Origin of the sequence: Spirillospora sp. NPDC048819, from assembly GCF_040650055.1 — a bacterium.
In the GTDB taxonomy this organism is placed as follows: domain Bacteria; phylum Actinomycetota; class Actinomycetes; order Streptosporangiales; family Streptosporangiaceae; genus Spirillospora.
Genome location: NZ_JBEZGN010000038.1, coordinates 1 through 109,314, shown reverse-complemented (window position 1 = coordinate 109,314; position 109,314 = coordinate 1). Strand labels below are relative to the sequence as shown.

Here is a 109,314-nt window from a genome sequence, read left to right as displayed (position 1 = left end):
GGGTACACGCGGGAGTTCCCGGTGGAGCGGATGATGCGCGACGCCAAGATCACCCAGATCTACGAGGGCACCAACCAGATCCAGCGCATGGTCATCGCCCGCCAGCTCCTCAAGTAGCCGGCAGCCGCACCTCGAACAGCGCGCCGCCCTCGGGGGCCTCGCCGACGGTGATGCCCCCGCCGTGCGCGACCACCAGGTCCCTGGCGATGGCCAGGCCGAGACCCGCCCCGCCCTCGTCCCGGCTGCGGGCGTCGTCCAGCCGCACGAACCGCTCGAAGATCCGTTCGCGGTCGGCGGGCGGCACCCCCGGGCCGTCGTCGGCGACCCGCACCACCGCCGCGCCCGCCTCCTCGCGCAGCGACAGCCGGACGACCTCGCCCGCATGCCTCTCCGCGTTGTCGAGCAGGTTGCCGATGACCCGCGACAGCCGCTGCGGCACGCCCGTGACGTGGGGATCCGCCTCGACCGACAGCCCCACGGGAATCCGGTCGGCCGTGCGGCGCCCCACCTCGTCCCGGATGAGCCGGCCGAGCGCGACGGACTGCTCCGGCGCACGGTCCCCGGCGTCGAGGCGGGCGAGCAGCAGCAGGTCGGCGGCGAGGTGCTGGAGCCTGACGACGTCCTCGACGAGCCCGTCGACGTCCAGCAGCTCCGGATGCGCCGCCGCGACCTCCAGTTGAGTGCGCAGCGACGCGATCGGGCTCCGCAGCTCGTGTGACGCGTCCGCGACGAACCCGCGCTGCTGCGCCGCCGACTCCTGCAGCCGGGCGAGGGTCTCGTTCGTGGTGTCCGCCAGCCTGGCGATCTCGTCCCCCGAGTCCGGGACGGGGACCCGGCGGACGAGGTCGCCCGCCGCGGTGATCTCGGCGAGCTCCGCACGGACGGCCTCCACCGGACGCAGCGCACGCCGGGTGACCAGCCACGTCACGCCCGCGACGACGGCCAGCAGCAGCGGCAGGCCCGCGAGCATCGCCCGGGTGGCGGTGCCGACCGCGTCCCGGGCCGCGGCGAGGTCCGCGCCCGCGTACACGGTGACGGTCTCGTCCCGCGGGGTCGTCGCCTCGACGGCCGCGAACCGGTAGTCGGCGGTGCGGCCGTCCACGGTCGCGGCGCCGGTGGTCAGGCGCGGGTCCCCGTCCTCCACCTCACCGCGTCCGGGGTCGTCGCCGTCGTCATCGTCATCGTCATCGCGGTCCGGCGCCGGCCGGGCGGGCCGCACCCCGGGGGAGCCGGTCCCCTCGATAGCCTCCAGGTCCTCGCTGGCCGCCAGCACCCTCCCGTCCTCGTCGACGACCTGGACCGGATGGTCTTCGCCGTCCGGCAGGTCGAGGTTCGCGTAGGGGGTGCCCGTCGCGAGCTGCGCCGCGACGTCCCGTGCGGTCACCTCCGCCCTCAGATCGGCCTGCCCGCCGAGGCTGGCGCGCAGCAGCAGCACGACCGCGAGGCCCGCCACGATCAGCGCGCCGGCCACCACGGCGGTCGCGCCCACGGTCGTCCGCGCCCGGACCGACGACAGGCGACGGCCCACGTCAGGCGCCCCCGTCCCGGGCCAGCCGGTATCCCGCCCCGCGCACCGTCGAGATGGACCTGCGCCCGAACGGGACGTCGAGCTTGCGGCGCAGCGCGCTCACGTACACCTCGACGATGTTGGGGTCGCCGTCGTAGGCGAGATCCCAGACCGCCTGCATTATCTGCGCCTTCGACACCACCTGGCCCGCGTTCGACGCCAGATGCTCCAGCACGGCGAACTCCTTGGCCGTCAGCTCCACCTCCACGTCCCCCCGGAAGACCCTCCGCGCCGCCGGGTCCACGGTGAGGTCGCCCAGCATGATGTCCGGGGCCGCGCCTCGCGTCCGGCGGCGCAGCAGCGCACGGACACGGGCGACCAGCACCACGTACGAGAACGGCTTGGTGAGATAGTCGTCGGCGCCCGTGTCCAGGCCCTCGGCCTCGTCGTACTCGCCGTCCTTGGCGGTCAGCATCAGGATCGGCGTGTCGTCGCCCGCCGCGCGCAGTTCCGCGCACACCCGGTATCCGTTCATTCCGGGCAGCATGATGTCGAGAATGATCAGGTCGAACTCCCCGCCGAGCGCCCGATGGAGTCCCTCGGCGCCGTCGTGGACGGTCTCGACCACGAACCCCTCGGCCGTCAGCCCCTGCGCGAGGGACCTGGCCAGGCGCTTCTCGTCCTCCACGATCAGCAGGCGCATGTGCACAGACTGCCAAACCCGACCTGAAGACGGCTTCAGGTTACTTCAGGTCCGCTACAGGAACCCTCAGCATGGTGGAGGTCGTACGGGGCCGGATCGCCGGCCGCCGGATGCGGCACCCGGAGGTGGGGGTTCGATGAGTATCGACGTACGGCGCATGTTCACGGGACGCGGGCTGCTGGTGACGGTGGTCGCCGCGGGGGTCCTCGCGGGCGGCGGGGCCACGGCGGTCGCCGCCGCGAACGACGACGGTCCGCGCGGCGGGCAGGGCACGGCCCCGACCGCAAGCCCGTCGCCCTCCGACGACGGGGCCTCCGCCCGGCCGTCCGGCGCACCCGTCACCCCCGTCACGGCGGTGGAGGCGGCGGCCGCGGCGCTGAAGGCGGTTCCCGGCGAGATCGAGGAGATCGACCTCGACGACGGCGTCTGGGAGATCGACGTCCTGGCGAAGGACGGCGGATGGCGGGACGTGACCGTCCACTCCGAGAACGGCAGGGTCCTGTCCAACCGCGCGGACGACGGCGATGACGACGACCGGGACGAGGCCGCCGCGCTGCGGAAGGCGAAGGTCACCGCGTCGGACGCCGCCGGCGCCGCGCTGAGGGCCGCGCCGGGCACCGTGACGTCCGTCGAGTTCGACGAGGACGGCGGCAAGGCCGTCTGGGAGGTCGAGGTCACCGGCCCGGACGGGAACGAGCGCGAGCTCATCGTGGACGCTGCGACCGCGAAGGTCCTGGCGGACCACGACGATGACGGCGACGACGACCGCGACGACGACTGACGGTCCCCGGGGTGGGAAGGAACGGGGTGAGGGAGGGTGCGTATGAAGAAGGACGGCCCTGGCCCCGCCATCGACACGAGCGTCTCCCACGTGGCGCGCATCTGGAACTACTGGCTGGGCGGCAAGGACAACTATCCGGTGGACCGGGAGGTCGGCGACCAGATCCTCGGGATGCTGCCCGACGTGGCGCGGCTGGCGCGCGCCAGCCGGCTGTTCCTCAACCGCGTCGTCTGGCACCTGGCCGCCGAGGCGGGCGTCCGCCAGTTCATCGACATCGGGACGGGCCTGCCCACGGTGGACAACACGCACGAGGTCGCCCAGCGCGCGGCGCCCGAGTCGAGGATCGTCTACGTCGACCACGACCCGCTCGTCCTGGAGCACGCGAAGATGCTGCTCACCAGCACCCCCGAGGGCATGACCACGTATGTCCACGCCGACCTGCGCGACCCCGCCCGCATTCTGGAGGCCGCCGCCGAGACGCTGGACTTCAGCCGGCCGATCGCGCTGACGCTCATGGGCGTTCTGGAATTCGTCCCCGACGACGATGAAGCGTACGCGATCGTGGGGCGCCTGCTGGACGCGCTGCCCTCGGGGAGCTACCTCGCCATGTTCGACGGGACGAACGTCATTCACGGCGAGACGTCCGACCGGATCGTCGAGGTCTGGAACGCCTCGGGCAACGCGCAGCTCGTCCTGCGGACGCCCGAGCAGATCGAGCGGTTCTTCGACGGCCTGGAGATCCAGGAGCCCGGTGTGGTCCCCGTGACGCACTGGCGTCCGGACGCGCCCGGAGGCGAGCCGGAAGCGGTGGACGCGTTCGGCGCCGTGGGCCGCAAGCCCTAGCCTGGCGCCCGCCCTTGACATGCACCCATCTGGTTGCCTATCTTTACAGGCAACCAGATGGCTGCATATCGGGACGGTGTATGAACGAGGTCTTCAAGGCGCTGGCCGACACGAGCCGGCGCCGTCTGCTGGACAGCCTGAACACCCGCAACGGGCAGACCCTCCGGGAGCTGTGCACCGGGCTGGACATGACCCGGCAGTCGGTCAGCAAGCACCTCGCGGTCCTTGAGGCCGCGGACCTCGTGACGACCGTGCGCCGTGGACGCGAGAAGCTCCACTACCTCAACGCCGCCCCGATCAACGCCATCGCCGACCGCTGGATGAGCCGGTACGACCGGCAGCGGGCCCGTGCGCTCGCCGACCTGCAGACCGCATTGGAGCAGACCCCGATGGCCATGAACGACTTCATCTACACGACCTACATCAAGACCACGCCGGAGCGCCTCTGGCAGGCGCTGACCGACCCGGGCTTCACCCGCCGGTACTGGGGCGTGGCCTTCGAGACGGACTGGAAGCCCGGATCCACGATCACCTGGCATGAGGAGGGCACGACGACGGCCGATCCTGAGCAGGTCGTCCTCGAAGCCGAGCCCGGCCGCCGCCTCTCCTACACCTGGCACACGTTCACGCCGGAGTGGGCCGCGTCCGTCGGCGTGGACGAGGAGACCCGCGCCATGCTCCTCGCCGAGCCCCGCTCCAAGGTGACCTTCGAGATCGAGCCGGCGGGGGAGACCGTCAAGCTGACGGTCGTCCATGAGGCGGGCGACGTCCTGCTCGGCATGTCCCGCCACGGCTGGCCGGCCATCATGTCCGGCGTCAAGACCCTCCTGGAGACCGGCGAGCCCCTCCCGGCCCCCGCCGGCTGACGTCCGTCCGGCCATCCCCCCGACGTCGCCTCGCGCGCGGACGCGACGCAGTCACAGCAGCATGTCGCTGCCGCCGGATTCTTCCTCGCCGTCCGTGGTGTGCTCCAGTTCGGCGTACTCGTCCTCGGGCCAGAGCGCGTCGGCGAGGAAGGCGAGGTACTCCTCCTCGCCGGGGTCGAGTTCGGCGGTCATCGACTCCGGGTGGACGGCGGGGGCCTGCGGGGGCGGCTCGGGGGGCGGGTCTCGGTCGAGTCCGGCGGGCATGGGACGGAGCAGGTTCGGCAGGCAGAGGCCGAACAGGGCGACCAGTGACACGAGGACCAGCACCGTGATCACACCACACCGTCCTTTCACGGTCGAGTTCCACATGATTCTTGCGTAAGTAGCAAAACAGTTGAACGTTATCGGGATGACCGATCGGATGGGAGGCCGACATGCTGACCGCCGGTGACAATGGCCCCGTGGAGTCTCCCGTCGACGCGCGTGCGCGCGAGCTGGCCAGGATCATCTGGGACCATCTCGTCCTGTCCGGTCCCCTCTTCAAGGCTGACGTGATCCTCGCGCTGGGGTGCCACGACACGCGGGTGGCGGTGCACGCGGCCAGGCTTTGGCACGAAGGATGGGCGCCGCTGGTGGTCGTCTCGGGCGGGCGCGGGAAGATCACCTCGTCCTGGGACGAAACGGAGGCACGGGTGTTCGGGCGGGTCGTGCGCGAGCACGGGGTGCCCGGGCGGGCGCTGCTGCTTGAGGAGACGGCGGCGAACACGGGGGAGAACGTCACCGCGACGCGGCGGCTGCTGGGGGAGCGCGGCGTCGCGGTGGGGAGCGGGATCCTGGTCGCCAAGCCTTACATGACGCGCAGGGCGCTCGCCACGGCGCGGCGCCAATGGCCGGGAGTGCGCTGGGCCGCCTCGGCTCCCGAGATCGGGTTCGACGCGTTCGGCGGGGACGAGCGGCAGTTCATCGAGCTGATGGTGGGCGACCTGCAGCGGATGGTCGTCTACGCGGACCGGGGCTTCCAGGTGCCCGTGCCCGTCCCGGCGGCGGCCTGGGCGGCGTACGAGGAGCTTGCGCGGCTGGGATTCGACCGGCACGTGATCAGGTGATCACGTGCTCGGGTGACGGGTCAGGCGGCCGTCGTGGGACGGTGCGGATCGATCACCCGGCCGTCGGGCAGCAGTTCGCCCGTGTCCTCGAAGACGACGATGCCGTTGCAGAGAAGGCTCCATCCCTGCTCGGGGTGGCTGGCGACGGTGCGCGCGGCCTCGCGGTCCACGTCGTCCGGCGTAGGACAGTGCGGCTCGTGTGTGCAGATCGAGTCGGGTTGAGCGGTCACGGGTTTCCTCCACGGTGTCCCAGTGATTAAGGACATAGATGCAGCCTGCCGTCGCACGTCCGAAATATGCAAGTGGATGGGGAATTCTTTACTGTTCGGTACGTGTGAAGCCGGACAAGTCCGGGCAACTGGCCACATTCAGTGCAAGAGACCGCTGTCCGGCTCGTCGCCGTGGTCCACGTCCAGGCCGACGACACAGGCGCAGCCCTTGCAGACCCACTCGCCGATGACCGCCTCGGAGTTGGTGCCGTGGGTGCGGTACGGGCGGTCGACCCTCCTGCGCCGCATGCCGTGCCCGCAGGACGAGTGCAGGAGCCGGCCGCAGGCGGGGCACGGCCAGACGTCCTCCCGCCGCAGGTTGCACTGGGGGCACAGCGGGGAGACGTAGTGCCCGCCGGGGTCGGTGAGCTCCAGTTCGCCGATCCACTCGTACTCGAGATCGAGGTACTCGTCGCCCGGCCAGTGATGGTCGGCCAGCCAGGCGAGGTACTCCTCGTCCCCCGGCCCCAGGACGGCCGTCAGGGACTCGGGGTGCTCCTTCTCCGGGCGGTGTCGGCGCCTGCCGTGCCGCGCGGTGGCCAGGAGCGTCAGCAGGCCGAGGAGCGCGGCCGCGGCCAGGCCAGTCGCCATGGGCATCGCGGCGTCCTTACATGATCTTGTGGCGGGAAATCCGATCATGAATTCACTTCACAAAACGCTGCGAACGCTACAAGAAAGGCCCAACAACGGAAAAGTCGATCAAAAAGATCCTTTACCCGGATCATGTGGACCACCGTGTCCGAAACCCGGGTCGAACATCGTCCAGAACCGGTGCTGCCTGCGGGAACCGGGGGCTCGGGCCTCACGCACGGCGCGGCCCCGCCGGTGCAAGTTTCACTCTGCGCTGAATCGGCCGATCAGTCCTTGCGGCCCAGGACGGCCACCATCTGGGTGTGCAGGGGATGCTCGAGCGGACCCGCCGGCCCGTCCGGCCGCCACTCGGTCACGTGCGCCACACCGGGTTCGAGAACCGTGAGCCCCTCCATGAAGCGCTCGATCTCCGAGGAGTGGCGGAAGTAGGAGCCGCCCAGCCCCGACTGGAGGATGCGCTTGGCCTCCTCGACGCGAGGGTCGTTCCCGGCGTCGTGCAGGTGCGTCAGCATGATGTGGCTGCCGGACGACAGGAACGGCTGCAGCGCCCGGACGACGCCCGCGGGGTCCCGTTCGTCCGGCACGTGGTGGATGATCGCGGCCAGCACGACCCCCACCGGGCGCGACAGATCGAGCAGCCGGGTCAGCGCGGGGTCGGTGAAGATCTTCTCCGGCTCGTACAGGTCGCCCTGGATGAACGTCGCGACGCCCGTCTCGGTGAGCAGGGCCCGCCCGTGCGCCAGCACGATCGGGTCGTTGTCGACGTAGACGACCCGCGCGCCCGGGTTCGCGGCCCGGGCGAACTGATGCACGTTGGACGACGTGGGCAGACCCGACCCGATGTCGACGAACTGGTCGATGCCGAGTTCCGCGGCCATGTACGTCACGGCCCGTTCGATCGCGACGCGGTTGCCCTTCGCCACCACGGGAGCCTCGGGCACGAGCTGCATCACCATGTCGGCCACCTCGCGGTCGGCGGCGAAGTTGTCCTTGCCGCCGAGGAAGTAGTCGTAGACGCGCGCGAAGGTGGGGGTGGAGGGATCGATGCCGGGGGGCGCGCTCTCGGGGAGGTCGTCGTCCACGCGGGCGGCTCCTTTGACTGGCGGCGGGCGGGGGCTGGCGGCGGGTGGGGGCCGGCGGACGGTCGGCGCTGTGCCGCGGCGGATGTGGGGATCTCCAAGATTACGGCGGTTCGCGCTGGCGGGCAGCTCTTTCCCGCCATCTCGGCCGGCCCCGCTGCGGTTTTCCGCAGGGTCGGAGTGCGGGATCCGGCCGCATGAGCGGGTGGCGTTCTCCATGGTGACAAGGTCAGCCGATTCCTAGCGTTGCGGACATGATCGAAATGACGTACCGCGTGGCGTCGGGAGAAGGGCCCACCGGCGGCATCGCCGGGTGGGCGACCGACTTGATGGACCGGCTCGGCGCCCCCGGCGCGGGGCTGGCGATCGCGCTGGAGAACCTGTTCCCGCCGCTTCCGAGCGAGGTGATCCTGCCGCTGGCCGGGTTCACGGCCGCGCAGGGAAGGATGAGCCTGACGGCGGCGCTCGTGTGGACGACGATCGGGAGCGTCGCCGGGGCGCTGGTCCTCTACGGGATCGGGGCGCTGATCGGACGGGACCGGATCCGCGCGCTCGTGGCCCGGCTGCCGCTGGTCAAACTCGACGACCTGGACCGGACGGAGGCGTGGTTCGCGCGGCACGGCGGCAAGGCGGTGTTCTTCGGCCGGATGATCCCGATCTTCCGCAGCCTGATCTCCATCCCGGCGGGGGTGGAGCGCATGCGGCCGGCGATGTTCCTGCTCTACACGACGCTCGGCAGCCTGCTGTGGAACACGGCGTTCGTCCTGGCCGGGTACGGGCTCGGCGACAACTGGCGGACGGTCGAGGAGTACGCGGGCGTGTACTCCAAGGCGGTGCTGGCTCTCGTCGCGCTGGGAGCCGCGGCGTTCGCCGCCGTGCGTATCGTGAAGGCGCGCCGGGACGCGAAGCAGCGCCAGGGCGCGGGAGAACGGCAGGCGGGCGCACATCGGCAGGGAACGCACGGGCCTGGGACGTACAGGGCGGGGACAAGAGAATTCGAACGTGATCGCATCTACTGACGCCCGCGGGCCGCGCGCCGTCGCGCGGGCCGCGGCCGGGCTCCTGCTGGGCGCGTTCACCGCGGGTGCGGAGCTGGCGCTGCTGGCGGTGGCGGCGCTCCTGATGGCCTACTCGCTCGCCTTCTCCCGCGGGCAGCGGACGGTCCCGGCGGTCGTCGCCGAGGTCGCGCAGGCCGTGACCGAGCTGGAGCGGTGGAGGCTCAGGAGGTTCCTGGGGGAGGACCGGCCCGCCGAGTACGGCCCGCTGAAGGCGCTGGCCTACCTCGTCCTGCGCGTCCCGGTCGGGCTGCTCGGCGGGGTGATCCTGCTCCTGATCGTCTACGGTGCGGCGGCCGGGGTGCGGCTGGCCCTCGGCTGGTGGGTCACGGGCGAGTACATGGACGGCATCCCGCCGAGCTTGTGGATCGTCCTCTACACCGCCGTCGCCGGCCTGGTGCTGCTGTTCCTGGCCGCGCAGGGCCTGGTCGGGGTCGCGGCGCTGGAGAAGGGCGTGGCGCGGCGCTGCCTGGGCCCGAGCCCGCTGGAGGAGTACGAGCGCCGGATCACCCAGCTGTCGGTCACCCGGGCGCAGGTGGTGGACGCGGTGGACGACGAACGCCGCCGCATAGAGCGTGACCTGCACGACGGCGTCCAGCAGCGGCTGGTGGCGCTCGGCATGCTGATCGGCCGGGCCCGCCGGGCCGGCGCACCGGACCGGGCCGCCGAGCTGCTGAAGCAGGCGCACGAGGAGTCCCAGCGGGCCCTTGCCGACCTCCGGGAGGTCGCCTGGCGGGTGTACCCGGCGGCGCTGGACGGCGAGGGGCTGCGGGCGGCGCTGGAGACGGTCGCCGAGCGGTCCGCGGTGCCGGTGGCGATCCGCTACGACGTGCCCGGGCGGCCCCCGCACGCGGTGGAGACCGCGGCCTACTTCGTCGTCTGCGAGGCCGTCACCAACGCGGCGAAGCACTCCGGCGCCGGGCGCGTGCTGGTGGACGTCGCCGCGTCCGCGACAATGATCCGCGTGCGCATCGAGGACGACGGGGCCGGGGGAGCCGATCCGGGCGGCGGCGGGCTGGCCGGGCTGGCCCGCAGGGTCGCCGCGCTGGACGGGGCGTTCGCCGTGGAGAGCCCGCCCGGCGGCCCGACCGTGATCACCGCGGAGCTGCCGTGCGGGTGATGCTGGCGGAGGACTCGACGCTGCTCCGCGAGGGCCTGGTGCGGCTGCTGGCCGAGGAGGGCCACGATGTCGCCGCCGCGGTCGGCGACGGCGACGCGCTGATCGCGGCGGTGGCCGGCGGGCCGCCGGACGTCGTCGTCGTGGACGTCCGGATGCCGCCGACCCACACCGACGAGGGGCTGCGCGCCGCGCTGGAGATCCGGCGGCGGTGGCCGGACGTCGGCGTCCTCGTCCTGTCCCAGTACGTGGAGCGGCGCTACGCCACCGAGCTGATCACCGCGGACACGACCGGGGTCGGCTATCTGCTGAAGGACCGTGTGGCGCAGGTGGACGAGTTCCTCGACGCCCTCGACCGGGTCGGTGCGGGCGGCGCCGCGTTCGACCCCGAGGTGGTGCGCCGGCTGCTGGCCGCGCACGGCGCGCGGACCGACCCCCTTTCCCGGCTGACCCCGCGCGAGCGGGAAGTCCTGGACAACATGGCCCAGGGGCATACCAACGCCTCGATCGGCGCGAACCTGCACATCTCACAGAGCGCCGTGGAGAAGCACGTCAACGCGATCTTCGACAAGCTCGACCTGTCGCACACGACCGGGTACAGCCGCCGGGTTCTCGCCGTCCTGCGGTACCTGGGGTCGGCGACCCGCTGAACCGTTCGCAGACAGCCGCCGCGAAATCGGACTAACGGGCACGGACGGGGTATGGCTGCAGGTGAGCCGACTCTCAACGTGGAGGGAGAGGTCGTGGCGGACACCAACCGAGGCGTCGTGTACCAGGCACCGGGCAAGGTCACGGTCGAGGACCTGGACTTCCCCCGGCTTGAACTGGCCGAACAGGACGGCCGCAAGCTGGAGCACGGCGTCATCCTGAAAGTACTGGCCACCAACATCTGCGGTTCCGACCAGCACATGGTGCGCGGCCGGACGACCGCGCCCGCCGGGCTCACGCTCGGCCACGAGATCACCGGCGAGGTGATCGAAACCGGCAGGGACGTGGAGTTCATCAAGCAGGGCGACCTCGTCAGCGTCCCGTTCAACATCGCCTGCGGCCGCTGCCGCAACTGCAAGGAGCGCCACACCGGCGTGTGCGAGAACGTCAACCGGGCCCGTCCGGGCGCGGCGTACGGGTACGTCGACATGGGCGGCTGGCACGGCGGGCAGGCCCGGTACGCGGTCGTCCCGTACGCGGACTTCAACCTGCTGAAGTTCCCCGCCGACCGCGACACCGTGATGGCGAAGCTGCCCGACCTGGCGATGCTGTCGGACATCCTTCCGACCGGTTACCACGGCGCCTACACGGCGGGCGTCACCACCGGCTCCACCGTGTACGTGGCGGGCGCGGGCCCGGTCGGGCTCGCCTGCGCCACGGCCTGCCTGCTGCTCGGCGCCGCCGTCGTGATCGTCGGTGACATGAACTCGCGGCGGCTCGAGCAGGCCCGCGGCTTCGGGTGCGAGACGATCGACCTGTCCCGGCACGACAACGTGCCGGAGCAGATCGAGCAGATCCTCGGCGTCCCGGAGGTGGACGCGGCCGTCGACTGCGTCGGGTTCGAGGCGCGCGGCCACGGCCCTGAAGGATCCGCCGGCGAGCAGCCCGCGACCGTCCTCAACACGCTGATGGACATCACCCGCGCCGCAGGCGGGCTCGGCATCCCGGGTCTGTACGTCACGGGCGACCCGGGCGCGGCGGACGAGAACGCCAAGGTGGGGCAGCTCGGGATCCGGATCGGCCTCGGCTGGGCCAAGTCGCACTACTTCGTCACGGGCCAGTGCCCGGTGATGAAGTACAACCGGCAGCTGATGATGGCGATCCTGCACGACCGGGTGGACGTCGCGCGCAACGTCAACGCGTCGGTGATCCCGCTCGACCAGGCGCCCGAGGGCTACGCCGAGTTCGACCGCGGCGCGGCGGAAAAGTACATCCTCGACCCGCACGGCCTGGTGGGAGCCGGGGGCTGATCCCCGGCGCGGCGAGCCCGCGGACGGGCGTGCCCGCGGGCCCGCCGCCTGCTACCCGATCCCCTCGGCGATGCCGAGCGCCATCGCCATGATGGTGAGCTGCGGGTTCACCTCGGGGCAGCTCGGCAGGACGGACGCGTCCGCGACATGGACGCCGCGCACGCCCCGGAGCCGCCCGGACGGGGCGACCGGCGCCCTGTCCTCGTCCGCGCCGAGTTTCGCCGTGCCGGTGGGGTGGAACGCGGCGAGGTGCAGGTCCGCGGCGGGGGCCATGGCGACGGCCCGGGTCAGTTCCGCCTCGTCCCTGACGACGGGGCGGCGGGCCAGGCCGGTGAGGACCTCCTCGGCCCCGGCGGCGAACAGCACCCGGCCCATCGCGACGAGCGCGCGGCGCAGGCGGGCCGCGTCCTCCCTGGCCAGGTCGTAGCGCAGCACCGCCCGGTGCCGGGCGCCGTGCACGCGGCCGGACGGTGCGTCGGCGATCATCGCCCCGAGCACGGCGAGCCGGTCGGCGTCCGCGAGTTCGCGCCGCAGGTTCCGGCCGAGGCCGGGCAGCGGGAACGAGCTCATGCCGGGCGGGGTGGCCGTCGCCTCGATGAGGATCCCGTCGGCGTGCAGTTCCTCGATGCCGACGCTCTGCATGACGCCGGACCACGACACGACCGGTTCGGCGAAGCGCCCGGCGATGTTCGTCGCGGGGTGGACGGCCATGCCGCGTCCCAGTTCCGGATGCCCGCCGAGGCCGGAGCGGCGCAGGAGCAGGGGCGTCTGGGTGGCGCCCGCGGCGACGACGACCCGCGGCGTGAGGATCTCGAAGAACGTGCCGTCCGGGCGGCGCGAGCGCACACCGGTCGCCTTGCCGCGTTCGACCAGGATCCGTTCGGCCCTGGCCTCGGTGACGATGCGGGCACCGGCCTCACACGCCTGCGGCAGCGCGTTCAGGTGCACGCCGTACTTGGCGTTGTGCGGGCATCCGACGGCGCACTGCGCGCTGCCCACGCAGCCCGGCGCGTTGCGGCGCAGCGGCGCGGCGCGCCAGCCGAGACGTTCCGCGCCGGCGAGCGCGAGGAGCCCGTTGCGGCCGAGCGGTCCCATCGGCTGCGGCGCGACCCGCAGCGTGGCCTCCACCTCGTCGAGACGCGCGCCGAACCCGTCCACGGGGGCGCCGGCGTCCGCCCACCGCCGCAGGACGTGCTCCGGCGTCCGGTAGCAGGTGCCGCTGTTGACCACGGTCGAGCCGCCGACCGCCCTGCCCTCGGGCAGCAGCACGGGCGGCCGGCCGAGCGCGACGGTGGCGCCGCCGTCCCGGTACAGGCCGAGGAAGCGTTCGAGCGGCGGGCGTTCCCGGAACTCGCGGGAGGTGAACCGCCTCCCCTCCTCCAGGACGATCACCGACATGCCGCGCCGGGCGAGGGTCCTGGCCGCCATCGCGCCGCCCGCGCCCGACCCGATCACGACGGCGTCGGCGGTCGTGCAGCCGGGCCACCGCGCCGACGGTGCGCAGTCCAGCGGGGGGTCGGGGCGGGCGAGGCCGCGCGGAGGCGGCGGCGCGGGCAGCAGCTCGGTCCCGGCGGCCAGCAGCAGCGGGATCTTCATCATCTCGGCGATCCTGGCCGTGGACGGCCGTGCGGCGACCCGCGCGCAGAAGGCGTCGCGGCCGTCGGCGTCCAGGCCGTCGAGGGCGTGCCCGGTGGTGAGGCGCGCCAGCACGTCCAGCGTCCCCGCGCCGGTGCGCAGGCCGAGCCGCGCGGACGCGGGCAGCGCCCCCGCGATGGTCTCGGCGCCCGCGGTGACGCGGGCGAGGTCCCCGGCGTCCTCGATGCCGAGCAGCGTCGCGACCGTTCCCGTCAGGGCGCTCACCGCAGCCCCACCTCGGCGTGCCCGGTCCCGTCCAGCCGCCATTCCCGTTCGGTCTCCCAGCCGCGTCCCGCCCGCCGGGCCAGGACGATCCGGACGTCGGCGCGCTCGGAGTTGTGGCAGACCGCCGGGGCGCCGTCCGGGTCGGCGTAGTCCACCGCGACGCTCTCCTCCGGACGCTGTGTCACCTCGACCCGGATGCGCCGGTCCCCGATGCGGCCGTGCACCGTCCAGGTCGGAAGCCCGATGTCGGCCCGCAGCCGCAGAGCCGCCAGCAGCGGATCCCCGGAGGGCAGATCGGTGCCGTCCACCCGCAGCCGGACGAACGGGAGCGGAGGCAGCCGGTTCATGCCCGGCCGGGTCGAGACCGCCGCGACGATCTCGCAGACGTCGCCGCCGCCGAGATCGGCGTGCAGCCACGCCCAGCGACGCGCGTTGCCGTGCCCGTAGATGCGGGCGGAACCGCCGGAGGCGCCGTCCAGCGCGAGCACACGGCCACCGAACCGGACCTCTCCGTCATACGTCGCGACCGGCTTCGGGACGATCTGCGCTGCGGGGAGCAGTTCCGACTCCCACGCCCAGCGCGGGAACGTGTGGATCGGCCGTCCGCCGCCTGTCTCACGCAGATCCCACGTGATGTCGCCCGCAGTGCCGGTGAGCCTGTCATCAGTCTGCGCGACCGGGCCGGCCGTGAACGCGGCGTCCTCAGAGCGGCTCCACCCGTAGGGGCCGAAACGCGCGAACACCGGGGTCTCGCCGGGCGGGAAGACGGCGGCCCAGCCGTGCGTGCGCGCCCCGCCCCCGTCCGGTGCGACCAGCTCGTGGTGGATCCAGACGCCCGTGCCGGTCGCCGGGTCGGTCAACGTCGTGTACCAGACCTCCAGCCGGCCCGCCTTGCCCCGCCACCGCGACCGCATCGGATCGGGCCCCGGGAACCTGGCTCCCGCGAGAAAGCGGACCAGATCGCGGCGCAGGTCGAAACGCAGCACGCCCTCCCCGGCCACGGTCCCGTCCTCGTCCGTCACCGTGACGGGGAGGGTCGTCATCGAGCGGACGGGCCGGCGCGGGTCGACCGACTTCCAGCCGTCCAGCCGCAGCCGCCGCCCGTCGCCGGCGGCGAAGTCCATGGTGTAGCGGATGCGGCGGGCGGTGAGCGGCGCGACCCGCAGCCGTCCCGTCGCGGCCCGGTCGTCGGCCCAGCCGGGGACGTGCACGCGCCCGGCCAGATCGCCCTCGGTGTCGCGCCACGGCCGCAGCACCTCGGGCAGGTCCACCGACAGCTCCAGCCGCAGCGAGCGTTCGCCGTCCTCCCCGGCGAGCCGGAACGGGCCCTCCATGACCTCGCTGAAGACCGTGCGCCGCGCGCTCATCGCGTCCTCCCCGGTTCCGTGATCATGATCGCCTCGGTCTCGGCGAAGTACGCGGCCGCCGCCGCGTGCGCCCGCGCGGCGTCGCCGGCGCACACCGCGTCGATCAGCGGCGCCATGCGGTCCGCCGCCGCGGCGGGGTCGGCGAACGCGTGCGTGAACCCCTCCCGGACGGCCATGTAGGCGTTCAGCAGGGCGTTGACCATGAACCCGTACACGCGGTTGCCGGTCGCGCGGCCGATGACGCGGTGGATCTCGCACTCGGTGAGCTGCGCCGCGTCCGCGCCGTCCGCGTCCCGCAGCCGCGCGGCGAGGTCGCGCAGCCGGTCGCGCTGCCCGGGCGTGGCGTTCGCCGCCGCCTTGGCCGCCACCTGCGCGCCCACCTCCCGCCGCACCTCGAAGATCTCCCGCATCCAGGCCGGTCCGACCGTGCTGACCAGCATCGGCAGCAGTTCGGGCCCGCCGAGCCGCTCGTAGTCGCGGACCCGGGTGCCGACGCCGTGCCGCGTCTCCAGCAGCCCCGCCTGCGCGAGCCGGACGATCGCGTGCTTCAGCGACGTCCGGGTGACCTCGTAGCCGGCGGCCAGCTCGCGCTCGGGCGGCAGGTAGGCGCCGGGCGGGTACCGGCCGGTCAGCACGTCGTCGCGCAGCCGGTCGACGAGGGAGTCCACGACGGTGTCGCGGGGGATCGGCGTGGACGTCATCCAGGACTCCTCAGTGGCAGTGGTCTAGTGGCTCATCCACTCGACCACGACCGCCGTCCGGCGTCAAGACCGTGGCAGGGTGGGAACCCGGAACACGGAAGGGGACGCGCACATGGTCGGCACGCTCGATTGGGGACCGGCGAACGAGCACCGGGACCTGCTCGCGGACCCGGTCGCCGCGGCGATCGGGGACCTGCCGGAGGCGGAGGTCGCCGCCATCGACCCGGAACTGGCCGACACGGCGGCGTTCTGCGAGCGCTACGACGTCCCGCTGGAGGTCAGCGCCAACTGCGTGGTCGTCGCCGCCAAACGCGGCGGCGAGGTCACCTACGCGGCGTGCATGATCCTCGCCACCGGCCGCGCCGACGTGAACGGCGTCGTCCGCAAGCACCTCGGCGCCCGGAAGGCGTCGTTCGCGCCGATGGCGGAGGCGACCGCGCTGACCGGCATGGAGTACGGCGGCATCACGCCGGTCGGCCTCCCCGGCGGCTGGCCGGTCCTGGTGGACGAGGCCGTCGCGGCCGCCTCCCGCGTCGTCATCGGCAGCGGCCTGCGCAAGTCCAAGATCCTCCTGCCGGGCAAGGCCCTCACCGGCCTTCCCGGCGCCGAGGTCCTCGCCCTCGCGCTCTGACCGCTGCCGTGTCCGGATGGCCTCCGCCGCCCTCCACCGCGCGCTGACCGGCCCCGGCCCCCGGCCGCTGCCTGAACGGGCCGCCCGGCTGCTGCAGGACGTCGACGCCCCACCCCGGCTGGCCGCCGACCTGCGCACCGTCCACGACGCGGCCGCCGAGCTGATCGCCAGGTCCGGGGAACGTTGTGGGAGGCGTTCATGGATCTGGACGACGTCTGCGACCGGATCGCCTCCGGCGCCGGCCGGCGTCTGGCCTTCCAATCCGCCTATCCAGTGGCCTGAAGGAACGTCCGCAACGCCGGGACGAGGATCTCCGGCGGGACGATGTGGTCCTGCCCGTCCAGGACCTCGTGGCGGCCGGCCCTGAGGGCGTCCGCGAGCCGGCGGGCGGTGTCGATCATCCAGTCGGGGCTCGCCCCGCCCGCGAGCACCAGGGTGGGCACGGCCACGGTGGCCGCCAGCTCGGCCGGAACCGTCCCGCCGCGGTCATGGACGCCGAGGGCGGCGAGGTCGTAGGCGACGGTGTGCGCGAGCGCCAGCATCCGCGGATCCTCGCGAACCTGCTGGAGCATCTCCGGGGGCATGCCCACCCCGCCCAGGAACATCGCGAGCACGTCGCCTCGGCGGCCCTCCGCCACCGCTGTGTCGATCTCCCCGGCGAGGCGGCGTGATTCCGCCATGCGCCGCGCGTCGTCGGGGTTGAACGGCGGCTCGTGCAGGACGAGCCGGTCGATCGGCAGCCCCCGCGCGGCCGCGTGCAGGGCGAGCGCGGCGCCCGACGAGTGCCCGTAGACGTGCGCCGAGCCGCCCGCCGCCGCGATCAGCGCGGCGAGGTCGTCGACCTCGCGGCCGACGGCGAACGGAGGCGTGTCGGTGCTGTCGCCGCGTCCCCGCCGGTCGTAGTTGATCACGTCGAAGTGCGCGGCCAGCGCGTCCGCGAGCGGCCGGGTGATCAGCCGGTCGCAGGTCGCGCCGCCGACGATGACGACCGGATGGCCCTCACCCGCCCGGTCGTAGGCGATGGCCGTGCCGTCCGCCGACGTCACCTTGTCCATGGTCCGCTCCTTCCGCAGAGAGTCCTCGGCGGGGTAGACCGGTGGGCCGGGCCGAACTCATCGGTCGTTCAGACGGGGATCGAGCCGACGCCGTAAGGGGTGCCGCCCACGGCGCGGGCACGGTCGAGAAGGGCGCGGTTGGCGGCGAGCATCTCCGGCACGGACGCATGGCCGGGCGAGGCGGTCCGCAGCACGCTGAACAGGACGGGATCGCCGAGGGCGTTCAGCATCGGGACGTGGCCGATCCGCAGGGCCTTGATCAAGATGACGCCGCTGAGCCCGAGGCCGTCCGGGGTCATGGCCGCGAGCGTCGACTCGATCACGGCGGCGGCGCGGGACGCGGGCAGGAACACCATCCCCCACGGATGCGGCCGCGCCCACTCGCCGAGCGCGATCAGCTCCTCCACGTCGGGACGCATGCGGTCGCAGAAGTCGATGTAGGGGAGCTCCTCGGTCTCCGCCGTGCCGGGCGGCGGCTCGCGGCCGTCCCCGTACAGGACGGCCTTCGCCTCGAAGACCCAGCCGTCCTCTGACGGCTTGACCTGGGCCGAGACGTCGTCGGCCCGCACCTCCCGCTGGACGCGGAGCACGTCCTCGGCGTCCCGGCAGGGGATGGTGCAGCACAGCACCCGCTCCGGCGCCGGGACGAGCCGCAGGGTCGCCCCCGTGATGACGCCGTGCCGGCCGAGCCCGCCGCGGACCGCGTCGAAGAGATCGGGCCGGGCCGCGGGGGAGCAGGTCACCGGCTCGCCGCCGGCCACGACGTCCAGGGCCAGGACGTTGTCGGCCTGCGTCCCGTGGACGTGCGACGTCCCGCCGACGCCGCCCGCCGAGATCGTCCCGCCGACCGTCACGTCGAGGTAGTCGGTGAGCACGGGCGGGGTCAGGCCGTGCGGCAGGGTCGCGGCGAGGACGTCCCGCCAGCTCGCGCCCGCGGCGGCGGCCGCCTGCCGCGCCCCCGCCTCGACGCCGGTGAGCCCGCGCAGGTCGAGGGACACGCCGGCGGTGAGGGACTGGCCGAACGTCGAATGCCCGGAGCCGCGCGGCACCACGTCCACGCCCTGCGCGTCGGCCTCCCTGACGGCGTCGGCGACCTCCCTCACCGATCCGGGCCGGACCACGCGGACGGGTGAGCGTTCCACGATCCCGCCGAAGTCGCGCATGCCCCCAGCCTGCCGCACGTCCCGCGGTCAGCGCCCGCGCAGGCCGTCAGCGCCCGAGCACGTCGTCAGCGCCCGCGCAGGCGGCTCGCCACGCGGCCGAGCGCGTCGCCGAGCAGATCGATCTCCTCGGGTGTCAGGACCTCGATGAGGGCTTCGCGGACGACGCGGCGGTGCCCCGGCCGGACCCTGGCGAGCGCGGCCGCGCCCTCGTCGGTCAGCTCCGCCCACACCGACCGGCGGTCCGACACGCAGCCGGTCCGCTTGACGAATCCGGCCCGTTCGAGCTGGGTGACCTGGTACGTGAGCCGGCTCTTGGACACCATCACCTCGCGCGCCAGGTCCGACATGCGCATCCGGTTGCCCTCCGCGCCGCGCAGCTTGACCAGCACCTCGAACTCGGGGTGGGAGAGCCCGCCGTCCCGCTTGAGCTGGCGTTCGATCTCGTGGTCGACCAGGTGGCCGGCGGCCAGGAAGGCCATCCAGGCGCGCAGTTCCCGCGGTTCCAGGACGTCGCCCGCATCGCTCATGCGGTGATTCTAGTTGGTGTGAAAGACGGGTTGAGTTTTCTAGATGGTCTGAATTTGAATCAAGTCGCTAGCGTTCCGCTAGTTTCATGTCCTGAATATCCCAAATGTTCCGATTGTCCGACCGGAGGAGACGAGGCATGCTCCCACCCCGCCGCCACCCCGCCCTGACCGACGCCGGCCTGCTCATCGGCCGGCTCGCCGTCGGCGTGATCTTCATCGCGCACGGCTGGCAGAAACTCACTGAAACCGGGCACGCGGGCGTCACCGGGTCCTTCGCCGAACTCGGCATCCCGCTCCCGGGCCTGTCCGCCCACTTCGCCACGTGGGTCGAACTGCTCGGGGGAGCCGCGCTCGTCGCCGGCGCCCTCGTCCCCGTCGCGGGCGTGCTCATCGCCCTGAACATGGCGGGCGCCTTCTGGTTCGTCCACATGGACAACGGCCTGTTCAACCGCGACGGCGGCTACGAGTACGTGCTGGTCCTCGGCGCCACCGCCCTGCTCCTCGCGTTCGCCGGCGCCGGCCGCTTCTCCCTTGACGCCTTCCTGTGGGGCCGCCGCGAGAACACCCGCGAGCGCGAACACGCCACCGCCTGACATGCGATGCCGCCCGCCGCCGCGCCCGGGTGACGGGATGTGATCTAAATAACACTCACCCGGCGGTCACGTCCGCCGTGACCGCCGGGTAAACATCGGTTACCTGCCTGGAAAGGAATATGGCCCGCTCCAATCCCTCCGAGATGCCGCCCCGCGCCCCTGACATCGCCCTTTTCGGACCACTCCGGCTTAACGTCGAAGTGACAAGATGTTCCCGATGACCGTTTCTGGGCATGAGTGATCGCTGAGAGTTCCTGGAGAGGCGGGTCGCAGGTGTCGCGCGGTAGTGAGTTCGTTGTGGTGGCCAATCGGCTTCCGGTCGACCGGACCGTCGGAGCGGACGGGGTTCCGCGCTGGCGCCGCAGTCCGGGCGGCCTGGTCAGCGCCATCGCCCCGGTGATGCGGCGCCGGAAGGGCACCTGGATCGGCTGGACCGGCGCGCCCGACGAGGAGCTTGAGCCGTTCGAGGAGGACGGCATGTCGCTGCACCCCATCGCGCAGTCCGCGCAGGAGGTGGAGCTCTACTACGAGGGCTTCTCGAACGCCACGCTCTGGCCCCTCTACCACGACGTCATCGCCCCGCCCGTCTACGACCGCGCGATGTGGGACGCCTACGTCCGCGTGAACCGGCGGTTCGCGCAGGCCACGGCGAAGGTCGCGGCCGAGGGCGCGATCGTCTGGGTGCAGGACTACCAGCTCCAGCTCGTCCCGCGGATGCTGCGCGAGCTGCGTCCCGACCTGCGCATCGGCTTCTTCCTGCACATCCCGTTCCCGCCGCTGGAGCTGTTCTGGCAGCTGCCGTGGCGGCGGCAGATCCTGGAGGGGCTGCTCGGCGCCGACCTGGTCGGCTTCCAGCTCCCCGGCGCGGCGGCCAACTTCGTGCGGCTGTGCCGGCGGCTCCTGGACGCCCGCTACGTCAAGCAGGACGTCTTCTGGGACGACCGGGCCGTGCGGGCCCGCGCCTTCCCGATCTCGGTGGACGTGGGCGAGCTGAACGACCTGGTCGGACGCCCGGAGGTCCAGGAGCGGGCCCAGGAGATCCGGACCGATCTCGGGGACGCGACCGTCCTGCTCGGCGTGGACCGGCTCGACTACACCAAGGGCATCACGCAGCGCCTGCAGGCGTTCGGGGAGCTGTTCGAGGACGGGCACCTCAAGCCGGGGCAGGCCGTGTTCGTGCAGATCGCCACGCCGAGCCGCGAGCGGGTCGAGCAGTACCAGCTGCTCCGGGAGGAGATCGAGCAGCAGGTCGGGCGGATCAACGGGGAGTACGGCGAGATCGGGTTTCCGGTCGTCCACTATTTGCACAGTTCGTACGACCGCCCCGAGTTGACCGCTCTGTACCTGGCGGCGGACGTGATGGTGGTGACCCCGCTGCGCGACGGCATGAACCTGGTCGCCAAGGAGTACGTGGCGTGCCGCAAGGACCTGCGCGGGACACTCGTGCTCAGCGAGTTCACCGGTGCCGCGGCCGAGCTCAAGCGGGGCGCGTTCCAGGTCAACCCCTACGACATCGACGGACTGAAGGGCACGCTGCTGTCCGCGCTGGCCGCCGGGCCCGCGGAGCAGGCACGGCGGATGCGCTCGATGCGCCGCCGCGTGATCGAGAACGACGTGGACCGCTGGGCCCACGCGTTCCTCAGCGAGCTGGAGCGTCCGGAGCGCCCGGCCCAGGTTCGGCCGGCTCCCGCGGCGCCGGAGGGCTGACCCGCAGGTCGAAGGCCGCCCAGACGGCCTTGCCGCCGGTGGCGAGCCGCGCCCAGCCCCACGCGTCGCTGACCGCGCCGACGACGAGCAGGCCGCGGCCGCCCTCGATGAACCGGTCCGGGTCGCTGGGGAGGGCCTCGGGGGCCCGCCCGCCCGGGTCGGTCACCGAGACGACCAGGCGCCTGGGGTGTCCGATGAGGACGAGCTGGATGGGGCACAGCGGCAGCGGCTGGGGGAGTCCCTCCATGCCGTGCCGGAGCGCGTTCGTGGCCAGCTCCGACACCGTGATCACGACGTCCTCGACGCCCGTGGACAGGCCCCAGCCGCCCAGCGTGGCCTCGGTGAACTCCCGCGCCGACCGGGGCGTGGTGATCTCCGCGGGGAACACGCGCCGCGCCATGCGCGGGGTGCCGGCGTGCGGCGCGGGCCAGAGCCCGGCCAGGCCCGGTGCGACCACCGGGACGGTCGCGGGCCCGTGGGCGGGGACGTTCGGGCCGTTCGGCGCCGGAGGCGCGTCCGGCCAGGAATGAAGGGCCGCGGCGTGCCGCGGCCTGCCGCCTCCCATGGCGGCGGGGGCTGCGACTTCGTCTGCCTGGTCAACGGTCATGGTCAAACCTCAGAGGCGTGCGGGATCGGTCACCGGCGAGCGTTCGCTATCTTGCTCCCCAAGTCGTGCAGATGCAAGACCGTCTGCATGAACGAATGCAAGAACGAATGCACGTGCATCTCGTACCATTGTGTGGGGTGGGGCGAGATCGCGGCCTTCCTACGGGGAGGCTGAGACGCCTAGAGGGGGCAACGATGGACGGCCAACCGATGTCGGACGTCTGGCGCGACGGGCTCGTCTGGCAGAAGAGCCGGCGCAGCAACCCGTCCGGGAACTGCGTCGAGATGGCCGAACTCCCCAACGGGGAGATCGCCGTGCGCAACTCCCGGGACCCCGAGGGAGCGGTCCTCGTCTACACGCGCGAGGAGGTGGAGGCCTTCGTGGGAGGAGCCAAGGACGGCGACTTCGACCACATGCTCGTCTGACCCGCGGGCTCTGGCCCACGGACTATGACCACGGGCTCTGACCACGGGCTCGTCCGACCACGGCGATGAAACCGAACGGGATTCCATTCCGTGGTCCGGCCCGGTAACGTGCGGCCATGCACCTGGGGCAGATCGCCGCACAGACGCCCGACAAGCCCGCCGTCGTCATGGCGGGCTCCGGGCGAGTCATCACTTTCCGGGAACTGAACGAGGAGTCCAACCGGCTCGCGCAGCTGCTCCACGCGGAGGGGCTGCGCCCGGGGGACCACATCGCCTTCATGCTGGAGAACCATCCGCTGTACCTGGCCATCGCCTGGGCGGCCCAGCGTTCGGGGCTCTACTACACCGCCATCAGCACGCGGCTCCAGCATGAGGAGCTCGCCTACATCGTGGACAACTGCCAGGCGAAGGCCTTCATCACCAGCGCGGCCATGGAGACCGCCGCGCAGCACCCGCCGGACGTGCCGCTGCGCCTCATGCTCGGCGGCGCGGCGCCCGGCTACGACTCGTACGAGGAGCGCGTCGCCCAGCACCCGTCCACACCGATCGAGGACGAGTGCGAGGGCATGGACATGCTCTACTCGTCCGGCACGACAGGCCGCCCCAAGGGGGTGAAGCCGGCCCTGTCCAAGGCGCCGATGGGCGAGCCGGGGCCCCTCTACCAGCTTCTCTCGCTGCTCTTCCAGCCCGACGCCGGCTCGGTCTACCTGTCCCCGGCGCCGCTCTACCACGCCGCGCCGCTGCGCTACTGCATCACCATGCACCGCTTCGGCGCGACCGTCGTGGTGATGGAGAAGTTCGACCCGGAGCAGGCCCTCGCCGCGATCGAGAAGCACGGCGCCACGCTCAGCCAGTGGGTGCCGACCATGTTCATCCGGATGCTCAAGCTCCCGGAGGAGACCCGCGCCCGCTACGACGTGTCCAGCCTGCGCGCCGCTGTGCACGCCGCCGCTCCCTGCCCCATCCCGATCAAGGAGCGGATGATCGAGTGGTGGGGCCCGATCCTCCACGAGTACTACGCCGGCACCGAGGGCAACTGCTTCGTCTACACCAACTCCGAGGACTGGCTCGCCCACAAGGGCACGGTCGGACGCTGCGTGCTCGGCGAGGTCCACGTCTGCGACGAAGAGGGCAACGAGCTGCCGGCCGGGGAGCCCGGAACGCTCTACTTCGGCAACGGCCCCGAGTTCGAGTACCACGACGACGAGGCGAAGACCGCCGCGTCCCGTGACCCGAAGGGCCGCGGGTGGAGCACCCTCGGCGACGTCGGCTACGTGGACGAGGACGGCTTCCTCTACCTCACCGACCGCCGCGCCTACATGATCATCAGCGGCGGGGTGAACATCTACCCGCAGGAGGCCGAGAACGTCCTGGCCGTCCATCCCAAGGTCATCGACGTCGCCGTCTTCGGCGTCCCGGACGCCGAGATGGGCGAGGCGGTGAAGGCCGTCGTCCAGCCCCTGTCCATGGACGACGCCGGGCCCGAGCTGGAGGCCGAGCTCATCGGGTACTGCCGCGAGCAGCTCGCCCACTACAAGTGCCCGCGCTCGGTCGACTTCCGGCCCGAGCTTCCCCGGCATCCGACCGGGAAGCTCTACAAGCGGCTGCTGAAGGACGAGTACTGGGCGGACGGGCGTCCCGCGACGGCCTGAGACGGCCCTGAACGGCCGAAACCCCGGCCGGGTCCCTCGGGATCCCGGCCGGGGCCTGCAGTGCGCCAGCGGCGCGCTCAGTGCATCGGCATCGGCGCGTCGACGGCCGCGGCCTCCGGCTTCCTGCGCGGCAGCAGCAGCGCCGGGATGAACGCCAGGGCGATCAGCGCGGCGCCGTACCAGTAGGTGTGCTGGAACGCGTCCGCCATCGGACCGGCGATCTTCTCCATCACCGCCGGCGGCACCTCCTCGGTGCCGCCGATCTCGCCGCCGGCGCCGCCGCCGAGCTTGGCGGTCAGCTGGCGGGCCAGCAGGACCGCCATCATCGCGGTGCCGATGGACGCCGACACCTGCTGGATGATGTTCAGCATCGTGCTGGCGCGCGGCACCTCGTCGTGCGCGAGGGTCTGGATGGCGGCCGCCATGACCGGCATCATCGTCATGCCCATGCCGAGGCCCATCGTGAACAGAACCGCGCCGAGCGCCCAGTAGGACGTGTCCGACTCCAGGATCGCGGCGAAGCCCACCACCGACAGCACCACGACGACCAGGCCGCTCAGCACGACCCGCCCGGGCCCGATCCGGTCGACGAGCTTCCCGCCGATCGGCATCGTGATCATCGCGCCGAGGCCCTGCGGGGCCAGCAGCAGGCCGGAGGCCATCGCGCCCTCGCCGCGCACCGTCTGGTAGTACAGCGGCAGCAGCAGCATCGCGCCCATGAACGCGGTCACGAACAGCACCATCGTGCCGGACGCCGCGGCCACCGACCGGCGCTTCAGGAGCCGCAGGTCGATCAGCGGGTTCTCGGCGTACAGGGCCCGGAACACGAACCCGATCACCAGCACCGCGCCGGCGGCCGTGAAGACCAGCGGTTCGGTCTGCAGGAAGTCCCGTCCCTCGGCGCCCTTGGCCACACCGTAGATCAGCGAAGCCAGGCCGGGGGACAGCAGGAGGAGCCCGATGAGGTCGAGCCGTTCGGCCGGCTTCGGCTCGTCCGGCTTCAGGATCCGGCCGGCCAGCACCAGCGCGACGATGCCGATCGGCAGGTTGATGAAGAAGATCCACCGCCAGGAGACGTCGTCGACGAGCCAGCCGCCGAGGATCGGGCCCATGATCGGGCCGAGCAGCATCGGGACGCCGATGATGCTCATCACCTGGCCGACCCGCTGCGGGCCCGCCGCCTGCGTCATGATCGTCATGCCGGCCGGCATGATCATGCCGCCGCCCAGGCCCTGCAGGACCCGGAAGAAGATCAGGGACTCGGCCGACCACGCCAGGCCGGCGAGCGTCGAGCCGAGCACGAACAGCACCAGCGAGATCATGTACAGCCGCTTGGTGCCGAACCTCGCCGAGGCCCATCCGGTGATCGGGATCACCGTGGCCAGCGCCAGGGTGTAACCCGTCGCCACCCACTGGATCGTCGCCAGCGAGGTGTTGAACTCCTTGGCGAGGTCGTTGATGGCGACGTTGACGACGGTCACGTCGAGAATCGACATGATCGCGCCGAGGACGACGACCCCGGCCACGGCCAGCACGCCGCGGTCGAGCCCGCCGCCGGCGCCCGGTTCCTCCCGTGGGCCGTCCGCCATCTTGGGAGATGCGGGAGCGGTCAACTCTTATCCAATCGTCAGGGCCGCATGCGGGCACGCAGGACCGTGGGCACGTTCTTCGGGGATTACGCTGCAAAATACTGCAGCGACTGACACTTCCGCGAACCGTTAACCTTCGCGGGCTCCGGGAGTATTCCAGCGGAGTACGACGAATTCGCGCTGCTCCACGACGTCCAGCCTCCGACCTCGACCGCGCTCGAGGTCAACCCGGTGTGACCGACGCGACATCAGAACCTCCCTCGCCTTCACGCCCAGACAGACCGCCGGCCTCGCATGAACTCATCGGTGCGCGCCGGGAAACTTTCGCCATCCCTATGGCCACTGAATGCGATCAAATGAATACTTAGAGTGGTCGAGTCATGTGGAGGTGTGATGGCAGCCGAGGTGTCCGAGAACCCGCTGGCCGTGTCGATGATGGGCCTGCTCACCGGCGGCTGGGTCGCCCAGGCCGTCGGCGTGGCCGCGCGCCTGAAGATCGCCGACCGGCTGGCGTCCGGCCCCCGCTCCGCCGGCGACATCGCCCGCGCCGTGGGCGCGCACCCGCCCACACTGCACCGCCTGCTCCGCGCCCTGTCCGACGTCGGCGTCGTCCAGGAACGCGAGGACGGCCTCTTCAGCGCGACCCCGCTCGGCGACCTCCTCCGCAGCGACGTGCCCTCCCTGCGCGGCTACGCCCTGCTGACCTGCTCCTCGTTCCACCGGGAGGCCTGGAGCGCCCTGGAGCACAGCGTCCGCACCGGCGAACCGGCCTTTGCGCACGTCCACGGCCAGGAGCTCTTCGACCACCTGCGCGACACCCCCGCCGACGGCGCCGTCCTGAACGAAGCCATGATCGCCCTCTCCGGCGAGTTCATCGCCCCGGTCGTCGCCGCCTGCGACTTCGAACCGGGCCAGACGATCGTGGACGTCGGCGGCGGCCACGGCGTCGTCCTCGCCGAAATCCTGGCCGCCAACCCCGGTACGCGGGGCGTCCTGTACGACCTGCCGGGCGTCATCGCCGACGCCGAGGACGGCCCGCTCCGCACAGCCCTCGCCGAGAGCCGCTGCCGGATGATCGCCGGAACCTTCTTCGAGTCCGTCCCGTCCGGCTGCGACACCTACGTCCTCTGCCACATCGTCCACGACTGGGACGATGACCGCGCCGTCCGGATCCTCGCCAATTGCCGCGAGGCCATGAGGCCCGACAGCCGCCTCCTCCTGGGCGAAGGGCTCCTCCACGAGGGCCCGAACCCGTCCCGCATGAAGTGGCTCGACCTCGAAATGCTCGTGATGACCTGCGGCGGCCTGCAACGCACCCAGTCCCAATACGAGGACCTCTTCCAGCGCGCGGGCCTGCGCCCCACCGGCATCCCTGCCCAAGGCCCCACGTTCAGCGTCCTGGAAGCCCGCCCGGCCTAGGCGACGTGGTCCTGCAACGCAGCCGCGTCCGCCGCCATGAGCTGCACCACGGAAGGCACATGCACGTACCCCTGCCGACGCCGCCCGCCGACGGAGACCCTCAGATCCGGCTGGTACGCGCTGGGACAGATCCCGTCGTACCCGTGCCTCACGATCCCCCAGTAGATGTCCTCCGACACCGCGAGGACCAGCGGCGCCGGACTCTCCCGCAGACCCTGCTTCAGCTTCGGCGAGTCCAGAAGCCGGCACGCCAGGTCGACGGCCTCCCCGAAGCACCCGTTCTCGTCCCGGTGAACTTCCCCCGCATGCACGACGACCCGCACCCGCAGCCCGAGCCGAGGGCGTTCGGCCGCCGGCAGCCCCGCGTTGTACTCGACGAGCTGATGCGCGAGCTTCGGCACCAGCCTCGACAGCAACAGCGTCTTGGGCAACTCGTCCACCGGATGCAACAGCACGAGCACCCCGTCGCCCCGGTCCTCGAACGGATCACACCAGCGCCCGTCTATCCCCGCGTGACCCATCGCCACCCCGAGCATGCGGTAGACCTGCGCCCGCAACTCCTGCCTGACCGGGTTCGTCCGAGCGGCCGCCGTCGACCCCTCGATGTCGATGACAAGGATGCTCCTGTGCACTGGCTGACAACTCACCGGTGCGACCCCAATCCCGCACGGCCCGTCCGCCGGTACGCCCGCATCCCGGATGACTCGGGGATGTTCGGCCGCGCGAATAACAGCAGGAAAACGTCCGTACCGAGGCGCGACCGCCTCGGCGGACCTGATTGCGCAGACCATTCGAGTGCGGGGAACCCGGGCGGTGGTCCACGAACGGTCGATCTCCTAAGAGGCCGACTGGTCTCAGTCTGCATTCCAAAGGTGTGGTCTGCAAGATGCACGGCCACATGCATCAGGGCGGTGTATCCGTGAGGGAAGTGTGTCGGCCCCTTGGCGGGACAGGACGATTTCAGTGGGAGAAAATCGGTTCTGGGCGAGGGCTGGTGGCTCCCGTTTCATGGATATACGCTTGCCCTGCAACTTGCATCATCAGTGAACGTCCGGGCTCTGGGGAGCCGAAGCGAATCCGCTGGGAGGCAAGGTGGCGATAGCGCCGACCGTCCGCCGGCGCCGGCTCGGGGTCGAGCTACGGCGTCTGAGGGAGCGAATCGGTTCGACGGTTGACGAGATCGCGGCGCGGCTCGACTGGTCGGCCTCCAAACTGAGCCGGATCGAGAACGCCCGCATCGGCGTGCGCGTCTCCGACGTACGCCTGCTGCTCGAGCTGTACGGGGTGGACGAGGCGCACATGGGCGAGATCCTGGCACTCGCCCAATCGGCTACACAGCAGGGGTGGTGGGGAGGTTTCCGGGACGTTCTGCCAGGGAAATTCGGTACGTTCGTTGCGTTGGAGGACGAGGCCAGTGCCGCGCTTACCTTCGCGACCTATTCCGTCCCCGGGCTTCTCCAGAATGAGGAGTACGCGCACTGCGTACTGGAAAGCGGCCGGGCGATCGCCGTGTCCAGCCCACGCCAGGTCGCGCGTCGGCTGGAATTGCGCATGCGCCGTCAAGAACTGCTGCTCCGGGAGGAACCGCTCTCCCTTTTCGCCGTAGTGGACGAATCCGTGCTGCTGAGAGTCGTGGGCGATTCCGGTGTCATGCGGCGGCAGATGCTCAGCCTGTTAGAATTGGCCGCACTCCCAAATGTGCAGATCCATGTCCTGCCATTAGACGTGCCAAGGGAACCAATATTCTCGGAGTCCTTCACACTCCTTGAATTCGCATCGGCCTATGATGTCAGCTTCCCGGACGTGGTCTACGTGGACAATCTCTCGACCATGGCAGAATTGCAGGACGACAGCATCACTCATATGTATCGTATGTGCTGGGACGCGTTGAAGTCGATCTCGCTGGAAGCGGACGAGTCCATGCTCTGGGTATCCCGGGTGGCCGATGAATGGGCGCGCCGCTAGCCGCTCCCGGTGGCGCTGAACTGGCAGTCAATGCTCACCGCACGGACCGCGTCCGGTCAGAATCGTAAGGTTACGACGAGAAATTGGAATGGCGTCGGCGGGCTTCGCGGAATCCCGCACTACAAGTTGCCCTCCAGGAGTGAGAGCCACTTCCACGCAGTTCGACTCGTTCATGCACAGTGAGCTCCGACGCCATATGAGCGTCTCTTCACCTGTTGATACGGGCATGCTGGAAGTCCTCCGCAGCGGTGGGGAGTCTGCTGGATGAGCTCATCCTGCCTGACCATGTTGTAGCCGCAGTCAAGTAGATGTCCAGCATTTCTGGCAAGTTGCTGACTATCCAAGAAAGCAAGTGTCGGGAGGATTGTTGCCTTATGTCCGTTTTGGTGTACGCGAGGTCATCGGATGTCAATGCCTCGGGCTTTCGGAGCACCCCGCTTGCCCGGCCTCCAGAGCGAGCCGTACGGGGAGGACGGAAATCCTATGCGGTGATGTCGCATATGGCGAGAATCTCGGATCTACGTGAGCGGAAGGATCTGTGGCCCGACTCACATCGGTTCGGCGACCTGTTCGAAGGTGAGCTATTCAATGTCAGGGGCCAGCGGGCCAGTCGGCGTCCTCGCACTCCCGTGACCGCCCGGCCGGGAGCGGCGCCAGGTTCAGCGAAGGCCGCCAGGAAGGACGGGCTCGAACGGGCTGAAGCCCTCGCAGACTATCGGGCACGGCTGCTCCGGGTGCCCGGTCTCGGAGGAGGGGGCGATCCTTTGTCCGGGGTTGGTCCATTCGTGACGGTGTGCGGGGGTGAGGTGGGCATATCACCCCGAATCGACCATTGGGGGGATTATGTACATCTCTCGTCCGGCGCCGGATGTTGTCGCGCTGACGGACGCCGTTCCGGTTCCCGGGATCGGGTTCCTGCCCGTCAACGCCTACGTCCTGTACGCCAAGGAGCCGGTCCTCATCGACACGGGGCTGCGGGCGTCGACCCCGGAGTTCCTGGAAGAGGTCTGGTCGCTGGTCGAGCCGGCGGACCTGCGGTGGGTCTACCTGACGCATCCCGACCACGCCGAGAGCGTCCTGGAGATCCTTGAGACCGCACCGGACGCGCTGCTGGTGACGACGTTCCTCGGCATGAGGTTGCTATCGCTTGAGCATCAGATCCCACGCGATCGGGTGTTCCTGCTCAACCCCGGCGAATGGCTGGACGTGGGCGACCGGAGGCTCATGGCGTTCCGGCTGCCCGTCTACGACAGTCCGGCGACGACGGGCCTCCTAGACGAGCTCACCGGCACGTACTTCAGCTCCGACTGCTTCGGGGCGCCGGTGACCACGGGCGATCTCGTCGAGAGCGACGACATCGGGGCGGTTCCGCCCTCCGATCTGGTCGCGGGCCAGCGACTCTGGGCGGCGGTGGACTGCCCGTGGCTCATCAACGTGGACCGGGACGCGTTCCTGTCCCGCCTGGCACCGCTGGGCGTTCTCGACCCGCCCGTGGTTCTCGGCTCGCATCTGCCGTCGGCGCACCACAAGACCGAAACCCTGCTCGACACCCTCGCGAACGCTCAGGATGCGCCCTCGCACGTCGGGCCCGACCAGGCGGCGTTCGAGAGGATGCTCCACGAGATGGAGCCGACGCGCATCTGACCAGACCCGCTACCGCGCCTCGTGGACGGTGCACGGATGGGTGGGATCTGCGAGGGGAGGCGCTGGAGCGCGGAGCGGCTTCCGGGAATCCACCCGGCTGCAGGTTCGCCGCCACTGCTTGTCCGCACCGATGGCCGGGACGGTCCGGCCGGCCTTCACCGTGCGGGCATGGGCGTCGACATCGGCGATGGCAGGCGGCCCGGCGGATGACTTGGTCGAGAAGTCGTAGCCGTTGCTCTCTCGGTCGTCACCAGTCCGGGCGACCAGCCTGGCCTCGGATGTCGTACACGCGTGACCGGCGTGCTTCTCGGACGTCGGCGACGAAGGACCGGCCTGCGGACGCGGCGGGGCTTGCCGCGTGGGCGCAGTGATTTGTCGAGGTCGCCCCGTGATCGGCAGGGGGACCGTTGACAGGCAAGCGGCGGCTTGCATAACGTTCTGTGTGTGGGCGACGTCTTCAAGGCCTTGGCCGATCCCACGCGTCGCACGATCCTCGACGAGCTGACCGACCGTAACGGGCAGACGCTCTTCGAGATCTGCGCACGCCTGGCGACCAAGCACGAACTCGGCTTGTCGCGGCAGGCGATCTCGCAGCACCTCGACGTTCTCGAGGCCGCGGGCCTGGTCGAGACCGCTCGCGAGGGCCGGTACAAGTTCCACTACATCAACACCACGCCGCTCGAACCGATCGTCGAACGGTGGCTCAAGGGACGGGAGGGAGCACCATGAGAATCAACCTGACCAGCGTCCTCGTTGACGACCAGCACAAGGCGCTGCGGTTCTACACCGAGGTCCTCGGCTTCAAGGAGAAGACCAATGTCCCGGTAGGGGACGCTCGGTGGATCACCGTGGTTTCCCCGGATGACCCGGACGGCACCGAACTCCTCCTCGAACCGGACGGGCACCCCGCGGCCAAGCCGTTCAAGGAGGCTCTGGTCGCCGATGGCATCCCGTACACGTCCTTCGCCGTCGACGACGTCCGGGCGGAGTTCGAGCGGCTGCGCGGGCTCGGAGTGCGTTTCACCCAGGAGCCCGCGGACATGGGGCCGGTCACCACGGCCGTGCTCGACGACACCTGCGGCAACCTGATCCAGATCGCCCACCAGACAGGTTGATGCCGCCTGTCACCAATGCGACGGCTGAGTGCGCCTGAACGCGTCAGGCGGTGGCGGGCCTTGGCCGCAGACGTCCGTCTCGTCCACCGTGGCCCGGGGGCGGGACGGAGGTCGCGTCGCCGTCATCGTCCAGGCCCGCAAAGCCGGTAGTTCGGGTTACGAATTTTCGGGTGCTCGGATGTAGCCTGATCGCGTGGGTGAGCAGCGGGATGAAGGACAGATCGGTGTTGTGGCCGCGTTGGTGCGGGCCTCGTTCTTGGTGAATGCCGTGTACACCGAGTCGGCTCGGGAATATGGCATCACCTCGCAGCAGGGACAGTTGCTGTGTGTGCTGATGGCGCAGCCTTACGGCATGGGCGAGTTGGGGGCGGTGCTGGGGCTCGCCAAGTCGAGCCTCACCGGCCTGGTGGACCGCACTGAGCGCAACGGCCTCGTCCGGCGCGAACCAGACCCGCAGGACATGCGCGCGGTGCGGGTCGTGCTGACACCGCAGGGCAGCGGGCTCGCGGAGGAGTTCTATGCCGAGACCTGCCGGCGGGTCGAAAGGCTGCCGGACGGACTGAGTGCCGCCGAACGCGATGTGCTCGCCGGCCTCCTCGGCCGCGTCGTGCTGGACAACAAGGTCCCGATGGTGTTCATGGGGCCGGACGAAGGGAGCGCCGCCGGCAAGCGCTGAGGCATCGCGTCCTGCGGGAGGGATTGAAGTTCGTAGTGCGAACTAATATGGTTCGTAGTGCGAACTCAGCCAGGTGGCGGTCATCATGGCGCCGACCGCCCGGGTGTCCTCCAATGAAAGGCAGAACGATGCCGGTACAAGATGTCGTCTTCGGCTTCGGTGCGCATACGGGGCTCGGCGACGTCCCCGAACTGCTGCGCATGGCTCAGCAGGCCGACGATGACGGCCTTGACATCTTTTCGCTGTCGGACCATCCCTACATCGGCGGGCGTCTGGACGCCTACGCCGCCCTCGGCTTCGTCCTCGGACGGACGCGGCACATCACGGGATTCGCCAACGTCACCAATCTGCCGACGCGGCCCGCTCCCATGCTGGCGCGGACGGTGACGTCGCTGTCGGCGCTGTCCGGCGGCCGCATCGTGCTCGGCATGGGCGCGGGCGGGCTCTGGGACCGGATCGCCGACATGGGGGTGCCGCGGCTCTCCCCGGGTGACGCCGTGGACGCCTTCGAGGAGGCGATCGTCCTGGTCAAGTCCCTGTCGGGCGGCGGCCCGCCGGTCACCCACCGGGGTCGCCACTACCGGGTGGACGAGATCGAGCCCGCGCCGGTGCCCGCGCCGCCCGTGTGGACCGGGTCGGTCGGCCCCAGGTCCCTGGCCGCGACGGGCCGGGTGGCGGACGGCTGGATCCCCGGCCACGCGGCGGACTGGCTCAGCGAGCGCTACCGGACATCACGGCAGGTCATCGACGAAGCGGCGGCCGCCGCCGGACGCAATCCGCGTGAGATCCGCACGGTGTTCAACTTTCCCGGACGGATCACCGACCGGCCGGCGGCCGCCACGCGTGACCGCGACGGCCGCTGGATCGGCGGCTCCGCCGGCGAGTGGGCCGAGGAACTGACCGGTGCGGTCCTGGAGCACGGCGCGTCGGGCTTCACGCTCTTCCCGGCCGGCGACGGGGAGCATGACGCCGTCTCCCTCGCCCGCTGGGCCCGGGAGGTCGTCCCCGCAGTACGTGAAGCGATCGCGAAAGAGGACGGTTGAGGGGCGACCGGATCCGGCTGAAGAGAACCCGCCGCCGCGTCACCGGTTGGATTCCAGCCGTGACGCCGGGGAACGTCCTTCCAGGTGGAGACGACGCCATGGACTTCGGGCAGAGCCACCCGCTCGCCGTTCGTCCTGCCGGGCGGCCTGCGCGGACGGCTTGCCGGACGCCTCATGCTGCGAATGAACAAGCAGGACGAGATAGCGGACTTGCTCGACATCCACGCGGGCGAGCATGTGCTGGAGGTCGGATACGGTCCCGGCGGCCTGATCCGGTGCCTCGCCCGGACGCCCGCGGGACGTGTCTGCGGTGTCGACCCGTCGCCGGAGATGCGTGACATGGCCCTGAAACAGGGGACGAACGCGGACCTTCGGCTTGGAACCGCCGAGAACACCGGGTTCGCCGACGCCGAGTTCGATTGCGTGGTCTCGGTCAACACCGTCGGACTCTGGCCGAGCCTGGAGGCCGGGCTGGACGAACTGCACCGCGTCACGCGTCCCGGCGGCCGCGTGGTGATCGCCTGGCATGGGGGCCGCCGCCCGTCCAGGGTCACCAGACACCTGACCCTGCCGGACGACCAGCTGGAACGCGTTCAAGACGAGATGCGCGGCCGCTTCTCGGCCGTGACCCGACGGGAATTGTCCGAACTGACCGCCTTCACGGCCCACCGCCCCTGAACGGGCCGAGGGCCGCTTCGGTCACACCGACGACGTCCAGGCCAGCGGCCTCGACCTGCAGGATCGCCGACACGGTTCGAGCCGCGATGACGGCGTCTTCCGCCTTCACGGGAGAACTCGATCTTCCGGCCGTCCCGGTAACCGGCGATCAGCGCGTCGACGCCGGCCGCCGCCCTCCGGGATGCCGTACTCGTCGCTCGGATGCCGGGGATTGATGTTGGTCAAGGGGCCGGGGTGCGGAGGCGGGCGTAGATGTCGCCGGAGCGGCCTCGGGGACGGATGCGTTCGAGTTGCCGCCTGAGGGCGGGTGCGTCGAGCCAGCGGGGGGCGGCGAAGCGCATCGTCTCGATGGGGGAGTAGTTGTAGGTGTAGCCGCCCGCCGGTGCGCCGAGCCGTTCGACTATGTGCAGCGCCTCCAGGGTGGCGTCGTGGGCCGATGGCACGTATTCGAACGACAGTGCGGGGAGAGGCCGGCTGAGTCCGGCGAGCACGTCGGCTTCGAAGCCCTCGACGTCGATCTTGCAGAAGGCCGGTACGCCGTGTGCGGCGATGAGGTCGTCCAGGGTGGTGACCTCGATCTCGACCGAGTTGTCCCATCGGACGCGGGCGAAGCTGCTGTCCGTCGTCACCGACTTGATCCAGTCGGGTGACATCGAGGAGACCGTGGGCGTCGCCGTGGACAGCGCGAGCTGGGCCCGCCCCGGCTTGGCTCCGGCCGCGCCGGGGACGATGGCGACGTCCTGGTCGCGGCCGTAGAAGAGCCGCAGGACGCGCAGGCAGTCGGGCTGCGGCTCGACCGCGATCACCCGGGCGCCCAGGTGCCGCCACACACGCACCCGGCCGCCCACGTGGGCGCCGATGTCGAACGCGAGATCGCCGGGCTGGAGGAACTCGCCGTAGAGGCGTGACGCGCGCCGGTGCTTGCCCGGAACCCCGTAGTACATGATCAATGAGCGGGCGATGCCGTACGCGCGCAGCAGCATCCGCCGACTGTACCGCGCTGCTCCCGGCGGCCCGTGCAACGAAACCGGAAGCCGGGCGTTCTCAGGGTGATGGGAAGGACGGGCCTGGCGGGGCACCGGAGGAGGAGGCGCCGCCGTGACGTCCCGCCGCCGTCCGGCCCGGGCCCGCCGGGCCGGACGGCGGCAGGCCGTTCAGGACGGGGGGAGGCCGAGGGCGCGGGCGATCAGCATGCGCTGCACCTCGGAGGTGCCCTCGCCCACCTCGAGGATCTTGGCGTCGCGGTAGAAGCGGCCGACGGCGTACTCGTTCATGAAGCCGTAGCCGCCGAAGATCTGGGTGGCGTCGCGGGCGTTGTCCATCGCGGCGTTGGACGCGACGAGCTTGGCGATCGCGGCCTCCTTCTTGAACTGCTCGCCGGCGAGCAGCTTCGCGGCCGCCGCGTAGTAGGCGAGGCGGGCGGTGTGGGCGCGCGTCTCCATGTCGGCGATCTTGAACTGCATCGCCTGGTAGCGGCCGATCTCCTTGCCGAACGCCACCCGCTCGCGGGCGTAGCGGAGGGACTCGTCCACGCACCCCTGGGCGAGGCCCACGGAGAGCGCGGCGATCGCGATGCGGCCCTCGTCCAGGATGCGGAGGAACTGGGCGTAGCCGCGGCCGCGCTCCCCGACGAGGTTCTCGGCGGGGACCCGCACGTCGTCGAAGGACAGCTCACGGGTGTCGGACGACGACCAGCCGACCTTGGAGTACTTGCGCCCGACGGTGAAGCCCGGGGTGCCGTTCGGGACGATGATCGTGGAGATCTCGCCGTCGCCGGTGAAGGCGGTGACCGTCACGAACGCGGTGATGTCGGTGCCGGAGTTGGTGATGAACGCCTTCGACCCGTTGATGATCCAGGTGTCGCCGTCCAGGCGGGCGGTGGTGCGCATGCCGCCGGGGACGTCGGAGCCGCCGCCCGGCTCGGTGAGGCCGAAGCCCGCCAGCTTCTCACCGGAGGTGAGCCGCGGCAGCCACCGCTTCTTCTGCTCGGGCGAGCCGAACCGGTAGATCGGCATCGCGCCCAGCGAGACCCCCGCCTCCAGCGTGATCGCCACCGACGAGTCGACGCGGGCGAGCTCCTCCAGGGCCAGGCACAGGGCGAAGTAGTCGCCGCCCATGCCGCCGTGCTCCTCGGGGAACGGAAGCCCGAACAGCCCCATCTTGCCCATCGCGGCGACGATCTCGTACGGGAACTCGCCGCGCTCGTACAGGTCCCCGATCACCGGGGCGACCGTCTCGCGGGCGAACCGCTCCACCGTGCGCCGCAGTTCCTCCTGCTCGTCGGTGAGCGTGAAGTCGATCATTCCTTCTCCCTGTTCATGGTCGCGCCTCCGGCGCTCCGGTTCACGGCGCCCTTTCGCGCGCGGCTCATTCCGGTGTGAGGGCCTGGACTACGCGGGAGGGGCTGGGGCGGCCCAGGTGGCCGGCCATCCAGCGGCTCGTCGCGACGAGCTCGTCGAGGTCGACGCCGGTGTCGATGCCGAGGCCGTGCAGCATCCAGACGAGGTCCTCGGTGGGCAGGTTGCCGGTGGCGCTCTCGGCGTACGGGCAGCCGCCGAGGCCGCCCGCGGAGGCGTCGACGACGGTGACGCCGGCCTGGAGGGCGGCGAGGGTGTTGGCGAGGGCCTGCCCGTAGGTGTCGTGGAAGTGCACGGCGAGCCTCTCGGTGCCGATGCCCGCGTCGCCGAGCGCCTCGATCAGGGCGGTGACGTGGCCGGGCGTTCCGACGCCGATGGTGTCGCCGAGGCTGAGCTGGGAGCAGCCGAGGTCCATCATGCGGGACGCGACGGACACGACCTGCTCGATGGGCACATCGCCCTCCCACGGGTCGCCGCACACCATCGAGATGTAGGCGCGCACCCAGAGCCCTTCGGCGTGGGCGCGTTCGATGACGGGCGCGAACATCGCGAGCGACTCGTCCACGGTGCGATTGAGGTTGCGGCGGGCGAACGACTCGGTGGCGCTGCCGAAGACCGCGATCTCGGTGACGCCGTTGGCGAGCGCCCGGTCGAGGCCCCGCTCGTTCGGGACGAGGACGGGGTAGCGCAGGTCCGGGGAGCGAGGCAGGACGTCGAGGAGGTCTTCGGCGTCGGCGAGCTGCGGCACCCACTTCGGGTGGACGAAACTCGTCGTCTCGATCGTGCGCAGGCCCGCGCCGGCCAGCCGGGTGACGAACTCGGCCTTGACGTCCACGGGGACGACCGCCTTCTCGTTCTGCAGCCCGTCCCGCGGCCCGACCTCGTAGATCGTGACCCGCCCGGGCAGGCCGGAAAGGGGTACCCGCATCGTCATGCCTCCTCGATCACGGCCAGGACCGCGTCGAGCGCGACCTGCGCGCCCGCGCGGACCGGCAGTTTCGCCACGACGCCGGCGAGCGGCGCGGTGACGGTGTGCTCCATCTTCATCGCCTCGACGACCACGAGCGGCTGCCCCTCCGCCACCCGGTCGCCCTCGGCCGCCTTGACGGCCAGGACCGTGCCCGGCATCGGGCTGCGCAGCACCCCGTCGCCGGCGGCGGCGGACGCGATGCCCGCCTCGGCGCGGACGTGCTCGCTCAGCGCCCACGCGTGCCCGCCGCGGCCGAGCCACAGCGTGTGCCCGTCGCGGGCGGCCTCGAACGAGGTCGTCCTTCCAGCGTAGGACAGTGTGAACGGGTCGCCGAGCGAGGCCGTGACCGGGGGGTCGTCGCCGATGGCGACGCGGGCCGACGCGGCGCGGCCCTGGACGCGGACCTCCACCGGGGCGCCGCCGGACGGGGTGATGATCCACGGCGTCCAGGCGTGGGCGCCGGGACGCCAGCCGTCGGGGATCTCCCACGGGTCGCCGCCGGATTCGAGCGCGCGCATCCGTTCGAGCGCGGCGGCGGCGAACACCTCGGGCGGGACGGAGGCTCCGGAGACCAGGCCGTCCAGATCGCGTTCGACCAGGCCCGTGTCGAGGTCGCCCGACACGACGGACGGGTGGCGGAGCAGCGAACGCAGGAACGCGACGTTCGTCGGGACGCCCAGCAGCGTGTACGAGGCGAGCGCGCGGTCGAGGCGGTGCAGGGCCTCGGCGCGGTCGGAGCCGTGGACGATGACCTTGGCGAGCATCGGGTCGTAGGCGCCGCCGACCTCGGTGCCGGCGTCGAGACCGGAGTCGACGCGGGCGCCGGCGGGTTCGGTCAGGGCGAGGACGCGGCCGCCGGTGGGGAGGAACCCGCGTGCCGGGTCCTCGGCGTAGACGCGGGCCTCGATCGAGTGGCCGTCGAGGCGGACGTCGTCCTGGGTGAGCGGCAGCGGCTCGCCCGCCGCCACCCGGAGTTGGAGTTCGACCAGGTCGAGGCCCGTGACCAGTTCGGTGACCGGGTGCTCCACCTGGAGGCGGGTGTTCATCTCCATGAAGAAGAACTCGTCCGGGCGGTCCGCAGGGACGATGTACTCGACCGTCCCGGCGCCCACGTAGCCGACGGCCTGGGCGGCGGCGACGGCCGCGGCGCCCATCCGCTCCCGGGCGGCGTCGTCCAGCAGCGGGGACGGCGCCTCCTCGACGATCTTCTGGTGCCGGCGTTGCAGGCTGCATTCGCGTTCGCCCAGGTGGACGGCGTTCCCGTGACCGTCGGCGAAGACCTGGATCTCGATGTGCCGGGGGTTGTCGACGAACCGCTCGGCGAGCAGCGTGTCGTCGCCGAACGAGCCGCGCGCCTCGCGGCGGGCGGACGCGATGGCCTCCGGCAGCTCCGCCGCGTCCCGGACGAGCCGCATGCCCTTGCCGCCGCCGCCCGCGGACGGCTTCAGCAGCACCGGCAGGCCGATCTCCAGCGCGGCGGCCTTCAGTTCGGCGTCCGAGAGGCCCGGCTCGTCCCTTCCGGGAACGACGGGGACACCGGCGGCCGCGACGGTCCGCTTCGCGCGGATCTTGTCGCCCATCGCCTCGATCGCCCCGGCCGGCGGGCCGATGAACACCAGCCCCGCCTCGCCGCACGCCCGCGCGAACGCCGTGTTCTCCGCGAGGAACCCGTACCCCGGGTGGACGGCCGCCGCGCCGGAGCCGCGGGCCGCCGAGATGACGGCCTCGATGTCCAGATACGACGGGATCCGCAGGGACTCGTCGGCCTCCCGCACATGACGCGACCGGGCGTCGGCGTCGGTGTGGACGGCCACCGAGCGGACGCCGAGCCGCCGCAGCGTGCGGAACACGCGGACGGCGATCTCCCCGCGGTTGGCGACCAGGACGCTGTCGAACATCAACACCCTCACATCCGGAAGACGCCGTAGCCGACCGGCTCCAGCGGTGCGTTGGCCGCGACCGACAGCCCGAGCCCCAGCACGCGCCGGGTGTCGAGCGGGTCGATCACCCCGTCGTCCCACAGCCGCGCCGTCGAGTAGTACGGATTGCCCTGGGCCTCGTACTGCTCGCGGATCGGCGCCTTGAAGTCTTCCTCGTCCCGCGCGGGCCACTCCTCGCCGCGCGCCTCCATCTGGTCCCGGCGGACGGTCGCGAGCACGCTCGCGGCCTGCTCGCCGCCCATCACCGAGATCCGGGCGTTCGGCCACATCCACAGGAAGCGCGGTGAGTACGCCCGGCCGCACATCGCGTAGTTCCCGGCGCCGAACGACCCGCCGATGACGACGGTGAACTTCGGGACGCGGGCGCAGGCGACGGCGGTGACCATCTTGGCGCCGTGCTTGGCGATGCCGCCCGCCTCGTATTCGCGCCCGACCATGAACCCGGTGATGTTCTGCAGGAACACCAGGGGGACGCTGCGCCGGTCGCACAGTTCGATGAAGTGCGCGCCCTTCTGCGCCGACTCGCTGAACAGGATGCCGTTGTTGGCGACGATCCCCACCGGATGCCCGTGGATGCGGGCGAACCCGGTGACGAGCGTGGGCCCGTACTCCTTCTTGAACTCCTGGAAGCGGCTGCCGTCCACGATCCGGGCGATGACCTCGCGCACGTCGTAGGGGGTGCGCGGGTCGGGCGGGACGACCCCGTACAGCTCCGACGGGTCCACGGCAGGCTCCTCGGACGGCACGACGTCCCACGGACGCGGCTCGCGCGGCCCCAGCGTGGCGACGATGTCGCGGACGGTCCGCAGCGCGTGCGCGTCGTCCTCGGCGAGATGGTCGGTGACGCCGGAGGTGCGGGAGTGCAGTTCGCCGCCGCCCAGCTCCTCGGCCGTGACGACCTCGCCGGTGGCGGCCTTCACCAGCGGCGGCCCGCCCAGGAAGATCGTTCCCTGGTTCCGGACGATGACGGCCTCGTCGCTCATCGCCGGGACGTACGCACCGCCCGCCGTGCACGAGCCCATCACCGCCGCGATCTGCGGGATCCCCCGCCCCGACATCGTGGCCTGGTTGTAGAAGATGCGGCCGAAGTGCTCGCGGTCGGGGAACACCTCGTCCTGGTGCGGCAGGAACGCGCCGCCGGAGTCGACCAGGTACACGCAGGGAAGGCGGTTGTGCAGCGCCACCTCCTGGGCGCGCAGATGCTTCTTCACCGTGACGGGGTAGTAGGTGCCGCCCTTGACGGTGGCGTCGTTGGCGACGACGACGCATTCGCGGCCGGAGATCCGCCCGACCCCGGTGATGATCCCGGCGCCGGGCGCCTCGTCCCCGTACATCCCGGTGGCGGCCAGCGGCGACAGTTCCAGGAAGGGCGAGCCGGGGTCGAGGAGCGTGTCGACCCGGTCGCGGGGGAGCAGCTTGCCGCGCGCGACATGCCGCTCGCGGGCCCGCTCGGGCCCGCCGCGCCCGGCCCGGTCGACGTGGTCGCGCAGTTCCGCGACGAGGGCCTCGTTGTGCGCCGCGCTCGCCTTGAACGCCTCGCCCGCCACGTCGGCCCGGGAGCCGATCTCGGGTCCGCTCATGACCCCCCTTCCCGGTTAACGAACGTTAACAATGCCGATGTTAATCGTCATTAACAACTCTAGTCTAGACTGGACGTCATGACGTCGCACCCCGCCGAGGCGGCCCCCGGGCCCGATTCCCCGGCAGGCCCGCCCAACCCGCGCCGGGCCGAGATCCTCGGCGCCGCGGCCGAACTGTTCGCGCGCCGCGGCTACCACGGGGCGTCCATCGGCGACCTCGGACGGGCCGTCGGGCTCACCGGCCCCGCCCTGTACCGGCACTTCAGCGGCAAGGAGGCCGTCCTCGCCGAGATGCTCCTCGACATCAGCGAACGCCTGCTCGCCGAGGGCGTCCGCCGCGCCGCCGAACCCGACCCGGGCCGCGCCCTGGACGCGCTGCTGCGCTGGCACATCGCGTTCGCCCTCGACAACCCCGCGCTGATCACCGTCCACGAACGGGAACTCGACAACGTCCCCGAGCCGCAGCGCCACCGGATCCGCCGCCTCCAGCGCGCCTACTTGGAGGAATGGGTCGCCGTCCTGCGCCGCCTGAGCCCCGGCCTGCCGGACGACCGGACCCGCGCGGCCGTCCACGCCTGCTTCGGCCTGCTCAACTCGACGCCGCGCAGCGCCACCGGCCTCGGCCGCGACGCGATGGGCGACCTCCTGCACACCATGGCCCGCTCCGCCTTCGACGGCGCAGCCCGGCTCGACGGCGCCGCCTAGCAGGAGGCCGCGCGGCCGTCCAGGGAGTCCTCGACGGCCTCGGCGAACGTCTCGGCGTCCGTCCCGGCCCGGTCGAAGATCTTCTGGACGCAGCCGCGGAACGTGCTGGAGAACGTGCTGTAGTGCGGCGTCACCGGGCGGGGCTCCGCGCGGCCGAGCGCGGTCACCACCGCACGTCCCAGTTGGGTGAGCTGCTCGCGGCCGGGCAGCTCGGCCTCACCGGGGCCCGGCGTCTCCCCGGTGAGGGACGAGCACGTCCGGACCCGCACATCGGCGGGGGAGTCGCGCTCCGGCGTCAGCCCGAGCGCCGAGTACCGTCCGGGCGCGAAGCCGCCGCACGAGAACAGGAGGCGCTGGCTCCGCGTCCCGCTCAGGAACTCCACGAGATCGGCGGCGGGCCCGGGATTGGGGGAGTGCGCGGACACCGCGAGGTTCTGCCCGCCGAGGACGGTGCGGCCGGGCAGCGCCGTCACCCCGAACCGCAGCCGGTCGCCGTCCCGCATCCGCGGCTCCGACGCGAGCGCCGAGAAGACGTAGGGCCAGTTGCGCATCAGCCGGGTCCCGGACGCGAACGCCTCGATGCTCTCCCGCTCCCCGTACCGCCGCGACGCGGCCAGCGAGTCCCGCACGTGCGGGGCGAGCCGGGCGAGCGCCGGATACACCTCGTCCCGCAGTTCCGCCGTGCTCGGAGGATCCTCGCCGGTGAGCAGGCCGGCGCCGCCGTCGTTCCACACCGCCTCCAGCGCGTTGACGGTCAGGCCCTCGTAGTCGGACAGCTGCATCGCGATGCCGGAGGCCAGCAGCCCCGGCCACGCCTCCGGCGGCGTCACGCCCTCGTGGTGGTAGAGGAGACCGACGTCCACGTTGAACGGGACGGCGTACTGCTCGCCGTCCCATTCGCCCGTCCGCAGGGCGGCGGGGAAGAAGTCGTCCCGGCCGTCGACGCCTTCGAGGGGGCGCAGATAGCCGGCGTCGGCGAACTGCGCCGTCCACGTGTTGTCCATGATGAGGACGTCGTAGGCGCAGCCTCCCGACTCCACGACGGCCTTGATCTGGCTGTGCTGCAGGTCGGTGGACTCTGACACCTCCACGAGCGTGGCGTGCGGGTGCGGGCGGCCGTCCGCGTACTGTCCCCCGTTCCACTGCCGGATCAGCGCCCGGCGCTGGTTCTTCAGGCTGACGTCCGTGCCGCCGACGACGAACAGCTCTTTGCGCTCGCAGTCGGCGGTCATCGACGGATACGAGGAGTCCGGCCACAGCACCACGATGCCCAGCCAGGCGAGCAGGATCAGCACCGCGCCGCACAGGGCGCTGATCCACGCCGCCCGGCCGCCCGGCAGCGATCGCCGCCCTCCAGTGCTCATCGAATCCTCCGTCATCTCAGGTCCGACAGCAGTTCGGCGGCCTGCTCCGCTTCGGGAGCGCCGGTCAGCGTCACGCAATCCGCGCCGTCCCCGGGGGCGAGCGCGTCCACGATCTCCTCGACGGGCGAGGACCCGCAGGTCGCCGGGCCCGTCAGCACGATGGTCAGCCGCAGGTCGGGATGCCGCTCGCGGAACTCACCCGACAGCCACCCGGCCCGTGAGGCGAGGCGGGGATTGGTCGCGGGGCTCTGCCCGTCGGTGACGAGGATGAGGTTCGGACGGCCCGGCCCGAGGTCGGCCGCGGCGATCGCGTCGATGAGCGGCCGGTCGGCCCCGTCGGACGCGACCGCCTGCAGGCGGCTCGTGATCGCGTTCTTGTGGTCGGGGGACGCCGCGTCCTGGGGAACGTTCCCGAACGTGTCGGGGTCGCCCGGCGAAGCCGTCGACGACGACACCTGAAGGCCGGCGCGGTCGTTGCTCTGCAGCTGCGACACGAGGCTCCGCAGGAACGACGCGCCGCGGGCGAGGCGCGCGCCGCCGCGCGCCCGGGCCGCACCGCCCATCGACCCGGACACGTCCAACATCAGCGACACCGAGATCCTCGGACGCGCCGCCCCGATGCGGTCGAGCGTCTCCTGCACGTCCTCCGGCGGCGTCACTCCGACGGCCGGCGGCATCACGCGGTTGCCCACCATGCCCTGGAGCCGCGACAGGTAGAAGTGCCGGGTGTCGCCCTCGCGTCCGGGAGGGACGACTCCACGGTCGTCCCGGAAGCCCTGCAGGGTGAGGGGGTGGCCGTCCAGCCAGCGGCGGAACGCGGTGACGGCCGCGTCCCGCTCCCTGGTGTCCTGCCCGCGCCACCGCACCTGGATGAACGGGTAGTCGAGCGTCGGCAGGTCCGTCGCGTAGTAGGGGTGCAGGCGCCATTCCGCGTACGGGGCGGCGCCGGGGTCGACGGCACCGCAGCGGTCGCCGAGCGGCCGTCCCATGTCGTAGTCGTGCAGCACCTGCTCGGGGACGGCGACCGCGATGTCGTCCGGGGGGCGCGCGGCGGCGCGTTCCCGGAACCGGCACAGCAGCGACACCGCGTCCGGCGCGACCAGGTCGGCGGGCTCGGCGAACCGCTCGTCCTCCGCGTCGCCGCCGGGCCGCGCGTCGTACAGCGCGGGCGTGACGGCCAGCGCCGCCGACGACGTCTCCGGGACGGGACGGGCGATCGCGCGCAGCCGCACGCCCGCGTCCTCGACGCGGTTCAGCAGGTCGGCCGTGCTCGGTGCGATCGGCGCCGCGATCGGGTCGGCGACGGACTCGTGGGCGCCGGTGAACAGCGCCAGCACCAGCGGAGACGACCCGAGCGAACCGCGGTGCCGGAACCTCGGGTCGACCGTGCCGTCCGCGCCCGCCGTGGTGCCCGCCGCCGTGCCCGCCGCCCGCCCGACCGAGGCGGCCCGGCCGGGGTCCTTCGGGATGAAGTCGTACTCCGCCGTCGACGCCGGGATCCAGATGTCGGGCTGCGGGCCGAACAGCTCCTCGCCGTCCGCGTGGCGCGCGTCGGCGGGTGCGCTGCGCCGCCACAGCAGCCTGAACCCGTCGTACAGCGTGACGGGCCCCGCCTGCGGGACGACGATGACGCTGTACTGGCGGCAGCCGCGGTCCTCGCTGTCGTTCTCGAACTCGGCCGCCGCGGCGCGCAGCGGCGTGAGCGTCTCGGGGGTCGTCAGGACCCGCAGCTCCAGCGGCTGCTCACACGGGCCGGTGCGCTCCGCCAGCCACTGGACGCCGCTGCCCGCGAGCAGGACCAGCGCCATGAGCGAGGCTCCGGCGGCGCCCCCCGCGACGACCGTCACACCCTTCTTCGGCAGGCTCCCGGAGATCCGCCTCACCGCGTCGATCACCGGCGGCCGGGTGACGAGCCAGCCCAGCAGGACGATGGCCAGCAGCGTCACGGCGGCCGTGACCAGCGTCCTCAACCATGCGAACGCGTAGACGTACTTCATCGCCACGGTGACGATGACGCCGGACGACACGCCGGGGATGAGCGCCAGCGGCCACGGCGCCGTCCCCTTCCCCCCGCCGCTTCCCCCGCCGCCGGAATCAGTCATGCAGGTCCCATCGCCGCGTCGCTCCCGACCAGCCGGCTCTCCGGAATCCGAGCCCCCATGATATTTCCGCGAATGTACAAGGTCAGGAAAACCGCTGACCTGGATCGGCCGATTCGCCCCGCCCCCGCATGCGGACCGGCCGTGTTCTTGACGTCGCCATCGAGCAATGGATCAGATGTACCAAGGGTCATCCGGCCATCTGATTCCGGACAGAGGAGCGCCGCATGGGCGTCGAGGGCATCGGCTTCTACGAGATCGCACAGAACCACCCGGACCGCCCGGCCATGCTGGCCCCCGGCGAACCGGTGTCCTACGGCGAACTGCACGCCGAGGTGAATCGCCTCTCGAACGCGCTGGGCGGTCTCGGGCTGGGTCCCGGCGATTCACTGGCGACCGTGCTCGGCAACCGGCGCGAATTCCTCACCGTCCTGCTCGCCACAATGCAGTCCGGCCTTTATCTCGTCCCGGTGAGCCGTCACCTGACCGCGCCCGAGGTGGGATACATCCTGGCCGACAGCGGCGCCAAGGCCGTCGTGACCGAGAACGCGTTCGCCGACGTGGTGGCGGGTGCGGCCGACGAGGCGGGCATCCCCGCCGAAGGACGGGTGAGCGTCGACCCCGCCGAGGGCTACGGCTCGATGGCCGGGCTGTGCGCCACGGGCAGCGCCGATCCGCCCGGAAAGCGGCAGATGGGCTCGATCATGCTCTACACGTCCGGGACGACGGGCCGGCCGAAGGGCGTCCAGCGGCCGCTGTTCGACATCCCGCCGGAGATGGTGCTCGACCTCATGCGGCAGACGCTGATGCGCCATCTCGGCCTCGAACCGGGCGACGAGGTCCACCTCGCCATCGGCCCGCTCTACCACTCCGCGCCGTGCGTGCACGCGCTGATGTCGCTCAACCTCGGCCACGCCATCGTGGTCGTCCCGCACTTCCGGCCCGAGCACACGCTTGAGCTCATCCAGCGGCACGGCGTCACGAACTCGTTCATGGTGCCGACGATGTTCCACCGCATGCTCGCGCTGCCCGACGACGTCCGGGCCCGCTACGACCTGTCGACGCTGCGGCAGGTGTACCACAGCGCCGCGCCCATCCCCGTAGAGACCAAGCAGCGGATGATGGACTGGTGGGGGCCCGTCCTCTACGAGTACTACGGCTCCACCGAGAGCGGCCCCGTCGTCGTCGCCACCCCTGAGCAGTGGCTCGCGCACCCCGGCACGGTCGGGCGCGCGGTCGACGGCGTCCAGATCAAGATCCTCGACCCGGAGGGCGCCGAACTGCCGCCGGGGGAGACGGGCCTCATCTACGCCGGCGGCCAGCCCGGGTTCGAGTACCACGACGACCCGGAGAAGACCGCGTCGGCCATGCGCGGCGACCTCTACACGCCCGGCGACCTCGGCCACCTCGACGAGGACGGCTGGCTCTACATGAGCGACCGCCGCACCGACCTCATCATCTCCGGCGGCGTGAACATCTACCCGGCCGAGATCGAGAACGCCCTGCTGCAGCACCCGGCGGTCGGCGACGTCGCCGTCATCGGCGTCCCGGACGACGACTGGGGGCAGATCGCGGTCGCCCTCGTCGAACCCGCCGAGGACGCCGCCGCCGGCGTCGACCTGGCCGCGGACCTCCTCGCGCACTGCGGGCCACGGCTGGCGAAACTGAAGCATCCGCGCCGCATCGAGTTCCGCGAGTCGCTGCCGCGCACCCCGTCCGGCAAACTCAGCCGGCGCCGCGTACGGGAGGACTACCTGGGGGAACGCGCGGGCTGAACGGCTCCGGGGGGACACCGGGACGACACGTCCGAAGTCGTTGCCGTGAACGTCGAACGCCTCCGGGGCCTCCTGCGTACAACGGCACATGAAAGACCAGAAGGTCGCCCCGCTCGACGACGTCGCCCCGACCCCCGCCCCGACGAAGACCGACCTTCCCGTCGTCACCGACCCCGCCGCCTACACCGAGGCCGCCGCCTCCGCGGACTCCGCTTCCCGCGCGGACTCCCGCGGGGACCTCGCGTCCGGTGCGGAGCGTGCAGCGGGCGCGGCGGGCGCGGTGGGCAAGGCCCCCGCGTCCCGCACAGGCCGTTCCGGCGAGCCCGTTCCGGCGAACACCCCCGACGCTCAGCCGTTCGCCGGCGCCGGCCGGACCCCCGACGACGATGACCACCGCGCCGGGATCGCACGCCTCGGCGACCCGGTCGCGGTCTGGCCGTGCGCCGGCTGCGGACGGCCCGTGCCGCAGCCGGTGCGCGGCGCCCGCACCGTCCGCTACTGCCCTGACGACGACGGGGGATGCGAGCGGTCCGCGCGGGAGAACCGCGAACGGGGCAAGCAGTCCCCCGGACTCACCGGGCAGGTCGCCTGGGCGTGGGAGATGGTCGAGCGGCTGGAGGGCGCCGCCGACCGGCTCGCCGGCTCCCTGATGTCCGAACTGAGCGTCGCCGGCGTCGAACGGCGGGTCGCCGACGCCCACGCGGACGCGGCCGGGCACATCGCGATCGCGCAGCGGGAACGTGACGCGTCCCAGCAGCAGGCCGAGGTCGCGTGGCGGGAGACCGCCACCGCCCGCGCCCGCGCCGACGCCGCCGAGCAGGAGGCCGCGTCCACCCGCACCCGGCTCGAACGCCTCACCGCCGAACGCGACGCCGCCAGGCGGGAATGCCGGGAGGCCAGGGACGAGGCCGACGGTGCGGTCGCCGCCCGGCTCGCCGCCGAACGCGAACGCGACCGCGTCGCCTCCCGCGAGGGTGAGCTGCTCGCCTCGCTGGAGAGCGCCCGCGCCGAACTCGTCTCCCTGCACGGGCGGCTGTCGGAGGCCGAGACCCTCGTCGAAGGCCAGCGCGTCGAGGCCGACGCGGCCAAACGCGCCGCCGAGGATCTGCGTTCCGCCGTCCGCGACGCCGAGGCCAAACGCGGCCAGGCTGTCGCCGACCGCGACCAGATCCAGGCGCGGGCACGCGAGTTCGAACAGCACAACTGGCAGCTGTCGCGCACCGCCGAGGAACTGCGCGCCGCGGTGAAGGCGCTGACCGCCGAACGCGACGCGGCCCGCGCCGAGGCCGAACGCGCCCGCCGCCGGGTCGACGCCCTCACCGGCCTCGCAGACGGACGCCGCGACGGCGGCCCCCGCCCGATCGTCGACCGGGAACCGCCGACCGGGCTGCATCCCGTGCCGCAGGTGAACGGATCGTCCCTGGACGGCGGCGACCCGCTCGCCACCGACCCCCTGAAGCGCAACGGACAGCACAACGGGCACCACAACGGACATCGCCTTCCCCACGCCGGCTGACCGTCACGCCGGCCGATCGACGCACCGCGAGGAGGTGAGGCCCTTCCCCACACTGCACTGGCCCTGACCGGCCGCCGTATCGCACCGGGGTGGTACGGCGGCCGGTGCTCGTCCAGCCCCGTTCTCGTTGGACCGGTGTTCGTCGGACCCGCGGTTCGTATGGCCGGTGTGTGTCGTCGGGCGGACGCCTGTCGTGCCGGTCTGTTCCGGTCGAGCGGGTGCTTGTGGGGAGACCGCCTGGCCGGTGGCCGGTGTCAGGAGCCGCCGGCTGTACTCGGCCGGTCCCCGTTCGGGTTCCGGGTCTCCAGGTAGGCGGTGTAGTCGAGGGCGCCGGCATGGACGGCGGCGTGCACGGCGCGGGCGATCCTGGCGCCCCACGTGGAGCGGGGGCCCGCGAACGGCTCCGCCGCTCCGCCGCCCGCCGCCGCGACGCAGACGGCGTCGGACGCGGTGCCCGTGCACGGATATCCCGCTTCGAGGAGCGCCTGGGTCTTGGCCTCGGTCACGGTGACGACCGCGTTCACCAGCGCCGCGTCGCTCAACGGGACGGGCACGGCGACGACGATGTTCACTGTCCCCGGGGTCCACGCGGGCGGGGAGGCCCCGTCCAGGCGGATCGGGGCGAGTTCGGGATCGGGCGTCCCGGCGGGAGAGGCGGCCCACGTCGGGACCCGCAGCCCCACCGTCGCCGAGACGCTCACGCCCCCGTCGTCCCGCCGCATGGTGCGGGACACCGACGCGGCGGTGAGCATCCCGACACCCGGCCCGTCCAGGCCGTACGACCCGGCGAGCTCCTTCAGGTGGACGACCGGGTCGGTGCGCGAGTAGCCGCCCGCGACCTGCGCGTTCAGTACCCACCCGGCGGGGCCGATCCCGCCGCCCAGCATCGCGGACGAGATCATCCGGTGCCCGGGTCCCGCCCGCCACACGGTCGAGGCGAGGCGCGCCCCGTCCTCCTCACGCCACACCGTCTCGATTCTCAAGGACGCTCCAACGACAGGATCGGCCGGCCGCCGGGGCCGGTGGTGACGTGCACCCGCGCGTCGAAGTGCGCCTCGACGGCGGAACGGGTGAGGACCCGTGCGGGTTCTCCGGCGGCGGCGACCCGTCCGCCGGAGATGAGGACCAGGCCGTCGGCGTACTGCCCCGCCAGCGTCAGATCGTGGATCGTCGTCACCACGGTCAGCTCGTCCGACAGCCGCAACTGGTCGACCAGCTCCATCACCTGCTGCTGGTGGCCGATGTCGAGCGCCGTGGTCGGCTCGTCCAGCAGCAGCACCGGCGTCTGCTGCGCCAGCGCCCGCGCCAGCACCACCCGCTGCCGCTCACCGCCGGAAAGATGGTCCAGCGGACGGGTCGCGAAGGCGGTGAGGTCCAGCCGGTCGAGGACCTCCGCGGTGATGGACCGGTCCCGCGCGCTCTCCCGGCCCAGGTGCGGGATGTACGGCGACCTTCCGAGGAGCGTGTAGTCGAACACCGTCATCCCCACCGGAAGGTTCGGGCTCTGCGGCGCATAGGCGATCAACCGGGCCCGCTGTCTCGGCTTCAGCGTCCCCAGGTCCACGCCCGCCACGGTGATCTCGCCGTGCGACGGCACCAGCCCCAGGACCGCGCGCAGCAGCGTCGACTTCCCCGCCCCGTTCGGCCCGATGATCGCCGTCCACGACCCGGCCGGGACGTCCAGCGACACGCCCTTCAGGACGGGCCGTCCGCCCAGCGCCACGTCCAGGCCCCGCACCAGAACCGTCACGTGTCCACCTGCCTGCGGCTCGCGCGCAGCACCGCGACGAAGAACGGCCCGCCGACGAACGCCGTCACCACCCCGAGCGGAATCTCTCCCGGCTCGATCACCGTCCGCGCCACCAGGTCCGCCACCTCCAGGAACGCCGCGCCGCCCAGCAGCGACAGCGGCAGCACGATCCGGTACGAGCCGCCCGCCAGCCGCCGCACCACATGCGGCACCACGATCCCGACGAACCCGATCAGCCCGCTCACCGCGACCGCGCACGCCGTCGCCAGCGACGCCGCGACCAGCACCGTCAGCCGCACCCGCGCCGCGGACAGGCCGAGCGACGCCGCCTCCTCGTCCCCGACGCTCAGCACGTCCAGCAGCCGGCCGTGCGCGAGCAGGATCACCGTCGACACCAGGGAGTACGGGGCGATCAGCGCGAGCTGGTTCCAGTCGGCCGCCCCGACCCCGCCGAGCAGCCAGGAGAAGATCCGCTGCAGCTCCTCCGCCTTCAGCTGCTGCAGGAACGTCTGGATCGCCGCCAGGAACGACGACACCGCGACTCCGGCCAGCACCAGCGTCGCGGCGCCGTTCCCGCGTCCCGCCGTGTTGCCCAGCGCGTACGCCATGAACACGCCGCCGATCGCGCCCGCGAACGCGGCGAGCGGCACCGCGTACCCCGGGTCGCCCGGCAGCAGCACGATCACCATCGTCGCGCCGACCCCGGCGCCCGCCGCGGCGCCAAGCAGATACGGATCGGCGAGCGGATTGCGGAACACGCCCTGATAGCCGGCGCCCGCCATGGCGAGCATCCCGCCGACCAGCGCCGCCATCAGCGCCCTCGGCACCCGCAACTCGAACAGGACGTTCTCGTCGATGACACTGAGCCCAGAGTCGATGTGCACGAACGGGACCCGGTCGGCCAGCGCCAGCAGCACCCCGCCGACGGGCAGCCCCGCCGCCCCCACCAGCACCCCGGCCAGGAGAGTCCCGGCCAGCAGCAGGATCGCCAGCCCGAGCGACAGCGGCCGCAACTTGGCCTGCCCCGCCGGCTCCGGCAACGGCTTCCGCAGCATCACGCCCCACCCTCGCCGGAGACCCGAGCCCGATTCCGTTGGACGCCCGTGACGTTCGCCCATGCCGCCGTGCCCATCCGCGTCCGCTGACGCTGGGCGTCCGCGACGCTCATGGGAGGCGGGCTCATGCTCGTCTGCGTCCGCCACCGACGGGGCGGCGGGTCCGCCCTCGCACGCGGGCCGGACGTCTCCGGACGTCCCGGCGACGTCCTGTGCGTCCCCCTTGACGTCCGGGGACGTCCCGGCCGGGTCGTGCACGTCGGCCGGGACGTCCGGGGACCGGTGGCCCCGGCGGGACTGGGCGCTCATGGGCGGGCGTCCATCAGGACAGTGATCACTGGACCTTCTGCACCGCGTCACCGATCGCCTTGACGAACTCGGGCAGGCGGGGGCCCCAGCGGGAGGCGATGTCGTCGTCGAGTTCGACCACGCCCTTGTGCTTGACCGCGTCCAGGTCCGACCAGCCGGGGCGCTCGGCGAGCGTCGCGGCGTTCTGGCCGCAGCACTTGGTGTCGGCCAGGAAGATCAGGTCGGGGTCCTGCTTGAGGAGGTACTCGCGCGACAGCTGCGGGTACTCGCCGCTGGCCTTGTCCGCCCCGTCGGCGATGTTGCGGAGGCCGAACAGCCCGTACACCTGGCCGACGAACGTCCTGGACGTCACGGAGTGCAGCTGGTTGTCGAGCTCGTGGTAGTAGCTGAGGCCCTTCGCCTTGGAGGACGCGGCGACCGTCTGCTGGATCCTCGCCCGCATGTCGTCGGTGAGCTTCTTGGCCTCGGCTGCATGGCCGGTGGCCAGCCCGAGGTCGTTGATCTCGTCGTAGGCCTCGTCCAGCTTGGTCGGCGCGGGCTCCAGCAGGACGGGGATCTTGACCTTCTCCAGCGCCTTGACGATGCCGTTCAGGTCGTCGGACACGACGACGAGGTCGGGCTTGTACGCGATGACCGCCTCGGCGTTCGGCTTGAACCCCGACAGCTTCGTCTGGGGCGCGTTCGGCGGGTGGTTGGAGTAGTCGTCCACGGCCACCACCTGCGGTCCCGCGCCGATGGCGAAGAGCGTCTCGGTGTGAGTGGGGGAGAGCGACACGATCCGCTCGGGCCTGGCCGGGACGGTCACCGCGCCGTTGGCGGCCTGGACGGTGACGGCGGCCTTCGGGCCTGACGCCGCATCGCCGGTCTTGCCGTCGCCGCCGCATCCGGCCGTGAACGTGACGGCGACGATCGCCATCATCGCGCCGAAAGTACGTACGGGTCTCACAGGAGCCTCCTGGGGTCCAGGGAAGCCGCGGCCCGCTCATCCATGACGGATCGCCCTTCCACGAGGTCGAGAATCGTCGGCGCGCGAGGAGGCGACCTGGCTCGGCCACTTCGAGAGGGGCACCACAGTTGCGGGACAGCGCCGGATTCACACCGGACTTCGCTCCAGACGCGCAGCATCGCAACGGTATCAGGCGCCGAATCCGGACCTGTCCCCTCATCGGAGTGAGCACACACTCCGATCTTGACGGAGTGACCACTCACTCCGTACCGTGGCGGATGTGCCCGACAAGAGCCGCCGCCGCGCCCCGGGAATGACCCCGCGGGAACGCCGCGAAATGATCATCCGCACCGCGTTGCCGCTGGTCGCCGAACACGGCGCGGCCGTCACCACCGGCCAGATCGCCCGTGCCGCGGGCATCGGCGAAGCGACGATCTTCCGCGTGTTCACCGGCAAGGACGAACTGCTGGACGCGTGCGTCACCGAGGCGCTGCGCGCCGACCACGTCCTGGACGAGATCGCGGCGATCCCGCTGGACCGGCCGCTGACCGCCCGCCTGGCCGAGGCGAGCGACGCGATCGAGGCCTACCTCGCCCGCATGGGCACGGTCATCGGCGCCCTCCACGCCACCGGCCGTCCAGGCCGGCGCCCACCCGTCCGCGACGGGCGCGCCCCCCACCCCGGCGGCGGACCCGCCGACGCCGACGTGGACCGCGACATCGCGATGAACCAGACCCGCGACGCGCTGGCCGCGCTGTTCGAGCCCGAACGCGACCGGCTGCGCCTGCCCGCCGATCAGCTGGCGGACCTGTTCATGGCCCTGGTCTTCGCGCGGTCCCGTCCCCCCGCCGGGCCCGCGACGCCGCCGCCCGCAGAGGTTTACCTGGACGTCTTCCTGCACGGCGCCCTCAAGGAAGGAACCACCGAGTGACGATCACGCTCGACCACACCGTCGTGACGGCCGCCGACAACGACGAGGCCGCCCGCTTCTTCGCCGCCGTCATGGGCCTGGAGTACACCGGCCCGCACCCGCACGCGCGGCATTTCGTCCCGATCCGGGTGAACGAGGCGCTCACCCTCGACTTCCTGACCGTCGCACACCCGCAGGGCCACCATCTCGCCTTCGACGTCGACGCCGTCACCTTCGACACGGCCGTCGAACGCATGGACGCCCGCGAGATCCCCTACGGCGACGGACCCGCCCACGCCGACAACGGACGAATCGACCACGCCCATCCGCACGGCGGCCGCGGGGTCTACTTCTCCGACGCCAGCGGCAACCTCTACGAACTCATCTCGCCATGTAGGACTTGAGGAACTCCCTGGTCCGCCCGCGGCTCTCTCCCGGCACGAACTCCGCGGCGACGAAATCGGTCGCGCCCGCCTCGGACAACGCCTCCAGTTTCGCCGCGACCGTGTCCTCGTCCCCGACAACGGCCAAGTCCGCAGGGCCGTCCACCCCTTCGCGGTCCATCATCGCCCTGTAGGACGGCAACATCCCGTACATCTCGAACGTCTCGCCCGCCTGCTCCCGCGCGCGCTCGGGATCGTCAGTGACGCACACAGGCAGGACGCACACAATCCGTGGCTCCGGCCGCCCCGCCGCCTTGGCCGCCGTCGTGATGGTCGGCGCGATGTGCTCGCGGATGGTGACGGGACCGGTCATCCACAGCACCGTCCCGTCCGTCCGCTCCGCCGCCAGCTTGAGCATCTTGGGCCCCAGCGCCGCGAGGAGCACGGGCACCCGCCCCTCGTTCGGGACGCTCAGCCCGACGTTGCCCTGCACGGTCTCACCCTTGAACGACGCGTTCTCCCCGGCCAGCAAGGGCAACAGAACCGACAGGTACTCGTCCATGTGGCGCAGCGGCCGACCGAAGTCGTACCCGTACATGTCCTCGATGACGATCTTGTGCGACAGCCCGATGCCCAGCGTGAACCGCCCCTGAAGCGCCAGCGCGGTCGTCCTCGCCTGCTGCGCCATCACGGCCGGATGCCGCGGATACGTCGGCACCACCGCGGTCCCCAGCTCGATGCCCGGCACCCCGCTTCCGGCCACCGCCAGCGCGGACTGCGCGTCCACCCCGAATATCTGCGACATCCACGCCGAGGAGAAACCGTCGTCCGCAGCGCGCCGCACCTCCTCCGTCAGCTTGCCGAGCGCATCCGCCCCGCCTCGTTCGACCAGCAGAACACCAAGACGCACAACGACCTCCCAAGTCACCGTTTCACCCGATCCTTACACACCCATTTCAACCCTCCCGAAACGCCACGCACACGTGAACCCACCCCGGCGTTCTTCGGTTTTCGGTGTAATTCCTGATCAAGGAGTGACATATGACAACCGAAGCGAGCATGGAGGCCGCGGTGGCCGAGTCCGACAACCCGACCACGGAGACGGCCGGAGTCGACCAGGAGCTGGTCGGCCGGCTGGTGGCCCAGGCCCGTGAGCAGGGTCTGGAGTTGACCGGAGAGGGCGGGCTGCTGCAGCAGCTGACCAAGCGGGTGCTGGAGTCGGCGCTGGAGGGTGAGATCACCGACCACCTGGGCCGCGACCGCCACGCACGGACGGGCGATGGTGGCGGGAATGTCCGTAACGGGCACCGGTCCAAGACCGTGACCACCGAGCCGGGGCGTGGGCGCTTCGGGTGGTCGGTGGTGCGCACCTGGTTGTGGGCGTTTCGGGTGGTCGCGGTGGTGTCGAACCTGGGCGTGGGCTTTTCGGGTGGTCGGTGGTGCCGCACGCGGTCGCGCGTGCCACAGGCGGTCAGGGATGTTCAAGGGGGCGCACTCGGTCGTGGGCGGCTCGGTCTCTTGCCTCAATGAAGAAGTCGAGCATCGCTGTGGCACTCGTCAGCAGGCGTGCCGGACGCGCCGCCCCGAAAGAGGTGTTCCAGAATGATCCCTGACGCGGCTCCCACGGCCCGACGTACGCGTACGGCTCGTCCAGGAAAGCGTCCCCCGCGGACACCCCGTAATTGACCTCGTCGAGGCTTACACCCAGATCAAAATGCTCCGGCCACAGCACCGACGTGGTTTCCGGTGCGAACCTTGTCAGCGCTTCAAGGCCTTGACCGAAGACTTCCTCGATGTACTGCGCGGCCGCCGCGTCAACGCCGAGGACGTCGTCCAGGCCGACACCGCTCCCGTCTTTGTAGAGGCCCTCAGCGGCTCCCGCCTCGATGCCCGCCGCCGCAGCGAGTTCCCTGCAGGTGGCACCGGTCATCGGGATCTCTCGGTCACCCGCCACGAGCTCTGTCCCGTTCACACGCAGCGCCGGCTCCTGGACGGTTCCGAATCCGCCGTCCGTGACCCTCAGCCGTATCGTTCCGTTCTGCCTGTACTGCGGCCCGGCCAGCACGAGTTCCGCAACCCCGTGCAACGAACGCCGAGCCGTTTCCAAAGTTTCCCGATCGACGGTCATCTTCCATCCTCCGCTTGACTTGCCCCCCGCCTCACCCTGCAACGCGGACAGGCCTGTCAGGAGCGGTCCGGGTCGCCGCCACGGGGGCCATACTCTTCCGCGAGTTTCCGGTCGTTATCGGCCCACATGCGGTGGCGGGTGGCCGACTGCAGATGCAAATCGGCCTCCTCAGGGTGTGCGATGGCCATCCGCTCCAGCATCATCGCGGCCCGGTCATGGGCTTGTGCCGAGGACACCATCGCCTGACGCGCGTACTCCTCGGTCTCACGCTTGTGCTCAGCGCGCGGTACGCCGAGCACGGGACCGTCGGCCAACGTGGCGGCGCGATCTTCCGCATTGCGGCTGCTCCCGCGTGCCTTCACCCGAAGCGCACGGTTTCCGCTACCCATACCAGCCAACCCGACGCCCGAGCCCGTCGATCAACCAGTCCTCCAGCCACGATCGACTACTTACCCCGTGCCCTCTCCGTTCAGCCCATCCAAGGGCGTACTTGTCGGAACCCGTTGCAGCGCGTGGGAGAAGGCCTGGCCTGCTGGTCGCACCGCGGGTCTGACCTGGTGGTGGTGTGGGCCACCGATGAGCGGGATCGGGGCTTGGAGCAGTAGCGATGGAACCAGTCGGGGCGTGCGGGTCCGGTGAACGACCGAGCTGTGACGTTTCCGCGGACCGAGACCTCCTGGTGTCCCTGAACCTCCCCTACGCGCCAGACTCCGTCGGACGGCCCGCTTGAACCCCGCTTACGTGGCACGGGTCGCTCGGACCGCCGGAATGGGGCCATTGACGAAGGACCGCTGCTCGTGTGGGACCGCTCCTCACGGTTGCGGCGGTGGGGGTCAGTGCTGGCCCAGGTAGAAGCGGCTTCCTTGGTCGTCCGTGCATTCCGCGGTGAGGCCGTAGGGCTGCTGCGCAGGCTCGGTTGCGGTGCCGCCGGCTTCGCGGACCCGGGTGACGGCGGAGCCGATGTCGTCGACGGCGTACATCGGGACCACGACGGGACGGTCCGTGCCGCCGTGCATTCCGGTCATGGGCTGCACCTCGGTGCCGCCGAGTTGGACGCTCCAGCCGCCGGGAGTGTGGCCCGGGGTGAACTCCCAGCCCAGAACGGCGCCGTAGAAGGAGCGTGCACGGGCGATGTCGGGGACACCGATGGTGAGGTAGGAGATCTCGCCGTGATGGGGGGTGACGCCGGTGGTCTCCGCGAGTCTGCGTTCGACGGGGCTGGTCCTCTCCGGGGGCTGGTAGATCGAGAAGCTCATGCCCTGGTCGTCCGCGCACATGGCGGACAGGCCGTACGGTTCTTCGGTCGGCTCGTCGGCCCGGCCGCCCGCGTCGCGGATCCGGTCGACGGTCTCGTGGATGTCCTCGACGGCGAAGGCCAGGTAGGCGGTGCGGTGCTCCTGACCGCCGAACATGCCGATGTGCTGGCCGGGCAGCCCCTCGATCTGGCGGGCGGACGAGCTGCTTCCGGGAACCGAGTGCCAGCCGAGGACGGTTCCGTAGAAGGCCGCGGCGCGTTCGACGTCAGGGACCCATATCGAGGCGTATCCGACATCGCCCTCGCGCAGCCGTGCGGGTGCGGGCGGTGTCGTGATCATCCAGCGGTGTCCGAACGGGTCCGTGACGACACCGTTGCGGCCGTACGGGTAGTCGGCCACGGCACGTTCCGGAGCGGCGCCGAGCTCGACGGCGCGGGAGAAGACCACGTCGACGTCGGGGACCTTCAGGTACAGCGACTGGCTGGGGCCGCCGCGCGCCTTGGGACCGAGGAGCCCCAGTTCGGGCCATTCGTCGGCGAGCATGAGAACGGAGTCGCCCAGCGCCAGTTCCGCGTGGCCGACGCGTCCGTCCTCCATCATGATCGGTTCGCCGCGGACCTCCGCGCCGAACGCCTCGGCGTACCAGCGCAGGGCGTGCTGTCCGTCGTCGACGCAGATGTACGGGGTGAGCGTGCCAACCTGGGCAGGCGCTTTTTGGACAGTGGTGGTGGCCATGGTTTCTCCTGTGGGTTGCAGCAGCGCGCGCCGCATGCGTTCGCGCAGCCGCGCCGCGAAGGCCGGGTCCGGCTCGACCGGGACGACCGGTGCGTGGAGAGCCTCCAGCGGATCAGTCATCGTGGCCCTCCTTTCTGCCGCGGTGTCCGGGGATCCGTTTCCCCCGGTGAACAGTGATCGGCGTAGGCGTGCCGGAAGGCGGACCTCGCCCTTACCAGCAACGCCTCGGTGGCCTGGTGCGTGCGGCCGAGGTGTTCGGCGACCTGGGTGACGGGCAGCTCATCCAGATAGCGGAGTGTCAGGGCGGCCCGGTGGTGTGCGCCCAGGGTGCCGAGGACTTCACGGGCGAGAAGGGCGTCCACACGTTCGTCCCATGGGTCTTCGGTGGCGTCCTGTGCGCCGCCGTCCAGGACCTGGAGGCCGCGTTCCTCTCGCGCCACCTGCCGCCAGTGGTCGGCCAGTTTGTGCCGGGCCACTCCGACGAGCCAGGCGACGGACAGGTCGGGAGGGGGTCTCTTGCGCACCGCCTCGACCGCGGCCAGAAAGGTCTCGGCCGTGAGGTCCTCGGCCAGCGCACGTCGGCCGCACCGGGACAGCAGGTAGCCGTAGACCTCGGGAAGCGCCGAGTCATAGAGATCGAGCAGCGCCGCCCCCGGGTCGGGCTGAAGTTGCCCCGGATGGCTCATAACCCTCCATCGTTCGACGGGCCGCTTCTCCGACGGGTCAGGGCCGAGAATTTTCGAGAATCATTGATGATCTTGATGTCCGTGGGTGTTTTCCCTGGCCGCGAAGGTGGTACGTCCGGACACATCGACGGGAGCCACCGGCTGATCGCCGAGGGCCATGCCGGATCATGGAGACCGTGGTGATTCCCGAACCTCTCACGCTCTACACAGCCGATGACGTGCGGATCGACGCGGGCCACCTGCGGGGTGGCCGCGATCTCTGTTTCGTCCTGGCACACGGCTTCACGTGCTCGTGGCGGCAGCCCATGCTGCGCCGGATCGCCGGTGTCCTCAACCGGCACGGCGGGGTCATCGGTCTGGACTTCCGCGGCCACGGCAGGTCCGGCGGGCGTTCCACCGTTGGTGACCGAGAGGTTCTCGATATCGATGCAGTGGTCAAGGCGGCGCGGCGCAGAGGGTACAAGCGGATCGCCGTCACGGGCTTCTCCATGGGCGGTGCGGTCGTCGTCCGGCATGCGGCGTTGCACGGTGGGGTGGACGCAGTGGTCTCGGTCAGCGCGCCGGCCCGCTGGTACTACCGCGACACGGTGCCGATGCGGCGCGTGCACTGGGCGATCGAGCGACGCATGGGACGGCTGGCCGTGCGATTGGCCCGCGGCACCCGAATCGCTCCCACCGGGTGGGATCCCGTGCCGGAGGCACCGCACGAGGTCATCGGGCGGATCGCTCCTGTCCCACTACTGGTCGTCCATGGGGACGCTGATCCGTTCTTCCCGCTCGAACATGGCCGGCAGTTGTACGAGGCGGCGCGTGATCCGCGGGAACTGTGGGTCGAACCTGCGTTCGGCCATGCGGAAGTGGCCGCAACACCTGGCTTGATCAAGCGCATTGGTGATTGGGCCGCGGTCGCCGTCAGCAAGTGAAGGATGCGACACGCGAAGGATGCGACCCGAGTTCGCTGCCTCCCTGACTTTGCGACTGCCGTCCATGGATCGGGCGTGGCGTCGGCCGCCTGAGCGGCTCCGCGGTCTCCCTCCGGCGCGCCTGATGCACTTGGCGGAGCCGCTGCGGGCGCTCCGACCTAATGCCTCGTCATCTGAGCTGCGATGATGCGAAGTTATCCACATAGTTGCGGCCACGCTCCGAGCCGTCGGCCGGACGAGCATCATCGGTGCGCATGGACGGATTCAGCCTCACCTGGAAGCGAACGACCGCCGGTTCGATCGTCCCCGTCGGGCCCGGCGTCTACTTCGTCCCCATCAAAGGGGCCTCGCTCGCAGCACGAGCCGCCGCTCTCAGCAGGCTCCTCCCTTCCGAGGTAGTCGTCGCCCGCCGCACCGCCGCATGGATCTGGGGCCTTGATGTCTTGCCCCCGGGAATGGACGAGGCCGACTGGGACGTCGAACTGATAACTCCCGCCACCCCGCTCAACCTGTCAACGCCCACACCCAACTCGTCGTTGCCCGGCCCCGAACCGTCGGCGCCTCCGCCCGTTCTGTCCCCGACTCCGTTCGGGGCGTCTTCGAGTCCACCTGGGCCGCCTCCGACCCCGTCTGGGGCGTCTCCGATCCCGTCTGGGACGTCTCCGACTTCATCCAAATCGCCTTCAGCCACAGGTGGTCTATCTTTTGCTCCACTCAAGGCGTCTGGTCCGCCGCAGAAGTCGAGCAGCGCGTCATTCACCTCGCGTGGCCCGTCATCCATCAGTGAAGGCGCCGACCATGTTGAACTGCCTGCCGCCCACGTCGTGGAGGAGGCCGGCGTACGCGTTACGTCTCTGGCCCGGACGGCTCTGGATTGCGCCCGATGGCTCCCTCGCTACGAGGCGGTCGCCGCACTGGACCAGTTCCTCCGGCGAGGTGTGAGCACTGATGAGCTGACCACGATGGCCCGGACTCTGCAGGGATATCGCGGTAACAAGCGGCTGCGCGAGATCATCCGCCTCGGCGATCGGGGCGCGGCCTCCCCGGGCGAGAGCTGGACTCGAGTCGCCGTCATGAAAACCGGATTCTTACGGCCCCAGACTCAGGTTCCGGTGATGGGTCCTCGCGGCCGGTGGCTCTTTGTCGACCTCGGCTACTCGGAATTCCGCGTCGGCCTCGAATATGACGGTGAACGTCATCACGCTGATTCAGCGGACCGTGCCCACGACGCGCGCCGCCGCGACTGGCTCGCCAAGGAGATGGGCTGGGAGATCATTCCGGTTACCAAACACTTCTTATATCGCCCCGCGCCGTACCTGGAGGTCCTCCTGACAGCTCTCCTTCAACGAGGGTGGAAACCCGATGACGTCACCATGGACCGCATAGCCGCCCGTCTGGCCTCTCTCCGGCGCCGTCAACGCTGAGAAAATCCCACCGACCGTTCCGGCTCGCCTGAATTGGCCGCAAGTCAGTCCACCATATCGACCCGAACAGGCTGACACTAACCCGCCGGGTTGCGGGAAAGGTTGGTGAACAGTAGAACGGTGTCCGTCTACGTGGCCTCCAGCTTTAGGGCGAGAAGGCCGCGGCCGCCCGTCGGCTGATCCCCGGACCGGCCGGAGTGCGTAGACGCGGGGATGTGCGTTATGAACTATTCGCGATCGAGGAGGTTGGCCAGACGTTTTGGTGCGATGAGGCGATAGCCGTCCTCGATGAGTTCGGCCATCTCCTCCCAGTCGAGGTCTACGTCGAGGCGAGCGCCCACCCATCCTTTGCTGCCGACGTACTTCGGGACGAAGAAGCGTTCAGGGGCTTCGGCCACGAGAGCCTCCTGAACTCCCGGACCGGCCTTGAACGTCATTGAGAGGCCATCCTCGCTGGTCATCACAAACAGCTTGTCGCGGATCCGAAAGGATGGAGCAGTATGTCCGCCGAATGGTTTCTCCGACACCTCCGGCAATGCCAGGCAGATGTCCCGTATTTGTGAATGCACGTCCATGTCGCTCATGCGTCGACCTCCCCGAAGTTGTGTGGCCCCAGCACCCCCTCCTGCAACGCCACGCCACTCCCGGCGGGCCGATGCTCTACAGGGCGTTGGCGATTATAAGCGCGAACCGGTGTTCCGGTGAGAGGTGCCCGATGCGGTCATCGAGTCGGGAGACGCCTGCCGTGCTCTCCGGATGGGCGGCTGCGGCTTGACCGGTGGCCCTTGCGAGCTGAGAGGCATCCGGCCAGCCCCGCCCACACCCGCAGGTTCCGTTTCCGACGGCGGGATGCATGCGGGTGGTGTAGCGGGACTCGTTGGCTTCTGGCCACATAGACCATCGGGAGTTTGTTGATGTCGATGCGGTGGCGCGGCAGGGTGTGCGTTGCCGCGCCTCCTCGTCGTTCTATGTCCTCGTTGTCTTTGGTGGCGATGTTCAGATGGCTGTGCGGACGCCAAACGCGGTCGTGGTTGCTCCTCGTGCCGTTGTGGGCTGGGAAGCGCTCACGGCGTTGGATCGAGGATGAGCCGTTGGCGTGGTGCGGCACTGGCTGATCAAGGCTGGTGCTCAAGGCTTTCGAGACGGTGATTGACCGGCGCGATGGCATTGCCAGCCAGGCGAGATGGACGCGGCCCTGGGAAGCGGCGGGCCGCGTCCATCCCGACCGATCAGGAGAGGAGGGAGAGCGCGGCGAACGTGTGGTCCGCCCATAGCGCGCGCGACATCTCCTCTGGGTACGGGGTGATGGCGCAAGTGGTGTCGAAGACGTGGGTGATGCGCCGGGACGGCTCGTAGGCGGGCCAACCTGGGTCGCCGGATGTCGCGAACCCCGTCCAGGCGGGACGGATCTTCTCCGACAGTTCCTCGGCGGCGGCTCTGTCGCCGATGAGCAGGTCGGCTATGCCGCCCACGAGGTTGCCCCACACCAGGGGGACGTCCAGGGCATGGCAGGCGCCGAGGGCGGGAGTTGACCAGGCCAGTTCGTACAGATGCACGCGGCCCCCTGCGGCGGCCTGCGCTTCGGCGAGGTGAAGTGTCGGCATGCGGAAGAGCCAGTCGGAGTGGACCAGCTCGTAGAGGGTCTCCGCCGAGGCGCCGGGGAAGGAGTCGCGGTAGGCCGGCGGGTCGGGAGCGAAGACGCGCAGGGCGGCCGCCGCATGGTCGTCGGTGACCTGGCCGAGAAGGCCGTCCATCGCGATGAAGAGCCGGTACTCGTCGCGGTTGTGACCGGTGATCAGCGGGATGCCGCGGGCGGACCCGTCGGCGAGCGCCTCCCAGGGTGTTTGCGGCAGCACGTCGCCGTCCACGACGGGGGAGAACGGAGTCGGGGTGTGCGCCACCGGTCCCCATCTTGAATGCCTAACCATGGTGGCGGCGACGGCGTCCACGGCCTTCATCAGGCGGTCGGGTGTGACTGCGCTGAGCTCCTGCCGAACGGGACGGACACCGGCTTCGGCGCAGATCGCGGCGCTGATGTCGTCCGCCAGAGCCGCGGAGAAGAACGTGCCCGGAACGCTCTGCGCGATCGCGCGGTGGAAGAGGCCTGACGCGCGTGGCATCGCCAGGAGGGCGGCGATCGAGCCCGCGCCGGCGGACTCCCCGAAGACCGTGACATTGCCCGGGTCGCCGCCGAACGCCGCGATGTTGTCGCGGACCCAGGTCAGTGCGGCGACCTGGTCGAGGAGGCCGCGGTTGGCGGGCGCGCCCTCGATCTGCCCGAACCCCTCCATGGCCACGCGGTAGTTGAACGTCACCACTACGACGCCGCCCTCGCGCGACAGCACCGCGCCGTCGTAGCCGGGGTCGGAAGAGTGCCCGATGATGTACGCGCCGCCGTAGAACCACACCATCACCGGCAGCCCACCGGTGCCTGGGTCCGGTGTCCAGATATTGCAGGTCAGCCAGTCGTCGCCGGTCGTGCGCGGCATGCCCGGCGCGAGCGCGGACGACTGTGGCGGGGGAGGCCCGAACGCGGTGGCGGGGCGGATGCCCTCCCACCGTTCCGGCGGCTCGGGCGCGGCGAAGCGAAGCGCGCCCACGGGCGAGCGGGCGAACGGGATTCCGCGGAAGACCGCGAGGCCGTCCTCCCAGGCGCCGCGCACCGTGCCGGACGCGGTCACGGCTTCGACGGTCATGGGCCACCTGCCCTGGGGCGACAACGCATGTCCGAGATCCTCCCCGGCGGGCGTGACCGTGCGACACCGGTTCTTCCGCTCGATGGAAGCCCTGCTGACGGATCCCTGGGCGACCGGCGATGGTCGTGACGAACGCAGCAGTGACCGCTGTTGCGGGCATCCGCCATCGTGACGCGGCCACCGCCGAGGAGCAGCTGAACATATGGGACGCGAGCCCTGGGCGCTGGGTCGGCTGAGTGTGCAGGGCGTGGGTTCTGGGCGATGGGCCGGTTGAGCGTGTGGGGCGCGGGTTCCGGGCGTTGGGTCGGCTGGCTGGGCGTGTGGGGCGCGGGTTCTGGGCGCTGGGCCGGTTGAGCGTGTGGGGCGTGGGTTCCGGGCGTTGGGTCGGCTTGCTGGGCGTGTGGGACGCGGGCCCTGGGCGTTGGGTCGGCTGAGTGCGCAGGGCGCGAGTTCTGGGCGCTGCGCTGGCTGAGTGGGTTGGGCGTGGGTTCTGGGCGTTGGGTTGGCTGGGTGTGTTTGGGCCGGACGTGGGTTTGGTGAGTTCGAGTGTGGGGGGTCTGTGACCACGGGAACCGAGACGGAGGTCATCGTCGACGGCAGGACGGGCCTCGCCGACGGCGTTGTGGGCTTGACCCTGCGTGCCGCGGGTGGGGGAGACCTGCCGTCGTGGCGTCCCGGCGCGCACATCGACGTGGTGCTCGGCGATGATCTCGTCCGGCAGTACTCGCTGTGCGGCGACCCGGCCGACTCGCGGACGTGGCGGGTGGGCGTGCTGAAGGAGGGGCCCGGTTCGACGGTCGTCCACGAGCGGGTCCGCCCGGGGGACAGGCTCGTGACGCGTGGGCCGCGCAACAACTTCGCGTTGGAGGACGCGCCCCGCTACCTGTTCCTCGCCGGCGGGATCGGCATCACGCCGATCCTGCCCATGGTGGCCGCCGCCGACGCAGCTGGGAACGACTGGCGGCTCCTCTACGGCGGACGGCGGCGCTCCGCGATGGCCTTCGTGGACGAGTTGTCCGGCTACGGGGACCGGGTCGACGTCCGCCCCCAGGACGAGTACGGCCTGCTCGACCTTGACGGCGCTCTGACGGCGGCCGAGCCCGGCACGCTGGTCTACTGCTGCGGACCGGAGCCGATGCTCGCGGCGGCCGAGGAACGATGCGCCGCCCTGGCCCCCGGGGCGCTGCGCACGGAACGTTTCGCCCCGAAACCCGTCACCGGCCCGGACGAGGCGTTCGAGGTCGAGCTCGCGATGAGCGGCCGCACCCTGATGGTCGAGCGGGGCTGCTCGATCTTGGAGACCGTGGAGAAGGCGGGCGTGAACGTCCTGTCGTCGTGCCGTGAGGGGACGTGCGGGACGTGTGAGACGCCCGTCCTGGAAGGCGAGCCCGACCATCGCGACTCGGTCCTGACCGAGGCGGAGCGCGCGGACGGCGGCTTCATGATGATCTGTGTCTCGCGGGCCCGCGGGTCACGTCTCGTCCTCGAACTGTAGGCGCCTGGACGGTCAGCGCGCGGCGGAGGGCGTCCAGGCGGTCGGCCTGCATGCGCCTGGTCACGGCCGCGTCCGTGATCATGGTGGATCCGTGGAAGGTGCCGGGGTAGTGGTGCACCTCGGTGGGGACGCCCGCCTGGATCAGGCGCTGCGCGAAGATCAGGCCCTCGTCGCGCAGCGGGTCGAACTCGCACGTGGTGACGTAGGCGGGCGGCAGCCCGGACAGGTCTACGGCACGGGCGGGCGCCGCGTACGGTGACATGCCGCCGGTGCCGCGGACGCCTGCGCCGAGGTAGTAGTCCCAGCTCAGCTCGGCGTTGGGCAGGTTCCAGATCGGCGTGTCGGTGTAGGCGCGCATCGACGGGGTGTCGAGGCGGTCGTCGAGTTCGGGGATGCCGAGCAACTGGAAGCACAGCCGAGGGCCGCCGCGGTCGCGGGCCAGCAGCGCGACCGCCGCGGACAGGCCGCCGCCCGCGCTGTCGCCGCCGACCGCGAGGCGGCCGGGGTCGATGCCGAGTTCCGCGGCGTGGGCGGCCGTCCACGTCAGCGTGGCGTAGCAGTCTTCGAGCCCGGCCGGGAAGGGGTCCTCCGGGGCGAGCCGGTAGCCGACGGACAGCACCACGGCGCCGACCTCCGCCGCCATGCACGCCGCGTCGTCGTGGGAGGTGTCGATGCTGCCGAGGGCGAACCCGCCCCCGTGGATGTACACCATTCCCGGCAGGCCGCCGTCCCGGGCCGCGGGGGCGTAGATCCGCACCGGGACGTCGGGTGCGTCGCGCGGACCCGGCACCGTGATGTCGCGGATCTCCAGCGGCACGGGCGGCTCGTAGCGCGGTCCGCCGAACATCTCCGCCTCGTTCCGGCGGATCTGCTGCACATCGGTGAGCGTGATCCGCGGCATCATCGAGATCCACGGGACGAGTTCCGGGTCGAAGGCGTACGTCACCTGGGGGCTCCTTTCGGGGGGGCTGGTCCCCAGTCTCGGGCACCTCGGGTTCGCTGCCCAGCCGCCACGTGCCGGAGAAACCGGCCCGGAATCCGCCGGCCGCCGGGTGCCGTTCCCCTTCGTCCCCGCTCGTGCGGGAGATCCCCCGGAACGGGCCGCGCGTGTGGCTGGTGAGGGAGGGCACGCGACAAAACTTCGTCCCTCTCGATGACCCCGTGGGACGGCCCGGCTGATCGGTATACAAGGGACAGTCCGGCCATCACGGAGACGGCGCAGTCGACCCGGCTGACCGGTCGGCCCGGCCGCCGGGAGTCCCGACGGCGGGGTCGGCACCTGGAGGGCGGGCAGCCCGCGGAGGTCCCGAGACATGGCTGGAGTCCACAGGTGAGTGAACCGGAGCAGCCCATGGACGACCTGCCGGAGAAACTCGACACGAACGTGCCGCATTCGGCGCGCGTCTGGAACTAATGGCTGGGCGGGACGGACAACTATCCCGTCGACCGTGAGGCGGAGGAACGGTACAAGCAGATCTTCCCCGGCATCGTGCCGATCACGCGGTGGTGCCCGGATCCCGCTCCGTTCGACGCGCCCGCGTCCGCCGAGGTCGGCACGCTCGGCGGCGTCGGGCGCAAGACACGCTGACCACCAGGGCCGATCTGCGGGTCGGGACCGTCGCGCCCGGCTAGGCTGTCGGCACATATCGCCAGAGTGAAGGGCATGGCGCATGAACCGCAGCGAACTGGTCAGAGCCGTGGCGGAACGCGCGGGGAGCGACGAGGCCGTGGCCCGCCTGCACGTGGACGCCCTGGTCGAGGCCGTGATGGAACGGGTGTCCGCTGGGGACCGCGTCACCGTCACCGGATTCGGGACGTTCGACCGGCTGTCCCGCCCGGCCCGCAGCGCCCGCAACCCGCGCACCGGCGTCCCGGTCGAGGTGCCCGCCGCGGAGGTCCCGCGGTTCCGGTCCGGGCAGACGTTCCGCAACCGCGTCGCCGGGGGCGCCCCCGCGGCCGTCGAGGAGCAGGGCGTGGCGGCGGCCGCCCCGCCGGACGCGACGGTCAGCGTCGTGGTCGAGGAGCCGAGTCCGAAGAAGCCCAAGGCCGCCAAGAAGGCCGAAAGTGCCAAGGACGTCAAGAGCGTCAAGGGCGCCAAGAGCGAAAAGAACTCCGGGAAGAGCGCGAAGAAGGCGAAGAAGGGCGCGGACGCGAAAAAGGCCAAGGCGGGCAAGGCGGACACTTCCGCGTCTCCGAAGAAGAAGCAGGGCAAGGGGAAGGCCCGCGCCAAGGCCGGCAAGTAGCCCACGCCTCGCTGTTGCGCGTCTCGTCAACGCCGAGCCGCAGTCCCGGCCGCCATACCGGCCCCGCCGCTCGCTGACCCAGTTCACCGGCGCTCTCGCAGACGCCGGTCGGGGCGAGGCGCGGGCTTCAGCCGTGGATCGAGACGTGGGTGACGCCGGGCACGGTACGGGCGAGGACGTCGGCGATCCGCTGCGCGGACTCGTCCGCGCGGCCGCGCAGTTCGACGGCGCCGTCACGGACCGACACGTCCCAGCACGCGCCGCCCGCCCCGTACTCCGCGATCGCGGCCAGCACGTCGTCGCGGATGCGGGCGTCGCCGCGGGCCAGGATCGCGATGAGGTCGCGGCGGCTGACGATGCCGACGATGGCGGGACCGTCCATCACGGGGACGCTCTTGATCCTCGTCTTCATCATCGTCTCGGCGAGCACCGCGACGTCGGTGTTGGGGCGGACGGTCTCCACGTCGCGGGTCATGACCTCCTCCACGAGACGCGGCGACGGGCTCGCGGGGGTGGCGACGGGCCGGACGAAGGCCCTCGGGTCGTGTTCGAACACGCCTCGCAGGAGGTCCATCTCGCTGACGATGCCGGCGAGCCGTCCCGACCCGTCCACGACGGGCAGCGCGGTGACGCAGTGCTCGTGCAGGATGCGGATGGCCTGGCGAACGGTGGCCGACCGTGGAATCGTCACGACGGGCGAGGTCATCGCCTCCCGGACCAGCATGGCGCGTTCTCCTTCCGGCGAGGACGCCGTTCACCTACCCCGGCAGGACATTCCTGGTCACCTACCCGGACAGGGCGTCCCTGACCCTTGTGTCCAGGATCGCCCCGCGGCCGCCGCAAGCCCAGGGCCGTTCGCGGGCGACCTCGGCGCGGCTGGACCGGTCGCGGCGGATGAGCCGTCAGAAGAGGGTCGGCGGCTCCGCCGGCTCCGGCTCGGGCAGCGGATCGAGCTCGGGCACCCTGTCCCTCACCTCGTCGTAGAACCGGCGGGCGAGCATCAGCGCGTCCGCGTTGTCCGGGGTGTGGACGAACACGGTCGGCGAGCGCCCCTCGCGCAGCCACGCGGCGGCCTTCCCGGTCCAGTACCGCCACCCCTCGATCGTCGTCGCCGTGTCGTCCCGTCCGAGGTAGCGGATGATCGGACGGTCGGTCAGCGCCGCCGACCTGCGCGGTACGCGCGGCTTCTTCGTCCAGGCGTCGCGTTCGGCGTCGCTGCCCGGGCGGCTCCGGAAGAACACGGTGGTGTCGAAGGGGACCCATTCGGCCCCCGCCCCGGCGAGAACCCGTTCGAGGTCGCGTTCGCACCCCGGGTCCTCGAAGAACGCGCGGTGACGCACCTCGACGGAATACCTGTACGCCTGGGGCATACGGCGCAGAAAGCCCGCCAGCGTCCCGAGATCCGCGGGACCGAACGACCCCGGCAGCTGCACCCACAGAGCGTGGGTCCGCGATCCGAGCGGCTCGATCGCCGCGAGGAACGCCGCGAGCTCCTCGTCGAACCCGGCGAGCCGCCGCTCATGTGTGATCGACTTCGGCAGTTTGAGGACGAACCGGAAGTCGGACGCGGTCTGCTCCGCCCACGACTCCACCGTGCTCCGCGACGGCGTCGCGTAGAAGGTCGTGTTGCCCTCAACGGCGTTGCACCAGCTCGCATAGGCCTTCAGCCGCGCCCCGGGAGGCAGCGGATGCGGGACGAAACGCCCCTGCCACGACGGGTGCGTCCACATCGCGCACCCCACATGAAGCCGCATGAACCCGACGCTACCGAACCCCGCGTCCCCGGCGCCCGGCTCATGGCCCCCTCGACCTGCTGCTCCTCCGGGACTTGAACACCGCCCGCCCGGGCCGCGTATCTCCACCAGTAGATCGGGATGTCGGACCTTGGAGGACCCCCATGAGGGCGAGAAAGAGTCGTCTGCGCACGGCGGTCACGTGGACCGCGGTGGCCGCGGGATCGGCCGGCCTCGTGGCCGGCTCGCTGTACGCGGTGCGGACGCCGGACCGCTCCGGCGGCCAGGCGGCCGCGCTGACCGGCGAACAGGCATCGAACACCCCGCGAGGTTCGGCAGGTGCACTGGCCGCGAGCCTGACCGACCGGCTCGGCGCCCGCACGGCCGGCGCCTATCTCGACTCCGCCGGCCGCCCCGTCGTCACCGTCACCAACGCCGACGACGCCGCCATGGTCCGCGCCGCCGGGGCCGTGCCCAAGATGACGCGGCGGAGCCCGGCGACGCTGAACCGGATCACCGCCGCGCTCCGCCAGTCGTTCGCGAGCGTTCCGGGCACCGGCTGGGCCGTCGATCCCGCCACCTCCCGGGTCACGGTCTGGACCGACGACTCGGTCGGCGGGACGCGGATGGCCGCCGTCCGCCGGATGGCCCGGCAGATGGGGCCGGCGATACGGATGGTGCACATCGACGGACGCCTGCGCACTTTCGCGCTCGGCGGCGATGCGATCTTCGGGCAGGGCTCGCGCTGCTCCCTCGGCTTCAACGTCACGGTGGGGCAGCAGGACTTCTTCCTCACCGCCGGGCACTGCGGCAACGCGGTGCGGGACTGGACCGCCGACCAGGAGGGCAACCAGTTCCTCGGCTCCACGGTGCGGAGCAGCTTCCCCGGCGACGACTTCGCGCTCGTCCGGGCGGAGCAGCCGGGGGAGGGCGCGGTCAACCTCTACAACGGCCAGGCCCAGGACATCACCCAGGCCGGCGAGGCCGTTGTCGGGCAGCGGGTGGCGCGCAGCGGCAGCACCACCGGCCTGGCCACCGGCCGCGTCATCGCCACCGGCGCCACGGTGAACTTCCCCGAGGGCACGGTCACCGGCATGATCCAGACCACCGTCTGCGCGGAGCCGGGCGACAGCGGAGGCCCGCTCTTCAGCGGCGACACCGCCCTCGGCCTCACCTCGGGCGGCTCGGGCGACTGCCGGGTCGGCGGCGTCACCTTCTTCCAGCCGGTCACCGAACCCCTGGAGGCCTTCGGCGCCGAGGTCTCCTAGACCGGCCCCACGCCCCCGTTGACCACTGCGCACGCCGTTAGTGGTTTCGACGTCGAAGTCGAGTTAGGATCGAGGAGCGCGCGGACAGGAGTGTCCGTGCGCGGGCGGGCCGTGCGGCGCGCATCCTGAATCCTGCCTAGGGGGTCGAGCGTGGACAGCTCACGTATTGCCGACATCATCGAGATCGAACAGCTGCTCGCGCGCTACGCGGCCGGCATGACGATGGACGACGTGGACAGGGTCCTGGCCGTGTTCGCGCCGGGCGGTACCTACAGCGCCTTCGGGGAGAAGTACGCGACCGCGGACTTCCCCACGCTCATGGCCGCCGCGCCCAAGGGGGTCTTCTCGGTGAGCACCCCGGCGATCGAGTTCGACGCGGACGACGCGGCGACGGGCGTCCAGCCCCTCTGCTTCGTCGCCCAGGCCGATCATTCGATGCGGATCGGTTACTACCGCGACTCGTACCGGCGCACGCCGGACGGGTGGCGGCTGCAGGCCAGGGCGATGACGTTCCTGCGCCGGGACGGCTCGCGGGACTCGGGCCGTCCGCACGACCCGCGGCGTCCGGTTCCCGGGCAGAAGCCCGCGAACTGAGCACCCCATGGACTTGCAGGAGTTTCGCGACGGCCTGGACGGATGGCTCGACGAACACCAGCCGGACCTCGTTCCCCCGCACGGCTCGGACGTCTCACTCGACGCGGAGATGGAGCACCTCTCCAAGGTCAAGCGCCTGACGTTCGACGCGGGCTGGATGCGGCGGGGCTGGCCCGAGCGGGTGGGAGGGCTCGGGGGGTCCACGCTCATGCGCGCCTACCTCGGTGAGGCGCTCGCGTCCCGGGACCTGATCGAGCCGGGCATCTACTCCATGACGGAGGTGCTGGCGCCGACCATGATCGAGTTCGCCCGGCCGGAGCTGGCGGCGGAGATGGTCCCGCGGCTGCTGCGCGGCGACGAGACGTGGTGCCAGGGGTTCTCCGAGCCGAGCACGGGCAGCAATCTGGGCTCCCTGTCGTGCCGCGCCCGCCGGGACGGCGACGCCTGGGCGGTCAGCGGCCAGAAGGTGTGGACGAGCCTGGCGCAGTACGCCGACCGCTGCGTCCTGCTGACCCGGACCGGGTCCCCGGAATCGGGCAGCAGGGGCATCACCGCGCTGTTCGTCGACATGGACTCGCCGGGGATCACCGTGCGCCCGATCCGGGCGATGCACGGGCGGGACGAGTTCTGCGAGGTGTTCTTCGACGACGTGCGGGTCCCGGGCGACCGCATCCTCGGTGAGGTCGACGGCGGCTGGGCCGTCGCGATGGACCTACTGCCCTACGAGCGGAGCACGTCGCTGTGGCATCGCGGCGCGTTCCTGCGCCAGCGGCTGGAGCGCCTGCTCGCCTCGCCGTCCGGTGACGCGCTGGATCCCGCCGCCCTCGGCGAGGTGGTCCAGCTGGCGTTCGCCTTCCACGCCCGTTCGCGGGCGACGCAGTACCGGATGGCCGGCGGTGAGCGGCTCGGAGCGGAGACCTCGATCGACAAGGTGCTGCTCGCGACCACGGAGCAGGCGGTGTACGACCTCGTCGCGGACGCGGCGGCGGCGGACGTCGCGCTCGCCGACGATCCGGACGGTGCCCGGTGGCGGACCGAGTTCCTGTACTCGCGGGCGGCGACGATCTACGGCGGCAGCGCCGAGGTGCAGCGCAACATCATCGCGCGCCGCCTGCTCGACCTGGGGGTGGACCGATGATGGACGCCGAGACCGCCGGCCTTCTGGCGCAGAGCCTGCGGCGTGCCTTCGAGGACGGCGACGCAGCGTCGGCCGACGCGGCGCTGGACGAGATCGGCTGGTGCGAGGCGCTCGCGGCCGAGGGCATCGCCGTCGTCCCGCTGCTGTTCGCCGAGCAGGGCGCCGCGAACGCGGCCTCCGGCGCGCTGGACGATCTGCTGACGGCCGTGCTCGGGCTGCCGCCCGGCGCGCGCACCGCGTTCGTCCTCCCGGAGTTCGGAGGGCGGTCCGTGCCGGGTTCCGTCCGGCACGGCGACCTCGCGGTGCGCGGCCTCGGCACCGCGCGGATGGCGGCGGCCGACCACGCGGTCGTGGTCACCGAGGAGCACCGGGCGGTCGTCGTGGAGACCGGAAGGCTCCGGATACAGCCGGTCAAGGGCGTCGATCCGCGATTGGGACTGGCCAGGGTCGAAGGTGCGGGCATCCCGGCACCCGGTGCCGGGCGGGCCACGGACGCGGGCTGGACGGACGCGCTGGCGGCGGGCCGGCTCGCGCTGGCGTACGAGATGACCGGCGCGAGCCGGACGATGCTCCGGTTGGCGCGCGAGCATGCCCTCACCCGGGTCCAGTTCGGCCGGCCGATCGGCTCGTTCCAGGCCGTCCGGCACCGCCTGGCCGAGTGCCTGGTGGCGCTCGACGGCGGTGAGGCGGCCCTCGCCGCCGCCGTGGAGATGGCGGAAGGGGCCTGGCCAGCGCGGGTGGCCCCGGTGCCCGCCGGGATCGCCAAGGCGCTCGCCGGGCGCAACGCGCGCACGGTCGCGCGCCACTGCCAGCAGGTCCTGGCCGGTGTGGGATTCACCGACGAGCACGACTTCCACCACTACTTCCGCCGTGTGCTCGCCCTCGACGGTCTTCTCGGCGACGCCCGGACGCTGACCCGCGAGCTCGGCGAGGAACTGCTGCGCACCCGGCGGCTGCCGGCGGTGCCGTCGCTGTGACCCCGGGCCGGCGTCGGGGCTGAGAAGGCCCCGCCACCGGGACGGGAACGCCGTTCACCTCCCGCCCACCGGGACGGGAGGTGAACGGCGAGCGTCGTCAGCCGGCGTCGTTCCGCTTGGACAGCTGCTTGTCCAGGGTCTTCCGCAACTCCGGCGAGTGGAAGGAGCGGTCCTCCGCCGCGATCGCGAAGTCGAGGGTGGCGAGGACGGCGCGTTCCAGGTGCAGGTTGAGGACGCGCTTGGTGTCCTCCAGGGCCCGGCGCGGCATCGCGGCGAGTTTCCGCGCGCATTCCAGGGCCGCGGGCATCACCTCGTCGTCGGCGCGGACGTGGTTCGCCAGCCCGATCTCCGCGGCCCGGCGTGCGCTGATCCGGTCGCCGGTCAGCGCGTACTCCTTCGCCAGCTGCAGGCTGGTCAGCAGTGGCCAGGTCACCGGGCCCCCGTCGGCGGCGACGAGACCGACCATGACGTGCGGGTCGGCGAGGTGGGCGCTCTCGGCCATGAACACGATGTCGGAGAGCGCGACCAGGCTGCAGCCCAGGCCGACCGCGGGCCCGTTGACCGCGGCGACGATCGGCAGGCGGCACTGCACCATTCCGATGACGATGCGGCGGGCGTCGGCCAGGGTCTGCCGCCGCAGGTCGTCGTCCTTCGTGAGCGTGTCGATGTAGCCGAAGTCGCCGCCGGCCGAGAACGCGCGCCCGGCGCCCGTCAGGACCACGGCGCGGGCGTCGTCGTCCGCGTCGAGCTGCGGGAACAGCGACCCGAGGCCCTCGTGGAGGGCGTGGTTGGTCGCGTTGAGCCGCTCGGGGCGGTTGAGCGTCACGATCCTGATCGGCCCGTCGGCGGTGACGGCGATCTCCGGGGGCAGGTCGTAGCGGTTCATGAGGCCGGCAGCCCGAGGATCCGCGTCGCCACCAGGTTGCGCTGGATCTGCGACGTCCCTCCCATGACGCTCTGCGCCCGGCTGTAGAGGTACATCTTCAGCCACGTGTCCTCCTTCGTGCCGGCGGTCCGTTCGCTCACTCCGAGCGCGGCGTGCCCGACGGCCTGTTCGACCGCTGTCATCAGCAGCTTGTCCACGGAGCCCTCGGGGCCGTGCGAGACGCCGTCGAGCCGGTCGGAGAGCCGGCGGCACACGTGCAGCCGCAGCATCTCCGCCTCGACGATCGCCCACGCGACGTCGCGGACGTTCTCGGTGGAGAAGCGCTCCGGCTCCGCGCGCAGGCGCTCGACGAGTTCGTTCACGGCCTTGCCGTACCGCGCGACGTAGCCCAGTTCGCCGGGTTCGCGCTCGTGGCTGACCACGGTCATCGCGAGCCGCCAGCCCTCGCCCGGCTTCCCGATCATGTCGGCCGCGCGGGCGACGGCGCCGTCGAAGACCACCTCGCCGAACTCCCGGGTGATCCCGTTGATCATCTTGAGCGGCCGCTGCTCGATGCCGGGCTGGTCCATCGGGACGGCGAACGCCGACAGCCCGCGGTGCTTGGGCGCCTCCTGGTCGGTCCGCGCCAGCACGAGGCACCAGGCGGCGCTGTCGGAGTAGCTGGTCCACACCTTGTGGCCGCTGATCACGTACTCGTCGCCGCGGCGCTCGGCGCGGGTGCGCAGCGACGCCAGGTCCGACCCGGCGTCCGGTTCGCTGAACCCCTGGCACCAGCGGTCGCGCCCGTTGACGATGCCGGGCAGGAACCGGCGCCTGACGTCGTCGTCGCCGTGCCGCAGGATGCCCTGCACCAGGTAGCCGAGGCTGGGACGCGGCGGAGCCCCGGCGGACGCCAGTTCCTCGTCGACGATCGCCTCGTACACGCTCGGCAGGCCCTGGCCGCCGATCTCCTCCGGCCAGGAGAGGGCGAAGAAGCCGGCGTCGTAGAGCGCCTGGTGCCAGGGCGCCTGCCCGTCCCAGTACTCGTCGGACGTCGAGGACGCCGGAAGCCCGGGGTTGTTCTCGGTGAGCCAGGTCCGCAGGCGCCTGCGGAACGCGGCCTCCTCCGGGGAGTCAGCGAAGTCCACCGTGCACGCCTCCGATCTTGCGGCGGGCGACCACCCGGTCGAGGTGCGCGCCGACGTCGCCGAGCAGTTGGGTAGACAGGAGCACTCGCCGCAGGTAGACGTGGGCGAGGCACTCCCAGGTGTTGCCGATGCCGCCGTGCACCTGGACGGCCGTCTCGCACACCGTGCGCGCGGCGCGGGCGCAGTAGGCCTTCGCGACCGCGGCGGCGTCGAGCGCCTCACCGGCGGGAAGGGTGTCCGCGGCCCAGGCGGCGTGCAGCGCGATGCTCCGCGAGCCCTCCACCGAGACGTGGGCGTCGGCCAGCATGTGCTGAACGCTCTGGAACGATCCGATCGTCGTGCCGTACTGCTGCCGGATGCCCGCGTACGAGCACGCCAGCTGGACCGCGCCGCGCATCGCTCCGACGAGGTCGGCGCAGGTGAGGGAGACGGCGAAGGCCGTCCAGCCCTCGATGTCCGCCTCGGTGAGGGGGCTTCGGGCGCCGGGCGGGCGTTCGGCGGGCGGCCCGTCGACCGCGGCGGCCGGGCGGGTGAGGTCGCGTCCCGGGGACGTGCCGTACACGGGCACGGCGACCAGGTCGTGGCCGCCGTCGGTCTCCGCCAGCGCGAGGGCGGACGTGATGCCCCGGACGTCGATCGCGGTGCCCGAGCAGCGCGCGTCCGCGGTGACGGCGAGGCCGGACAGGTCGGGAGTGAGCAGGACGGTTTCGGGCACCGAAGCGGGGGCGGCGGACGCCAGGCGGCGCAGTTCGGCGGCCAGGGTCGGGCCGAGGAACGACGTGTCGGCCAGGCCGCGGCCGAGTTCCTCGGCGACGATCGCGGCCTCGACGGCGGACGCGAGCGGCCGGTTCCCGTCGGCGGGGGTGCGCAGTTCGCGCCATCCGGTGGCGTCGAGCGCGGTGTCCAGCTTGGCGGCCCGGGCCGCGTCGTCGAGTTCGGCGACCGACTTGGGGCCGAGATCGTCGACGAGCCGGGCGGCGGCGTCGCGCAGCGCCTGCTGCTCCGAGGAGAGGCGGACGTCCATCAGCGGTCACCCCGCATCAGGGCCCGCCGGGCGGCGGCCCGCCGGCCGGCGGGGGAGGGGGCGAAGGTGCCATGGGGGAGGAGGCGGCTCGGCCGCGACTGATCCGGGCACGCCGCGGAACGGCCGCGCCCCGGTGGGGGCGGCGGTGCGGCCGCGGTGGGTTCGGTCATTTCGATCATGTACCGGCAACCTCGGAAGAAGACGCGCCGGAACCGGTGATCAGGCCGCCGACGCGGACGTTGCGAGCGATTTACACTTCTAGATAAAAGTCTATACTGACGTCGATGTCAATCACGGTGCCCGTTCCGGGGCGGGTGAGAGAGCGGGAGCTGCGCGATGAACCAGAGCGTCGAGCCGATGTGGCCGAGCATCGCTGCCATGACCGAGTCCGCCGCGGAGCGCTTTCCCGGCCGCACCGCGATCGTGGACGGCGGCGAGCGCATCTCCTACGAGCGGCTCTACGCGGAGGCGCGCGGGTTCGGGGCGGCGCTGGTCGCCGCCGGAGTCGGACCGGGCGACCGCGTCGGCATCTGGGCCCCCAACGGCCGCGAGTGGATCATCGCGCTCCTCGGGCTGTACCAGGCGGGGGCGGCGCTGGTGCCGGTCAACACCCGGTTCAAGGGGCGGGAGGCCGCCGACATCCTGCGGCGCGGCAGGGTGAGGGTCCTGGTGACGGTGACGGAGTTCCTCGGCAACGACTACGTCGCGATGCTCAACGAAACCGGCGAGTCCCTGCCCGATCTGCGGACCATCGTCATCGCCCGGGGCAGGCCGTCCGAGCCCGCGGTGACGTGGGACGACTTCCTGGCGCGGGCGACCGGCGACGGTCTCGCGGAGGTCGACCGCCGCAGGGCGGCGCTCGGCCCCGACGACCCGTCCGACGTGCTCTTCACGTCCGGTACGACGGGGACGCCCAAGGGCGTGCTGATGACCCACCGGCGGACGATGGGCGTGGGCGCCGACTGGGTGAGCATGGCCGGCCTGACGGCCGGTGACCGCTACGTGCTGGTCAACCCCTTCTTCCACATGTTCGGCTTCAAGGGCGGCATCCTCGCCTGCGTCGCCGCCGGGGCGACCATGCTCCCGCAGCCGACCCTGGACGTGGACCGCGTGCTCGGGCAGGTCGCCGCGGAACGGGTCACCGTGCTGCCCGGCCCGCCCGCCCTGTACCACGCGATCCTCGACCACCCCGGCCGGGACCGGTACGACCTGACGAGCCTGCGCGTCGCCGTGACCGGCGCGGCCGACATCCCGGTCGAGCTCATCCGGCGGGTGCGCGACGAACTGCCGTTCTCGGGCATCGTCACCGGCTACGGCCTCACCGAGGCCGGCACGGCCAGTTCCACCTCGCCGGACGACGACCCGGAGACCATCGCGACGACCGTCGGGCGCCCCCGGCCCGGCTTCGAGATCCGCGTCATCGACGGGTCCGGCGCCGACGCGGCGCAGGACGAGGTCGGCGAGATCGTGCTGCGCGGCCCCACCACGATGGCCGGATACCTGGACGACCCCGAGGCCACCGCGGCTGTGCTCTCCGAGGACGGCTGGCTGCGCACCGGGGACCTCGGAAGCATCGACGAGCGCGGGTGCCTGCGCATCGCCGGCCGCTCCAAGGACATGTTCATCGTCGGCGGGTTCAACGCCTACCCCGCGGAGATCGAGGCCATGCTCCTCGAACATCCGGACGTCCGGCAGGCCGCGGTCATCGGCGTCCCCGACGAGCGTCTCGGCCAGGTGGGCATGGCCTTCATCGTGCCGCGCGCGTCCGGGCTGGACGCGGCCGACGTCATCGCCTGGTGCCGGGACCGGATGGCCAACTACAAGGTCCCGCGCACCGTCCGGCTGATCGACGAGCTGCCGCTCACCGAGAGCGGGAAGGTGCGCAAGAACGCGCTGGAGGCGCGAGCCGCCGCGGAGCGCTCCGGCTGAGCCCGGTCGCTCGATTAACATCGACGTCGATATTGAGACAATCCCCACCTGGAAGGCACTGACATGGAAGACCACGATCTCGAGCCGATGCTCGATGCGGTCCGGGACTTCGTCCGCCGGGAGGTCATCCCGCGCGAGGTGGAGATCGACGAGAAGGACGAGGTTCCCGCCGTCCTCCGCGAGACGGCGAAGCACATGGGCCTGTTCGGCTTCACCATCCCGGAGGAGTACGGCGGGCTCGGGCTCGGCATCGTCGACCAGTGCCGGCTGCTGATCGAGATCGGGTACACCACCCCGGCGCTGCGCTCGATGTTCAGCACCAACGTGGGCATCGCCGGGCACGTGATCATGGACGGCGGCACCGCGGAGCAGAAGGCCGCGTGGCTGCCGAAACTGGCCTCGGGAGAGGTCGTCGCGTCGTTCGCGCTCACCGAGCCGGACGCCGGATCCGACCCGTCCGACCTGCGCACGAGCGCGGTCCGCGACGGCGCCGACTGGGTCCTCAACGGCGTCAAGCGCTACATCACCAACGCGCCGATCGCCGACGTGTTCATGGTGTTCGCCCGGACCGACCCGGACGCGAAGTCGTCCCGCGGCATCTCCACGTTCATCGTGCCGGCCGGCGCCCCGGGGCTGACGGTCGGGCCGCGCGACCACAAGATGGGCCAGTTCGGCGCGTGGACGGCCGACGTCGTCCTGGACGGCGTGCGGGTCCCGGCCGACGCCGTCGTCGGCGGGGACGGAGGCGTCGACACCGGCTTCCTCACCGCGATGCGCAGCCTGTCCAACGGGCGCCTGCTGCTCGCCGCCGCCTGCGTGGGGATGTCCCAGCGGCTCGTCGACGAGTCGGTGAAGTTCGCCTCCGAGCGCACGCAGGGAGGGCGTCCCATCGCGTCGCACCAGCTGGTCCAGGCGATGATCGCGGAGTCGGTCACCGAGACGATGGCCGCCCGCAGCCTCGTCCTGGACGCCGCCCGCGCCTACGCGGACGGCTCGGACCGCCGCACCGGCCCGGCCGCCGCCAAGTACTTCTGCAGCGAGGTCGTCGGCCGGGTCGCCGACCGCGCCGTCCAGGTGCACGGCGGCGCCGGGTACATGCGCTCGGTCGCGGTCGAGCGCTTCTACCGCGACGCGCGGCTGTTCCGCATCTACGAGGGCACCAGCCAGATCCAGCAGCTGATCATCGCCCGGCAGGCGCTCGGGGCGGCCGCGGGCTGAACGCCCCGGCCGCCCCGAGCGGGCGTCGCGGTCCCCGTCCGGCGGTCTCCGCCGTCAGGTGGACAGGATGGAGACCGCGGCGACCCCGGGCGCCCCGTACAACTGGGCGAGCCCGACGCGCGGCTCGTTCGGCACCTGGCGCTCACCCGCCTGCCCGCGCATCTGCAGCACCAGTTCCCGGACCTGCCGCAGGCCCGAGGCCCCGACCGGCTCGCCGTTGGCGATCAGGCCGCCGTCGGTGTTGACCGGCAGCCTCCCGCCGATCGCCGTGGCGCCGGACGCGATGAGCTCGTTCTGCTCGCCGTCCGCGCACAGCCCCACCTCGGCCATGTGGATGACCTCGGCGCCGGCGTCGGTGTCCTGGAGCTGGGCGATGCCGACGTCCTCCGGGGCGACGCCCGCCGCCTCGAAGGCGGCCCGGGCGGCGTCCACCGTCGGCGCGGGGACATGGTCGGCCGCCACGGACGCTGACGGGGTGTGCACCTCGAACGCGCCGAAGCGCCTCGTCCGGGTGACGACACTGCGCAGGTAGATCGGCTTGTCGGTGTAGCGGTGGGCCACGTCCGCGCTGCACACGACCAGTGCCGCCGCGCCCTCGTTCGGGCTGCAGAACATGTACTGCGTCAGCGGGTGGCTCACCATCCGCGCTCCGAGGATCTTCTCGGGGGTCAGCGGGGTGCGCCGGTGGGCGTGTGGATTGAGGGCGCCGTTGCGGTAGTTCTTCTCCGCGACCGCGGCGAGCGTCTCGTGGGTGATCCCGTGGTCGTGCATGTAGCGGTTGATCTTCATGCCGAAGAACTTCGGGGTGAGGAACAGCCCCATCTCGCCGTACCACGGCGGGCAGGCGTAGTCCTGGGGCTCGGCGGTGAAGGCGCCCGGATCGTGCTTGTCCATGCCCAGGACCAGCCCGATCTCGTGCTCGCCCAGCTTGATCGTCTGGCGGGCGAGGGCCAGCGCGCTCCCGGCGGTCGCGCACCCGTTGTACACGTTGGTGAACTGGAGCCCGGTCAGCCCGAGCTCGGCGACGACGGCGTCCGGCTGGTCCACCTCGTAGCTGCCGCCCACGGCGAACTGCATGTCGGCCCAGGTCAGGCCGGCGTCGGCCAGCGCGTCGCGGGCGGCCTCGGCGCCGATGGCCAGGGCCGGCTTGCCGGGGAACCGGCCGAACCGGTGGATGCCCACTCCGATGATCGCGATGTCAGGCATGGTCGGCCTCGCCGGGGGTGCGCGGGGACACGGGCATGTCTCCTTCTTCTGGGGTGAAAGCGAACGTGACGACCTCGCGTCCGTCCTCGTCCGTGCGGAACGGCATGGTGACCGTCCGCATCGGCATGCCGATGGCCGGCCCGCCCTCGGGGCAGCCGACGAGGATGGCCTCGACGCGCAGCTGCCCGGGAAGCTCGACCACCCCGACGAACCACGGCTCGAACGGGTCGGTCGCGGCGAACTCGCCGTTGAACGGGGCCTTCGGCAGGAAGCCCTGGGACGTCCACGTCCAGAGGGTTCCCGAGCGCGCCAGCAGCGTGCGCTCGACGGCGGTGCCGCCGCACTTGGCGCAGCCCGTCCGGAGCGGGAACACGTGCGTGCCGCACTCCGTGCACCTGCCGCCGATCAGGCGGGGTTCGTCGTCGGGCCAGGTGAACAGATCATCGGCGATGGGGACCGGTGTCATCTCTGCTCCTTGCTTCCCCCGCGCGGCGGGAACGGTGAGGGTTCACGTGGGTGTCGAGGGCGGTGCGGGATGCCGTCCCGGTCGCCCTCCCGGCGGAAGGCCGGGCGGCGCCGAGCCGGGCACCGGACGCGCGTGCGGGCTCAAGCCTATACTGACATCGACATCAAAGAAAATATTCGGGAGGTCGTCGGGGACGGGTCATGGCGACATGACCTGCTTCTCGGGCTCGGTCCGGCCGGACGACATCGACGTCGCATCACGGATAGAATGCGCGCTTCCGGACCGGAGGACGGGCCTGGGCGGGCGGACGAAGGCCGAGGAGGCCGCGGCCGGGCGCTGAGGAACGGCCGTCCCGCCGCCCCCGGCCGCCGGTGACGTTGAACGTGCGGCGGTCCGGCGTTATGTTTCCGACGTCGGTTTCATCGTTTGGAGGACAGGATGGACGCAGAGCCGCGCTCGGCGAAAGGCCGCCGGACACGGGCACGCCTCTTCGAGGCGGGCAAGGTCGTGTTCGAGCGCGATGGCTTCCTCCAGGCGCGGATCACCGACATCGCCGCCGAGGCCAACGTCTCGCACGGGTCGTTCTACCACTACTTCGACTCCAAGGAGTCCCTCTTCCGCGAGATCGCCGAGGAGGTCGAGGTCCGCCTCGTGTCGATGGACGACATCGCGCAGGACCTCGAAGACGACGCCGGTCCCGTCGCCCGCATCCGCGCGGCCAACAAGGCCTACCTGACGGCCTACCGCAAGGAGGCGCGGATCATGCGGGTGATCGAGGAGGTCAGCCGCTACGACGACGACGTCCGCATGGTGCGCTCCAAGCGCGACGACTACCTGGCCGCCCGCCTGGAATCGGCGATCGAGCGCCTCCAGGCGGACGGGCTCGCCGACAAGCGGATCGACAAGCGGTACGCGGCCACCGCCCTCGGCGGCATGGTCGCGAAGTTCGCCGAGATGATGTTCATCGGCGGCGCGCAGTTCGACATGCAGGGCGCGGTGGAGCAGCTCACCCTGCTGTGGGCCAACGCGCTGGGCCTGAGCCCGGAGGCCGACCAGACGCCGGCGCCGGCCAAGAGCGGGACGGCCTGAGCCGTCCGCCATGGCCGCGACGACACCGCGGCCATGGCGTCCGCCCGTGCGGCGCCGCCCGCTTATGCCGGCACGCGCTCGAAGACCGCGGCGATGCCCTGGCCGCCGCCGACGCACAGCGTTTCGAGGCCGTACCGCGCGTTCCGCCGGTCCATCTCGTGCAGCAGCGTCGCGACGATCCGCGCGCCGGTCGCGCCCACGGGGTGCCCGAGGGAGATCCCCGAGCCGTTGACGTTGAGCCGGTCGAAGTCGGCGGCGCCGAAACCCCATTCCCGCGTCACCGCGAGCGCCTGAGCCGCGAACGCCTCGTTCAGCTCGATGAGGTCGATGTCGGCCAGCGTCAGGCCCGCGGCGTCGAGCGCCCGCCGCGTCGCGGGCACCGGTCCGATGCCCATCCGGTGCGGCTCGACCCCGGCGACCCCCGTGGACACGACCCGCGCGAGCGGCCGCAGCCCGTGCGCGGAGGCGAACTCGGGCGTCGTCACCAGGCACGCGGCGGCGCCGTCGTTCTGGCCGCTCGCGTTGCCCGCGGTCACCGTCGCCTCGGCGTCGTCCTTGCCCATCACCGGCCGTAGGGCGGCGAGAGCTTCGCGGGAGATGTCGCGGCGCGGGTGCTCGTCGGTGTCGACGACGACCTCGCCCTTCCCGGTGCTGACCCGGACAGGGACGATCTCCTCGGCGAACGCCCCGCGGTCCTGGGCGTCCAGGGCGCGGCGTTGCGACTGGTAGGCGAGGTCGTCCTGCTCGTCCCGGCCGATGGAGTACTCCCGCCGCAGGTTCTCGGCCGTCTCCAGCATGCCGCCCGGGACCGGGTAGAGCCGTCCCCCGGCCGTTGCCCGTCCCCGCGTGAGGGTGTCGGTGAGTGTGATGTCCCCGGCGCGTGAACCCCACCGCGCGGTCAGCGAGTAGTGCGGCGCCTGCGACATGTTCTCGGCGCCCCCGGCGATGATCGCCTGGGCCGCGCCGGAGCGCACCATCGCGGCGGCGTACACGACGGCCTGCAGCCCCGAACCGCAGCGCCGGTCGATCTGCACGCCGGGGACGGTGGCCGGCAGCCCCGCGTCGAGGGCGATGACCCGTCCGATCGCGGGCGCCTCGGCGGTGCCGTAGCAGTGGCCGAACACGACGTCGTCGACGAGGGCCCCGTCCAGGCCGCTGCGCCGCATCAGCGCCTCGACGACCGTCACGCCCAGCGTCTGGACCGGAACCGTCCGCAGGGCACCGCCGAAGCGCCCGATCGGGGTCCGTACCGGCTGGCAGATCACAGCCTCGTTCATGTCTCTCCTCGTCTAGCGCGTAGTCCCGGCGACGTTCACCGGCACCGGCCCGGCGGTGTTCGTGAGCCCCGGCCCGGCCGGGTTCATATGCGTCGTCCGTCGGCGTTCATGAGCGCCGGCCCGGTCGTGTTCGTGGGCGCCGGCCCGGTCGTGTTTGTGGGCGCTGGCCCGTTGGTGTTTATGAGCGCTGGTCCGGTCGTGTTCGTGGGCGCCGGTCCAGCGGTGTCACAGTGCGCTGGTCCGGCCGTGTCCACGGTGTGATGGACCAGCGGTGTCACAGTGCGCCGGCTTGGCGGAGGTCGTCTTGTGCCTCGGGGGTGAAACCCAGTTCGGTGAGGATCGTGGCGGTGTGCTCGCCGAGGCCGGGCACGTCGTCCAGGGGAGTGCGCCAGGCGGGCGTGATGAGCGGTGGGAGCAGTGAGGCCAGCGGGCCCGCGGGGGATCCGACCTGCTGCCAGCGGTCGCGGGCCGTCAGTTGCGGGTGGTCGACGACCTCGGTGACCCGGTTGAACTCGGCGTTGCCGATGCCGGCGGCGTCGGCGCGCGCGCAGATCTCGGCGAGGTCCAGCGTCGCGGTCCAGGCGGTGATCGCCTCGTCCAGCCGGTCGCGCTGCTCGCAGCGCCGCGGGGTGGTGGCGAGCGTCTCGTCGTCCGCCAGGTCGGGGCGGCCGATCAGGTCACGGGCGAGGCGCTGCCATTCGGCGTCGTTGGTCGTCCCGAGGACGACGGTCCGCCCGTCCCTGGTCGGGTAGGCGTTGTAGGGCGCCACGATCGGGGACGACATGCCGATCGGCGCCCGCTCCTCGCCGGTGTAGCGGGCGTAGAGGAGGGCGAAGCCGAGGAAGTCGGCGGCGGTGTCGAACATGCTCACCTGGAGGGCGGCGCCGGTGCCGGTCCTGGCCCGTCCGAGCAGCGCGGCCATGATGCCGGCCGCCGCCTGCATCGCCGTTCCGATGTCGGCGATGGGGATGCCCGGCTTGGCCGGCGCGTCGGCCCGCCCGGTGGCGGCGCAGGAACCGCTTTCGGCCTGGACGAGCAGGTCGTAGGCGCGGCGGTGGTCGAGAGGCCCGCCGGTGCCGTAGCCGGAGATGTCCACCGCCACCAGCGACGGGTCGCGCTCCACCAGCGTCGGCGCGTCCAGCCCGAGACGGCGGGCGGAGCCCGGGGCGAGGTTCTGCACGACGACGTCGGCGCGTTCGAGCAGCCGGTCCAGGACGGGACGGGCCTCGGGCCTCTTGCAGTCCAGCGTGAGCGACCGCTTGTTGCGGTTCAGCCAGACGAAGTACGTCGACAGGCCGTCGGCGGCGTCGTCGAACCACCGGGTGAGGTCACCCGAACGCGGGTGTTCCACCTTGATGACCTCGGCGCCGAGATCGGCCAGCATCCGCGTGCAGTAGGGGGCCGAGACGGCCTGCTCGAAGCTCAGCACGACGGTGCCGGCGAGGGGCGGGGCCGGGTCCTGGCCGGCCGGCCGGTCGGGCATGGGGGCACCTCCGCTGATGTGCACTCTAATGTCGACGTCGGTGTCGATAAGCTTGAACGTTAACCGTAGTACAGGGGGATGGTATTGACCAAGGCAGCCTCAATCTTATAATTTCGACGTCTATGTCAAATATCTCGAGCGGGGTCGTGGCTACGGGCACCGGGCACCTGCTGGCCGAGCGGGCCGGCGGGGTGCTGACGCTCACGCTGAACCGGCCGCGGGTCCGCAACGCGTTCTCGCGGGAGATGCTGGAGGCCCTGGCCGCGATGCTGGACTTCGCCGCCGCCGCGGACGACGTCCGGGTCGTGGTGCTCGCGGGGGCGGGCGGCACCTTCTGCGCCGGAGGCGACCTCACCATGCTCGCGGCGGGGGAGAGCATCTTCGGCCCGGCGGACGCGCCGGCCGTGCGGCTGGCGTCCCAGAAGGCGCTCCAGCGTGCGACCGTCGTCCGGCTCCGCGAGATCGGCAAGCCGTCGATCGCGCTGATCGAGGGGGCGGCGGTCGGGGCGGGCCTCGGTCTCGCGCTCGCCTGCGATCTGCGTTACGCGGGGACGTCCGCGACGCTGTGCACGGGTTTCGGCCGGCTCGGGCTGGCGGGCGACTTCGGCTGCACGTGGTCGCTGAACCGCCTGGTCGGCGCCTCCCGCGCGCTCGAACTGCTGTATCTCTCCCCGTCACTGACCGCCGCCCGGGCACAGGACCTCGGCCTGATCACCGAGGCCGTCCCCGATGACCGGCTGAGCGAGCACACCGCCGCGCTCGCCGCGCGCCTGGCCGCCGTCTCCCCGGACGCGGTGCAGGCTATGAAGCGGCATGTGGCCCGCGCTCACACCCACGACCTGGCCGCCTGCGCGGACGCGGAAGCCGACTGGCACGTCCGGCTCCTGGAGTCCGGCGCCCACCGCGACGCGGTCCGCGCCCTCGCGCACGGCCGCGCAGTGCGTTCCCCCTCCACCACCGAGAACTCAGGAGCCAAGGAATCATGACGAAGCTGGACGGCGGGTCGCGCTGGTGACGGGCGCGGCCCGCGGGATCGGAGCGGAGATCGCCCGCACGTATGCGCGCGCCGGCGCCGCGGTGGGCGTCCTCGACCTCAGGGAGGAACTGACCCGGGACACCGTGGCCGCCATCGAGGACGCGGGCGGGCGTGCCCTCGGCCTCGGCGCGGACGTCTCCGACGCCGAGCAGGTCCGGCGGGCGGTGGAGCGGCTCGCCCAGGAGTTTGGCGGGCTCGACATCGCCGTCAACAACGCCGGGGTGACGCGCGACAACCTGCTGTTCAAGATGACCCAGGACGACTGGGACACCGTGATGAACGTCCACCTCCGCGGCATGTTCCTGGTCACCGCAGAGGCCCAGCGGATCATGGTCCCGCGGCGGTACGGGAGGGTCGTCAACATCTCCTCGACCTCGGCGCTGGGCAACCGCGGCCAGGCGAACTACTCCGCGGCCAAGGCGGGCGTGCAGGGGTTCACCAGGACGACCGCCATCGAGCTCGGGCCGTTCGGCATCACGGTCAACTCGATCGGCCCCGGCTTCGTCGACACGGAGATGACCCGCGCGACGGCCGAGCGGCTCGGCGTGCCGGTGGACCGGCGCCTGGCCGAGGTCGCCGCCACGCTGCCGGTCCGGCGCGTCGGGCAGCCCGCGGACATCGCGAACGCCGCCCTGTTCCTCGCCGCGGACGAGGCGGGATTCGTCACCGGCCAGGTGCTCTACGTCGACGGCGGACGCTCGGTGCGCTGACGTCCAGAACCAACGAAAGGGATCCCCATGACCCATGACCTCGCACCGGACCCCCAGGCCGCAGGCGGCGCGCCGGCCGACGAGGAGGCGCTGACCGACGAGGAACTGCGTGCGGCCGTCCGGGAGGTGGCCGGGCGGTTCGACGACGCCTACTGGGCCGATGTCGACCAGGAGGCCAGGTTCCCCTGGGAGTTCTACGACGCGTTCGCGCAGGCCGGATGGCTCGGCATCGCGATCCCCCGCGAGTACGGCGGCGCGGGCATGGGCGTCTCGGCGGCCTCGTCGATGATGTACGAGATCGCCGCGTCGGGGGCGGGCATGAACGGCTGCAGCCCGTTCCACCTCACGATCTTCGGCCTCAACCTGGTGGCGCGGCACGGCGGCGAGCGGCTGTGCCGCGAACTGCTCCCCGACGCCGCCACCGGCGACCTGCACGTCTGCTTCGCCATCACCGAACCCGACGCGGGGTCGGACACCGGCCGCATCCGCACCTTCGCCCGGCGGGACGGCTCGGACTACGTGATCAACGGGCGGAAGGTGTGGATCACCAAGGCGGCGCAGTCGCAGAAGGCGGTGCTGCTGGCGCGCACCGGCGAGCCCCGCGAGGGCAGGGGCCGCACGGACGGGCTGTCGATGTTCGTGGTCGACCTGACCGGCGGCGGCGTCGAGATGCGCGCGATCCCGAAGATGGGCCGCAACGCGGTCTCCTCCTACGAGCTGTTCCTGGACGACTTCCGGGTCCCCGGATCGGCCCTGGTCGGGGAGGAGGGACGCGGGTTCACCTACCTGCTGGACGGCATCAACCCCGAGCGGATCCTGCTCGCGCACGAGGCGCTCGGCATCGGCCGGGCCGCGCTTCGCCGGGCGGTGAGGTACGCCGGGGAGCGGGTCGTGTTCGACCGCCCGATCGGGCAGAACCAGGGGATCGCGTTCCCGCTCGCCGAGGCGTCGATGCGCCTGGACGCGGCGGAACTGGCGGCGCGGCACGCCGCCGACCGCTACGACCGCGGCGAGCCGTGCGGGAAGGAGGCGAACACGGCGAAGTTCCTCTGCGCCGACGCCGGTTTCGCCGCGGCCGACGCCGCCGTCCAGACACACGGCGGGTTCGGCTACGCCCGCGAGTACCACGTCGAACGCTACTTCCGGGAATCCCGCCTCATGCGCATCGCTCCGGTCAGTCAGGAGATGGTGCTGAACTACATCAGCCAACACGTCCTCGGCCTGCCGAAGTCGTACTGAGCGGCATCGGAGGAACGCACGTCATGCGCATCGCGATTCATTCAGGTCTCACCATGCGCGGGAGCGTCCGGGGTGTCGTCGACGAGGTGCGCAAGGCCGCCGGGTACGGCTTCGCCGGTTACTGGGCGCCGATGCTCAACGGTCATGACACGCTCACCGCCTTCGCCGTCGCGGGACGCGAGGTCCCCGGGATCGAACTGGGGACGGCCGTCGTGCCGATGCCCCTGCGTCCGCCCTTCGCGCTCGCCCAGCAGGTGGCGACCGTCCAGGAGGTGCTCGGGGGGCGGCTGGCGCTCGGCATCGGCCCGTCCCACGAGGCGCTCGTCAGGGATGCGTTCGGACTGGAATGGCCGCCGCCCATCGCGGCGACGCGCCGCTACGTGGAGGAGCTGGAGGCCGTCATGACCGGGCGGGACGGCCGCCGGGTCGCCGTCGGCGGCGACCCGCCGCCGATCCTGCTGGGCGCGGTGAACCCGGCGATGGCCCGGCTGGCCGCGGAGGTCGCCGCCGGGGTCGTGACCTGGGCCGCGGGGCCGCGCACGATCACCGAGGTGATCCGCCCGGCGCTGCTCGGCCGGCCGGCCGGTTCGGCGTTCCGGATCGTGGCGGCCCTTCCGGTGTGCGTGACCGGGGACGTCGCGGGCGCGCGCCGGCACATCCACCGCGTCCTCGGTGCCAACGACCGGTTCGCGTCCTATCAGAAGGTGCTGCGCCGGGAGGGCGTGGACGGGATCGCCCGGCTGGCGATCGTGGGGTCGCCGGACGAGGTGGCGCGGCGCATCGACGCGTTCGCCGAGAGCGGCGTGACGGACTTCGCCGCCCACCCGCTCGCCAAGAATGACGTCGATGCCGAACTCACCTGGGAGTTCCTCGCCGCCCGCGCCAAGGCTTGTTGACCTGCGGATCAGGGCAGATTCGGCGGGTTGATCCGGTCCGGGCCGAGTAGTTCCGGACCGACATATCATCGACGTCAGGGTTCATTGACTGCACCGCCACCCGCCAGGGGCCGGGCAGGGGCGCCGAGGGGCCGCCGCGCACGCCCCGTCCAGTGGCGAGAACGCGGCGGCGACGGCCGTGTATTCGCTGGTCGAGCCGGATGCGTTCCCGAGCCGTGCGCCGGCGGCGTTCCGCCCGGGACGGGCGCGCCGGCCCGGCCCGGGTCCGGACCGGCTCAGCGGTAGTCGCCGCCCGCCAGGTAGCGGTCGAGCCGCGGGGCGCTCGCCGCCCTCGACACCAATTCGACTCTGACGTCGAGATCATGCAGGAGGTGATAGCAGCCGCCCGCGCGCCTGCCGGCGCCGTCGAGGAGGGCCGCCTCCCAGGCGCAGCCGCGTTCCTCCAGGTCGGCCGATTCGCCCGCCACGTCGTCGCTCCACATGCCCAGATGGTGCAGGCCGGTCCTCTCCCAAACACTGTCGGGCACCTGCACCAGCAACTCGATGTAAGGCGGTCCCTCCAGGGAGAGGACGAATGTCTGGTCGTAGGTCCGTGTCCCCGAGGGTGATGCGAACTCGGCGGGGAAGCGCTGCGGGCGGCCCCATGTCACCCCCGATGCCGCGCTGAACTGGGCCATCGCCGGCTCCAGGTCCGGGACGACGATACCGACGTGATAGATCCGCGGAGCACCCACAAAGTTCTCCCAACTATTGACCTCGACGTCAGAACATACTTTGATGTTAGTCGTCAGCACCGGTGCGCGGAAGCCGCCGGACCCAGGTACCGACCACTGAAGGCGATACGGTGACCCGAAGCTCTGCTCCCGAAGGCTGGGGCGTCCGGACGGTTCCCGCCGGGCTCGCACAGCGCTACCGCGACGAAGGCTGGTGGACCGGCGACTCCCTCGGCTCGATGGTGGCCGCGGGCCTGAGCCGTGCCCCGCGCTCACGTTTCCACGTGGGCTCCCAGACACGCCCCTACACCGGCACCTTCGCCGACGTGGACCGCGCGGCGCGTTCGCTCGCCGGGGCCCTGCGGGCCCGGGACATCGGCCCCGGCTCGGTCATCGTGGTCCAGCTGCCGAACTGGGTCGAGGCCGCCATCACCTTCTGGGCCGCCGCCTACGTCGGCGCGATCGTCGTCCCGGTCGTGCACTTCTACGGCCCGAAGGAGGTCGGCTACATCCTCGACGACACCCGTCCCGCGGTGATCGTCACGCCCGACCGCTTCGGCCGCACCGACCACCTCCAGCAGTGCGAGCGGCTTCTGGAGGGACGCGACGCCGAGCCGCTGTGGCTGGTCGTGAGCGACCGTCCCGAGCGGGAGCTGCCGCCGGCCGCCACCCCCTTCCACCGGATGCTGGACGCCGAGCCGCTCGCCGAGCCGGTGGCCGTCGACCCCGCCGCCCCGGCGATCGTGGGCTTCACCTCCGGTACGACGCTCAACCCCAAGGGCGTGATCCACAGCCACCAGACGATCGGCTGGGAGGCGCGCCAGAGCGACCACTTCTACGGCAAGGGCGGGCCCCCGCAGATCGTCGGCACCCCCGTCGGCCACTTCATGGGGATGATCAACGCCTTCCTGCTGCCGCTGCTGCGGTCGGAGCCGGTGCACCTGATCGACCGGTGGGACCCGGCCGAGGTGCTGCGGATGATGAGCGAGCGGAGCCTCGGCATCGCCGGCGGCCCCTCCTACTTCCTGACCAGCCTGCTCGACCACGCCGACTTCACCCCCGAGCACCTGGCCCTGATCCCGTACATGGGACTCGGCGGCGCGATGGTCCCCGAGGCGTTCACCGAGCGGGCCACGAACGAGGGCATCGCGGTGTACCGGTCGTACGGGAGCACCGAGCACCCGTCGATCACGGCGTGCCTGCTGGACGAGCCGCAGGACAAGCGGCTGCGCACCGACGGCAGGGCCCTGCCGGGCGCCGAGGCCCGCCTGGACGACGACGGCCAGATCCTCTCCCGCGGCGCCGACTGCTGCATCGGCTACACCGATCCCGAGCTGACCGCCCGCGCCTTCGACGCCGACGGCTGGTACCGCACCGGCGACATGGGCGTCTTCGACGGCGACGGCTACCTCACCATCACCGACCGCGTCGCCGACGTCATCATCCGCGGCGGCGAGAACATTAGCGCCCAGGAGATCGAGTCGCTGCTCCTCAAGATGGAGCAGGTCGCCGAGGTCAGCGTGGTCGCCGAGCCCGACGCGCGGCTGGGCGAGCACGCCACCGCGGTGATCCGCCCGCACGACACGGCCGGTCCGGTCGCGCTGGACGACGTTTGCGCCCACCTCGCCGCGGCCGGGCTCGCCCGCCAGAAGTGGCCCGAATCGCTGCACCTCGTCGCGGACTTCCCGCGCACGGCGACCGGGAAGATCCAGAAGTTCCGCCTCCGCGAGCAGATCCGCGAGGGCTCGCTGGAGCACACGCGGTGACGCGCACCGGACAGGGCCCCGCCGCGCCGTCGGGGCCGTCGGGGCCGTCGGCCCAGACGAGGGGAGAAACCGTGGAACCGTCGGGTTACGTCGACCGCCCGGACTACCGCGTGGACGTGCACCGCAAGCGCAACCTCGTCCGCGTGACGCACGAGGGCGTGACGCTGGCCGAGACGACCGCCGCCCTCCTGGTGGACGAGCAGGACCACGGGTTCGTCCTCTACATACCCAGGGCCGACGTGCGGTTCGAGCACCTCGCGCCCTCCGACCACACGTCGCGGTGCCCGTTCAAGGGCCGTGCGAAGTACTGGCGGCGACGGGAGGACGACGACCCCGTCGCCTGGGAGTACCCGGAGCCGTACACCGAGGTCGCGGTCCTCCGCGACCACATCGCCTTCTACCAGGACCGGGCCGTCGTGCAGATCGGCACCGCGGACCCGGTCACCTCCACCCCCGCCCCCCGCCCCTGAGATAGGGAGAGACCATTGCGCCGAATCCTTGGCATCGCCGCCCTCGCGGCGCTTGCGGCGGCCACCGTCACCGCCTGCGGCGACTCCGACGCGGAGTCCGAGTACGGCAAGAACCTCAAGGGCGACCCCATCAAGCTGTCGGTGATCGCCTCCGGCCCCGGCCCCATCTACCAGCCCGAACTGCTGAAGGCGGCCACGGCCGCGGTCAACGCGGTCAACGACGCCGGCGGCGTCAAGCCCGGCGGGGGCGAGGCGCGCCCGCTCGAGCTGGTCCACTGTGAGGCGTCCACCGTCACCGACCCCAACGCCGCCACCAAGTGCGCCCGCGAGGCCATCGACCAGAAGGTCGTCGCGAGCGTCGGCAAGTACGTCTCGTCGGACGCCGTCGTCCAGGCGTTCCAGGGGGCGAAGATCCCCCTGGTCGGCACGATGGTCCAGACCGGCCAGGACTTCACCAACCCCGCGTCCTTCCCGATCATCGGCGGCTCGCCGATGCTCTCGGCGGGCACCGGCATCGCGCTGCAGAAGGCGGGCGCGAAGACGGTCGCGGTCGTGACCGGTGACAGCCCGTCCGGGCGGCTGGTCCCGCAGTACGTGAAGGCCCTGCTGGAGTCGCCCGGCGACCTGAAGGGCGCCTACTACCTGCCGTTCGACGCATCGGCCGACCTGACCTCCAACTTCAGCGAGATCGCCGGCGCCAACCCCGACGGGGTCGCGCTGCTGGCCTCCACCGACGTCACCAGCAAGACCATCGTCGGGCTGCGGCAGGCCGGCTACAAGGGCAAGATCTCGGTGGTGGCGACGGCCGTGTCCGAGGGCTCGCTGGAGAAGACGGGCGAGGCGGGCGAGGGCACCATCGTCGTCAGCGACTACGAGCCGGTGACCAGCACGTCCAACCCGAAGGTCAAGCAGTTCCTGGACGAGATGGACAAGTACGGCGACGACAAGATCGAGGGCACCGAGTTCGCGCTGAACGCCTGGGCGTCGGTCCACCTGGTGGCCGACAGGCTCAACGGGCTGTCCGAGGTCAGCGGCGCCGCGCTGATGAAGTCGCTCGAGGGCAGCAAGGTCTCGCTCGGCATCGCCCCCGACTTCACCTACGGCCAGCCGAACTTCCTGAAACTGCCGCGGATCCCGCGGGCCACCGTCCAGTTCCAGACCGTCGAGAACGGCAAGATCATGGCGCCTGACGGGGGCGAGTTCACCGACCTCAACCAGGCCGCGAAGAAGTAACACGGACCCGGCCGGGAGCCTCGTCATGAAGGACCTGCTCACGTTTCTCATCCTGGGGTTGTCGGTGGGGGCGGTCTACGCCCTCACCGCCCAGGGCCTGGTGCTGATCTACCGCGGCAGCGGGGTGGTGAACTTCGCGCAGGGCGCCTACAGCATGATCGGCGCCTTCGTGTTCTACCGCGTCGCCCCCGACCTGGGGCTGCCGCAGGCCGCCGCGTGGCCGCTCGCCCTGGGCGTCCCCGCTCTGCTCGGCGTCGCCACGCACCTGCTTCTGATGAAGCACCTGCGCCGGGCGTCGTCGCTGGTGCGGCTCGTCGCGACCCTCGGCGTGTTCGCGCTGCTGGTCGGGATCGGCTACCAGCTGTGGGGACGCGGGCAGGACCTCGTCGTCTCCCCGCTTCCGCACGAGGCGCACCACCTGTTCGGTGCGGACGCGGGGATCGGCGAGGACCGCTTCTGGGTCATCGGCATCGCCGCCGTGCTGACCGTCGGCCTGGTCGCGCTGTTCCGGTGGACGCCGTTCGGGCGCTCGACCGAGGCGATCGCCGAGAACCCGGTGGCCGCGGCGGCGCTCGGCAAGTCGCCGGACGTGGTCGCCACGGCCAACTGGGTGTTCGGCGCCGTCCTGGCCTCGCTGGCCGGGATCCTGGTCGCGCCGATCCTGTTCCTCAGCGTCGAGGCGCTCGCACTGATCGTGCTGCGCTCGCTGGCGGCGGCGCTCGTCGGCCGGTTCTACTCGTTCTGGAAGACCCTCGCGGCGGCGCTGGTCATCGGCGTCGTCGAGACGCTGCTGGCGCGCTACATCACCAACGAGGGCCCGCTGGCACCGTTCGTCTCCGACGACCGGCTGCTGTTCGGGGCCTTCACCGCCCAGTCGGTGTCCCACTCCGCGGCGTTCCTCATGATCGTCGTGGTGCTGTTCGTCGCGGGCCGCAACCTGCCCGCGCGGGGGGAACTGCTCGACCGGCTGCCGGTGCTCGGCACGGGACGGATCTCCCTGCCCGGCCTGGTGGTGGCGGTGGCGCTGACGGTCGCCGTGATCTCGGTCGTGCCCACGTCGTGGGCGGCCTCGATCCAGGTCAGCCTGGCCGCCGCGATGATCTGCCTGTCGCTGGTGGTGGTCACCGGCCTCACCGGGCAGATCTCGCTGGCGCAGATGGGCCTGGCCGGCACGGGCGCGTGGATCGCCGGCAAACTCGTCCAGACGCAGTCGTGGCCTTTCGTCCCGGCCCTGGTCGCGGCCGTGGTCATCACGACCGTCGTCGGGGTCGTGGTCGCGATTCCCGCGCTGCGCACCCGGGGCGTGAACCTGGCCCTGCTGACCTTCGGCCTGACGGTCGTGCTGTCCCAGCTGATCCTGCAGAACTCGGCCCTCACCGGCGGGCTGGAAGGGATCGACATCGGCAAGCTGAACCTGTTCGGCTTCGCCATCGACGGCTTCGACCATCCGCGGCGGCTGGCCTTCGCCACGCTGGCCGTCCTCGTCGCGGTCTGCGTCGCCGTCGCGAACGTCCGGCGCAGCGGCACCGGCCTGCGGCTGATCGCGTTGCGCAGCAACGAGCGGGCCGCCGCGGCGCTCGGCCTCAACAGCGCGGCGATCAAGGTCTACGCGTTCGGGCTCGGCGCGGCGCTCGCCGCGCTCGGCGGCGTGTTCCTGGCCTTCCGCCAGCAGAACCTGGTGCTGACGGAGTTCTCGCCGTTCTCGTCGGTGCAGCTGGTGGTCTTCACCGTGATCGGCGGCATCGGCTATGTGATCGGCGCGATCGGGGCGGGCACGTTCGCCCCGGGCGGCGTCGGCGGGCAGATCCTGCACTCCTTCGGGCTCGGCACCAACGCGCTGGAGATCGTCTCGGGCGCCATGCTGCTGCTGATCATTCTCGCGAACCCCAGCGGGATGGCCTTCGAGCAGGTCAGGGCCGCCTCGATGGTCCGTGAGCGCGTCGGGTCCCGCAAGCGCCGCACACCCGTGGCCGTACCGCCGCCCGGCTCGGGCGACGGCGGGGACGCGCCGCGGGCCGAACGCTCGGAGAGCGCGCGAACCCTGGAGGTCTCCGGGCTGAGCGTCCGCTTCGGACGGGTCCGGGCGGTCGACGACGTGAGCCTGCGCGTGCGGCCCGGTGAGGTCGTCGCGCTGATCGGGCCCAACGGCGCCGGCAAGACCACGGTCATCGACGCGCTGACCGGCTTCGTCAAACCCGAGCGCGGAGCGCGGATCCGGCTCGGCGACCATGCCCTGGAGGACTGGAACGCCGCCCGCCGGGCCCGCGCCGGACTCGTCCGTTCCTTCCAGTCGCTGGAACTGTTCGAGGACCTGACGGTGCTGGAGAACCTCCTGGTCACGTCCGGGATCCCGTCGCTGCGGTACGTCACCGACATGGTCCGCCCGCGCACCCCCCGGCTGACGGCCGCCGGTGAAGCCGCCGTCCAAGAGTTCGGCCTCGCCGACGACCTGGCGCGGCTACCCGACGAGCTGCCGCACGGGCGGCGCAGGCTGCTGGCCATCGCCCGTGCCGTGGCGTCCGACCCGGCCGTGCTGCTCCTGGACGAGCCCGCCGCGGGGCTCGGCGAGGAGGAGACGGCCGAGCTGGCCCGGCTGATCCGGCGGCTGGCCGACACCCTCGGCATCGCCGTCCTGGTGATCGAGCACGACATGTCGTTCGTGCAGACGTGCGCCGACCGTATCGCCGTGCTGAACTTCGGCCGGCTGATCGCGGACGGCGAGCCGGAGGAGATCCTCCGGGACCCGGCCGTGGTCGAGGCGTACCTGGGAACCGATGCGCGGGCAGAGCCGGAAAGGGCGTGAGGACATGCTGCTGAAGGTCGAAGGGATGTCCGCCGGGTACTCGGGCGTGGACGTCATCCGCGAGCTCGACCTGACCATCGACAAGGGCGAGGTCGTCGCGCTGCTCGGCCCGAACGGCGCCGGGAAGACCACGACGCTGCTCGCGCTGGCGGGGGTGCTGGCGCCGACGTCCGGGCAGGTCCTGTACCGGGACGCCCCGCTGCGCGGCGCGCTGCACCGGCGGGCGCGGCGCGGCATCTCCTACATCAGCGAGCAGGGGTCGGTCTTCAGCCGGCTGACGACGCTGGCCAACCTGCGGCTCGGGCCCGGGCCGGTGGCTGACGCGCTGGCGCTCTTCCCCGAGCTGGAGCCGCTCCTCAAGCGCCGCGGCGGGCTGCTGTCCGGCGGTGAGCAGCGGATGCTCGCGCTGGCCCGGAGCCTGGCGGGCAAACCGGATCTGCTGCTGGTGGACGAGCTGTCCCTGGGCCTGGCGCCGCTGATCGTGACGCGGCTGCTGGAGCGGCTGCGCGCGGCCGCCGACGACGCCGGGACGGCGGTGCTGATCGTCGAGCAGCACGCGTCACAGGTGCTGGCGGTCAGCGACCGCGGCTACGTGCTGCGTCGCGGGAGGCTGTCGCTGTCCGGCACGGGCACCGAGCTGCTGGACTCGCCCGAGGCCCTCCAGTCCGCCTACCTCGGGGCGGGACCGGACGGCTCGTCCGGCTGACCGCCGTTCACCTGCCTGCGGCGGGCCGGGGATTCACCAGGGATCCCCGGCCCGCCGCAGGCCATTTCGCGCGCGGTTCGAAGCGCGGAGTCAGCGGGGGAGGCCGAGTCCGCGGCGGGCGATGATGCCGCGCTGGATCTCGCTCGTCCCGCCGTAGATCGTCGTGCCGAGGGAGAAGCGGAGGGAGTGCTCGACCCGGCCTCCCTCGGGGGCGCCGGGCGACAGGCGGCTGCGCACGGCGTCCGGGCCGAGGAGGTCGAACAGGTCCTCGGCGGCCCGGGTCAGGGCCTCGGAGCTGAAGAGCTTGGCCATCGGCCCCTCCGCCACGGGGATGTCGCCCCGCTGCGCCATCGCCGCCGCGCGCCGCTGGAGCAGCAGCGAGACCTCGGCCTCGGCGGCGCACCGGCCGAGGCGTTCCCGCACGTCCGGGTCGGCGATGCGCGGCCGGCCCGAGCCGCCGCGGGCCGTGCGCGCCCATCCCTCCGCCGCCTCCAGCAGGCTCAGCATCGAGGCGCCGAAGCCGGTCGAGTGCTCCTCCTGGAGCGCCTCGCCCAGCACGCGCCAGCCGCCGCCCACCTCGCCGATCCGCCAGTCGTCGTGGACGCGGGCGTCGCGGTAGTAGGTGATGTTCGTCCGCTCGCCGGAGATGGTGCGCACGGCCTGGACCTCGATGCCGGGCTGGCCGAGGGGCACGAGGAACACGGTCAGCCCCGCGTGCTTGGACGAGGTGTCGGTCCGCGCCAGGAGGAACACGTGGTCGCCGATGTGGGCGTTGGTCGTGAACATCTTGGAGCCGTTGATCACCCACTCGTCGCCGTCGCGCACCGCGCGGGTCCGCGCGGCGGCGAGGTCGGACCCGCACTCGGGCTCGGTGAACCCGAGCACGATGAGGATCTCCCCGCGCAGCGCCCTGGGAATGATCTCCGCCCGCTGCCGGTCGTTCCCGCCGTGCAGGATGGCGCGCGCGACCATGTGCGTCGTGCTGACGCCGTAGGTGGGCGCCTCGGCCTTGCTCAGCTCCTCCTCGACCACGCACAGGCCGAGCGGGTCGCAGGGCCGTCCGCCCCACTCCTCGGGCCAGCCCAGGGCGAGCAGCCCGGCTTCGTGCATCGCGCGGACGAATCCCTCGTCATGGGCCACGCCCGTCCGGTGGCACCGCTCGGACAGCTCGTCGGTCAGGTGCTCGTCGAGGAACGCCCTGACCTCCGCGCGCAGTGACTCGCCTCGTTCTCCTATGCGGAAGTCCACTGTTCCTCCATCTGTGCGATGCCGTACCGGCGGTCGGCCGCTCTGCGGTACGCGGCCCGCGGTTCGAGGCAGACGGCGGACCATGCCCGCGCGCGCCGGTAGTAGAGCTGGATGTCGTATTCGTCGGTGAAGCCGTAGCCGCCGTGGAAGTGCAGGGCGCGGTAGGTCGCGTCGCGGGCCGTCTCGGTCGCGAACGCGAAGGCCATGGCCGCCAGCTCGGCGAAGCGTTCCGGCTCCTCGCCGTACGCCCACGCTGCCTCGTGGCCGAGCAGGCGTGCGCCGTCGACGGCGGTGGCCGAGTCGGCGAGGGCGTGCGCGATGGTCTGGAACGTTCCGATCGGGACGCCGAACGCCCGGCGCTCGGTGACGTACCCGACGCCGATCTCCACCGCGCGGGCCGCGATGCCGACCTGGGCGGCCGCCGTGAGCAGCAGGAACTCGTCCAGGGCGGCTTCATGAGCGGCCTCGGCGGCCGGCCCCGACGCGAGGAGCACGGCGTCCGGGCCCACGCGCAGGTCGGCGAGAGGCATCGAACCGAGGTTCTCCGGCTGTGCGCCATCGCCCGCGGATCGGACGAGCAGCAGCCGCTCCCCGTCCATCACCAGCGCGTCGTCGGCCACCGCGCCGGCCGGCACGAGCCCCGCCGCCCCGTCGCGGGCCGGATGGACGGCCAGGGTCACGGTGCGCTCACCCGCCAGTGCCGCGGCCAGCGCGGCGGCGGCGGACGGCGTCCCCAGCCGGGCGAGGAGACGCGCGGCGACCTGCGCCTCCACGATCGGGGCCGGGGCGAGGAAACGGCCCTGGACTTCGGCGACGAGCGCGAGATCGAGCGGCTCCGCGCCCCAGCCGCCGTCCTCCTCACCGACGGCCATCGCCACGATCCCGGCGTCGCGCAACGCGTCCCACAGGCGCGGATCGAAGCCGAGCGGCTCCGCGGCGCGCACGTGGGACGGCGACGCCGCGTCGCCGAAGAGGGCGGTGAAGGACGCGACGAGCTGGCGTTGCTCGTCGCTCAAACCAACATCCATGCCGGCACATCCAGTTCTGAGTGTTACGTCTGGACGATCCCGCTCCGGGTCGCCCGCAGGCCGTTCAGCTCGGCGTCCCACGCGTCGGCCGGGACGCCCGCCGCGCGCAGCGGCCCTTTCATGATCTTGTTGGAAGCCGATCTCGGCAGCTCGGGAACGAACGCGATGAACCGGGGAACGGCGAAGTACGGCAGCCGTTCGGCCAGGTGGCGGAACAGGTCGGCGGGATCCGGCGGACCCTCCGGGTGGGGGACCGCAAGCAGCAGGACCTCGTCCTCGCTGTGCTCGCTGGGCACCCCGACCACAGCGGTCTCCGTGACCTGCGCGTGCGTGTTCGCCGCGGCCTCGACCTCCAGCGAGGAGATGTTCTCGCCGCGGCGGCGGATGCTGTCGCGGATGCGGTCGACGAGGAAGAACTCGCCGTCGGGCGTCCTGCGGACGGCGTCCCCGGTGTGGAAGTAGGCGTTCCGCCAGGCCTCCGCCGTGGCCTCCGGGCGGCCGAGGTAGCCCTGGAACATCGTCCACGGCTCGTGCGGGCGGATGACGAGCTCGCCGATCCGGCCGTCCGGTACCGGCTGATCGTGCTCGTCCACGACCAGGGCCTCGAAGCCCGGACGCACCCATCCAAGGCCGCCGGCGCCCGACACCCCGTGCGGCGCGGCGAGCGGTGTGGCGGCCTCGGTGCTGCCGTAGCCGGCGCAGTACTCGACCCCGAACCGCGCGCAGAACGCGTCGACGTCCGCCGGGACGGGGGCCAGGCACACCTTGCGCAGGCCGCTCGTCCGCTCCAGCGGGCTCGGCGGCTGCGCCTCCAGGAAACGCGCCATGGCGCCGGTGAGCACGGCGAATGTCGAGCGGCTCTGGGCGATGTCCTCCCAGAAGCCCGACGCCGAGAAACGGGGACAGATGTAGGCGCGCGCGCCGACGATGAGGGCGTTGTACACACCCCACAGCTGACCGCCCACGTGGAACAGCGGCATCGCCACGTAGCTGGTGTCGTCGGGCTCCACCGCGCCGATGAACACGGGGCTCGCGTATCCGTACGCTTGGGCGTGCGGTACGAGAACGCCCTTGCTCGCCCCTGTCGTCCCGGACGTGTAGAACACCGCTGCGACGTCCCAGGGCTCGGCGTCCGTGATCGTGGGTTCGCCCTCGGGAAGCCGGAACCGGCCGTGGCCGCTCTCCGCCGGGACGTGCTCGACGATGCGCTCGCGCAGCCGCCCGCCGTCGGCCGCAGCCAGCCGATCGAGGTAGTGCGTCTCGGCGATCGCCGCGACGGCGCCGCTGTCGCGCACGACGTGGTCGAGGAACCCGCCGGCGAACGCGGTGTTCACCGGGACCTCCACCGCGCCGGCGCAGGTCAGGCCCAGCCACGCGAGGACCGCGTCCACGTGGTCGTCCAGCATCAGCAGGACCCGGTCGCCGGGACCGATCCCGTGGGCGCGCAAGCGGCCGGCGAGCGCGGCGGCCTCGTCCAGCAGGGCGCCGTAGCCGATCTCGACCCCGGGCCCGGCGATCGCCGGGCGGCCGGGATGCCGTTCGGCCTGCTCCCGGAGGACGTGGACGACGGTGCGCTCCGCCAAAGGCGGGAGTGAGCCCTCGAAGGACGGTTTCACGGTGCCTCCCCGTTCGCGGAGCCTGTGGGGCCCGTCTCGAAACGCAGGACCCCGGTCACCGCCACACGGCCCTGCCCGTTGAGGACCTCCGCGCCCACGGAGCCGTCGTGGGCCGGGCTGAACCTGATCGTCAGCTGGTCCGCGTCCGAGACGGGACTCCGGTACGACACCTCGGCCCCACGGAGGCCGCCGAACCCCAGCCGGCCGAGGCTCTGCTCGGCGAGCCTGGCGACGATGCCCAAGGTGACCTCCCCGGGAAGCGCGGGCGCGGACAGTCCGAGCTCGCGCGACCGGACCGGGTCGATGTGCATCGCGTCCTGCACGCGGCCGTCGGCCGTCAGTCCCAGCAGGGTGCGGAAGACCGCGGCCTGATAGGGGTGGACGCCTTCCCGCACCTCGACCGTCTCGCTATCGCCGGCGGCGGCCGTGGGGGCCGGCCGCCGCGCGGTCTTCGCGCCGGGGAGACGGAAATGCACGTCGAGCTCCGAGTGCGCGATCGTCTCGCCGTCCGCGCGCGTTTCGACATCGAGCGTCAGCACCAGCCGCTCGCCGGAGCGTTCCTTGACGCTGAGCGCCGTCGACGCGTGCGCCTCGGCGCACTCTGCGGCGAGCGGGCGGTGGAGGCGGACGCGGATCGCGCGGGCGAAGGACGGGAGCGCCGCGCTCTGCACGCCGGCCGCGAAGTCGATGAGCGCCTCGTGGGCGAAGCGCGTCGCGAACGTCGGCAGCGTGGTGAAGCCGGGCGCCGACTCCCAGACGAGCGAGCGGGCGTTGCGCGCGTCGGCCCCGGTGGTGATGGCGTAGGTGATCGTGTCCCGGAGCGACCACCGCACGGGATACGTGCGCCGCCCCCAGCCGTCCACGAGGCGAAGGATCTCCGAAACGCCGTCGGCCACGTAACCTCCCCGATTCGGTTCCCTCGCAGCAAACCCAATTTCGACGTCGTTGTCAATATATGCCTCCAGGGCTTAGATTGCTCCCGGGCGCCGCGCCGGATCGCGCGGTGCGATCGTCGGCATCGGGACAGGTCTGGAGTGAGGGCGATGGGGTCTGACGGAGAGCGGGCCGCTGCGGGGGAGCCGGCGAGGCCCTGGGACCAGGACGAACTGCTCCGGCTGATGGACGTCCGGCCGGCCGGGCCTGGGCGGTACACGGCCCCTCCGCACGAGGGCGCCGAACGCAACGTGGTGGAGGCCGGCCAGCTCCTCGCGGACGCCGTCGTCGCGGCGTCCAAGGAGATCCCCGAACAGCGGGTGACCTCGGCATCGATGGTCTTCTCCCGGGCCGCCGGCCACGACAAGGACATCTCCGTCGACCTCGACGTGCCGCACAGAGGCCGCACCTACTCCACCGTTCAGGCGAGGGTGACGCAGGAGGACAAGCTCCGGTGCGCGGGGCTGATCCTCATGGGGACCGACGCCGACGACCTGGTCGCCTCCACCGCGCCGATGCCCGACGTCCCGCCGCCGGGCGACGTGCGTCCCTTCGAGCCGGCCGGCATGCGGGTCGGGGGCCGCGAGTTCCGCGTCGTCGACGACGCCTACGACTGGGACCCGCGGCACGTCGGGCCCCCCGAGCTCATGGTGTGGACCCGCTTCGCCGAAGCGCCGCGGGCCCACTACCTGCACAACGCCCTGATGACGCACTCGATCACGCACTGGACGATCGCCGCGGCGCTGCGCCCGCACGCCGGCTACAGCGAGGCGATGGCGCACAAGACGATCTCCACGGGCATCTCCAAGGCCACGATCGCCTACCACGACGACGTCGACGTCTCCCAGTGGTTCCTCTACGCGAACCAGGTCGTCTACACCGGACGCGGGACGACCCAGAGCGAGGGGCGCGTCTACGACGAAGCCGGGCGGCTGGTCGCGTCCTACGCCGTGCACGGCATGATCCGGCCCCTGGTCCGCCGGCCGTCGGCGCCGGACATGGTGCTCTGACGACCCTCCTTTGATTTTGACATCGACATCGATATAGTCTGGCGGTAAGCCGACCGCGCCGCTGGAGTGGACGCCGCCGAGCGGGCGACCCCACCCGGTCCCGGGCTCCCCGCGCAAGAGGCGATCATTCTCGACCGGAAAGGGAGACGCTCATGCCGTCACGTGACCTGCCGTATCCGCTGTTCGACGCGGACAACCACCTGTACGAGACCGAGGACGCCTTCACCCGGTACCTGCCGAAGCAGTACCAGGGCGCCATCGAATACGTGCAGGTCCGCGGCCGGACGAAGATCGCCATCCGCGGGCAGATCAGCGATTACATCCCGAACCCGACGTTCGAGAAGGTCGCCCGTCCGGGCGCCCAGGAGGACTACTTCAAGAACGGCAACCCCGAGGGCAAGTCGTACCGGGAGATCGTCGGCAAGCCGATCGAGTCGATCCCGGCGTTCCGCGAGCCGGGGCCCCGGCTGGAGCTGATGAACGAGCAGGGCATCTCGCGGAGCCTGATGTTCCCGACGCTGGCCAGCCTCCTGGAAGACCGCATGCGGGACGACCCGGAGCTGACCCACGCCGCGGTCCACTCCCTGAACCGCTGGCTGGACGACGTCTGGTCGTTCAACTACAAGGACCGGATCTACACCGCCCCGGTGATCACCCTCCCGATCGTCGAGGAGGCGGTCAAGGAACTGGAGTGGTGCCTGGAGCGCGGCGCGCGCGTCGTGCTGGTCCGTCCCGCGCCCGCGTTCGGCGTCTCCGGCCCCCGCTCGGTCGCGCTGCCGGAGTTCGACCCGTTCTGGAAGCTCGTCCAGGACAGCGGCACGATGGTGGCCTTCCACTCCTCCGACAGCGGATACCAGCGGTACACCGCCGACTGGGAGGGCAAGCAGCGCGAGTACCTGCCGTTCACGCTCCAGCCCTTCCGCGAGATCGGGCAGTGGCGGGCGATCGAGGACACGGTGGCGTCGCTGATCTGTCACGGCTGCCTGTCCCGGTTCCCCGAGTTGAAGATCGCCACCATCGAGACCGGGTCGTCGTGGGTGGGGCCGCTGCTGGAGAAGCTGCAGACCACCTACAAGAAGATGCCCCAGGGCTTCGAGGAGGACCCGGTGGAGCAGATGCGCCGCCTGATCCACGTGAGCCCGTTCATCGAGGACGACATGGGCGCGCTGGCCGACCTGCTCGGCATCGACCGGGTGCTTTTCGGGTCGGACTTCCCGCACCCCGAGGGCAAGGCCGACCCGATCACCTTCGTCGACGACCTCGCCCACCTCGGCGACGAGGCCAAGGCCAAGATCATGGGCGGGAACCTCTCCCGCCTCATCCCGGCGTGACCTGAGCGGACGCCCCTCCCGGGGCCACCTGCCCGCCGTGGCCTCGGCGCGATGCCACGGCGTGAAAGGCCCGCCGAACCCCCTGGGCGGCGGGCCTTTCTCCACCCCTCTGAGCGGCCGGAGACCGCGGTCCCGCACGCGCATGGACGCGGTTTCGGACGCGCATGGACACGTCTCGGACGAAGGAGCGATCAGGATGACGAGGGCCCGAGCCCACGCCGGTCTTTACCTGCCGCAGATCCGGATGGACTTCGCCGCCATCGAACGGCGTGCGCGGGCGGCCGAGGAGGCCGGTTTCCACTCCGCCTGGTTCATCGACCACCTCGCGCCCCCCGCGAACCGCGGTCTCGACATGCTCGACGCCTGGACGGTCGCCACGGCGGTCGCCATGCGCACCGAACGGCTGCATGTCGGCCATCTCGTCCTGTGCGCGGAGTTCCGCCACCCGGCGGTGCTGGCGAAGATGGCCGCCAGCCTCGACGTCCTGTCCGGCGGGCGCCTGGAGCTCGGCCTGGGCTGGGGATCGGTCGCCGGCGAACTCACCGACTACGGCTTCACCGACCCCGGTCCCGAGGCCCGCGCCGGCCGGCTCGCCGAGACCATCGACCTCCTCCGCCTGCTGTGGACCGGTGAGCCGGTCGACTTCGACGGCGCGCACTGGACGCTCCGGGACGCGGTCTGCCGGCCCCGTCCCGTGGCCGGCCGGGTGCCGATCCACGTCGGCGGCGCCGGCCGCCGCCTCACGATGCCCCTGGTCGCCGGGCGGGCCGACTGGTGGAACTGCCCGTCGACCGCCGCGGACCGGCTCGCCGAACTCCGCCCGGCGGCCGGGGCCGCACGGATCTCCGTGCAGCACCCGATCGGCCTGGCCGCCTCCTCGGCCGCGCGCGACGAGGTCGTCGAGACCACCCGCCGCCGCTTCGGTGCGTGGGGCGGCGTCATCGCCGGAACCCCCGACGAGGTCGCCGCCGCGCTGTCACGCGAACGCGACGCCGGAGCCGAACTGTTCGTCTGCCAGTTCCACGACTTCGGCACGCCGGAGACGATCCGGCTCTTCGCCGAGGAAGTCCTGCCGGCACTCGAATGACCCACAGCGAAATGACCCACCGCAGCGAAAAATGACCCACCGGAGCGAAGGGCGCGGGATTTGACCATCGGCACCGAGGCGGAAGCGCCGAAGGACATGCTCGGAGAACTCGGCTTCGCGACCCGAATGGCCGGCGAGGAACTGCACGGCACGGCCTCGATCACCCCCGCGATGCACGTGCCCGGGACCTCGCACCTGCGGACGTCCATCCTGGCCGTATGGGCCGACACACTGACCGGGCTGCTCGCCACGCAGGTGACCACCCCCCGTGTGCCGGTGACCCTGGAACTCGACGTGCAGCTTTACCGTCCGGCTCCAGCGGACGGAACCGTTCGGGGAATCGCCAGGGTCGTCAAGGTCGGCCGCTCGGTCTTCGTCGCCGACGTCGAATTCACCTTGTCCGGCGGTGAACCGCTGGCGGCCTCGATGGCCTCCTTCATGATGGCGCCGGACCCCGGACTCACCATGCCGTCCGCCTTCAGCGTCGAACTCCCGGCGCCGCGGGAACGGCTGACCAGGCCGCTCGCCGAGCGCGCGGGCTGCGAGCGCCGCGGCCCCGGCGTCGCCGTCCTGCCCCGGTCCGAGGACGGGCTGAACATCTCCGGCACCATCAACGGCGGGCTCATCGCCCTGGCCGCCGAGGAGGCGGCCCTGTCGCTGGCGCCGGGCGACACCCTGTGCTCGCTCGGCCTGCGCTACCTCCAGCCGGCGCGCAGGGGACCCGTCATCGCCGCGGCGCGCCTGCGGGACGGTCTCGGCCGGGTGGAACTCCGCGACTCCGGCAACGATGACCGCCTCACCGGCGTCGCGACCGCCAGAACCTTCCGCGGCGGCACGAGCGCGGCGTCCTAGCCCGGGTCAGCCGGACGCCCGGGCCGGGTGGAGGACGTCGCCGGCGAACCGGCGCAGGCCGTCCAGCGCCTCCCGGGAACGGGCCCAGGGCGCGACGATCAGGCGGGTCACCCCGGCCTCGGCATAAGGGCCTGCCTCATCCGCCCGGCTGATCCGCGCGCCGGGCAGCGTGACCTCGACCGGCGCCGTCCGCCCTTCGCGCTCGGCCAGCTCGCGCAGCCGCGCCAGCGAGCGCGGGAGCTGCTCCAGCGTGTGGTTCATCGGCATCCAACCCGTGCCGACCGTGACGGCCCGGCGCAGCGCCGCCGCGCCGTCGCCGCCGATGTGCAGCGCCGGCCCCGGCCGCTGCACCGGCTTCGGTTCGAACGCGACGGGGCCGAAGTCGAAGAACTCGCCGTGGTGCTCCACCACGGACTCGCTCCACAGGCGGCGGCAGACCTCGATGGCCTCGTCCACACGTGCTCCGCGACGGTCGAAGTCCAGGCCCACCGCCTCCCATTCCGACCGCAGCCAGCTCGCCCCCACCCCGAGCGCCAGCCGCCCGCCGGACAGGACGTCCACCGTCGCCGCCGCCCGCGCCGTCACGAACGGGTGCCGCAGCCCGATGTTGTACACGCAGGTGCCGAGCTTCAGCCGGGTCGTGCGCGCCGCCAGGTGACACAGCACCCCCAAGGCGTCGAAGACCGGGACGTCCGGCGCCATCGGGGGATGCTCCGAATCCCGGTGCGGGCTGCCCGCCGCGTCGACCGGCAGGACCAGATGCTCGGGAAGCCAGACCGATTCGAACCCCAGCCGGTCCGCCTCCTCGGCCACCTCGCCCCACAGCCGCGGATTGACGGCGCCGAGCTGCACCCCGAACTTCATGCACGCCTCCCCGGCGCTCCGCGTCCGCAGGACGGACTGCTCACTGGCCCTTGACCTTGTCCTTCATCCCCGTGAGCTGCATGAGGACGGGGAGGCCGCTCTCGCTGAGGGCATTGCCGTGACCGGTCTCGTGGATGTCGAACACCGACTGGATCGCGGCGTAGAAGCCCTGCACGTCCAGGGTCTGGTTGACGGCGCGCTTGGCCTGCCGCAGCGCGAACGGGTGCATCTGCGCGATCTGCCCGGCGAGCTCCATCGCCGCCGCCTCCAGCTCGTCCAGCGGAACGACCCGGTTGACCATGCCGGCCTTCTCGGCCTCCTCGGCGGTGACGGGCCGGCCGGTGAACAGGATCTCCTTGGCCTTGCGCGGCCCGAGCTCCCAGGTGTGCCCGTGGTACTCGACGCCGCCGATGCCCATGTGCACGACGGGGTCGGAGAACTGGGCGTTCTCCGCCGCCACGATCAGGTCGCAGGGCCAGCACAGCATGAGCCCGCCCGCGATGCACTTCCCCTGGACCGCGGCGATCGACGGCTTCGGGACGTTGCGCCACCGCAGCGTGTACTCCAGGTACCGGCGCGCCTCGATGCCGTAGATGTACTCCAGGGTGAGCTTCTCGGGGGCCGGTCCGCCGCCCTTGAGGTCGTGGCCGGCGGAGAAGTGCCTGCCGTTGGCCTTCAGCACGATGACCCGTACCTCGTCGTCGGCGGCGGCGCGGCTCCATGCCGCGTCCAGGTCGTCCAGCAGCTCCATGGTCTGGGCGTTGGCGGCGTCGGGACGGTTCAGCGTGATGACCGCGACCCGGTCCTCGACCTCGTACAGAATCTGGTCCATCGGGGTTCTCCTTGTCCGGTCGGGCCGAGGATGCACTCGGCGACCACGTCGCGGCGGATCCGGGCCCGCACGCAAAGCGCGCGGCTCAGAATTTTAACTTCGAGGTCGATTTCAATATTCGACCACGGCTCGTGACCATGTCAAGGATCGCGGCGTCCGATGCCATGGCTTCACGTGATTCGCCCCCCGCGCCCGCCGGCACGGCGTCGGCCAGGGCGTGGCGGACACTTCGGTGGAACAGCTTTTTCAGATGACGGCAATCGGCGCCGTTGGGCTCTTGCCGAGTGCGCCTCCCTGGCGGATCATGCGGGCAGCCGAGGAAGTCGGGGGCATGTTCCACCGGGAGGCGCCCCATGACCGAGACCCCCGAGCCGACGGGCAGGGTTCCCGAGGACGGTCCGGCGAAGGCCACCGCGACCGGGACGTACAAGCTGGGGGTGAGCCGCCCCGACCTGCCGGTCACCGATCTGCCCACCCCCGAGGAGGTCTTCGGCGTCCGCCGGATCGGCCCCAAGGAGCTGGTCAAGTACGCGCTCGGCCCGAGCCTGATCGCGCTGGGCATCTCGATCGGCAGCGGTGAGTGGCTGCTCGGCCCGCAGGCGGTGGGCCAGTTCGGGTTCGAGGGCATCGGCTGGATCATCCTGGTCTCCGCCGTGCTGCAGACCCTCTACAACATCGAGTGCTCGCGGTACGTGGTCGCGACCGGCGAGGCGCCGGTGGTGGGCTGGGGCCGCGTCCCGCCCGGCTGGTTCCTGTGGGTGCCGGCATCGGTGTTCCTCATCCTCTTCGCGTTCATCGCCGGAGGCTGGGCGGCCTCCGCGGGGGAGGGGCTGTACGCGGTCTTCCACGCCGAGGTCGCGCCCGAGGGCGCCGAGGAACCGCGGATCTGGGCGATCGCGCTGCTCGTGGTGGTGTTCCTGATGGCCGCCATGGCCCGCCGGGTCTCCCGCGCGCTGGAGCTGGCCAACTGGGTGCTGATCGGGCTGATCCTTATCACGCTGCTGCTGATGTGCGTCTTCCTGGTGCCGCCCGGAATCTGGTGGGACGGCATCACCGGCTTCGTCACCCCCGCGGCGCCGCCGGAGGGCATCACCGCCACCCAGATCGGCGGGCTGGCCGGGTTCACCGCGCTGGCGTCCGGGCTGAACTGGTATGTGATGGGCCACTACCGGGACAAGGGCTACGGCATGGGCCACCGGGCCGGGTTCATCGCGGGCCTGCGGCACCGGCGCGTCGAGGTGCTGCCCAGCGGCGTGACCTTCCCCGACGACGAGAAGAACCGGGCGCTGTGGAAGCGCTGGTACCGGCTGCTGCTCACCGACATGTGGGCCATCTTCTTCGCCGGCGCGATGATCGGCATGCTGCTGCCGACCATCCTCATGGCCCACGCGGTCGAGATCTCCGGCCGGGAGGTCACCCAGGAGAACGTGCCGACCTTCGTGGCCGGCGCCCTGGACGCCGAGTACGGCCGCTGGCTGTTCTACATCGCGCTGATCGTGGGCGTGCTGGTGCTGTTCACCACCCAGCTCGGCATCTTCGAGGCGATGGTGCGCGTGACCACCGACGCCGCACACGCCACCAGCCCCAGGCTGCGCGTGCTGCTGGAGGGCGACCCGCGGCGGTTCTACTACCCGTTCATGCTGCTGCTACTGGTGATCATCGGGGTCATCCTGCACTTGGCGCTGCCGGTCAGCCTGGTGCAGTGGTCGGCGAACATGTCCAACCTGGGCGCGCTGATCTTCCCGTTCATGCTCATCTACCTCAACAGCAGGCTGCCCCGCCCGGCCAGGCCCCGTCCGTGGCACTACGTCATCCTGGTGCTGAACTTCCTGTTCTTCGGGTTCTTCTTCATCAACTTCATCGCCGACTTCGTCGGCGACCCGCTGGTGACCTTCTGATCACCGCCGCCGGATGACGAGCGGCCGGGGGGGGGGGGGGGCGGGGCCCCCCCCCCCCCCCGCCGGGGAGGGGGGGGGCCCCGGGGGGCAG

General features: G+C 71.6%; 104 protein-coding genes, 2 pseudogenes and 1 riboswitch. Of the genes and pseudogenes, 54 read left to right on the top strand and 52 right to left on the bottom strand.

Features of this window, described 5'->3' with window-relative positions:
* On the top strand, positions 1 to 117 hold a 117-nt coding region (locus AB0C35_RS37005; protein ID WP_358466550.1), incomplete at its 5' end, for an acyl-CoA dehydrogenase family protein.
* Here the strand turns inward: AB0C35_RS37005 and AB0C35_RS37000 are convergent.
* Entirely contained in the window at positions 110 to 1,528 is a 1,419-nt protein-coding gene (locus AB0C35_RS37000; RefSeq protein WP_358466538.1) for a HAMP domain-containing sensor histidine kinase, read from the bottom strand. The two genes, AB0C35_RS37005 and AB0C35_RS37000, sit on opposite strands and share 8 nt — an antisense overlap.
* Position 1,529: 1 nt before the next feature.
* The gene (locus tag AB0C35_RS36995; RefSeq protein ID WP_358466536.1) at positions 1,530 to 2,210 is read right to left on the bottom strand and encodes a response regulator transcription factor; all 681 of its coding nucleotides are present in this window, start codon (positions 2,208 to 2,210) and stop codon (positions 1,530 to 1,532) included.
* Between the two features lie 136 nt (positions 2,211 to 2,346).
* On the opposite strand from AB0C35_RS36995, the gene AB0C35_RS36990 reads away from it, so the two are divergent.
* The 3 genes from AB0C35_RS36990 to AB0C35_RS36980 all read left to right on the top strand — a co-directional run bounded on the left by AB0C35_RS36990 (position 2,347) and on the right by AB0C35_RS36980 (position 4,700).
* Complete coding sequence (locus tag AB0C35_RS36990) at positions 2,347 to 2,991, top strand: PepSY domain-containing protein (RefSeq protein WP_358466534.1); 645 nt, start codon at positions 2,347 to 2,349, stop codon at positions 2,989 to 2,991.
* A 42-nt stretch (positions 2,992 to 3,033) separates the two neighbouring features.
* Positions 3,034 to 3,834: an SAM-dependent methyltransferase gene (locus AB0C35_RS36985; RefSeq protein WP_358466532.1), complete on the top strand. Its 801-nt coding sequence runs from the start codon at positions 3,034 to 3,036 to the stop codon at positions 3,832 to 3,834.
* Positions 3,835 to 3,914: 80 nt separating this feature from the next.
* Positions 3,915 to 4,700: a metalloregulator ArsR/SmtB family transcription factor gene (locus AB0C35_RS36980; protein ID WP_358466530.1), complete on the top strand. Its 786-nt coding sequence runs from the start codon at positions 3,915 to 3,917 to the stop codon at positions 4,698 to 4,700.
* A gap of 51 nt (positions 4,701 to 4,751) precedes the next feature.
* On the opposite strand, the gene AB0C35_RS36975 is transcribed toward AB0C35_RS36980, so the two are convergent.
* A complete protein-coding gene (locus AB0C35_RS36975; RefSeq protein WP_358466528.1) occupies positions 4,752 to 5,036 on the bottom strand; it encodes a hypothetical protein in 285 nt (94 codons plus the stop codon).
* A 125-nt stretch (positions 5,037 to 5,161) separates the two neighbouring features.
* Between AB0C35_RS36975 and AB0C35_RS36970 the strand changes: the two genes are divergently transcribed.
* Positions 5,162 to 5,806, top strand: coding sequence for a YdcF family protein (locus AB0C35_RS36970; RefSeq protein WP_358466527.1), 645 nt, complete (start codon positions 5,162 to 5,164; stop codon positions 5,804 to 5,806).
* Positions 5,807 to 5,826: 20 nt separating this feature from the next.
* Here the strand turns inward: AB0C35_RS36970 and AB0C35_RS36965 are convergent, their stop codons facing one another.
* From AB0C35_RS36965 to AB0C35_RS36955, 3 genes are all read right to left on the bottom strand, one after another.
* Entirely contained in the window at positions 5,827 to 6,015 is a 189-nt protein-coding gene (locus AB0C35_RS36965) for a DUF5999 family protein (RefSeq protein WP_358466548.1), read from the bottom strand.
* A 159-nt stretch (positions 6,016 to 6,174) separates the two neighbouring features.
* Positions 6,175 to 6,672 (bottom strand): hypothetical protein, encoded by a 498-nt coding sequence (locus AB0C35_RS36960; protein ID WP_358466525.1) that lies wholly within the window; start codon positions 6,670 to 6,672, stop codon positions 6,175 to 6,177.
* Between the two features lie 260 nt (positions 6,673 to 6,932).
* Entirely contained in the window at positions 6,933 to 7,748 is an 816-nt protein-coding gene (locus tag AB0C35_RS36955) for an SAM-dependent methyltransferase (RefSeq protein ID WP_358466523.1), read from the bottom strand.
* 260 nt (positions 7,749 to 8,008) lie between these two features.
* On the opposite strand from AB0C35_RS36955, the gene AB0C35_RS36950 reads away from it, so the two are divergent.
* From AB0C35_RS36950 to fdhA, 4 genes are all read left to right on the top strand, one after another.
* Entirely contained in the window at positions 8,009 to 8,764 is a 756-nt protein-coding gene (locus tag AB0C35_RS36950) for a DedA family protein (RefSeq protein WP_358466546.1), read from the top strand.
* Positions 8,748 to 9,920: a histidine kinase gene (locus AB0C35_RS36945; RefSeq protein WP_358466521.1), complete on the top strand. Its 1,173-nt coding sequence runs from the start codon at positions 8,748 to 8,750 to the stop codon at positions 9,918 to 9,920. Before AB0C35_RS36950 ends, AB0C35_RS36945 begins: the two co-directional genes overlap by 17 nt.
* A complete protein-coding gene (locus tag AB0C35_RS36940; RefSeq protein ID WP_358466519.1) occupies positions 9,911 to 10,567 on the top strand; it encodes a response regulator transcription factor in 657 nt (218 codons plus the stop codon). The genes AB0C35_RS36945 and AB0C35_RS36940 overlap by 10 nt, the downstream gene beginning before the upstream one ends.
* A gap of 93 nt (positions 10,568 to 10,660) precedes the next feature.
* Positions 10,661 to 11,875: a formaldehyde dehydrogenase, glutathione-independent gene (gene fdhA, locus AB0C35_RS36935; RefSeq protein ID WP_358466517.1), complete on the top strand. Its 1,215-nt coding sequence runs from the start codon at positions 10,661 to 10,663 to the stop codon at positions 11,873 to 11,875.
* Between the two features lie 51 nt (positions 11,876 to 11,926).
* Here the strand turns inward: fdhA and AB0C35_RS36930 are convergent, their stop codons facing one another.
* The 3 genes from AB0C35_RS36930 to AB0C35_RS36920 are packed head-to-tail and all read right to left on the bottom strand — an operon-like array spanning position 11,927 to position 15,803.
* A complete protein-coding gene (locus AB0C35_RS36930; protein ID WP_358466515.1) occupies positions 11,927 to 13,735 on the bottom strand; it encodes a GMC family oxidoreductase in 1,809 nt (602 codons plus the stop codon).
* A complete protein-coding gene (locus AB0C35_RS36925) occupies positions 13,732 to 15,102 on the bottom strand; it encodes a hypothetical protein (RefSeq protein WP_358466513.1) in 1,371 nt (456 codons plus the stop codon). The genes AB0C35_RS36930 and AB0C35_RS36925 overlap by 4 nt, the downstream gene beginning before the upstream one ends.
* Positions 15,099 to 15,803: a GntR family transcriptional regulator gene (locus AB0C35_RS36920; protein ID WP_358466511.1), complete on the bottom strand. Its 705-nt coding sequence runs from the start codon at positions 15,801 to 15,803 to the stop codon at positions 15,099 to 15,101. The genes AB0C35_RS36925 and AB0C35_RS36920 overlap by 4 nt, the downstream gene beginning before the upstream one ends.
* Before the next feature lie 112 nt (positions 15,804 to 15,915).
* Here AB0C35_RS36920 and AB0C35_RS36915 point away from each other — a divergent pair, with 112 nt between their 5' ends.
* Positions 15,916 to 16,434, top strand: coding sequence for a YbaK/EbsC family protein (locus AB0C35_RS36915; protein ID WP_358466544.1), 519 nt, complete (start codon positions 15,916 to 15,918; stop codon positions 16,432 to 16,434).
* Between the two features lie 266 nt (positions 16,435 to 16,700).
* Here the strand turns inward: AB0C35_RS36915 and AB0C35_RS36910 are convergent, their stop codons facing one another.
* From AB0C35_RS36910 to AB0C35_RS36900, 3 genes are all read right to left on the bottom strand, one after another.
* A complete protein-coding gene (locus tag AB0C35_RS36910; RefSeq protein ID WP_358466509.1) occupies positions 16,701 to 17,489 on the bottom strand; it encodes an alpha/beta hydrolase in 789 nt (262 codons plus the stop codon).
* 68 nt (positions 17,490 to 17,557) lie between these two features.
* Positions 17,558 to 18,652, bottom strand: a complete 1,095-nt coding sequence (locus tag AB0C35_RS36905; RefSeq protein WP_358466507.1) for an FAD-binding protein — start codon at positions 18,650 to 18,652, stop codon at positions 17,558 to 17,560.
* Between the two features lie 65 nt (positions 18,653 to 18,717).
* A complete protein-coding gene (locus AB0C35_RS36900; protein WP_358466505.1) occupies positions 18,718 to 19,179 on the bottom strand; it encodes a MarR family transcriptional regulator in 462 nt (153 codons plus the stop codon).
* Positions 19,180 to 19,316: 137 nt separating this feature from the next.
* On the opposite strand from AB0C35_RS36900, the gene AB0C35_RS36895 reads away from it, so the two are divergent.
* Together AB0C35_RS36895 and AB0C35_RS36890 are read left to right on the top strand one after the other, a co-directional pair.
* Entirely contained in the window at positions 19,317 to 19,772 is a 456-nt protein-coding gene (locus AB0C35_RS36895) for a DoxX family protein (protein WP_358466503.1), read from the top strand.
* Between the two features lie 273 nt (positions 19,773 to 20,045).
* Complete coding sequence (locus AB0C35_RS36890; RefSeq protein ID WP_358466501.1) at positions 20,046 to 21,479, top strand: trehalose-6-phosphate synthase; 1,434 nt, start codon at positions 20,046 to 20,048, stop codon at positions 21,477 to 21,479.
* Here the strand turns inward: AB0C35_RS36890 and AB0C35_RS36885 are convergent.
* Complete coding sequence (locus AB0C35_RS36885; protein WP_358466499.1) at positions 21,412 to 22,086, bottom strand: ATP-binding protein; 675 nt, start codon at positions 22,084 to 22,086, stop codon at positions 21,412 to 21,414. The two genes, AB0C35_RS36890 and AB0C35_RS36885, sit on opposite strands and share 68 nt — an antisense overlap.
* A 194-nt stretch (positions 22,087 to 22,280) precedes the next feature.
* On the opposite strand from AB0C35_RS36885, the gene AB0C35_RS36880 reads away from it, so the two are divergent.
* Together AB0C35_RS36880 and AB0C35_RS36875 are read left to right on the top strand one after the other, a co-directional pair.
* On the top strand, positions 22,281 to 22,511 hold the full coding sequence (locus AB0C35_RS36880) for a DUF397 domain-containing protein (RefSeq protein ID WP_358466497.1): 231 nt from the start codon (positions 22,281 to 22,283) through the stop codon (positions 22,509 to 22,511).
* Between the two features lie 116 nt (positions 22,512 to 22,627).
* On the top strand, positions 22,628 to 24,163 hold the full coding sequence (locus AB0C35_RS36875; protein ID WP_358466495.1) for an AMP-binding protein: 1,536 nt from the start codon (positions 22,628 to 22,630) through the stop codon (positions 24,161 to 24,163).
* 77 nt (positions 24,164 to 24,240) lie between these two features.
* Here AB0C35_RS36875 and AB0C35_RS36870 read toward each other — a convergent pair whose 3' ends face one another.
* Positions 24,241 to 25,752 (bottom strand): DHA2 family efflux MFS transporter permease subunit, encoded by a 1,512-nt coding sequence (locus AB0C35_RS36870; protein WP_358466493.1) that lies wholly within the window; start codon positions 25,750 to 25,752, stop codon positions 24,241 to 24,243.
* Positions 25,753 to 26,145: 393 nt separating this feature from the next.
* On the opposite strand from AB0C35_RS36870, the gene AB0C35_RS36865 reads away from it, so the two are divergent.
* Positions 26,146 to 27,171: an ArsR family transcriptional regulator gene (locus AB0C35_RS36865; protein WP_358466491.1), complete on the top strand. Its 1,026-nt coding sequence runs from the start codon at positions 26,146 to 26,148 to the stop codon at positions 27,169 to 27,171.
* On the opposite strand, the gene AB0C35_RS36860 is transcribed toward AB0C35_RS36865, so the two are convergent.
* On the bottom strand, positions 27,168 to 27,803 hold the full coding sequence (locus AB0C35_RS36860) for a hypothetical protein (protein ID WP_358466489.1): 636 nt from the start codon (positions 27,801 to 27,803) through the stop codon (positions 27,168 to 27,170). The two genes, AB0C35_RS36865 and AB0C35_RS36860, sit on opposite strands and share 4 nt — an antisense overlap.
* A 460-nt stretch (positions 27,804 to 28,263) precedes the next feature.
* Between AB0C35_RS36860 and AB0C35_RS36855 the strand changes: the two genes are divergently transcribed.
* Positions 28,264 to 29,136, top strand: coding sequence for a helix-turn-helix transcriptional regulator (locus AB0C35_RS36855; protein ID WP_358466487.1), 873 nt, complete (start codon positions 28,264 to 28,266; stop codon positions 29,134 to 29,136).
* A 27-nt stretch (positions 29,137 to 29,163) separates the two neighbouring features.
* On the opposite strand, the gene AB0C35_RS36850 is transcribed toward AB0C35_RS36855, so the two are convergent.
* The gene (locus AB0C35_RS36850; RefSeq protein WP_358466485.1) at positions 29,164 to 29,364 is read right to left on the bottom strand and encodes a DUF397 domain-containing protein; all 201 of its coding nucleotides are present in this window, start codon (positions 29,362 to 29,364) and stop codon (positions 29,164 to 29,166) included.
* A 615-nt stretch (positions 29,365 to 29,979) separates the two neighbouring features.
* Here AB0C35_RS36850 and AB0C35_RS36845 point away from each other — a divergent pair.
* The 6 genes from AB0C35_RS36845 (at position 29,980) to AB0C35_RS36820 (ending at position 34,292) form a co-directional block, all read left to right on the top strand.
* A complete protein-coding gene (locus AB0C35_RS36845; RefSeq protein ID WP_358466483.1) occupies positions 29,980 to 30,780 on the top strand; it encodes an MBL fold metallo-hydrolase in 801 nt (266 codons plus the stop codon).
* Between the two features lie 444 nt (positions 30,781 to 31,224).
* Positions 31,225 to 31,509 (top strand): metalloregulator ArsR/SmtB family transcription factor, encoded by a 285-nt coding sequence (locus AB0C35_RS36840; RefSeq protein WP_358466481.1) that lies wholly within the window; start codon positions 31,225 to 31,227, stop codon positions 31,507 to 31,509.
* Positions 31,506 to 31,895, top strand: coding sequence for a VOC family protein (locus tag AB0C35_RS36835; protein WP_358466479.1), 390 nt, complete (start codon positions 31,506 to 31,508; stop codon positions 31,893 to 31,895). Before AB0C35_RS36840 ends, AB0C35_RS36835 begins: the two co-directional genes overlap by 4 nt.
* A 193-nt stretch (positions 31,896 to 32,088) precedes the next feature.
* Complete coding sequence (locus AB0C35_RS36830) at positions 32,089 to 32,571, top strand: MarR family transcriptional regulator (protein ID WP_358466477.1); 483 nt, start codon at positions 32,089 to 32,091, stop codon at positions 32,569 to 32,571.
* A gap of 128 nt (positions 32,572 to 32,699) precedes the next feature.
* The gene (locus AB0C35_RS36825; protein ID WP_358466475.1) at positions 32,700 to 33,614 is read left to right on the top strand and encodes an LLM class flavin-dependent oxidoreductase; all 915 of its coding nucleotides are present in this window, start codon (positions 32,700 to 32,702) and stop codon (positions 33,612 to 33,614) included.
* Positions 33,615 to 33,698: 84 nt separating this feature from the next.
* Positions 33,699 to 34,292, top strand: coding sequence for a methyltransferase domain-containing protein (locus AB0C35_RS36820; protein ID WP_358466473.1), 594 nt, complete (start codon positions 33,699 to 33,701; stop codon positions 34,290 to 34,292).
* On the opposite strand, the gene AB0C35_RS36815 is transcribed toward AB0C35_RS36820, so the two are convergent.
* From AB0C35_RS36815 to AB0C35_RS36790, 6 genes are all read right to left on the bottom strand, one after another.
* Positions 34,273 to 34,401, bottom strand: a complete 129-nt coding sequence (locus AB0C35_RS36815) for a hypothetical protein (RefSeq protein WP_358466471.1) — start codon at positions 34,399 to 34,401, stop codon at positions 34,273 to 34,275. The two genes, AB0C35_RS36820 and AB0C35_RS36815, sit on opposite strands and share 20 nt — an antisense overlap.
* A 112-nt stretch (positions 34,402 to 34,513) precedes the next feature.
* Positions 34,514 to 35,275, bottom strand: a complete 762-nt coding sequence (locus AB0C35_RS36810) for an FkbM family methyltransferase (RefSeq protein ID WP_358466469.1) — start codon at positions 35,273 to 35,275, stop codon at positions 34,514 to 34,516.
* 171 nt (positions 35,276 to 35,446) lie between these two features.
* Complete coding sequence (locus tag AB0C35_RS36805; protein WP_358466467.1) at positions 35,447 to 36,595, bottom strand: acyl-CoA dehydrogenase family protein; 1,149 nt, start codon at positions 36,593 to 36,595, stop codon at positions 35,447 to 35,449.
* Between the two features lie 64 nt (positions 36,596 to 36,659).
* Complete coding sequence (locus AB0C35_RS36800; protein ID WP_358466465.1) at positions 36,660 to 37,577, bottom strand: hydroxymethylglutaryl-CoA lyase; 918 nt, start codon at positions 37,575 to 37,577, stop codon at positions 36,660 to 36,662.
* Positions 37,578 to 37,579: 2 nt separating this feature from the next.
* Positions 37,580 to 39,517 (bottom strand): biotin carboxylase N-terminal domain-containing protein, encoded by a 1,938-nt coding sequence (locus tag AB0C35_RS36795; protein ID WP_358466463.1) that lies wholly within the window; start codon positions 39,515 to 39,517, stop codon positions 37,580 to 37,582.
* 8 nt (positions 39,518 to 39,525) lie between these two features.
* Positions 39,526 to 41,139, bottom strand: coding sequence for a carboxyl transferase domain-containing protein (locus AB0C35_RS36790; protein WP_358466461.1), 1,614 nt, complete (start codon positions 41,137 to 41,139; stop codon positions 39,526 to 39,528).
* A 78-nt stretch (positions 41,140 to 41,217) separates the two neighbouring features.
* Here AB0C35_RS36790 and AB0C35_RS36785 point away from each other — a divergent pair, with 78 nt between their 5' ends.
* Complete coding sequence (locus AB0C35_RS36785) at positions 41,218 to 41,844, top strand: TetR/AcrR family transcriptional regulator (RefSeq protein WP_358466459.1); 627 nt, start codon at positions 41,218 to 41,220, stop codon at positions 41,842 to 41,844.
* On the opposite strand, the gene AB0C35_RS36780 is transcribed toward AB0C35_RS36785, so the two are convergent.
* On the bottom strand, positions 41,841 to 43,208 hold the full coding sequence (locus AB0C35_RS36780; RefSeq protein WP_358466457.1) for an extracellular solute-binding protein: 1,368 nt from the start codon (positions 43,206 to 43,208) through the stop codon (positions 41,841 to 41,843). The two genes, AB0C35_RS36785 and AB0C35_RS36780, sit on opposite strands and share 4 nt — an antisense overlap.
* A gap of 11 nt (positions 43,209 to 43,219) precedes the next feature.
* The gene (locus tag AB0C35_RS36775) at positions 43,220 to 45,310 is read right to left on the bottom strand and encodes a hypothetical protein (RefSeq protein WP_358466455.1); all 2,091 of its coding nucleotides are present in this window, start codon (positions 45,308 to 45,310) and stop codon (positions 43,220 to 43,222) included.
* Between the two features lie 224 nt (positions 45,311 to 45,534).
* On the opposite strand from AB0C35_RS36775, the gene AB0C35_RS36770 reads away from it, so the two are divergent.
* The gene (locus AB0C35_RS36770) at positions 45,535 to 47,082 is read left to right on the top strand and encodes an AMP-binding protein (RefSeq protein WP_358466453.1); all 1,548 of its coding nucleotides are present in this window, start codon (positions 45,535 to 45,537) and stop codon (positions 47,080 to 47,082) included.
* Between the two features lie 88 nt (positions 47,083 to 47,170).
* A complete protein-coding gene (locus tag AB0C35_RS36765) occupies positions 47,171 to 48,598 on the top strand; it encodes a chromosome segregation ATPase (RefSeq protein WP_358466451.1) in 1,428 nt (475 codons plus the stop codon).
* A 254-nt stretch (positions 48,599 to 48,852) separates the two neighbouring features.
* Here AB0C35_RS36765 and AB0C35_RS36760 read toward each other — a convergent pair whose 3' ends face one another.
* From AB0C35_RS36760 to AB0C35_RS36745, 4 genes are all read right to left on the bottom strand, one after another.
* The gene (locus AB0C35_RS36760; RefSeq protein WP_358466542.1) at positions 48,853 to 49,575 is read right to left on the bottom strand and encodes an adenosylcobinamide amidohydrolase; all 723 of its coding nucleotides are present in this window, start codon (positions 49,573 to 49,575) and stop codon (positions 48,853 to 48,855) included.
* A gap of 2 nt (positions 49,576 to 49,577) precedes the next feature.
* Positions 49,578 to 50,348: an ABC transporter ATP-binding protein gene (locus AB0C35_RS36755; protein WP_358466449.1), complete on the bottom strand. Its 771-nt coding sequence runs from the start codon at positions 50,346 to 50,348 to the stop codon at positions 49,578 to 49,580.
* The gene (locus AB0C35_RS36750) at positions 50,345 to 51,403 is read right to left on the bottom strand and encodes an iron ABC transporter permease (protein WP_358466540.1); all 1,059 of its coding nucleotides are present in this window, start codon (positions 51,401 to 51,403) and stop codon (positions 50,345 to 50,347) included. The genes AB0C35_RS36755 and AB0C35_RS36750 overlap by 4 nt, the downstream gene beginning before the upstream one ends.
* A 334-nt stretch (positions 51,404 to 51,737) precedes the next feature.
* Entirely contained in the window at positions 51,738 to 52,658 is a 921-nt protein-coding gene (locus AB0C35_RS36745) for an ABC transporter substrate-binding protein (RefSeq protein WP_358466447.1), read from the bottom strand.
* 75 nt (positions 52,659 to 52,733) lie between these two features.
* Positions 52,734 to 52,856: riboswitch (cobalamin riboswitch) on the bottom strand.
* A gap of 82 nt (positions 52,857 to 52,938) precedes the next feature.
* On the opposite strand from AB0C35_RS36745, the gene AB0C35_RS36740 reads away from it, so the two are divergent.
* Together AB0C35_RS36740 and AB0C35_RS36735 are read left to right on the top strand one after the other, a co-directional pair.
* Positions 52,939 to 53,589, top strand: a complete 651-nt coding sequence (locus AB0C35_RS36740; protein WP_358466445.1) for a TetR/AcrR family transcriptional regulator — start codon at positions 52,939 to 52,941, stop codon at positions 53,587 to 53,589.
* Positions 53,586 to 53,972 (top strand): VOC family protein, encoded by a 387-nt coding sequence (locus tag AB0C35_RS36735; protein WP_358466443.1) that lies wholly within the window; start codon positions 53,586 to 53,588, stop codon positions 53,970 to 53,972. Before AB0C35_RS36740 ends, AB0C35_RS36735 begins: the two co-directional genes overlap by 4 nt.
* On the opposite strand, the gene AB0C35_RS36730 is transcribed toward AB0C35_RS36735, so the two are convergent.
* Positions 53,950 to 54,861, bottom strand: coding sequence for an LLM class F420-dependent oxidoreductase (locus tag AB0C35_RS36730; RefSeq protein ID WP_358466441.1), 912 nt, complete (start codon positions 54,859 to 54,861; stop codon positions 53,950 to 53,952). The two genes, AB0C35_RS36735 and AB0C35_RS36730, sit on opposite strands and share 23 nt — an antisense overlap.
* Positions 54,862 to 55,073: 212 nt before the next feature.
* Between AB0C35_RS36730 and AB0C35_RS36725 the strand changes: the two are divergent.
* Positions 55,074 to 55,289 (top strand): annotated as a pseudogene (locus AB0C35_RS36725) (transposase); the annotation flags it as partial.
* 133 nt (positions 55,290 to 55,422) lie between these two features.
* Here the strand turns inward: AB0C35_RS36725 and AB0C35_RS36720 are convergent.
* From AB0C35_RS36720 to AB0C35_RS36705, 4 genes are all read right to left on the bottom strand, one after another.
* Positions 55,423 to 56,079, bottom strand: a complete 657-nt coding sequence (locus AB0C35_RS36720; protein WP_358466439.1) for a hypothetical protein — start codon at positions 56,077 to 56,079, stop codon at positions 55,423 to 55,425.
* A 56-nt stretch (positions 56,080 to 56,135) separates the two neighbouring features.
* Positions 56,136 to 56,468 carry a hypothetical protein gene (locus AB0C35_RS36715; RefSeq protein ID WP_358466437.1) on the bottom strand — a complete coding sequence of 111 codons (333 nt, stop codon included), beginning with the start codon at positions 56,466 to 56,468 and terminating at the stop codon, positions 56,136 to 56,138.
* Positions 56,469 to 56,912: 444 nt separating this feature from the next.
* A complete protein-coding gene (locus tag AB0C35_RS36710; RefSeq protein ID WP_358466435.1) occupies positions 56,913 to 58,190 on the bottom strand; it encodes a VOC family protein in 1,278 nt (425 codons plus the stop codon).
* Complete coding sequence (locus tag AB0C35_RS36705; protein WP_358466433.1) at positions 58,187 to 58,756, bottom strand: sigma-70 family RNA polymerase sigma factor; 570 nt, start codon at positions 58,754 to 58,756, stop codon at positions 58,187 to 58,189. The genes AB0C35_RS36710 and AB0C35_RS36705 overlap by 4 nt, the downstream gene beginning before the upstream one ends.
* A 167-nt stretch (positions 58,757 to 58,923) precedes the next feature.
* Here AB0C35_RS36705 and AB0C35_RS36700 point away from each other — a divergent pair, with 167 nt between their 5' ends.
* Positions 58,924 to 59,679: an alpha/beta fold hydrolase gene (locus tag AB0C35_RS36700; RefSeq protein ID WP_358466431.1), complete on the top strand. Its 756-nt coding sequence runs from the start codon at positions 58,924 to 58,926 to the stop codon at positions 59,677 to 59,679.
* Positions 59,680 to 60,617: 938 nt separating this feature from the next.
* Complete coding sequence (locus tag AB0C35_RS36695; protein WP_358466429.1) at positions 60,618 to 61,103, top strand: hypothetical protein; 486 nt, start codon at positions 60,618 to 60,620, stop codon at positions 61,101 to 61,103.
* Between the two features lie 227 nt (positions 61,104 to 61,330).
* On the opposite strand, the gene AB0C35_RS36690 is transcribed toward AB0C35_RS36695, so the two are convergent.
* Together AB0C35_RS36690 and AB0C35_RS36685 are read right to left on the bottom strand one after the other, a co-directional pair.
* Positions 61,331 to 61,687, bottom strand: a complete 357-nt coding sequence (locus AB0C35_RS36690; RefSeq protein WP_358466427.1) for an MmcQ/YjbR family DNA-binding protein — start codon at positions 61,685 to 61,687, stop codon at positions 61,331 to 61,333.
* A 645-nt stretch (positions 61,688 to 62,332) separates the two neighbouring features.
* A complete protein-coding gene (locus tag AB0C35_RS36685) occupies positions 62,333 to 63,799 on the bottom strand; it encodes a carboxylesterase family protein (protein WP_358466425.1) in 1,467 nt (488 codons plus the stop codon).
* A 559-nt stretch (positions 63,800 to 64,358) separates the two neighbouring features.
* Between AB0C35_RS36685 and AB0C35_RS36680 the strand changes: the two genes are divergently transcribed.
* Positions 64,359 to 65,294 carry a PDR/VanB family oxidoreductase gene (locus tag AB0C35_RS36680; protein WP_358466423.1) on the top strand — a complete coding sequence of 312 codons (936 nt, stop codon included), beginning with the start codon at positions 64,359 to 64,361 and terminating at the stop codon, positions 65,292 to 65,294.
* Here AB0C35_RS36680 and AB0C35_RS36675 read toward each other — a convergent pair.
* Entirely contained in the window at positions 65,239 to 66,240 is a 1,002-nt protein-coding gene (locus AB0C35_RS36675) for an alpha/beta hydrolase (RefSeq protein WP_358466421.1), read from the bottom strand. The two genes, AB0C35_RS36680 and AB0C35_RS36675, sit on opposite strands and share 56 nt — an antisense overlap.
* 405 nt (positions 66,241 to 66,645) lie before the next feature.
* Between AB0C35_RS36675 and AB0C35_RS36670 the strand changes: the two are divergent.
* Together AB0C35_RS36670 and AB0C35_RS36665 are read left to right on the top strand one after the other, a co-directional pair.
* Positions 66,646 to 66,783 (top strand): annotated as a pseudogene (locus tag AB0C35_RS36670) (SAM-dependent methyltransferase); the annotation flags it as partial.
* Between the two features lie 181 nt (positions 66,784 to 66,964).
* Positions 66,965 to 67,537, top strand: coding sequence for an HU family DNA-binding protein (locus AB0C35_RS36665; protein ID WP_358466419.1), 573 nt, complete (start codon positions 66,965 to 66,967; stop codon positions 67,535 to 67,537).
* 127 nt (positions 67,538 to 67,664) lie between these two features.
* Here AB0C35_RS36665 and AB0C35_RS36660 read toward each other — a convergent pair whose 3' ends face one another.
* Positions 67,665 to 68,261, bottom strand: a complete 597-nt coding sequence (locus tag AB0C35_RS36660; protein ID WP_358466417.1) for a CBS domain-containing protein — start codon at positions 68,259 to 68,261, stop codon at positions 67,665 to 67,667.
* Between the two features lie 178 nt (positions 68,262 to 68,439).
* Entirely contained in the window at positions 68,440 to 69,291 is an 852-nt protein-coding gene (locus AB0C35_RS36655; protein WP_358466415.1) for a DUF72 domain-containing protein, read from the bottom strand.
* A gap of 143 nt (positions 69,292 to 69,434) precedes the next feature.
* On the opposite strand from AB0C35_RS36655, the gene AB0C35_RS36650 reads away from it, so the two are divergent.
* From AB0C35_RS36650 to AB0C35_RS36635, 4 genes are all read left to right on the top strand, one after another.
* A complete protein-coding gene (locus AB0C35_RS36650) occupies positions 69,435 to 70,538 on the top strand; it encodes a S1 family peptidase (RefSeq protein ID WP_358466413.1) in 1,104 nt (367 codons plus the stop codon).
* Between the two features lie 150 nt (positions 70,539 to 70,688).
* Complete coding sequence (locus AB0C35_RS36645) at positions 70,689 to 71,132, top strand: nuclear transport factor 2 family protein (RefSeq protein ID WP_358466411.1); 444 nt, start codon at positions 70,689 to 70,691, stop codon at positions 71,130 to 71,132.
* Positions 71,133 to 71,139: 7 nt separating this feature from the next.
* The gene (locus AB0C35_RS36640; RefSeq protein ID WP_358466409.1) at positions 71,140 to 72,270 is read left to right on the top strand and encodes an acyl-CoA dehydrogenase family protein; all 1,131 of its coding nucleotides are present in this window, start codon (positions 71,140 to 71,142) and stop codon (positions 72,268 to 72,270) included.
* Positions 72,270 to 73,247 (top strand): acyl-CoA dehydrogenase family protein, encoded by a 978-nt coding sequence (locus AB0C35_RS36635; protein ID WP_358466407.1) that lies wholly within the window; start codon positions 72,270 to 72,272, stop codon positions 73,245 to 73,247. The genes AB0C35_RS36640 and AB0C35_RS36635 overlap by 1 nt, the downstream gene beginning before the upstream one ends.
* A 97-nt stretch (positions 73,248 to 73,344) precedes the next feature.
* Here the strand turns inward: AB0C35_RS36635 and AB0C35_RS36630 are convergent, their stop codons facing one another.
* The 3 genes from AB0C35_RS36630 to AB0C35_RS36620 are packed head-to-tail and all read right to left on the bottom strand — an operon-like array spanning position 73,345 to position 76,284.
* Complete coding sequence (locus tag AB0C35_RS36630) at positions 73,345 to 74,133, bottom strand: enoyl-CoA hydratase/isomerase family protein (protein ID WP_358466405.1); 789 nt, start codon at positions 74,131 to 74,133, stop codon at positions 73,345 to 73,347.
* On the bottom strand, positions 74,130 to 75,260 hold the full coding sequence (locus AB0C35_RS36625; protein ID WP_358466403.1) for an acyl-CoA dehydrogenase family protein: 1,131 nt from the start codon (positions 75,258 to 75,260) through the stop codon (positions 74,130 to 74,132). Before AB0C35_RS36625 ends, AB0C35_RS36630 begins: the two co-directional genes overlap by 4 nt.
* Positions 75,247 to 76,284, bottom strand: coding sequence for an acyl-CoA dehydrogenase family protein (locus tag AB0C35_RS36620; RefSeq protein WP_358466401.1), 1,038 nt, complete (start codon positions 76,282 to 76,284; stop codon positions 75,247 to 75,249). The genes AB0C35_RS36625 and AB0C35_RS36620 overlap by 14 nt, the downstream gene beginning before the upstream one ends.
* A gap of 378 nt (positions 76,285 to 76,662) precedes the next feature.
* Here AB0C35_RS36620 and AB0C35_RS36615 point away from each other — a divergent pair, with 378 nt between their 5' ends.
* Both AB0C35_RS36615 and AB0C35_RS36610 read left to right on the top strand, forming a co-directional pair.
* On the top strand, positions 76,663 to 78,213 hold the full coding sequence (locus AB0C35_RS36615) for a FadD3 family acyl-CoA ligase (RefSeq protein WP_358466399.1): 1,551 nt from the start codon (positions 76,663 to 76,665) through the stop codon (positions 78,211 to 78,213).
* Positions 78,214 to 78,276: 63 nt separating this feature from the next.
* A complete protein-coding gene (locus AB0C35_RS36610) occupies positions 78,277 to 79,431 on the top strand; it encodes an acyl-CoA dehydrogenase family protein (protein ID WP_358466397.1) in 1,155 nt (384 codons plus the stop codon).
* A gap of 54 nt (positions 79,432 to 79,485) precedes the next feature.
* Here AB0C35_RS36610 and AB0C35_RS36605 read toward each other — a convergent pair whose 3' ends face one another.
* Positions 79,486 to 80,637 carry a thiolase family protein gene (locus AB0C35_RS36605; protein ID WP_358466395.1) on the bottom strand — a complete coding sequence of 384 codons (1,152 nt, stop codon included), beginning with the start codon at positions 80,635 to 80,637 and terminating at the stop codon, positions 79,486 to 79,488.
* A complete protein-coding gene (locus AB0C35_RS36600; RefSeq protein ID WP_358466393.1) occupies positions 80,630 to 81,103 on the bottom strand; it encodes a zinc ribbon domain-containing protein in 474 nt (157 codons plus the stop codon). The genes AB0C35_RS36605 and AB0C35_RS36600 overlap by 8 nt, the downstream gene beginning before the upstream one ends.
* A gap of 438 nt (positions 81,104 to 81,541) precedes the next feature.
* On the opposite strand from AB0C35_RS36600, the gene AB0C35_RS36595 reads away from it, so the two are divergent.
* Entirely contained in the window at positions 81,542 to 82,192 is a 651-nt protein-coding gene (locus tag AB0C35_RS36595; RefSeq protein ID WP_358466391.1) for a TetR/AcrR family transcriptional regulator, read from the top strand.
* A 62-nt stretch (positions 82,193 to 82,254) separates the two neighbouring features.
* Here the strand turns inward: AB0C35_RS36595 and AB0C35_RS36590 are convergent, their stop codons facing one another.
* Both AB0C35_RS36590 and AB0C35_RS36585 read right to left on the bottom strand, forming a co-directional pair.
* Positions 82,255 to 83,469 carry an acetyl-CoA C-acetyltransferase gene (locus tag AB0C35_RS36590; protein ID WP_358466389.1) on the bottom strand — a complete coding sequence of 405 codons (1,215 nt, stop codon included), beginning with the start codon at positions 83,467 to 83,469 and terminating at the stop codon, positions 82,255 to 82,257.
* A gap of 274 nt (positions 83,470 to 83,743) precedes the next feature.
* Complete coding sequence (locus tag AB0C35_RS36585) at positions 83,744 to 84,952, bottom strand: CaiB/BaiF CoA-transferase family protein (RefSeq protein WP_358466387.1); 1,209 nt, start codon at positions 84,950 to 84,952, stop codon at positions 83,744 to 83,746.
* Between the two features lie 146 nt (positions 84,953 to 85,098).
* On the opposite strand from AB0C35_RS36585, the gene AB0C35_RS36580 reads away from it, so the two are divergent.
* From AB0C35_RS36580 to AB0C35_RS36565, 4 genes are read left to right on the top strand one after another with little or no spacing between them, the layout of a single operon-like run.
* On the top strand, positions 85,099 to 85,938 hold the full coding sequence (locus AB0C35_RS36580) for an enoyl-CoA hydratase-related protein (protein ID WP_358466386.1): 840 nt from the start codon (positions 85,099 to 85,101) through the stop codon (positions 85,936 to 85,938).
* A 25-nt stretch (positions 85,939 to 85,963) separates the two neighbouring features.
* Positions 85,964 to 86,698 carry a 3-oxoacyl-ACP reductase FabG gene (gene fabG / locus AB0C35_RS36575; protein ID WP_358466384.1) on the top strand — a complete coding sequence of 245 codons (735 nt, stop codon included), beginning with the start codon at positions 85,964 to 85,966 and terminating at the stop codon, positions 86,696 to 86,698.
* Between the two features lie 27 nt (positions 86,699 to 86,725).
* Complete coding sequence (locus tag AB0C35_RS36570; RefSeq protein ID WP_358466382.1) at positions 86,726 to 87,937, top strand: acyl-CoA dehydrogenase family protein; 1,212 nt, start codon at positions 86,726 to 86,728, stop codon at positions 87,935 to 87,937.
* A 23-nt stretch (positions 87,938 to 87,960) separates the two neighbouring features.
* Complete coding sequence (locus AB0C35_RS36565) at positions 87,961 to 88,833, top strand: LLM class flavin-dependent oxidoreductase (RefSeq protein WP_358466380.1); 873 nt, start codon at positions 87,961 to 87,963, stop codon at positions 88,831 to 88,833.
* Between the two features lie 275 nt (positions 88,834 to 89,108).
* Here AB0C35_RS36565 and AB0C35_RS36560 read toward each other — a convergent pair whose 3' ends face one another.
* Positions 89,109 to 89,567: a VOC family protein gene (locus AB0C35_RS36560; protein WP_358466378.1), complete on the bottom strand. Its 459-nt coding sequence runs from the start codon at positions 89,565 to 89,567 to the stop codon at positions 89,109 to 89,111.
* Positions 89,568 to 89,677: 110 nt separating this feature from the next.
* Between AB0C35_RS36560 and AB0C35_RS36555 the strand changes: the two genes are divergently transcribed.
* From AB0C35_RS36555 to AB0C35_RS36535, 5 genes are all read left to right on the top strand, one after another.
* Positions 89,678 to 91,312 (top strand): AMP-binding protein, encoded by a 1,635-nt coding sequence (locus AB0C35_RS36555; protein WP_358466376.1) that lies wholly within the window; start codon positions 89,678 to 89,680, stop codon positions 91,310 to 91,312.
* 71 nt (positions 91,313 to 91,383) lie between these two features.
* A complete protein-coding gene (locus tag AB0C35_RS36550) occupies positions 91,384 to 91,782 on the top strand; it encodes a DUF427 domain-containing protein (protein WP_358466374.1) in 399 nt (132 codons plus the stop codon).
* 15 nt (positions 91,783 to 91,797) lie between these two features.
* On the top strand, positions 91,798 to 93,015 hold the full coding sequence (locus AB0C35_RS36545; protein ID WP_358466372.1) for an ABC transporter substrate-binding protein: 1,218 nt from the start codon (positions 91,798 to 91,800) through the stop codon (positions 93,013 to 93,015).
* A 25-nt stretch (positions 93,016 to 93,040) separates the two neighbouring features.
* A complete protein-coding gene (locus AB0C35_RS36540) occupies positions 93,041 to 95,818 on the top strand; it encodes an ATP-binding cassette domain-containing protein (RefSeq protein ID WP_358466370.1) in 2,778 nt (925 codons plus the stop codon).
* Between the two features lie 4 nt (positions 95,819 to 95,822).
* Positions 95,823 to 96,524, top strand: a complete 702-nt coding sequence (locus AB0C35_RS36535; protein WP_358466368.1) for an ATP-binding cassette domain-containing protein — start codon at positions 95,823 to 95,825, stop codon at positions 96,522 to 96,524.
* 90 nt (positions 96,525 to 96,614) lie between these two features.
* Here the strand turns inward: AB0C35_RS36535 and AB0C35_RS36530 are convergent, their stop codons facing one another.
* Genes AB0C35_RS36530 through AB0C35_RS36515 form a run of 4 tightly spaced genes read right to left on the bottom strand, consistent with a single transcriptional unit; the run spans position 96,615 to position 101,312 of the window.
* Positions 96,615 to 97,772, bottom strand: coding sequence for an acyl-CoA dehydrogenase family protein (locus tag AB0C35_RS36530; RefSeq protein ID WP_358466366.1), 1,158 nt, complete (start codon positions 97,770 to 97,772; stop codon positions 96,615 to 96,617).
* Positions 97,757 to 98,800, bottom strand: a complete 1,044-nt coding sequence (locus tag AB0C35_RS36525) for an acyl-CoA dehydrogenase family protein (RefSeq protein WP_358466364.1) — start codon at positions 98,798 to 98,800, stop codon at positions 97,757 to 97,759. The genes AB0C35_RS36530 and AB0C35_RS36525 overlap by 16 nt, the downstream gene beginning before the upstream one ends.
* A gap of 23 nt (positions 98,801 to 98,823) precedes the next feature.
* Positions 98,824 to 100,416 carry an AMP-binding protein gene (locus tag AB0C35_RS36520; protein ID WP_358466362.1) on the bottom strand — a complete coding sequence of 531 codons (1,593 nt, stop codon included), beginning with the start codon at positions 100,414 to 100,416 and terminating at the stop codon, positions 98,824 to 98,826.
* Positions 100,413 to 101,312 carry a hypothetical protein gene (locus AB0C35_RS36515; protein ID WP_358466360.1) on the bottom strand — a complete coding sequence of 300 codons (900 nt, stop codon included), beginning with the start codon at positions 101,310 to 101,312 and terminating at the stop codon, positions 100,413 to 100,415. Before AB0C35_RS36515 ends, AB0C35_RS36520 begins: the two co-directional genes overlap by 4 nt.
* A 147-nt stretch (positions 101,313 to 101,459) precedes the next feature.
* Here AB0C35_RS36515 and AB0C35_RS36510 point away from each other — a divergent pair, with 147 nt between their 5' ends.
* The 4 genes from AB0C35_RS36510 (at position 101,460) to AB0C35_RS36495 (ending at position 105,629) form a co-directional block, all read left to right on the top strand.
* Entirely contained in the window at positions 101,460 to 102,359 is a 900-nt protein-coding gene (locus AB0C35_RS36510) for an acyl-CoA thioesterase domain-containing protein (RefSeq protein ID WP_358466358.1), read from the top strand.
* 152 nt (positions 102,360 to 102,511) lie between these two features.
* Positions 102,512 to 103,690 carry an amidohydrolase family protein gene (locus AB0C35_RS36505; RefSeq protein WP_358466356.1) on the top strand — a complete coding sequence of 393 codons (1,179 nt, stop codon included), beginning with the start codon at positions 102,512 to 102,514 and terminating at the stop codon, positions 103,688 to 103,690.
* Positions 103,691 to 103,886: 196 nt separating this feature from the next.
* Entirely contained in the window at positions 103,887 to 104,777 is an 891-nt protein-coding gene (locus tag AB0C35_RS36500) for an LLM class flavin-dependent oxidoreductase (protein WP_358466354.1), read from the top strand.
* A 60-nt stretch (positions 104,778 to 104,837) separates the two neighbouring features.
* Positions 104,838 to 105,629: a PaaI family thioesterase gene (locus AB0C35_RS36495; RefSeq protein WP_358466352.1), complete on the top strand. Its 792-nt coding sequence runs from the start codon at positions 104,838 to 104,840 to the stop codon at positions 105,627 to 105,629.
* 6 nt (positions 105,630 to 105,635) lie between these two features.
* On the opposite strand, the gene AB0C35_RS36490 is transcribed toward AB0C35_RS36495, so the two are convergent.
* Positions 105,636 to 106,493, bottom strand: a complete 858-nt coding sequence (locus AB0C35_RS36490; RefSeq protein ID WP_358466350.1) for a TIGR03619 family F420-dependent LLM class oxidoreductase — start codon at positions 106,491 to 106,493, stop codon at positions 105,636 to 105,638.
* A 40-nt stretch (positions 106,494 to 106,533) separates the two neighbouring features.
* Positions 106,534 to 107,325, bottom strand: a complete 792-nt coding sequence (locus AB0C35_RS36485) for an enoyl-CoA hydratase (protein ID WP_358466348.1) — start codon at positions 107,323 to 107,325, stop codon at positions 106,534 to 106,536.
* A 353-nt stretch (positions 107,326 to 107,678) separates the two neighbouring features.
* On the opposite strand from AB0C35_RS36485, the gene AB0C35_RS36480 reads away from it, so the two are divergent.
* Positions 107,679 to 109,223, top strand: coding sequence for an Nramp family divalent metal transporter (locus AB0C35_RS36480; protein WP_358466346.1), 1,545 nt, complete (start codon positions 107,679 to 107,681; stop codon positions 109,221 to 109,223).
* Positions 109,224 to 109,314: the final 91 nt, after the last annotated feature.

Coding starts and splice junctions, on each gene's coding strand:
- AB0C35_RS36640 (WP_358466409.1), top strand. CDS start 71,140: ATGGACTTGCAGGAGTTTCGCGACGGCCTGGACGGATGGCTCGACGAA.
- AB0C35_RS36795 (WP_358466463.1), bottom strand. CDS start 39,517: ATGTTCGACAGCGTCCTGGTCGCCAACCGCGGGGAGATCGCCGTCCGC.
- AB0C35_RS36995 (WP_358466536.1), bottom strand. CDS start 2,210: ATGCGCCTGCTGATCGTGGAGGACGAGAAGCGCCTGGCCAGGTCCCTC.
- AB0C35_RS36920 (WP_358466511.1), bottom strand. CDS start 15,803: ATGACGTCCACGCCGATCCCCCGCGACACCGTCGTGGACTCCCTCGTC.
- AB0C35_RS36875 (WP_358466495.1), top strand. CDS start 22,628: ATGCACCTGGGGCAGATCGCCGCACAGACGCCCGACAAGCCCGCCGTC.
- AB0C35_RS36770 (WP_358466453.1), top strand. CDS start 45,535: ATGGGCGTCGAGGGCATCGGCTTCTACGAGATCGCACAGAACCACCCG.
- AB0C35_RS36810 (WP_358466469.1), bottom strand. CDS start 35,275: ATGCTGCTGCGCGCGTACGGCATCGCCCGCTCATTGATCATGTACTAC.
- AB0C35_RS36650 (WP_358466413.1), top strand. CDS start 69,435: ATGAGGGCGAGAAAGAGTCGTCTGCGCACGGCGGTCACGTGGACCGCG.
- AB0C35_RS36865 (WP_358466491.1), top strand. CDS start 26,146: ATGGCAGCCGAGGTGTCCGAGAACCCGCTGGCCGTGTCGATGATGGGC.
- AB0C35_RS36895 (WP_358466503.1), top strand. CDS start 19,317: ATGCTCCCACCCCGCCGCCACCCCGCCCTGACCGACGCCGGCCTGCTC.
- AB0C35_RS36620 (WP_358466401.1), bottom strand. CDS start 76,284: ATGGACGTCCGCCTCTCCTCGGAGCAGCAGGCGCTGCGCGACGCCGCC.
- AB0C35_RS36800 (WP_358466465.1), bottom strand. CDS start 37,577: ATGCGGGTACCCCTTTCCGGCCTGCCCGGGCGGGTCACGATCTACGAG.
- AB0C35_RS36665 (WP_358466419.1), top strand. CDS start 66,965: ATGAACCGCAGCGAACTGGTCAGAGCCGTGGCGGAACGCGCGGGGAGC.
- AB0C35_RS36980 (WP_358466530.1), top strand. CDS start 3,915: ATGAACGAGGTCTTCAAGGCGCTGGCCGACACGAGCCGGCGCCGTCTG.
- AB0C35_RS36870 (WP_358466493.1), bottom strand. CDS start 25,752: ATGGCGGACGGCCCACGGGAGGAACCGGGCGCCGGCGGCGGGCTCGAC.
- AB0C35_RS36655 (WP_358466415.1), bottom strand. CDS start 69,291: ATGCGGCTTCATGTGGGGTGCGCGATGTGGACGCACCCGTCGTGGCAG.
- AB0C35_RS36535 (WP_358466368.1), top strand. CDS start 95,823: ATGCTGCTGAAGGTCGAAGGGATGTCCGCCGGGTACTCGGGCGTGGAC.
- AB0C35_RS36990 (WP_358466534.1), top strand. CDS start 2,347: ATGAGTATCGACGTACGGCGCATGTTCACGGGACGCGGGCTGCTGGTG.
- AB0C35_RS36685 (WP_358466425.1), bottom strand. CDS start 63,799: ATGACCGTCGAAGCCGTGACCGCGTCCGGCACGGTGCGCGGCGCCTGG.
- AB0C35_RS36630 (WP_358466405.1), bottom strand. CDS start 74,133: ATGAACCGCTACGACCTGCCCCCGGAGATCGCCGTCACCGCCGACGGG.
- AB0C35_RS36570 (WP_358466382.1), top strand. CDS start 86,726: ATGACCCATGACCTCGCACCGGACCCCCAGGCCGCAGGCGGCGCGCCG.
- AB0C35_RS36590 (WP_358466389.1), bottom strand. CDS start 83,469: ATGAACGAGGCTGTGATCTGCCAGCCGGTACGGACCCCGATCGGGCGC.
- AB0C35_RS36480 (WP_358466346.1), top strand. CDS start 107,679: ATGACCGAGACCCCCGAGCCGACGGGCAGGGTTCCCGAGGACGGTCCG.
- AB0C35_RS36510 (WP_358466358.1), top strand. CDS start 101,460: ATGGGGTCTGACGGAGAGCGGGCCGCTGCGGGGGAGCCGGCGAGGCCC.
- AB0C35_RS36780 (WP_358466457.1), bottom strand. CDS start 43,208: ATGAGCACTGGAGGGCGGCGATCGCTGCCGGGCGGCCGGGCGGCGTGG.
- AB0C35_RS36715 (WP_358466437.1), bottom strand. CDS start 56,468: ATGGGTAGCGGAAACCGTGCGCTTCGGGTGAAGGCACGCGGGAGCAGC.
- AB0C35_RS36525 (WP_358466364.1), bottom strand. CDS start 98,800: ATGGATGTTGGTTTGAGCGACGAGCAACGCCAGCTCGTCGCGTCCTTC.
- AB0C35_RS36635 (WP_358466407.1), top strand. CDS start 72,270: ATGGACGCCGAGACCGCCGGCCTTCTGGCGCAGAGCCTGCGGCGTGCC.
- AB0C35_RS36825 (WP_358466475.1), top strand. CDS start 32,700: ATGCCGGTACAAGATGTCGTCTTCGGCTTCGGTGCGCATACGGGGCTC.
- AB0C35_RS36700 (WP_358466431.1), top strand. CDS start 58,924: ATGGAGACCGTGGTGATTCCCGAACCTCTCACGCTCTACACAGCCGAT.
- AB0C35_RS36985 (WP_358466532.1), top strand. CDS start 3,034: ATGAAGAAGGACGGCCCTGGCCCCGCCATCGACACGAGCGTCTCCCAC.
- AB0C35_RS36835 (WP_358466479.1), top strand. CDS start 31,506: ATGAGAATCAACCTGACCAGCGTCCTCGTTGACGACCAGCACAAGGCG.
- AB0C35_RS36805 (WP_358466467.1), bottom strand. CDS start 36,595: ATGATCGACTTCACGCTCACCGACGAGCAGGAGGAACTGCGGCGCACG.
- AB0C35_RS36600 (WP_358466393.1), bottom strand. CDS start 81,103: ATGACACCGGTCCCCATCGCCGATGATCTGTTCACCTGGCCCGACGAC.
- AB0C35_RS36750 (WP_358466540.1), bottom strand. CDS start 51,403: ATGCTGCGGAAGCCGTTGCCGGAGCCGGCGGGGCAGGCCAAGTTGCGG.
- AB0C35_RS36595 (WP_358466391.1), top strand. CDS start 81,542: ATGGACGCAGAGCCGCGCTCGGCGAAAGGCCGCCGGACACGGGCACGC.
- AB0C35_RS36910 (WP_358466509.1), bottom strand. CDS start 17,489: ATGGACAAGGTGACGTCGGCGGACGGCACGGCCATCGCCTACGACCGG.
- AB0C35_RS36765 (WP_358466451.1), top strand. CDS start 47,171: ATGAAAGACCAGAAGGTCGCCCCGCTCGACGACGTCGCCCCGACCCCC.
- AB0C35_RS36505 (WP_358466356.1), top strand. CDS start 102,512: ATGCCGTCACGTGACCTGCCGTATCCGCTGTTCGACGCGGACAACCAC.
- AB0C35_RS36615 (WP_358466399.1), top strand. CDS start 76,663: ATGACCGAGTCCGCCGCGGAGCGCTTTCCCGGCCGCACCGCGATCGTG.
- AB0C35_RS36710 (WP_358466435.1), bottom strand. CDS start 58,190: ATGACTGATCCGCTGGAGGCTCTCCACGCACCGGTCGTCCCGGTCGAG.
- AB0C35_RS36605 (WP_358466395.1), bottom strand. CDS start 80,637: ATGCCTGACATCGCGATCATCGGAGTGGGCATCCACCGGTTCGGCCGG.
- AB0C35_RS36885 (WP_358466499.1), bottom strand. CDS start 22,086: ATGACCGTTGACCAGGCAGACGAAGTCGCAGCCCCCGCCGCCATGGGA.
- AB0C35_RS36585 (WP_358466387.1), bottom strand. CDS start 84,952: ATGCCCGACCGGCCGGCCGGCCAGGACCCGGCCCCGCCCCTCGCCGGC.
- AB0C35_RS36915 (WP_358466544.1), top strand. CDS start 15,916: ATGGTCGGCACGCTCGATTGGGGACCGGCGAACGAGCACCGGGACCTG.
- AB0C35_RS36720 (WP_358466439.1), bottom strand. CDS start 56,079: ATGACCGTCGATCGGGAAACTTTGGAAACGGCTCGGCGTTCGTTGCAC.
- AB0C35_RS36490 (WP_358466350.1), bottom strand. CDS start 106,493: ATGAAGTTCGGGGTGCAGCTCGGCGCCGTCAATCCGCGGCTGTGGGGC.
- AB0C35_RS36790 (WP_358466461.1), bottom strand. CDS start 41,139: ATGAGCGGACCCGAGATCGGCTCCCGGGCCGACGTGGCGGGCGAGGCG.
- AB0C35_RS36905 (WP_358466507.1), bottom strand. CDS start 18,652: ATGCGCGACTTCGGCGGGATCGTGGAACGCTCACCCGTCCGCGTGGTC.
- AB0C35_RS36660 (WP_358466417.1), bottom strand. CDS start 68,261: ATGCTGGTCCGGGAGGCGATGACCTCGCCCGTCGTGACGATTCCACGG.
- AB0C35_RS36960 (WP_358466525.1), bottom strand. CDS start 6,672: ATGCCCATGGCGACTGGCCTGGCCGCGGCCGCGCTCCTCGGCCTGCTG.
- AB0C35_RS36845 (WP_358466483.1), top strand. CDS start 29,980: ATGTACATCTCTCGTCCGGCGCCGGATGTTGTCGCGCTGACGGACGCC.
- AB0C35_RS36500 (WP_358466354.1), top strand. CDS start 103,887: ATGACGAGGGCCCGAGCCCACGCCGGTCTTTACCTGCCGCAGATCCGG.
- AB0C35_RS36565 (WP_358466380.1), top strand. CDS start 87,961: ATGCGCATCGCGATTCATTCAGGTCTCACCATGCGCGGGAGCGTCCGG.
- AB0C35_RS36610 (WP_358466397.1), top strand. CDS start 78,277: ATGGAAGACCACGATCTCGAGCCGATGCTCGATGCGGTCCGGGACTTC.
- AB0C35_RS36705 (WP_358466433.1), bottom strand. CDS start 58,756: ATGAGCCATCCGGGGCAACTTCAGCCCGACCCGGGGGCGGCGCTGCTC.
- AB0C35_RS36880 (WP_358466497.1), top strand. CDS start 22,281: ATGGACGGCCAACCGATGTCGGACGTCTGGCGCGACGGGCTCGTCTGG.
- AB0C35_RS36850 (WP_358466485.1), bottom strand. CDS start 29,364: ATGCCCGTATCAACAGGTGAAGAGACGCTCATATGGCGTCGGAGCTCA.
- AB0C35_RS36485 (WP_358466348.1), bottom strand. CDS start 107,325: ATGGACCAGATTCTGTACGAGGTCGAGGACCGGGTCGCGGTCATCACG.
- AB0C35_RS36950 (WP_358466546.1), top strand. CDS start 8,009: ATGACGTACCGCGTGGCGTCGGGAGAAGGGCCCACCGGCGGCATCGCC.
- AB0C35_RS36785 (WP_358466459.1), top strand. CDS start 41,218: ATGACGTCGCACCCCGCCGAGGCGGCCCCCGGGCCCGATTCCCCGGCA.
- AB0C35_RS36775 (WP_358466455.1), bottom strand. CDS start 45,310: ATGACTGATTCCGGCGGCGGGGGAAGCGGCGGGGGGAAGGGGACGGCG.
- AB0C35_RS36900 (WP_358466505.1), bottom strand. CDS start 19,179: ATGAGCGATGCGGGCGACGTCCTGGAACCGCGGGAACTGCGCGCCTGG.
- AB0C35_RS36925 (WP_358466513.1), bottom strand. CDS start 15,102: ATGAGCGCGCGGCGCACGGTCTTCAGCGAGGTCATGGAGGGCCCGTTC.
- AB0C35_RS36690 (WP_358466427.1), bottom strand. CDS start 61,687: ATGAGCGACATGGACGTGCATTCACAAATACGGGACATCTGCCTGGCA.
- AB0C35_RS36540 (WP_358466370.1), top strand. CDS start 93,041: ATGAAGGACCTGCTCACGTTTCTCATCCTGGGGTTGTCGGTGGGGGCG.